General features: G+C 59.1%; 93 protein-coding genes, 3 tRNA genes and 1 other RNA gene (1 of these 97 running past the window's edge). 41 read left to right on the top strand and 56 right to left on the bottom strand.

Going from position 1 to position 115,343, the window contains the following annotated elements; translation table 11 throughout:
- The 8 genes from garD to HNO86_RS05015 all read right to left on the bottom strand — a co-directional run.
- Positions 1-507, bottom strand: the 5' portion of a protein-coding gene (garD, locus tag HNO86_RS05050) for a galactarate dehydratase (RefSeq protein WP_175375917.1). The gene continues 1,047 nt to the left of window position 1, outside the view; the window shows 507 of its 1,554 coding nt (coding positions 1-507); it begins with the start codon at positions 505-507; its stop codon lies beyond the left edge, outside the window.
- Between the two features lie 11 nt (positions 508-518).
- Positions 519-1,880 carry an MFS transporter gene (locus tag HNO86_RS05045; RefSeq protein WP_175375916.1) on the bottom strand — a complete coding sequence of 454 codons (1,362 nt, stop codon included), beginning with the start codon at positions 1,878-1,880 and terminating at the stop codon, positions 519-521.
- Positions 1,881-2,029: 149 nt separating this feature from the next.
- Positions 2,030-3,475, bottom strand: coding sequence for an aldehyde dehydrogenase family protein (locus HNO86_RS05040; RefSeq protein WP_175375915.1), 1,446 nt, complete (start codon positions 3,473-3,475; stop codon positions 2,030-2,032).
- A 75-nt stretch (positions 3,476-3,550) separates the two neighbouring features.
- Positions 3,551-4,462 (bottom strand): 5-dehydro-4-deoxyglucarate dehydratase, encoded by a 912-nt coding sequence (gene kdgD / locus HNO86_RS05035; protein ID WP_175375914.1) that lies wholly within the window; start codon positions 4,460-4,462, stop codon positions 3,551-3,553.
- 394 nt (positions 4,463-4,856) lie between these two features.
- Positions 4,857-5,606 carry a FadR/GntR family transcriptional regulator gene (locus tag HNO86_RS05030; RefSeq protein ID WP_175375913.1) on the bottom strand — a complete coding sequence of 250 codons (750 nt, stop codon included), beginning with the start codon at positions 5,604-5,606 and terminating at the stop codon, positions 4,857-4,859.
- A gap of 103 nt (positions 5,607-5,709) precedes the next feature.
- On the bottom strand, positions 5,710-7,437 hold the full coding sequence (locus HNO86_RS05025; RefSeq protein WP_175375912.1) for an ABC transporter ATP-binding protein/permease: 1,728 nt from the start codon (positions 7,435-7,437) through the stop codon (positions 5,710-5,712).
- A 97-nt stretch (positions 7,438-7,534) separates the two neighbouring features.
- Positions 7,535-8,095, bottom strand: coding sequence for a response regulator transcription factor (locus HNO86_RS05020; RefSeq protein WP_110966333.1), 561 nt, complete (start codon positions 8,093-8,095; stop codon positions 7,535-7,537).
- On the bottom strand, positions 8,088-9,350 hold the full coding sequence (locus HNO86_RS05015) for an ATP-binding protein (RefSeq protein WP_175375911.1): 1,263 nt from the start codon (positions 9,348-9,350) through the stop codon (positions 8,088-8,090). The genes HNO86_RS05020 and HNO86_RS05015 overlap by 8 nt, the downstream gene beginning before the upstream one ends.
- Before the next feature lie 230 nt (positions 9,351-9,580).
- Here HNO86_RS05015 and HNO86_RS05010 point away from each other — a divergent pair, with 230 nt between their 5' ends.
- The 11 genes from HNO86_RS05010 to HNO86_RS04960 all read left to right on the top strand — a co-directional run bounded on the left by HNO86_RS05010 (position 9,581) and on the right by HNO86_RS04960 (position 22,689).
- The gene (locus HNO86_RS05010; RefSeq protein WP_175375910.1) at positions 9,581-10,297 is read left to right on the top strand and encodes an SIMPL domain-containing protein; all 717 of its coding nucleotides are present in this window, start codon (positions 9,581-9,583) and stop codon (positions 10,295-10,297) included.
- 467 nt (positions 10,298-10,764) lie between these two features.
- The gene (locus HNO86_RS05005) at positions 10,765-12,390 is read left to right on the top strand and encodes an ABC transporter substrate-binding protein (RefSeq protein WP_175375909.1); all 1,626 of its coding nucleotides are present in this window, start codon (positions 10,765-10,767) and stop codon (positions 12,388-12,390) included.
- 307 nt (positions 12,391-12,697) lie between these two features.
- Positions 12,698-14,299 (top strand): ABC transporter substrate-binding protein, encoded by a 1,602-nt coding sequence (locus tag HNO86_RS05000; RefSeq protein ID WP_175375908.1) that lies wholly within the window; start codon positions 12,698-12,700, stop codon positions 14,297-14,299.
- Positions 14,300-14,473: 174 nt separating this feature from the next.
- A complete protein-coding gene (locus HNO86_RS04995; protein WP_175375907.1) occupies positions 14,474-15,907 on the top strand; it encodes an OprD family porin in 1,434 nt (477 codons plus the stop codon).
- A 78-nt stretch (positions 15,908-15,985) separates the two neighbouring features.
- A complete protein-coding gene (locus HNO86_RS04990; protein ID WP_175375906.1) occupies positions 15,986-17,581 on the top strand; it encodes an ABC transporter substrate-binding protein in 1,596 nt (531 codons plus the stop codon).
- A 73-nt stretch (positions 17,582-17,654) separates the two neighbouring features.
- Positions 17,655-18,665, top strand: coding sequence for an ABC transporter permease subunit (locus HNO86_RS04985; RefSeq protein ID WP_175375905.1), 1,011 nt, complete (start codon positions 17,655-17,657; stop codon positions 18,663-18,665).
- 11 nt (positions 18,666-18,676) lie between these two features.
- On the top strand, positions 18,677-19,606 hold the full coding sequence (locus HNO86_RS04980; RefSeq protein WP_175375904.1) for an ABC transporter permease subunit: 930 nt from the start codon (positions 18,677-18,679) through the stop codon (positions 19,604-19,606).
- 10 nt (positions 19,607-19,616) lie between these two features.
- Positions 19,617-20,585 carry an ABC transporter ATP-binding protein gene (locus tag HNO86_RS04975; protein WP_175375903.1) on the top strand — a complete coding sequence of 323 codons (969 nt, stop codon included), beginning with the start codon at positions 19,617-19,619 and terminating at the stop codon, positions 20,583-20,585.
- Positions 20,585-21,553: a peptide ABC transporter ATP-binding protein gene (locus tag HNO86_RS04970; RefSeq protein ID WP_175375902.1), complete on the top strand. Its 969-nt coding sequence runs from the start codon at positions 20,585-20,587 to the stop codon at positions 21,551-21,553. The genes HNO86_RS04975 and HNO86_RS04970 overlap by 1 nt, the downstream gene beginning before the upstream one ends.
- Before the next feature lie 290 nt (positions 21,554-21,843).
- Entirely contained in the window at positions 21,844-22,275 is a 432-nt protein-coding gene (locus HNO86_RS04965) for a DUF2087 domain-containing protein (RefSeq protein WP_175375901.1), read from the top strand.
- 69 nt (positions 22,276-22,344) lie between these two features.
- Positions 22,345-22,689: a transposase gene (locus tag HNO86_RS04960; protein ID WP_256672549.1), complete on the top strand. Its 345-nt coding sequence runs from the start codon at positions 22,345-22,347 to the stop codon at positions 22,687-22,689.
- Positions 22,690-22,712: 23 nt separating this feature from the next.
- On the opposite strand, the gene HNO86_RS04955 is transcribed toward HNO86_RS04960, so the two are convergent.
- The 5 genes from HNO86_RS04955 to HNO86_RS04935 form a co-directional block, all read right to left on the bottom strand.
- Positions 22,713-22,964 (bottom strand): hypothetical protein, encoded by a 252-nt coding sequence (locus tag HNO86_RS04955; RefSeq protein WP_175375900.1) that lies wholly within the window; start codon positions 22,962-22,964, stop codon positions 22,713-22,715.
- 162 nt (positions 22,965-23,126) lie between these two features.
- The gene (locus HNO86_RS04950) at positions 23,127-24,362 is read right to left on the bottom strand and encodes an MFS transporter (protein WP_175375899.1); all 1,236 of its coding nucleotides are present in this window, start codon (positions 24,360-24,362) and stop codon (positions 23,127-23,129) included.
- The gene (locus HNO86_RS04945) at positions 24,355-25,305 is read right to left on the bottom strand and encodes a hypothetical protein (protein ID WP_372242512.1); all 951 of its coding nucleotides are present in this window, start codon (positions 25,303-25,305) and stop codon (positions 24,355-24,357) included. The genes HNO86_RS04950 and HNO86_RS04945 overlap by 8 nt, the downstream gene beginning before the upstream one ends.
- A gap of 91 nt (positions 25,306-25,396) precedes the next feature.
- The gene (locus HNO86_RS04940) at positions 25,397-26,788 is read right to left on the bottom strand and encodes a DUF6002 family protein (protein ID WP_175375897.1); all 1,392 of its coding nucleotides are present in this window, start codon (positions 26,786-26,788) and stop codon (positions 25,397-25,399) included.
- 270 nt (positions 26,789-27,058) lie between these two features.
- The gene (locus HNO86_RS04935; protein WP_175375896.1) at positions 27,059-28,642 is read right to left on the bottom strand and encodes a peptide chain release factor 3; all 1,584 of its coding nucleotides are present in this window, start codon (positions 28,640-28,642) and stop codon (positions 27,059-27,061) included.
- 395 nt (positions 28,643-29,037) lie between these two features.
- On the opposite strand from HNO86_RS04935, the gene HNO86_RS04930 reads away from it, so the two are divergent.
- The 5 genes from HNO86_RS04930 to HNO86_RS04910 all read left to right on the top strand — a co-directional run bounded on the left by HNO86_RS04930 (position 29,038) and on the right by HNO86_RS04910 (position 34,298).
- The gene (locus HNO86_RS04930; protein ID WP_175375895.1) at positions 29,038-29,754 is read left to right on the top strand and encodes an ABC transporter permease subunit; all 717 of its coding nucleotides are present in this window, start codon (positions 29,038-29,040) and stop codon (positions 29,752-29,754) included.
- Between the two features lie 21 nt (positions 29,755-29,775).
- Positions 29,776-30,669, top strand: a complete 894-nt coding sequence (locus HNO86_RS04925) for a glycine betaine ABC transporter substrate-binding protein (protein WP_175375894.1) — start codon at positions 29,776-29,778, stop codon at positions 30,667-30,669.
- A 12-nt stretch (positions 30,670-30,681) separates the two neighbouring features.
- Positions 30,682-31,335 (top strand): ABC transporter permease, encoded by a 654-nt coding sequence (locus tag HNO86_RS04920; protein ID WP_175375893.1) that lies wholly within the window; start codon positions 30,682-30,684, stop codon positions 31,333-31,335.
- Positions 31,332-32,489, top strand: a complete 1,158-nt coding sequence (locus tag HNO86_RS04915) for a betaine/proline/choline family ABC transporter ATP-binding protein (RefSeq protein WP_175375892.1) — start codon at positions 31,332-31,334, stop codon at positions 32,487-32,489. Before HNO86_RS04920 ends, HNO86_RS04915 begins: the two co-directional genes overlap by 4 nt.
- A gap of 645 nt (positions 32,490-33,134) precedes the next feature.
- Positions 33,135-34,298 (top strand): type III PLP-dependent enzyme, encoded by a 1,164-nt coding sequence (locus HNO86_RS04910; protein WP_175375891.1) that lies wholly within the window; start codon positions 33,135-33,137, stop codon positions 34,296-34,298.
- An 89-nt stretch (positions 34,299-34,387) separates the two neighbouring features.
- On the opposite strand, the gene HNO86_RS04905 is transcribed toward HNO86_RS04910, so the two are convergent.
- Positions 34,388-35,143, bottom strand: a complete 756-nt coding sequence (locus HNO86_RS04905; protein WP_175375890.1) for a tetratricopeptide repeat protein — start codon at positions 35,141-35,143, stop codon at positions 34,388-34,390.
- A 10-nt stretch (positions 35,144-35,153) separates the two neighbouring features.
- Positions 35,154-35,834: a Fe2+-dependent dioxygenase gene (locus HNO86_RS04900; protein WP_175375889.1), complete on the bottom strand. Its 681-nt coding sequence runs from the start codon at positions 35,832-35,834 to the stop codon at positions 35,154-35,156.
- Positions 35,835-36,041: 207 nt separating this feature from the next.
- On the opposite strand from HNO86_RS04900, the gene HNO86_RS04895 reads away from it, so the two are divergent.
- The gene (locus tag HNO86_RS04895; RefSeq protein ID WP_175375888.1) at positions 36,042-38,366 is read left to right on the top strand and encodes a TonB-dependent siderophore receptor; all 2,325 of its coding nucleotides are present in this window, start codon (positions 36,042-36,044) and stop codon (positions 38,364-38,366) included.
- 249 nt (positions 38,367-38,615) lie between these two features.
- Positions 38,616-41,144: a PepSY domain-containing protein gene (locus HNO86_RS04890; protein ID WP_175376043.1), complete on the top strand. Its 2,529-nt coding sequence runs from the start codon at positions 38,616-38,618 to the stop codon at positions 41,142-41,144.
- 121 nt (positions 41,145-41,265) lie between these two features.
- On the opposite strand, the gene HNO86_RS04885 is transcribed toward HNO86_RS04890, so the two are convergent.
- The 4 genes from HNO86_RS04885 to ptsP all read right to left on the bottom strand — a co-directional run bounded on the left by HNO86_RS04885 (position 41,266) and on the right by ptsP (position 48,521).
- A complete protein-coding gene (locus HNO86_RS04885) occupies positions 41,266-42,807 on the bottom strand; it encodes an alkaline phosphatase (RefSeq protein ID WP_175375887.1) in 1,542 nt (513 codons plus the stop codon).
- 160 nt (positions 42,808-42,967) lie between these two features.
- Positions 42,968-44,707, bottom strand: a complete 1,740-nt coding sequence (locus HNO86_RS04880; protein WP_175375886.1) for a PTS fructose-like transporter subunit IIB — start codon at positions 44,705-44,707, stop codon at positions 42,968-42,970.
- An 11-nt stretch (positions 44,708-44,718) separates the two neighbouring features.
- Positions 44,719-45,660, bottom strand: a complete 942-nt coding sequence (gene pfkB / locus HNO86_RS04875) for a 1-phosphofructokinase (protein ID WP_175375885.1) — start codon at positions 45,658-45,660, stop codon at positions 44,719-44,721.
- The gene (gene ptsP / locus HNO86_RS04870; RefSeq protein ID WP_175375884.1) at positions 45,660-48,521 is read right to left on the bottom strand and encodes a phosphoenolpyruvate--protein phosphotransferase; all 2,862 of its coding nucleotides are present in this window, start codon (positions 48,519-48,521) and stop codon (positions 45,660-45,662) included. Before ptsP ends, pfkB begins: the two co-directional genes overlap by 1 nt.
- 305 nt (positions 48,522-48,826) lie before the next feature.
- On the opposite strand from ptsP, the gene cra reads away from it, so the two are divergent.
- Positions 48,827-49,822 (top strand): catabolite repressor/activator, encoded by a 996-nt coding sequence (gene cra, locus HNO86_RS04865; RefSeq protein WP_175375883.1) that lies wholly within the window; start codon positions 48,827-48,829, stop codon positions 49,820-49,822.
- A 3-nt stretch (positions 49,823-49,825) separates the two neighbouring features.
- A complete protein-coding gene (locus HNO86_RS04860; RefSeq protein WP_175375882.1) occupies positions 49,826-50,602 on the top strand; it encodes a TatD family hydrolase in 777 nt (258 codons plus the stop codon).
- On the opposite strand, the gene HNO86_RS04855 is transcribed toward HNO86_RS04860, so the two are convergent.
- From HNO86_RS04855 to ampD, 4 genes are all read right to left on the bottom strand, one after another.
- Positions 50,603-50,992, bottom strand: a complete 390-nt coding sequence (locus tag HNO86_RS04855; RefSeq protein ID WP_175375881.1) for a hypothetical protein — start codon at positions 50,990-50,992, stop codon at positions 50,603-50,605.
- A 253-nt stretch (positions 50,993-51,245) separates the two neighbouring features.
- Positions 51,246-53,276, bottom strand: coding sequence for a methyl-accepting chemotaxis protein (locus tag HNO86_RS04850; RefSeq protein WP_175375880.1), 2,031 nt, complete (start codon positions 53,274-53,276; stop codon positions 51,246-51,248).
- Positions 53,277-53,454: 178 nt separating this feature from the next.
- The gene (gene ampE, locus HNO86_RS04845; RefSeq protein WP_175375879.1) at positions 53,455-54,291 is read right to left on the bottom strand and encodes a regulatory signaling modulator protein AmpE; all 837 of its coding nucleotides are present in this window, start codon (positions 54,289-54,291) and stop codon (positions 53,455-53,457) included.
- On the bottom strand, positions 54,288-54,863 hold the full coding sequence (gene ampD / locus HNO86_RS04840; protein ID WP_175376042.1) for a 1,6-anhydro-N-acetylmuramyl-L-alanine amidase AmpD: 576 nt from the start codon (positions 54,861-54,863) through the stop codon (positions 54,288-54,290). Before ampD ends, ampE begins: the two co-directional genes overlap by 4 nt.
- Before the next feature lie 238 nt (positions 54,864-55,101).
- Between ampD and nadC the strand changes: the two genes are divergently transcribed.
- Positions 55,102-55,950 carry a carboxylating nicotinate-nucleotide diphosphorylase gene (gene nadC / locus HNO86_RS04835; RefSeq protein ID WP_175375878.1) on the top strand — a complete coding sequence of 283 codons (849 nt, stop codon included), beginning with the start codon at positions 55,102-55,104 and terminating at the stop codon, positions 55,948-55,950.
- A 76-nt stretch (positions 55,951-56,026) separates the two neighbouring features.
- On the opposite strand, the gene HNO86_RS04830 is transcribed toward nadC, so the two are convergent.
- Complete coding sequence (locus HNO86_RS04830; protein ID WP_175375877.1) at positions 56,027-56,332, bottom strand: DUF6388 family protein; 306 nt, start codon at positions 56,330-56,332, stop codon at positions 56,027-56,029.
- Between the two features lie 300 nt (positions 56,333-56,632).
- Here HNO86_RS04830 and HNO86_RS04825 point away from each other — a divergent pair, with 300 nt between their 5' ends.
- The gene (locus HNO86_RS04825) at positions 56,633-57,139 is read left to right on the top strand and encodes a hypothetical protein (RefSeq protein ID WP_175375876.1); all 507 of its coding nucleotides are present in this window, start codon (positions 56,633-56,635) and stop codon (positions 57,137-57,139) included.
- Positions 57,140-57,146: 7 nt separating this feature from the next.
- Here HNO86_RS04825 and HNO86_RS04820 read toward each other — a convergent pair.
- The 16 genes from HNO86_RS04820 to rlmE form a co-directional block, all read right to left on the bottom strand.
- A tRNA-Thr gene (locus tag HNO86_RS04820) sits at positions 57,147-57,222 on the bottom strand.
- A gap of 131 nt (positions 57,223-57,353) precedes the next feature.
- Positions 57,354-59,459 (bottom strand): polyribonucleotide nucleotidyltransferase, encoded by a 2,106-nt coding sequence (gene pnp, locus HNO86_RS04815; protein WP_175375875.1) that lies wholly within the window; start codon positions 59,457-59,459, stop codon positions 57,354-57,356.
- A gap of 216 nt (positions 59,460-59,675) precedes the next feature.
- A complete protein-coding gene (gene rpsO / locus HNO86_RS04810) occupies positions 59,676-59,945 on the bottom strand; it encodes a 30S ribosomal protein S15 (protein ID WP_002555121.1) in 270 nt (89 codons plus the stop codon).
- 117 nt (positions 59,946-60,062) lie between these two features.
- Entirely contained in the window at positions 60,063-60,980 is a 918-nt protein-coding gene (truB, locus tag HNO86_RS04805) for a tRNA pseudouridine(55) synthase TruB (protein ID WP_175375874.1), read from the bottom strand.
- Between the two features lie 3 nt (positions 60,981-60,983).
- Entirely contained in the window at positions 60,984-61,385 is a 402-nt protein-coding gene (rbfA, locus tag HNO86_RS04800) for a 30S ribosome-binding factor RbfA (protein ID WP_175375873.1), read from the bottom strand.
- A 159-nt stretch (positions 61,386-61,544) separates the two neighbouring features.
- Positions 61,545-64,079 carry a translation initiation factor IF-2 gene (gene infB / locus HNO86_RS04795; protein ID WP_175375872.1) on the bottom strand — a complete coding sequence of 845 codons (2,535 nt, stop codon included), beginning with the start codon at positions 64,077-64,079 and terminating at the stop codon, positions 61,545-61,547.
- Positions 64,080-64,106: 27 nt separating this feature from the next.
- Positions 64,107-65,588, bottom strand: a complete 1,482-nt coding sequence (nusA, locus tag HNO86_RS04790) for a transcription termination factor NusA (protein WP_175375871.1) — start codon at positions 65,586-65,588, stop codon at positions 64,107-64,109.
- Between the two features lie 47 nt (positions 65,589-65,635).
- Positions 65,636-66,094, bottom strand: a complete 459-nt coding sequence (gene rimP, locus HNO86_RS04785; RefSeq protein ID WP_085728105.1) for a ribosome maturation factor RimP — start codon at positions 66,092-66,094, stop codon at positions 65,636-65,638.
- Between the two features lie 137 nt (positions 66,095-66,231).
- Positions 66,232-66,308 (bottom strand) — tRNA-Met (locus HNO86_RS04780).
- 97 nt (positions 66,309-66,405) lie between these two features.
- Positions 66,406-66,491: transfer RNA gene (locus HNO86_RS04775), tRNA-Leu, on the bottom strand.
- Between the two features lie 22 nt (positions 66,492-66,513).
- Entirely contained in the window at positions 66,514-66,897 is a 384-nt protein-coding gene (gene secG, locus HNO86_RS04770) for a preprotein translocase subunit SecG (protein WP_017336473.1), read from the bottom strand.
- Positions 66,898-66,901: 4 nt separating this feature from the next.
- Positions 66,902-67,657: a triose-phosphate isomerase gene (tpiA, locus tag HNO86_RS04765; RefSeq protein WP_175375870.1), complete on the bottom strand. Its 756-nt coding sequence runs from the start codon at positions 67,655-67,657 to the stop codon at positions 66,902-66,904.
- A 66-nt stretch (positions 67,658-67,723) separates the two neighbouring features.
- Positions 67,724-69,061, bottom strand: coding sequence for a phosphoglucosamine mutase (gene glmM, locus HNO86_RS04760; RefSeq protein ID WP_175375869.1), 1,338 nt, complete (start codon positions 69,059-69,061; stop codon positions 67,724-67,726).
- A 16-nt stretch (positions 69,062-69,077) separates the two neighbouring features.
- Positions 69,078-69,929 carry a dihydropteroate synthase gene (gene folP / locus HNO86_RS04755; protein WP_175375868.1) on the bottom strand — a complete coding sequence of 284 codons (852 nt, stop codon included), beginning with the start codon at positions 69,927-69,929 and terminating at the stop codon, positions 69,078-69,080.
- A gap of 8 nt (positions 69,930-69,937) precedes the next feature.
- Positions 69,938-71,848 carry an ATP-dependent zinc metalloprotease FtsH gene (ftsH, locus tag HNO86_RS04750; protein WP_175375867.1) on the bottom strand — a complete coding sequence of 637 codons (1,911 nt, stop codon included), beginning with the start codon at positions 71,846-71,848 and terminating at the stop codon, positions 69,938-69,940.
- A 201-nt stretch (positions 71,849-72,049) separates the two neighbouring features.
- Positions 72,050-72,679 (bottom strand): 23S rRNA (uridine(2552)-2'-O)-methyltransferase RlmE, encoded by a 630-nt coding sequence (rlmE, locus tag HNO86_RS04745; RefSeq protein ID WP_175375866.1) that lies wholly within the window; start codon positions 72,677-72,679, stop codon positions 72,050-72,052.
- Positions 72,680-72,781: 102 nt separating this feature from the next.
- On the opposite strand from rlmE, the gene HNO86_RS04740 reads away from it, so the two are divergent.
- A complete protein-coding gene (locus tag HNO86_RS04740; protein WP_007942889.1) occupies positions 72,782-73,090 on the top strand; it encodes a YhbY family RNA-binding protein in 309 nt (102 codons plus the stop codon).
- A 9-nt stretch (positions 73,091-73,099) separates the two neighbouring features.
- Here HNO86_RS04740 and HNO86_RS04735 read toward each other — a convergent pair whose 3' ends face one another.
- The 8 genes from HNO86_RS04735 to grpE all read right to left on the bottom strand — a co-directional run bounded on the left by HNO86_RS04735 (position 73,100) and on the right by grpE (position 83,570).
- Complete coding sequence (locus tag HNO86_RS04735) at positions 73,100-73,483, bottom strand: MFS transporter (protein ID WP_175376041.1); 384 nt, start codon at positions 73,481-73,483, stop codon at positions 73,100-73,102.
- Between the two features lie 49 nt (positions 73,484-73,532).
- Positions 73,533-74,009 carry a transcription elongation factor GreA gene (greA, locus tag HNO86_RS04730; RefSeq protein WP_085728169.1) on the bottom strand — a complete coding sequence of 159 codons (477 nt, stop codon included), beginning with the start codon at positions 74,007-74,009 and terminating at the stop codon, positions 73,533-73,535.
- Between the two features lie 2 nt (positions 74,010-74,011).
- A complete protein-coding gene (gene carB / locus HNO86_RS04725) occupies positions 74,012-77,233 on the bottom strand; it encodes a carbamoyl-phosphate synthase large subunit (RefSeq protein WP_175375865.1) in 3,222 nt (1,073 codons plus the stop codon).
- 117 nt (positions 77,234-77,350) lie between these two features.
- Positions 77,351-78,487: a glutamine-hydrolyzing carbamoyl-phosphate synthase small subunit gene (carA, locus tag HNO86_RS04720; RefSeq protein WP_175375864.1), complete on the bottom strand. Its 1,137-nt coding sequence runs from the start codon at positions 78,485-78,487 to the stop codon at positions 77,351-77,353.
- Positions 78,488-78,746: 259 nt separating this feature from the next.
- Entirely contained in the window at positions 78,747-79,550 is an 804-nt protein-coding gene (dapB, locus tag HNO86_RS04715; protein WP_175375863.1) for a 4-hydroxy-tetrahydrodipicolinate reductase, read from the bottom strand.
- A 10-nt stretch (positions 79,551-79,560) separates the two neighbouring features.
- Entirely contained in the window at positions 79,561-80,685 is a 1,125-nt protein-coding gene (gene dnaJ, locus HNO86_RS04710; protein WP_077046412.1) for a molecular chaperone DnaJ, read from the bottom strand.
- Positions 80,686-80,984: 299 nt separating this feature from the next.
- Entirely contained in the window at positions 80,985-82,901 is a 1,917-nt protein-coding gene (gene dnaK, locus HNO86_RS04705) for a molecular chaperone DnaK (protein ID WP_175375862.1), read from the bottom strand.
- A 102-nt stretch (positions 82,902-83,003) separates the two neighbouring features.
- Positions 83,004-83,570 carry a nucleotide exchange factor GrpE gene (gene grpE / locus HNO86_RS04700; protein ID WP_095194007.1) on the bottom strand — a complete coding sequence of 189 codons (567 nt, stop codon included), beginning with the start codon at positions 83,568-83,570 and terminating at the stop codon, positions 83,004-83,006.
- Between the two features lie 240 nt (positions 83,571-83,810).
- On the opposite strand from grpE, the gene recN reads away from it, so the two are divergent.
- Positions 83,811-85,484: a DNA repair protein RecN gene (gene recN / locus HNO86_RS04695; protein ID WP_175375861.1), complete on the top strand. Its 1,674-nt coding sequence runs from the start codon at positions 83,811-83,813 to the stop codon at positions 85,482-85,484.
- A 75-nt stretch (positions 85,485-85,559) separates the two neighbouring features.
- Here the strand turns inward: recN and fur are convergent, their stop codons facing one another.
- Positions 85,560-85,964 carry a ferric iron uptake transcriptional regulator gene (gene fur, locus HNO86_RS04690; protein WP_110966279.1) on the bottom strand — a complete coding sequence of 135 codons (405 nt, stop codon included), beginning with the start codon at positions 85,962-85,964 and terminating at the stop codon, positions 85,560-85,562.
- 97 nt (positions 85,965-86,061) lie between these two features.
- Here fur and HNO86_RS04685 point away from each other — a divergent pair, with 97 nt between their 5' ends.
- Positions 86,062-86,589, top strand: a complete 528-nt coding sequence (locus HNO86_RS04685) for an outer membrane protein assembly factor BamE (RefSeq protein WP_175375860.1) — start codon at positions 86,062-86,064, stop codon at positions 86,587-86,589.
- 59 nt (positions 86,590-86,648) lie between these two features.
- Here the strand turns inward: HNO86_RS04685 and HNO86_RS04680 are convergent, their stop codons facing one another.
- Genes HNO86_RS04680 through HNO86_RS04670 form a run of 3 tightly spaced genes read right to left on the bottom strand, consistent with a single transcriptional unit; the run spans position 86,649 to position 88,789 of the window.
- On the bottom strand, positions 86,649-86,951 hold the full coding sequence (locus tag HNO86_RS04680; protein WP_175375859.1) for an RnfH family protein: 303 nt from the start codon (positions 86,949-86,951) through the stop codon (positions 86,649-86,651).
- The gene (locus HNO86_RS04675) at positions 86,944-87,378 is read right to left on the bottom strand and encodes a type II toxin-antitoxin system RatA family toxin (RefSeq protein WP_175375858.1); all 435 of its coding nucleotides are present in this window, start codon (positions 87,376-87,378) and stop codon (positions 86,944-86,946) included. Before HNO86_RS04675 ends, HNO86_RS04680 begins: the two co-directional genes overlap by 8 nt.
- Before the next feature lie 7 nt (positions 87,379-87,385).
- Complete coding sequence (locus HNO86_RS04670; protein ID WP_175375857.1) at positions 87,386-88,789, bottom strand: sodium-dependent transporter; 1,404 nt, start codon at positions 88,787-88,789, stop codon at positions 87,386-87,388.
- A gap of 118 nt (positions 88,790-88,907) precedes the next feature.
- Between HNO86_RS04670 and smpB the strand changes: the two genes are divergently transcribed.
- Positions 88,908-89,390: an SsrA-binding protein SmpB gene (gene smpB / locus HNO86_RS04665; protein WP_175375856.1), complete on the top strand. Its 483-nt coding sequence runs from the start codon at positions 88,908-88,910 to the stop codon at positions 89,388-89,390.
- 100 nt (positions 89,391-89,490) lie between these two features.
- Here the strand turns inward: smpB and HNO86_RS04660 are convergent, their stop codons facing one another.
- Positions 89,491-90,258, bottom strand: coding sequence for a GntR family transcriptional regulator (locus tag HNO86_RS04660; RefSeq protein ID WP_175375855.1), 768 nt, complete (start codon positions 90,256-90,258; stop codon positions 89,491-89,493).
- A gap of 262 nt (positions 90,259-90,520) precedes the next feature.
- Here HNO86_RS04660 and HNO86_RS04655 point away from each other — a divergent pair, with 262 nt between their 5' ends.
- The 11 genes from HNO86_RS04655 to HNO86_RS04605 all read left to right on the top strand — a co-directional run bounded on the left by HNO86_RS04655 (position 90,521) and on the right by HNO86_RS04605 (position 104,557).
- Positions 90,521-92,215, top strand: a complete 1,695-nt coding sequence (locus HNO86_RS04655; protein WP_175375854.1) for a lactate permease LctP family transporter — start codon at positions 90,521-90,523, stop codon at positions 92,213-92,215.
- A gap of 146 nt (positions 92,216-92,361) precedes the next feature.
- Entirely contained in the window at positions 92,362-93,186 is an 825-nt protein-coding gene (locus tag HNO86_RS04650) for a (Fe-S)-binding protein (protein WP_175375853.1), read from the top strand.
- Positions 93,183-94,637 (top strand): LutB/LldF family L-lactate oxidation iron-sulfur protein, encoded by a 1,455-nt coding sequence (locus HNO86_RS04645; RefSeq protein WP_175375852.1) that lies wholly within the window; start codon positions 93,183-93,185, stop codon positions 94,635-94,637. Before HNO86_RS04650 ends, HNO86_RS04645 begins: the two co-directional genes overlap by 4 nt.
- A complete protein-coding gene (locus HNO86_RS04640) occupies positions 94,637-95,308 on the top strand; it encodes a lactate utilization protein (RefSeq protein WP_175375851.1) in 672 nt (223 codons plus the stop codon). Before HNO86_RS04645 ends, HNO86_RS04640 begins: the two co-directional genes overlap by 1 nt.
- Positions 95,305-98,115 (top strand): FAD-binding and (Fe-S)-binding domain-containing protein, encoded by a 2,811-nt coding sequence (locus HNO86_RS04635; RefSeq protein WP_175375850.1) that lies wholly within the window; start codon positions 95,305-95,307, stop codon positions 98,113-98,115. Before HNO86_RS04640 ends, HNO86_RS04635 begins: the two co-directional genes overlap by 4 nt.
- A 185-nt stretch (positions 98,116-98,300) precedes the next feature.
- Entirely contained in the window at positions 98,301-98,576 is a 276-nt protein-coding gene (locus tag HNO86_RS04630) for a hypothetical protein (RefSeq protein WP_175375849.1), read from the top strand.
- Between the two features lie 96 nt (positions 98,577-98,672).
- Positions 98,673-99,062: a transfer-messenger RNA gene (ssrA, locus tag HNO86_RS04625) on the top strand.
- 187 nt (positions 99,063-99,249) lie between these two features.
- A complete protein-coding gene (locus HNO86_RS04620; RefSeq protein ID WP_175375848.1) occupies positions 99,250-100,506 on the top strand; it encodes an integrase domain-containing protein in 1,257 nt (418 codons plus the stop codon).
- Positions 100,507-101,449: 943 nt separating this feature from the next.
- Positions 101,450-102,433 (top strand): integrase domain-containing protein, encoded by a 984-nt coding sequence (locus HNO86_RS04615; RefSeq protein ID WP_175375847.1) that lies wholly within the window; start codon positions 101,450-101,452, stop codon positions 102,431-102,433.
- Positions 102,426-102,701, top strand: coding sequence for a hypothetical protein (locus HNO86_RS04610; protein WP_054082025.1), 276 nt, complete (start codon positions 102,426-102,428; stop codon positions 102,699-102,701). Before HNO86_RS04615 ends, HNO86_RS04610 begins: the two co-directional genes overlap by 8 nt.
- 95 nt (positions 102,702-102,796) lie before the next feature.
- Complete coding sequence (locus tag HNO86_RS04605; RefSeq protein WP_175375846.1) at positions 102,797-104,557, top strand: hypothetical protein; 1,761 nt, start codon at positions 102,797-102,799, stop codon at positions 104,555-104,557.
- Between the two features lie 179 nt (positions 104,558-104,736).
- Here the strand turns inward: HNO86_RS04605 and HNO86_RS04600 are convergent, their stop codons facing one another.
- From HNO86_RS04600 to HNO86_RS04590, 3 genes are all read right to left on the bottom strand, one after another.
- Positions 104,737-105,678: an Abi family protein gene (locus HNO86_RS04600; RefSeq protein ID WP_110746717.1), complete on the bottom strand. Its 942-nt coding sequence runs from the start codon at positions 105,676-105,678 to the stop codon at positions 104,737-104,739.
- Between the two features lie 124 nt (positions 105,679-105,802).
- The gene (locus HNO86_RS04595) at positions 105,803-107,275 is read right to left on the bottom strand and encodes a class I SAM-dependent DNA methyltransferase (RefSeq protein ID WP_175375845.1); all 1,473 of its coding nucleotides are present in this window, start codon (positions 107,273-107,275) and stop codon (positions 105,803-105,805) included.
- Entirely contained in the window at positions 107,268-107,861 is a 594-nt protein-coding gene (locus tag HNO86_RS04590; protein WP_218583513.1) for a hypothetical protein, read from the bottom strand. Before HNO86_RS04590 ends, HNO86_RS04595 begins: the two co-directional genes overlap by 8 nt.
- 352 nt (positions 107,862-108,213) lie before the next feature.
- On the opposite strand from HNO86_RS04590, the gene hsdR reads away from it, so the two are divergent.
- The 4 genes from hsdR to HNO86_RS04570 all read left to right on the top strand — a co-directional run bounded on the left by hsdR (position 108,214) and on the right by HNO86_RS04570 (position 114,971).
- Positions 108,214-110,577, top strand: coding sequence for an EcoAI/FtnUII family type I restriction enzme subunit R (gene hsdR / locus HNO86_RS04585; RefSeq protein ID WP_175375844.1), 2,364 nt, complete (start codon positions 108,214-108,216; stop codon positions 110,575-110,577).
- A gap of 100 nt (positions 110,578-110,677) precedes the next feature.
- Positions 110,678-112,147, top strand: a complete 1,470-nt coding sequence (locus HNO86_RS04580; protein WP_175375843.1) for a class I SAM-dependent DNA methyltransferase — start codon at positions 110,678-110,680, stop codon at positions 112,145-112,147.
- Positions 112,144-113,847 carry a restriction endonuclease subunit S gene (locus HNO86_RS04575; RefSeq protein ID WP_175375842.1) on the top strand — a complete coding sequence of 568 codons (1,704 nt, stop codon included), beginning with the start codon at positions 112,144-112,146 and terminating at the stop codon, positions 113,845-113,847. The genes HNO86_RS04580 and HNO86_RS04575 overlap by 4 nt, the downstream gene beginning before the upstream one ends.
- Before the next feature lie 35 nt (positions 113,848-113,882).
- Positions 113,883-114,971 (top strand): endonuclease NucS domain-containing protein, encoded by a 1,089-nt coding sequence (locus HNO86_RS04570; protein WP_175375841.1) that lies wholly within the window; start codon positions 113,883-113,885, stop codon positions 114,969-114,971.
- Positions 114,972-115,343 lie beyond the last annotated feature (372 nt).

The following is a 115,343-nucleotide window of genomic DNA, read 5'->3' as shown; positions in this document are numbered from 1 at the left end:
CGCCACCACGTCATCGACATGCGGATACTTGGGCAGCAACTCGTCCTTGATGCGCTTGACCGCGTGATCCAGCACACCGGTCACACACTGCACGGTCGTGGTGATACCGAGAATGTTGCGCGTGCCGACGGTGCCGTCGGCGTTGCGATAACCCTCGAAGGTGTAACCCTCCAGCGGTGCCTGCGCGTCCGGCACCTCGGTGGACAGCGGCAGGCTGTCCAGCGGTGGCGCGGTCGGCATACGCAGTTGATCTTCCTTGACCCAGCTGCCGCGTGGAATCGGCTGCAACGCGTAGCCAATGACCTGGCCGTAACGAATCACCTGGCCGCCCTCGGGAATGTCTTCCAGGGTGACCTTGTGGCTCTGTGGCACGAAGTCCACGGTGACCAATCCATCGGCAAACGCAGTACCGGCCGGTACGCCCTGATCGTTGACCACGATCACTACATTGTCCCGCTCGTGCAGGCGGATGTAGCGCGGCGAGTCGGAATGTTCAATCAACTGCATGACGCCGCTCCTCAGGAATGGGCTTGAGACAATTTGTTGTTGGTTTCAGGACCGTTCACCGGTGGCTCCTTGAGTACCACACGCTTGATCGGACCTACGATGACCAGATAGCTGAACACCGCAACCAGCGCGTTGCAACCAACGAATACCAGCGCCCACTTGAACGAGCCGGTAGAGCTGATGATGTAGCCGATGACGATCGGGGTGGTGATCGATGCCAGGTTGCCGAAGGTGTTGAACAGGCCACCGCTCAGACCGGCGATCTGTTTAGGCGAAGTGTCGGACACCACCGCCCAGCCCAGTGCGCCCACGCCTTTGCCGAAGAATGCCAGGGCCATGAAGCCGACCACCATCCATTCGATGTCCACGTAGTTGCACGCCACGATGCTGCTCGATACCAGCAGGCCGGCGATGATCGGTGCCTTGCGGGCGAAGGTCAGGGAATGGCCCTTGCGCAGCAGGTAATCGGAAATCACCCCGCCGAGCACACCACCGATGAAGCCGCAGATGGCCGGCAAGGACGCGATGAAACCCGCCTTGAGGATGGTCATGCCACGCTCCTGCACCAGGTACACCGGGAACCAGGTCAGGAAGAAGTAGGTGATGCCGTTGATGCAGTACTGGCCCAGGTACACGCCGAGCATCATGCGGTTGGTCAGCAGTTGGCGGATGTAGTCCCACTTCGGACCGTCGGCCTTCTTGCCCTTCTGGTCCATGTCGACCATGCCGCCGTTCTCGGAGATGTGCTTGAACTCGGCATCGTTGATCCGTGGGTGTTCACGCGGGCTGTAGATCACTTTCAGCCAGACCAGCGAGAAGATGATGCCCAGGATACCCATGACGATGAACACGTGTTCCCAGCCGAAGGAGTAGACGATCCAGCCCATCAGCGGCGCGAACAGCACGGTGGCGAAGTATTGCGCCGAGTTGAAGATCGCCGAGGCCGTACCGCGTTCAGCGGTCGGGAACCAGGCGGCTACGATGCGGGCGTTACCCGGGAAGGATGGCGCTTCGGCCAGGCCTACCAGGAAGCGCAGCATGAACAGCGCAACCACCGCCGTGGACATGCCGAATTCACCGACGAAGCCTTGCAGCACGGTGAACAGCGACCAGGTGAAGATGCTCAGGGCGTAGATTTTTTTCGAGCCGAAACGGTCCAGCAGCCAGCCACCGGGAATTTGCCCGGCCACGTAGGCCCAACCGAATGCGGAGAAGATATAGCCAAGGGTGACCGCGTCGATGCCGAGGTCTTTTTGCAGGCTGGAGCCGGCGATGGCGATAGTCGCCCGGTCGGCGTAGTTGATCGTGGTCACCAGAAACAGCATGAGCAGGATCAGGTAGCGGACGTGAGTCGGCTTTTGGGTCGATTGCATGTAGATGTACTCCCACTGATTATTTTTATGCGCGGGTGATTCTTTTTTTGTTCCTGCAGGAGCTGTCGAGTGAAACGAGGCTGCGATCTTTTGATTTTTTAAAGCAAAGATCGCAGCCTGCGGCAGCTCCTGCAGGGTGTCGCGGTGTATCAGGAGCCGATGTAGCTGGTCTTCACGACTGTGTAGAACTCTTGCGCATAGCGGCCTTGCTCACGTGATCCATAGGATGAACCCTTACGCCCACCGAACGGAACGTGGTAATCCACGCCGGCGGTCGGCAGGTTGACCATCACCATCCCGGCCTGGGAGTGGCGCTTGAAGTGGTTGGCGTACTTCAGGGACGTGGTGGCAATGCCCGCCGACAGACCGAATTCGGTGTCATTGGCCATGGCCAGCGCGGCTTCGTAATCGGCCACGCGAACGATGTTGGCCACCGGGCCAAAGATCTCTTCGCGGCTGATGCGCATCGACGCTTCGCTGTCGGCAAACAGCGTTGGCGCGAGGAAGTAGCCCTCGGTGTCGCAGGTCACCAGGCCACCGCCACTCACCAGGCGCGCGCCTTCGGACTGGCCGATGTCGATGTACTTCATGTCCTGTTCAAGCTGAGCCTGGGAAACCACCGGACCGATATCGGTGCCGGCCTTGAGTGCGTGACCGACCTTGATCGACTTCATGCGCTCGGCCATGGCTTCGACGAACTTGTCGTGAATCCCGGCGGTGACGATCAGGCGGCTCGAGGCGGTGCAACGCTGGCCAGTGGAGTAGAACGCGCTCTGCACCGACAACTCGACGGCCTGCTTGAGGTCGGCGTCATCGAGGATGATTTGCGGGTTCTTGCCGCCCATTTCCAGCTGGACCTTGGCCTGACGCGAAACGCAGCTGACCGCGATCTGACGACCCACACCCACGGAACCGGTGAAGCTGATGCCGTCGACCTTCGGGCTGTTGACCAGCGCATCGCCAACCACGCGACCGCTGCCCATCACCAGGTTGAACACGCCAGCCGGGAAGCCTGCGCGGGAGATGATTTCCGCCAGCGCCCAGGCGCAGCCCGGCACCAGATCCGCCGGCTTGAGCACCACGCAGTTGCCGTAGGCCAGGGCCGGGGCGATTTTCCACGACGGAATGGCAATCGGGAAGTTCCACGGCGTGATCAAGCCGACCACGCCCAGGGCTTCGCGAGTGACTTCAACGTTGACGCCAGGACGCACCGACGGCACGTAGTCGCCGGACAGACGCAAGCATTCGCCGGCGAAGAACTTGAAGATATTACCGGCGCGGGTCACTTCACCGATGGCTTCCGGCAGGGTCTTGCCCTCTTCCCGGGCCAACAGGGTGCCGAGCTCATCGCGACGGGCGAGGATTTCGGTGCCGACCTTGTCCAGTGCATCGTGGCGCGCCTGGATACCGGAGGTGGACCAGGCCGGGAATGCGGCGCGGGCGGCATCGATGGCGGCGTTGACCTGGGCCAGGTCAGCCTTGGCGTAGTCGCCGATATTGTCGCTCAGTTCGGACGGATTGATGTTGGCCGAGTAATCGGCACCGGCAACCCACTCGCCGTTGATGTAGTTGTCGTAACGTTTTGCATTTGTCACGGGACTGCCCTCGAAACAAAGAGATCTCACGCAAAAGGCCGCTGAATACTCAGCGGCCTCGTTAAAACGGGTGTGTTACTGGGCGCCCTGCTTGTCCATGAGCGCGGCGAGCATTTCGTACTCTTCGCCGGTCAGGTCGGTCAGCGGGGTGCGCACAGGACCTGCGTCGTAGCCGGCAATTTTTGCCCCGGCCTTGACGATGCTCACCGCGTAACCGGCTTTGCGGTTACGGATGTCCAGGTACGGCAGGAAGAAGTCGTCGATGATCTTGGCAACGGTGGCGTGATCGTCGCGAGCGATGGCGTGGTAGAAGTCCATCGCGGTTTTCGGGATGAAGTTGAACACCGCCGAGGAGTAGACCGGCACGCCCAGCGCCTTGTAGGCCGCGGCGTAGACTTCAGCGGTCGGCAAGCCGCCCAGGTAGCTGAAGCGATCGCCCAGGCGACGACGGATCGACACCATCAGTTCGATGTCACCCAGACCATCCTTGTAACCGATCAGGTTCGGGCAACGCTCGGCCAGACGCTCCAGCTGCACCGCGTTCAGGCGGCAGACGTTGCGGTTGTAGACCACCACACCGATGTTCACCGATTTGCACACGGCTTCAACGTGGGCGGCAACGCCGTCCTGGCTGGCTTCGGTCAGGTAGTGCGGCAGCAACAGCAGACCCTTGGCGCCCAGACGCTCGGCTTCCTGAGCGTATTCGATGGCCTGACGGGTCGAACCACCGACACCGGCCAGGATTGGCACGCTGGTAGCGCAGGTGTCGACGGCGGTCTTGATGATTTCCGAGTATTCGCTGGCGGCCAGGGAGAAGAACTCACCGGTGCCGCCGGCGGCGAACAGGGCCGAGGCGCCGTACGGGGCCAGCCACTCCAGACGCTTGATGTAGCCAGCGCGGTTGAAATCGCCCTGGGCATTGAAATCGGTGACCGGGAAAGACAGCAGACCGGCAGAGAGGATGGACTTAAGTTCTTGTGGATTCATTGTTCGAACACCCTGGATTGCGACGTTTGTGTGTGGAGACCGTTCAGCCCGACGCTGAAGTTGTAGGTCATCGTACAACTTAAAATACAACCGTCAACTGCATTTCATCGTCAGAGGTGAAAATTGTTCGACAAGATGGATTGATAGCCCATGGATACGGGGGTTTCAGGATGTGAGGAATAGGTCGGGTTACGCGATCAACGGTTTGATAGAGATACGTTGTCGGAAGATTTAGTAGGAGAAATCAGAGGATTGCGAAATGGCTAATGGCCTCTTCGCGGGCAAGCCTCGCTCCCACAGGTTTCGTGTTGATCTGATCGATCCAAAAACCTGTGGGAGCGAGGCTTGCCCGCGAAGACTGCCGCAATGTCGACAAATGACTTGGGATGGAAACTTACCCCCGCTGCGCCTCAGCCTCTTCATGGGCATGGCGCAACCGCTCGCGGCTGTTGGTCAAGTGCAGGCGCATCGCGGCTCGGGCAGCGTCAGAGTCCTGGCGGGCGATGGCTTCGTAGATTTCTTCGTGCTCGCGGCTCAGGCGATTCATGTAATGCTGCTGATCGTCATGGGCCAGGCGCGCGGAGTTCAGGCGGGTACGCGGGATGATGCTGGTACCCAGGTGGGTCATGATGTCGGTGAAATAGCGGTTGCCGGTCGCCAGGGCAATCTGCAGGTGGAACTGGAAGTCCGACGCCACCGCATCGCTGGCGTGGGCGACGCTTTCGTTCAGCGCATCGAGCGCTGCGCGCATCAGGCCAAGCTGCTCGGTGGTGCGGCGTTGCGCGGCAAGGCCGGCGGATTCGGTTTCGAGGCTGATGCGCAATTCCAGAACGGCCAATACGTCACGCAAGGTGACCACGGTGGCCGGGTCGATGCGAAAGCCGCTGGGGCTTGGGGTGTCGAGCACGAAGGTGCCGATGCCGTGGCGGGTTTCCACCTGGCCGGCTGCCTGCAAACGGGAAATCGCCTCGCGCACCACGGTGCGGCTGACGCCATGGGCATCCATGATCGCCGACTCGGTGGGCAACTTGTCGCCGCGCTTGAGGTGACCGTCGCGGATCTGCTCGGACAGCACCGTCACCAGTTCCTGAGCGAGGCTGCGGCGCTTGCGAGGTAGGCGTGGTGCGTCGTTCGGGTTTTCCATGGTGAACATCTGTCTCGAAGAATCGGCTGAAATCGCATCATAGCTCAACGGGGTTGTACGATCACCTCTACCCCTACACTGCCCGCTCCTACAGGGGGTCGGTTCAGGCAGTCACGGTCTGATCCACCAAATGCCCGTTGTCGATCCGCACATGCCGCGGATGGAAGCGCTTCAGGCTGCTGCGGTGGCCGACGCTGACGATGCTCAATCCCGGCAGCTCATCGATCAATGCCTGGTACAGCGTCGCTTCGTCTTCCTCGTCCATCGCCGAAGTCGCTTCGTCCATATATAGCCACTGCGGTGCGTACAGCAGCGCACGGGCGAAGGCCAGACGCTGCTGCTCACCCGGCGACAACATGCGCTGCCAGTGATTGGCCTCGTCCAGACGCCCGATCAGATGCGGCAAGCGGCAGGTTTCCAGAACCTGCTCGTAACGCTCGTTCGGGTAGGTGTCGCCGGCTTGTGGATAACTCAACGCCTCACGCAGCGTGCCAATTGGCAGGTAAGGTTTTTGCGGCAGGAACAGATATCGCGCCGCCGGCAGGCGAATGCTGCCGTGCCCCGCCGGCCACAGGTGACCCATGGCTCGCAACAGCGTCGACTTGCCGCTGCCGGAGCGACCGCTGAGCATCACGCGCTCGCCCTCCTCCACAGTCATGTCGGCATTGGTCAGCAGATGACGACCATCGACCAGATCCAGGCCCAGGTTGTGCACTTTCAACGCATCCCCCTGGTTCTGCACATCGATGGCCGGTGCCCGTTGCTCGTTGTCGGTCATGGCCTGACGGAAGCTCAGCAGACGATCGCAGGTCGCGCGCCACGAGGCGAGGCTCTGGTACGCGCTGATGAACCAGCTGAAGTTGTCCTGGACATTGCCGAATGCCGAGCTGATCTGCATCAGTTCGCCCAGCTCGATCTTGCCGGCCAGATAACGCGGCGCGGCCAGCATGAACGGGAAGATCACCGCCGCCTGCTCGTAGCCGGAGGTGAAGAAGGTCAGGCGCTTGGACACCCGCATGATGTCCCAGAAGTTGTGCCAGACCATCGAGAAGCGATTGTTCAGCCGGCGATGTTCATTGGGTTCGCCGTTGTACAGCGCGATGCTTTCGGCATTCTCGCGAATGCGCACCATGGAGAAACGCAGGTCGGCTTCGAAGCGTTGCTGGCGGTTGTTCAAGCCAATCAGGCGACGACCGATCAGGTGCGTCAGCCAGCTACCCACTACCGCGTACAACAGCACGCCCCAGAACATGTAGCCGGGAATGGTGATACCGAACAGTTCGATGCTGCCCGAGACGCCCCAGAGGATGATCGAGAACGACACCAGGCTGACGATGTTGCGCAGCAGGCCGATGCCCAGGCTCAGGGTGTCGCTGGTGAAGTTGTTAAGGTCTTCGGAAATCCGCTGGTCCGGGTTATCGGTGTAGCCGCCCTGCTCCAGCTGGTAGTAGTTCTTGTCCGCCAGCCAGCGACCGAAATGCTTTTCGGTGAGCCAGGCCCGCCAGCGGATCGTCAGCATCTGGGTCAGATAAAGCCGATACACCGCGCCGAGAATCGCCACGGTGGCAATGCCGCAGAAGTACAGGATCAGCTTCCAGAACGCCGCTTCGTCCTTCTGCTGCAGGGCGTTGTAGAAATCCTTGTACCAGCTGTTGATCCACACCGAGATCGCCACGCTGAACAGCGACAGCGCAATCACCGCGATCAGCAACGTCCAGGCCTTGCCCTTCTCTTCGCTGCGCCAGTAGGGCGTGATGATCGCCCAGACCTTGCGAAAAAACTGCCCGCGCACAGCATCGTTGACCGCGCAATACTCAGCGTTCTGATTCATGGATAAGGCTCGATAAGAAAAAGTACAGGCACGAACCGATCATAGATGATCGGTTCGGATTGTTGCGAGGAACGACCTGCATCTGTTCAGCGCAGGTTCAGCGGCGAACGGGACGTTTCTGCAGTTTGCGCTGCAGTGTGCGGCGGTGCATGCCCAAGGCGCGGGCGGTGGCGGAGATGTTGCCTTCGTGTTCGGTCAACACGCGCTGAATGTGTTCCCACTGCAGGCGGTCCACGGACATCGGGTTTTCCGGCACCAGGCTGTCGAGGTCGGCGTGTTCGGACAACAGCGCGGCCAGCACGTCGTCGGCATCGGCCGGCTTGCACAGGTAGTTGCAGGCGCCGCGCTTGATCGCCTCGACGGCGGTGGCAATGCTCGAATAGCCGGTGAGAATCACCACGCGCATTTCCGGATCCATTTCCAGCAGCTTGGGCAGCAGCACCAGGCCCGAATCGCCATCCATTTTCAGGTCCAGCGCGGCGTAGTCCGGCAGGTCGCCCTGGGCCAGGGTCAGGCCTTCTTCGGCGGAACTGGCGGTGCTGACGCGAAAACCGCGGCGAGCCATGGCGCGGGCCATGACCCGGGTAAAGGTCGCGTCGTCGTCGACCAGCAGCAAATGCGGCAGCTCTTCGCCTTCAACCTGGATGTCGTCACTCATGTTCGTCTCCTCGTGCGCCATGGGGCAGACGCAGCTCGGTGAGCGTGCCGCCTTCCTCATGACTATAGAGTTTCACTGAGCCGCCGGCGCGTGTCACGCTGGCCTTGCTCAAAAACAGGCCCAGGCCGAAACCTTTGCCCTTGGTGGTAAAAAACGGCTTGCCGATCTGCTCGGCGATGGCCAGCGGCACACCGGCACCGTGGTCGCGGATGCTGATGGTCAAGTCTTCGGGATTCCAGTCCAGGGTCACTTGCAGCCCTTCGGGACAGGCGTCGGCGGCGTTGTTCAAAAGATTCAGCAACGCCTGGGTCAGGTCCGGCGGCGGCGCCATGCGCGGCACCGTGCCCTGGCCCAGACGCTGGAAGCGGTAACTGGCCTCGGGGCGCATCAGGTGCCAGCGGTTGAGCGCTTCGTCGAGCCAGTCGGTGACGTCCTGCATTTCCACCGCCAGTCGGCGATTGGCCTCGGCGGCGCGCACCAGCTGCTGCAAGGTCTGTTTGCAGAGTTTGACCTGATCCTGCAGCACGCTCAGGTCGTCCTGCAGCATCGGGTCGTGATGGTCCTGACGCATCTCCTTGAGCAGTACGCTCATGGTCGCCAATGGCGTGCCCAGCTCGTGGGCGGCGCCGGCGGCCTGGGTCGCGACGGCCAGCAACTGCTGATCGCGCAGGCCTTCTTCGCGGCGAATGGCCCGCAGTTCTTCCTGGCGACGCAATTCCTCAGCCATGCGCGCGGCGAAGAAAGTGATCACCGCGGCGGCCAGGGCGAAGCTCAGCCACATTCCGTAGACCTGCAGGTTTTCCCGGGCGATCGGGAAGGTTTGCAGTGGATAGAAGCGCGCCAGCAGCAGGGTGTACATCGTCAGGGCGATGCCCGACAGAATCACCGAATAGCGCCAGGGCAGCGTCACGGCGGCGATAGTCAGCGGCACCAGATAGTAGGAGACGAAGGGGTTGGTCGAGCCACCGGAGAAATACAGCAAGGCGCTGTGGATAAACAGGTCGCAGGCCAGTTGTACGGCATATTCGAGCTCGGTCACCGGCCAGCTGGTGCGCAGGCGAACCGCCGTGAAGGCGCAGAGCAGCATCGAGCAACCCAGAGTCGCGGCCAGCTGGAACCACGGCAGCGGCAGCAGTTCGAGCCAGTAGGCCAGGCCCACGGAGCCGGCCTGGGCGGCCAGGACCAGGATGCGGATGAATGTCAGCCGCCAGAGGTTCTGGCGAGTGGCGGAAGTGATTTGAACGGGGGCGAGCATGAGCTCTCCTGATGAGCGCTCCAGGCGGATCGCAGGGAGTATAACCAAGCGCGGGGGCTGACAGGCAAAAGTGCGGCAAAGCGACACATGGGAGCAGCTGCAAGCCGCAAGCCGCAAGCTTTTAACTTGTAGCTTGTAGCTTGCAGCTTGAAACTTGCCGCTGCCCCATAGAGTCTGATGGTTGCACGCAGGCACGGACTATTGCCTGTGTATCATCTTTAGGAGCCTTCATGCACACATTCCGCCGCAGCGCCGCCCTTCTCGCCCTGAGCCTTGGCACCGTCGCCAGCCTCCCGGCCCTGGCCGCCGACGAACTTCATTACAACCAGATTTCCCTGCGCGCCGAAGTCAGCCAGGAAGTGGCTCGCGACCTGATGATCGTGACCCTCTACACCGAAGAACAGAACACCGACCCTGCCAAGCTCGCCGCCGACGTCAGCACCACCATGAACAAGGCGCTGGCCCAGGCCAAGCAGGTCAAGGACATCACCCTGCGCCAGGGCAGCCGCAACAGCTACCCGATCTACGACGCCAAGGGCCAGAAAATCACCGGCTGGCGTGAGCGCGCCGAACTGCGCCTGGAAAGCACCGACTTCGCCGCTCTGTCGAAGCTGACCGGCGAACTGCTCACCGACCTGAAGATGGGCGGCATGGACTTCGCCATCGCCACGCCAACCCGCAAGGCCAGCGAGGACACCCTGCTCAAGGAAGCCGTGACCGCATTCAAGGCCCGCGCCCAACTGGCCACCGATGCCCTGGGCGGCAAGGGCTACAAGATCGTCAACCTGAACCTAAACAGCAACGGCTTCCCGCAACCGTACATGCGCGCACCGATGATGATGAAGGCAGCCAGCATGGATGCGGCCCCGGTAACACCGGAAGTCGAAGCCGGCACCAGCCAGGTTTCCATGACCGCTGACGGCTCGATCGAAGTGCTGATGCCCTGATTCGGTAGCGGCACACAAAAAAGGCGATCACCCGGGGGTGATCGCCTTTTTTTCTGCAAACTGCGTCTATGCTCAATCTCGGGACGGGCAGTTCAACCCCAAAAAACGACATCAGTTGCACTTTGTACAACTCGCTGTCGAAGAACGATTGCGGTGCAACGATAACCACTCCCATTCAGCCCCACAGGACCGGGTTTAAATAGGTAACACCCCCGCCCCGTCCACGGGCAACCCAAGGCCGGAACGCACCAGAAAAGTGCACGAAATGCACTGCAAAAACGCCTCGCAAACGGTTAAATGCGTCAAAAATTATACAAATGCGACATTAAGGTACGTTCGTGCCACCGTTTAAGGCTTATAAACGCTCTGCATCTTGCATTGGGTATGGCCCCTGCATAAGTATCCGCAGGCACGACTCACGAGGTCGTCCTCAAAATCAAAAAATGACAACAAATCATGAGGCCACCATGCTCAAACAAGCGGTCATTCCGTTTTTAGTCGGCGCCAGCCTGTTGGCTAGTGCACCGTTCGCTCAAGCTGCGACTAACCTGGTGTTCTGCTCCGAAGGGAGCCCGGCCGGTTTCGATCCAGGTCAATACACCACCGGAACCGACTTCGACGCCTCTGCAGAAACCATGTTCAACCGCCTGACTCAGTTCGAGCGTGGCGGCACCGCCGTTATTCCTGGCCTGGCAACCAGCTGGGACGTCTCCTCCGACGGCCTGACCTACACCTTCCACCTGCGTGAAGGCGTCAAGTTCCACACCACTTCGTACTTCAAGCCGACCCGCAACTTCAACGCCGACGACGTGCTGTTCACCTTTAATCGCATGATTAACAAGGATGACCCGTTCCGTAAGGCGTACCCGACCGAATTCCCGTACTTCACCGACATGGGGATGGACACCAACATCACCAAGGTCGAAAAAGTCGACGACAACACCGTCAAGTTCACTCTGAAAGAAGTTGATGCCGCGTTCATCCAGAACATGGCCATGAGCTTCGCCTCTGTCCAGTCCGCCGAGTACGCTGCCCAGCTGCTCAAGGAAGGCAAGGCCGCCGACATCAACCAGAAGCCGGTCGGCACTGGTCCGTTCGTGTTCAAGAGCTACCAGAAAGACTCCAACATCCGCTACACCGGGAACAAGGACTACTGGAAGCCTGACGACGTCAAGATCGACAACCTGATCTTCGCCATCACCACCGACCCTTCGGTGCGCATCCAGAAGCTCAAGAAAGGCGAGTGCCAGATCACTCTGTTCCCGCGCCCGGCCGACCTGAAGGCGCTGAAGGAAGACAAGACCCTGAAAGTGCCTGACCAGGCTGGTTTCAACCTGGGTTACATCGCCTACAACGTGATGCCGCAGCTCAAGGGTCAAACCACTCCAAACCCGCTGGCCGACCTGAAAGTGCGTCAAGCGCTGGATATGGCGGTCAACAAGCCACAGATCATCGAATCGGTCTATCAGGGCGCCGGCCAACTGGCCGTAAACGCCATGCCGCCGACCCAGTGGTCCTACGACACCACCATCAAGGATGCCAAGTACGACCCTGAGAAAGCCAAAGAGCTGCTCAAGGAAGCTGGCGTGAAAGAAGGCACCGAAATCGTTCTGTGGGCCATGCCTGTACAGCGCCCATACAACCCGAACGCCAAGTTGATGGCTGAGATGCTGCAGTCCGACTGGAAGAAGATCGGCCTGAACGTCAAGATCCAGAGCTACGAATGGGGCGAATACATCAAGCGCGCCAAGGGTGGCGAACAGCAAGGCATGCTGATTGGCTGGAGCGGTGACAATGGTGACCCCGATAACTGGCTGAACGTGCTGTTCGGTTGCGACTCGCTCGAAGGCAACAACTTCTCCAAGTGGTGCGACAAGAAGTTTGACGACCTCGTCAAGCAAGCCAAGCGCACTTCGGACCAGGCCAAGCGCACCGAACTGTACAAACAGGCGCAACACGTCCTCAAAGATGCTGTTCCATACACACCTATCGCTCACTCGACGGTGTTCCAACCCATGCGCGCCGAAGTACAGGACTTCAAGATCAGCCCATTCGGCTTGAACTCCTTCTACGGCGTCAGCGTCAGCAAGTAAGTTATTGCAGCGGCGACGTTTCTGACGTCGCCGTTGCATTTGTCTGCCGAGAAAGCAGGAAATCGCCTACATCCAAATCGTCTGCTGCCTACAGTAGAGCGCTAGGACACGTCGTCTTTTCCCACACGTCTTTCGGACTATTCGTATTTACTGCCGGGCTCGCGGTACTTACCGTCGGGACCCGACCAGCTCATGCGTGGGTCATCGGTCACTACTGCTGTACGTCAATGGCTTGAAACCAGTGAGGCCTGCACGTTCCCGGACGGGACGAAGGCCCATTGTCAAAAACTGAACAAGAGGGAGCGTCATGCGCCATACCTTGGTTTTATCCGCATTGCTGGGCACCGGCCTGTTGGCCGCCACCTCCATGAGCCAGGCCGCCAATAACAGCCTGGTGTTCTGCTCCGAAGGCAGCCCCGCCGGTTTCGATACGGCGCAGTACACGACCGCGACCGACAACGACGCCGCCGAGCCGCTGTACAACCGCCTGGCAGAGTTCGAAAAGGGCGCGACCAATGTCGTACCTGGCCTGGCGACCAGTTGGGATATTTCCGAGGACGGCCTCAAGTACACCTTTCACCTGCGTCCCGGGGTGAAATTTCATACCACCAAGTACTTCACCCCGACCCGCGACTTCAACGCCGATGACGTGCTCTTCACGTTCAATCGCATGCTCGACCCGCAACAACCTTTCCGTAAGGCTTACCCGACTGAATTCCCGTATTTCAACGGTATGAGCCTGAACAAGAACATCGCCAAGGTCGAAAAGACCGGGCCGCTGACCGTGGTCATGACGCTCAACAGCGTGGACGCCGCGTTCATCCAGAACATCGCCATGAGTTTCGCCGCCATCCTCTCCGCCGAGTACGCCGACAAGCTGCTGGCCGAGGGCAAGCCGAGCGATATCAACCAGAAGCCGATCGGCACCGGGCCGTTCGTGTTCAAGAGTTACCAGAAAGACTCGAACATCCGTTACACCGCTAACAAGCATTATTGGGACCCGAGCCGCGTGAAGCTCGACAACCTGATTTTCGCGATCAATACCGACGCCTCGGTACGTGTGCAGAAACTCAAGGCCGATGAGTGCCAGATCACCCTGCACCCGCGCCCCGCCGACGTGCCCGCGCTGAAGAACGACCCGGCCCTGCAACTGATCGAGAAGCCCGGATTCAACCTCGGTTACATCGCCTACAACGTGCGCCACAAGCCATTCGATCAGCTCGAAGTGCGCCAGGCGCTGGACATGGCGGTGAACAAGCAAGGCATCCTCAACGCCGTTTACCAGGGCGCCGGCCAACTGGCGGTCAACGCCATGCCGCCAACCCAGTGGTCCTACGATGAAACCATCAAGGACGCCGCCTACAACCCGGAAAAGGCCAAGGAACTGCTCAAGGCTGCCGGCGTGAAGGAAGGCACCGAAATCACCCTGTGGGCCATGCCCGTGCAGCGCCCGTACAACCCCAACGCCAAGCTGATGGCCGAAATGCTCCAGGCGGACTGGGCCAAGATCGGCCTGAAGGTGAAGATCGTCAGCTACGAATGGGGCGAGTACATCAAGCGCACCAAGAACGGCGAGCACGACATCAGCCTGATCGGCTGGACCGGTGACAACGGTGACCCGGACAACTGGCTCGGCACGCTCTACAGCTGCGATGCCATCGGTGGCAACAACTACTCCATGTGGTGCGATCCGGCTTACGACAAGCTGATCAAGCAGGCCAAGGTCGTGACCGACCGCGAGCAGCGCACCCAGCTCTACAAACAGGCGCAGCAGTACCTCAAGCAGCAGGTACCGATCACGCCAGTCGCCCACTCGACGGTCAACCAGCCGTTGAGCGCCAAAATCGAAGGGTTCAAGGTCAGCCCGTTCGGTCGCAACGTGTTCTCGGGTGTCAGCATCGAAAAATAACAAAACCGTGTAGCCAAACGCTGGGGGCGCAATGCGCCCTCACGCAAGCGTATTGCCGTAATTCGCCCATTCGGCACCGAGCAAACGTTTGCAATGCGTAAATGAGTTCCAAAGCAAATAGCCGGATCACCCAATAAGACCGGCATAAAAAAAAGAAAGTAAGGAGCTTCACCCATGAAACTGAGCAGCACCGCGATACTGGCCCTGGCCATCAGCAGCGTGACCGCAACGGCTTACGCTGAGACCCAAAGCCAGGCGTTCACCCCGGTTACCGTCAATGAGAAGAGCGCTCAGGCGGAAGCGACCGGCTTCGTTGAAGGCCAGTCGATCACCGGTACCACCCGTAACTGGTACGCCAACGAGCAGCTGAAACGTGGCGGCAAGTTCGCCTACAAGAAAGACGGTGTATCGACCCCGACTGATCGTCGTATCAACTGGGTTCAGGGCACCATCGTCAAGTACAACTCGGGCTTCACCGAAGGCACCGTCGGTTTCAGCACCGAAGTGGCGGCCTACAACGCCATCGCCCTGGATCAGGACCGCAAGGACCTGGCGTCCAACAACGGTGGCGCACCGGGCACTCGTCCTGGCGCGGGCAACAACCGTACCCTGACCCGTGAAGGCGGTGACGCTGTCGGCCAGTGGAGCAAGCTGGGCCTGGCCAACGTCAAGGCCCGCGTCTCGAACACCACGCTGACTGCCGGTCGCATGAACTTCAGCAGCCCGATGGTCGACGTCATCGGTAACCGTGCGCTGCCATCGAGCTTCGAGGGTGTGGCGATCCACAGCGAAGAGCTGAACAACCTGCAATTCGACCTGGCCACGTTCGATCGCAACTCGCCGCGTACCGAAGAAAGCCAGCGTAAATTCCGTACCGAATATGCCAACGGCATCGTCGAGACCGATCACGTCTACACCGGCGGTATCACCTACACCCCGTTTGCCAGCCTGACCACCAGCCTCTGGGCCACCCAGGCCGAGGACATCTGGAACCAGTACTACTTCGGCGCCACTCACGTACTGGGCGACAGCCAGGTACTGAGCCTGACCACCGGCCTGAATTACTACAAAACCCAGGACGAAGGTAAGAAGCTGATCGGCGACATCGACAACGACACCTACTCCCTGTCGTTCGGTCTGACTCACCAGGCCCACACCCTGACCCTGTCGTATCAGGAAATCAACGGTAACGAGTACTTCGACTACCTGCACGAAACCAACGGTATCTACCTGGCCAACTCCCTGCTCTCGGACTTCAACGGTCCGAACGAGAAGTCCTTCCAGATCGCCTACGGCCTGAACATGGCCGAGTACGGCGTACCGGGCCTGAAGTTCAACATCTACCAGGCACGCGGCTGGGGCATCGACGGCACTCACTACACCGGCAACGGTGGCGTGGCAGGCAAAGGCTACGACGGCGTTCAGTCGATGGACGGCGAACACCACTACGAATACGGCATCGGTGCTTCCTACGCCGTACAGAGCGGCCCGCTCAAGGCCACCACTGTTCGCGCGACCTACACCGCTCACCGTGCCAGCGAAAACCAGGCCGATGGCAGCATCAACGAGTTCCGTCTCGTGACCACCATCCCGTTCAACATTCTGTAATGCACCGGCCGAACGGCTGATTCGACGAAGAATCGGCCGTTCGGCTTTTGTCCTTTAACCGATTGCAGAGGGTTCTTGATGAAAATGCTTCCCCTACGTGCGGCCATCGCAGCCGCCTTGCTGAGTGTCGCGGTTGGCGTGTCGGCCAAGCCGCTGGTGGTTTGCACCGAGGCCAGCCCCGAAGGCTTCGACATGGTCCAGTACACCACTGCAGTCACAGCCGACGCGGTGGCCGAGACCATCTTCAATCGCCTGGCGGACTTCAAGCCCGGCACCACCGATGTGATTCCGGCCCTGGCCGAATCCTGGGACATCAGTGAAGACGGCCTGAGCTACACCTTCCACCTGCGCAAAGGCGTCAAATTTCACACCACCGAATACTTCAAGCCGACCCGCGACATGAATGCCGACGACGTGGTCTGGAGCTTCCAGCGCCAGCTGGACCCGAACCACCCATGGCACAAACTGTCGAGCGTGGGCTTCCCGTACTTTGAAAGCATGGGCTTCAAGGAACTGCTCAAAAGCGTCGAGAAAGTCGACGACAACACGGTCAAATTCACCCTGACCCGTCAGGAAGCGCCGTTCCTGGCCGACATCGCCATGGCGTTCTCCTCGATCTACTCCGCCGAGTACGCCGACCAGTTGCTCAAAGCCAACAAGACCGGCGATCTGAACAGCAAGCCGATCGGCACCGGTCCGTTCGTCTTCCAGCGCTACAACAAGGACGCCCAGGTTCGCTTCAAGGCCAACCCGGACTACTTCCGCGGCCAGCCACCGGCTGACTCGCTGATCCTGGCCATCGCCACCGACAACAACGTGCGCCTGCAGAAGCTCAAGGCCAACGAATGCCAGGTCGCGCTGTATCCCAAGCCCGATGACATTCCAAGCATCAAGAAAGATGCGAAGCTGAAGGTCGACGAACTGAACGCGATGACCGTTTCGTACATCGCCATGAACACCACGCACAAGTACATGAGCGACGTGCGGGTGCGCAAAGCCATCGACATCGCCTTCGACAAGGAGGCTTACGTCAACGCGCTGTTCGGCAAGGGCAACGCTACCGTCGGCGTCAACCCGTACCCGGACACCCTGCTGGGCTACAACCACAGCCTGAAAAACCCGGCCCATGACCTGGACAAGGCCCGCGCCCTGCTCAAGGAAGCCGGCGTTCCGGAAGGCACCACTTTCACCCTGTTCACCCGCAATGGTGGCGGCCCGACCAACCCCAACCCGATGCTCGGCGCGCAGATGATGCAGGCTGACCTTGCCAAGGTCGGGATCAAGATCGACATCCGCGTGATGGAATGGGGCGAAATGCTCAAGCGCGCGAAAAACGGCGAGCACGATATGGTTTCCGCCGGATGGGCGGGCGATAACGGCGACCCGGATAACTTCCTAACGCCTATGCTCAGTTGCGAAGCGGCCAAGAACGGCGAAAACTACGCACGCTGGTGCAACGACAAATTCCAGGCCCTGATCGATCAGGCCCGGGAAAAAACCGACCCGGCCGAACGTGCTGCGCTGTACGAACAGGCTCAGGTCATTTTCAACCAGGACCAGCCATGGATCAGCATGGCGCACACTAGAATGTTCACCGCAATGCGCAACAACGTAGAGGGCTATCACATTAGCCCCCTCACCACGAATAACTTCGCCACCACCCAGGTGAAGTAAATAAGAAAACTCCCGGCAGGCCTGACCCAGGGCTGCCGGGCACGCCTAACCGGCTGATGAGGTACAACCCACGATGTTTAGTTTTATTGCCCGCCGACTGGGGTTACTGATCCCCACGTTCTTCGGCATTACGCTGCTGACCTTCGCGTTGATTCGCATGATTCCCGGCGACCCCGTGGAAGTCATGATGGGAGAACGTCGGGTCGATCCCGAAATGCACGCACAGGCAATGGAACGCCTTGGTCTGAACAAGCCTTTGTATGTCCAGTACCTGGATTACGTCGGCAAACTGGCCCACGGCGATCTGGGTGAATCCCTGCGTACCCGTGAAAGCGTCTGGACCGAGTTCACTTCCCTCTTCCCCGCGACCCTGGAACTGTCCATGGCCGCACTGCTGTTCGCCGGTATCCTGGGCCTTCTGGCCGGGGTGATCGCGGCACTCAAGCGAGGATCGCTGTTCGACCACGGGGTGATGGGCATCTCCCTGGCGGGCTATTCGATGCCGATCTTCTGGTGGGGCCTGATCCTGATCATGTTCTTCTCGGTGTCTCTGGGCTGGACCCCGGTATCCGGGCGGATCGACCTGCTGTACGACATCGAGCCGCGCACCGGCTTCATGCTGATCGACACGCTGCTGGCTGACGAGCCAGGCGCGTTCGCCGACGCCCTGCACCACCTGATCCTGCCGGCCATCGTGCTGGGTACCATCCCGCTGGCGGTGATCGCGCGGATGACCCGTTCGTCGATGCTCGAAGTGCTGCGCGAGGACTACATCCGTACCGCCAAGGCCAAGGGCCTGTCGCCGGCGCGCGTGGTATTCGTCCACGGCCTGCGTAACGCACTGATTCCGGTACTGACCGTGGTCGGCCTGCAAGTCGGCACCCTGCTGGCCGGTGCGGTCCTGACCGAAACCATCTTTTCCTGGCCGGGCATCGGCAAATGGCTGATCGAAGCCATCGGCGCCCGTGATTATCCAGTCGTACAAAACGGCATCCTGTTAATCGCTTGCCTGGTGATCCTGGTCAACTTCGTAGTGGACATCCTCTACGGCTTTGCCAACCCACGCATCCGTCATCAGCGCTGAGGTCAATATTCATGAGCACTCCAACTACTTCCTCAGTAGCCACCGCCGCACCTGCCGCGGATCAAAGCCTGCTGTATCCATCGCCGTACAAGGAATTCTGGCAAGCCTTCGCCAAGAACAAGGGTGCCGTCGCCGGCCTGCTGTTCATGCTGTTGGTGATTTTCTGCGCCATCTTCGCCCCGTGGGTGGCCCCCCATGACCCGAGCGAGCAGTACCGCGACTTCCTGCTGACTCCGCCAGCCTGGCTGGAAGGCGGGCAGATTCAGTTCCTGCTGGGCACCGATGAATTGGGTCGTGACCTGCTGTCGCGCCTGATCCAGGGTTCGCGCCTGTCGCTGCTGATCGGTCTGTCGTCGGTGATCATGTCGCTGATTCCGGGGATCCTGCTGGGTCTGTTCGCCGGTTTCTTCCCGAAAATGATCGGCCCGACCATCATGCGTCTGATGGACATCATGCTGGCCCTGCCGTCACTGCTGCTGGCCGTGGCGATCGTCGCCATCCTCGGCCCAGGCCTGATCAACACCGTGATCGCCATCGCCGTCGTTTCGTTGCCGTCCTACGTTCGTCTGACCCGCGCCGCGGTGATGGGCGAGCTGAACCGCGACTACGTGACCGCCGCGCGCCTGGCCGGTGCCGGCCTGCCGCGCCTGATGTTCGTGACCGTGCTGCCAAACTGCATGGCACCGCTGATCGTTCAGGCCACCTTGAGCTTCTCCTCGGCGATTCTCGATGCCGCCGCCCTGGGCTTCCTCGGCCTTGGCGTACAACCGCCAACCCCTGAGTGGGGCACCATGCTGGCCTCGGCCCGCGACTACATCGAACGCGCCTGGTGGGTAGTGAGCCTGCCTGGTCTGACCATTTTGCTCAGCGTGCTGGCAATCAACTTGATGGGTGACGGCCTGCGCGACGCGCTGGACCCGAAACTCAAGAACGCCGCCTGAGGAGATTCCCATGTCATTGCTAGAAATCAAGAATCTCAACGTTCGCTTCGGCGACAAGAACGCCACGCCAGTGGTCGACGGTCTCGACCTGAAAGTGGACAAGGGCGAAGTCCTGGCCATCGTTGGCGAGTCCGGTTCCGGCAAGTCCGTGACCATGATGGCGCTGATGGGCCTGATCGAGCACCCGGGGATCGTCACCGCCGACGCCCTGAGCTTCGACGGCCAGAACATGCTCAAGCTGAGCAATCGTCAGCGTCGGCAGATCGTCGGCAAGGACCTGGCCATGGTGTTCCAGGACCCGATGACCGCGCTGAATCCGAGCTACACCGTCGGTTTCCAGATCGAAGAAGTGCTGCGCCTGCACCTGAAATTGTCCGGCAAGGCCGCGCGCCAGCGTGCGATCGAGCTGCTGCAAAAGGTTGAGATCCCGGGCGCGGCCAGCCGCATGGACGCCTACCCGCATCAACTGTCCGGCGGTATGAGCCAGCGTGTCGCAATCGCCATGGCGATTGCCGGCGAACCGAAACTGCTGATCGCCGACGAACCGACCACCGCTCTGGACGTGACCATCCAGGCGCAGATCATGGATCTGCTGCTGGCGTTGCAGAAAGAGCAGAACATGGGCCTGGTGCTGATCACCCACGACCTCGCGGTCGTGGCCGAGACCGCCCAGCGTGTGTGCGTGATGTACGCCGGTCAAGCGGTGGAAGTCGGCCAGGTGCCGCAACTGTTCGACATCCCGGCGCACCCGTACAGCGAAGCGTTGCTCAAGGCGATTCCGGAACACAGTCTGGGCGCCTCGCGCCTGTCGACCCTGCCGGGTATCGTGCCGGGCCGCTACGACCGTCCACAGGGCTGCCTGCTGTCGCCGCGCTGCCCATACGTGCAGGACAACTGCCGCGCGCAGCGTCCAGCCCTTGACCCGAAAAGCAACAGCCTCGCCCGCTGCTTCTACCCGCTGAACCAGGAGGTGGCGTAATGGCCGTCGTACTTACCGCCCGCGACCTGACCCGTCACTACGAAGTGTCCCGTGGCCTGTTCAAGGGTCACGCCACCGTGCGCGCCCTCAACGGCGTGTCGTTCGAGCTCGAAGCCGGCAAGACCCTGGCGGTCGTGGGTGAATCGGGCTGCGGCAAATCCACCCTGGCCCGCGCCCTGACCCTGATCGAAGAGCCGTCCTCGGGTTCGCTGAAAATCGCCGGCCAGGAAGTGGCCGGCGCCGACAAGGCCCAGCGCAAGCAACTGCGCAAAGACGTACAGATGGTGTTCCAGAGCCCGTATGCCTCGCTGAACCCGCGTCAGAAAATCGGCGATCAGCTGGCTGAGCCGCTGTTGATTAATACCAATCTTTCCGCCACGGAACGTCGCGAGAAAGTCCAGGCGATGATGAAGCAGGTGGGTCTGCGTCCCGAGCACTACCAGCGTTATCCGCACATGTTCTCCGGCGGCCAGCGCCAGCGGATCGCCCTGGCCCGCGCGATGATGCTGCAACCGAAAGTGCTGGTGGCGGACGAACCGACCTCGGCACTGGACGTATCGATCCAGGCGCAGGTGCTAAACCTGTTCATGGACATGCAGCAGGAGTTCAACACCGGTTACGTGTTCATCTCCCACAACCTGGCGGTGGTGCAGCACGTTGCCGATGACGTGATGGTGATGTACCTCGGTCGCCCGGTGGAAATCGGTCCGAAGGAGGACATTTACGCCCGCCCTCTGCACCCCTACACCCAGGCACTGCTTTCGGCGACACCGACCATCCACCCGGATCCGTCCAAGCCGAAAATCAAGATCGTCGGCGAGCTGCCCAACCCGCTGAACCCGCCACCGGGCTGCGCGTTCCACAAACGCTGCCCGTACGCGACCGAGCGTTGCATGGCCGAAGTGCCGGAACTGCGACCGCTCGACAACCGCCAGGTGGCGTGCCACCACGCGGAGCAGTTCTTGTAGAAGCGCCGAAAAACACTGTGGGAGCGGGCTTGCTCGCGAAGGTGTCAGTCGACTTGTTTAGCGCCTGACACACCGCTTTCGCGAACAAGTCGAATGGTCGTACCGCCGCTCCCACAGTTGATTTGCGTACACCCCACCCCTTCTACTTCGATTGAGCCTCAGTCGAGGCAGAAGGGGTTTTCTTTTACGGGCAGTGCCCAAGCGAAACGTCACGGAAGCCGCCATACTGGCTCATTCGTGTTAAACAACGCCGCTAAAATGCAGCCCCAAAAAACAAAAGGAGCGAGACATTGGACAAGGAGCTTTCAACGGATTTTGAGCAGTTCGTCGAGACGCTGACGCGCTTGAGCAACAAGAACGGTTTGACCCTTGGCCGTTTGAATCGTCAGGAGCTGGCGGTCATGCTCTTGTACATCAGTTCTGCGCTCAAGCCCGGCGAACGCTATAGCGAACGCGAGGCGACCACGCGGCTGGATCAATGGAAAAACCGGTTCGCCCCCATGCTGCGAAGCGATGTCGTGGAGTTGCGGCGGACGCTGATCGATAGCCACTACTGGATTCGGGAACCCGACGGGCGCGGTTATGAACTCGACGTGACCGTTGTCGGCAATCCGGTATTCATCCGGCTGGTTGAGGAGCAACTGCCAACGCGCATCGCCGAACAGCTGCTGGCGTCCGCCCGCGTGCGCGAAGAGCGCAAGACAGCAGCGCTGCGAGGCTGAAACGGGTCAGGGAGGAGAACTCCTGACGTTCTCCTCCCTGATCTGGCCTATTGCACTCTGCAGGTTCACTTGCAGGATTTGTTGCAAGCCAACCAATCGTTGATGACGGTGTATTTGATGAAGGCTGAGCTAAAGACATTCTGGACAACCAGTACAGCCTGGGTTTGGAGGTCGGCCTGGAAGCAATGGCTGCGCCATGCTCATGAAAGCGAAATCCCAGCCCTGATCCAGTTTGCCAAGCGGCTGAAGGGGTACTGGCGAGGCATCGTGAGCCGGGTTCGCTGGCCGATGCATACCGGCCAGTTGGAAGGAATAAACAATCGAATAAAGGTCATCAAGCGGATGGCGTACGGTTACAGGGATAGCGAATTCTTTTTCATGAAGATCAAGAGCGTGTTTCCCGGTAATCCGTGAAGAACCTTTATTTTGCCTGCGATTTACGTCTGGCTATCACCTTCCTCATCGGAGTCCGGCTCATCGGTGGTCGAGTCGTCATCGCCTTCGCTGCCACCCTGCCCCTTGTCACCCGGTTCCGACTCGGACTTGGCAATCATCATCCCACCGTGACTCACCTGCCCGCTTGACGCCTGGGTCTCATGATCCTCGCATTCGGCCCATGCCATTGACGCCCCGAAGGACAACATCACCAACACCTTCAGCAGCAATAAAACGCGTAACAATCTGTTCATGACCGACTCCATCCGTTCGCGGGTGAGACATGTGTGTAACCGGTTGACCTCAATGAAATCTAGTTCCGATCGGCCGGGTTCTCCAGATAGGGCGCTAACGAACAGGCGGAAAATGCCGTGGATACAGAGACTGGTTTTGAATAAGGTGTATTCCCAAACTTACTAAATAACTGTCTCGTTCCTTAGAGAGGAATCAGCAACTGGAGGGGCAGTGCCAAGACGTGTCGCCAGGTAAATCAACGGCATGGAAAAAATAGCCAAAGCAGCGTTTACCGCCCAGACACTATGCCCGCCAAAATGCCCATACAAATGACCGCCGAGTGTCGGCGAGACTAAAACACTGGTACTCCAGCACATGGAAAAAATCCCAAAGTAAAGGCCGCTTTTCCCTGCTTGCGCACGCTGCATAACCAACATGTTCAGCGTGGGCATGAAAAAAATTTCCCCAAGCGTCCAAACAACCGTCGATACACTGACATAAAAGAGCCCCGTTCCCCATGGCAACATCCCAAAACCACAAGCCAGCAACAACGCGCCTGCCAGCAATTGCCGACGCGCGCCCCATGATTCACTTAGATGCGAAATCGGGATTTGCAGCAAAACCACGAGCAACGCATTGAGAGCAAATTGCCAGCCAATGACTTCGGGCCCCAACCGATAATAGTCAAGCAAATAGTTTCCCAACACGCTGTAGACCGGCTCGAATGCAAGACCGAGTAAAACAGAGGCTGCCAGCAACCAGAGAAATGGCTTGTCTCGAAAAGCGGTGCCCTGTCCTGAAGCTGTGTCTTGAGTTGCTTCCGAGTTCACTGTTTGTCGATGAATTGTCGCCTGGATAAACCAGACCAAGGCCAACAATGTCATCATCGCACTGACAAAAAAAACCCAGCGAAAATCACTTTGCGCCAAAACCCCACCTATCACTCCAGCAACCGCCATACCGAGGTTACTCGCAACACGATTTAAAGACTGTGCACGAACACGCTGGGCTACTTGGCAATACTCCATGATCAAACGCTGATGGAGCGTACGAATTGCTCCATCGATAGCGCCACCGAACAGCAGCAACCCAGCCAGTATTGGTACGTCAGTAACCAGCCCCAATAAAACCAAAATCCACGCCGAAGCAAAAAACAACCATGCAGTAAGCCGCGACGGAGAGAAATGATCACTCAGGAGCCCACCACTCATTGACCCCACCAGCAATCCTGCTCCGTAACCGGACAACAACCATCCAACCGTTTCAAAAGGCAGCCCCAGTGCCTGACGCAAGTACAGCGCAATGAACAACTTCGCCATGGCGCTCAAGCGACTGATGAAGATCAGCGTAGCGAGAACCCAGGCCATATAACAGAAATAGCCATCCGGCTTGATGAGATGAATAAACCGACTATCCATGCCACTGATCCAAGTTACGAAACACTTGGCTGTGAATACCCTTTGAGGCGTAAGGAATATCTGAACGAACCTCGTGATTCGCGTCGAAAAAATATTGAGCCTGGAGCCGACCATCAGCGTCCAGGCCTATCAAAGGGTTGTTGATCAGAAATTTTCGGACTGAAGCACAAAGAGCAGGTACTCGAATCAGTATTCGCCACTGCCCAAAGGCGTTCTCTGGGATGACTGCTTGAGCCCCAAAGCGCTTTTTGTATTGGAAAGTTCCTTTACTTAAAAATGGCTCACAGCCTTGAAAGTCGACCCAGTCAATGGATGATTGATTGGAGGCCCACTCAAGGATCGAGTGATAAACAAAATTTTGCGCTCCGTTTGCACGGTAAACTGCACTCCCGTCTCTCATCCCGATCAAACGCGCATTTAAAGTACGCGCTGGCCAGTCAATCTGAGAGACACTGCCCGCGACCCAATCAGTATGCTTTTTTATACGAAACAACACACCCCGTTTAAATAAACTCGAAAAAGCGTCCTGTTCTTCCACACTTCGAGCGAAAGCACCGTAGCGAGCACTCATCGTCGGAACATGCATGGTGCGATAAAACGAGAAAAAATCCGCATCCGCAATTGACACGTCAAACTGAAAACCTTGATTTATCGATTGAGTTCTACGTTTGACTTCACGATGAGAGAGTTGCCCAAGTACCTGCTCCCAACCAGCAGAAACGTCGACCTTCTGGTGAATTCTGCTGAGTCCGACAATATCGCCCTCCCGTTGATATTGCTGGACGACGTCCAAAGAAGCCATCAGCAAACTGATCTCAGCTTTATTTTGTTTTACAAAGCCACCAATTTGCTCCCACTCCATCAATCCTTCTTGAACTACAGACGGTTCCTCAAAAAAGCCTTGGGCTACAAAAGGAGCAATGTACTGCAATCCTTCTTTCACCCCAAGGTACGTAAACCGAGCCGGTTCTCCAGCTCGGGAGCACCCACTGTAGATGCGAAAGTGGCAGACTGTTTTCTGGCTCATTCGCAGATCAGCGCTCATCGTTATTTCGGTTACGAAGAGCCTCTATCATCTCGTCGGCATCTTGTATGAATATCAGCCCGTCATGCGGAACGACCTCATAATCCCCAAGACAGTAGGTACCTGACGCATGAATGGTGTAACCGTCCACGCCCTCCAATAGCTGCCGATCTATCGCATTCAAACAACCGGTCATTGCCATCACCAACGACCACTCCTTCAGGTCGCGCGGATCCTTGGGCAATCTGATAGGGGTATTGGCGAGCAACTGCACGCATTCGCTGTAGCGTTGCATGCACTCATGCAGCGAAACGACAACTCCAGAGCCACCGCTGGCCTTGATATGCCGGGTCATTTCCACAGCGGTAGGTGGCAAGTGCGTGTAAAAAGTGGGTTCGAGGGTCTCGTCAGGGCTCCAAGTCGTAGAGGGAAAATGCGCAGATTCCGATTGCTCCCACAAACCGTTTTCAGCCTGCTTATAGGGTGGAGTGGAACCCCCTTCAAAATTTCCATCGAGTAAATGTAGAACCATGTCACTGGTAGCCAAGTGTTGAACCAATAGAAACGAAGGAGTGGATACCTTTTTTCTCAGACGTTTCAGTACGTCTACACCAGAGCAATACCCCAGAAGCCCATAGGCGCTCGATACCGCATGCACGTGCACTGTCTTGCGATCAGTGTCCCAGGCATCACCATACTCGAAATCAAAAAAGGCCCGGACCTGATCAGAAAACCGGTAATTTTCCAGTCGTAGGGAATGCCATAACTTCGACCCAACCGCTGGTTCGTTTTTGAAGAGTTCCTTGAATTGACGCCCAACAACCTTCACCGCTTCCGGCGAGTCGGTATCAAGGACAAATATAGGATTCAAGGCACGCAACCGAAGGTCATCGTAGAGTTCTGTTCTACGTAACTTCTCGATCGTCTGTGCAGGTGTCAGCGTAACGATTCTTAATTGTTCGGGGTGAACCAGCCTGGCTTTCAGCGCCCGCAGAACTGCATCTCTTAACGCAATAGCCTTGTTGCCGGACGAAGGGGAAAATAACAGGATGCTTTCGCCAGTCTCCTGAATATGTCGAACGGCCCGAGCGACAATCAAAGTCGACGCAAAAGTCTTGGTCGTTTGCGTGTTTTGGTTTTGCCTCAAATCAAACAAGCGCAGCGGTATATGTCGATAGTGACCCAACTCAAAAAATTGCGCAGTCGCAACCGAGAGAAAAGACTGCATGCGGGTATCAAGGGCAGGCAACCTCATGGATGGCTCGAAGCCGTCGTCGTTGCTGACTAACTCGAAATCGGATGAGCTGCCGACTATCAGATCGTAGTAACGCTCAATAACAGATACAGGTACCTCAGGTCGGCTGCCTGATATTGCATTTGAATCGGTATTCATCACATCCATTTCCTTGTGCTCCCGAGCTTTGAAAGTCACTACTCGCAAATTCCTGTTCAACGCTAGGTACAAAGAAATTACTTGTCACGGGTAATAAACCCCAAAAAAATGAAAACCAGAATCAAACTACAAAACTCGAAATAAGGAACTACAGAAATATCTGACACGAGGATCAACGCGAACGGGTTCCAAATTCGTCAGCAGGGCACAGTAACGGTCAGACGCAAAAAAGCCCCGAGGTTTTCACGTCGGGGCTTTTTGTATATTGCAGCTCAGCGCTTAGTGATGCTCACGCGTTGCGCGGAATTTCACGTCCGGCCAGCGTTCTTCCATCAGGGCCAGGTTGACGCGGGTCGGGGCCAGGTAGGTCAGGTGACCGCCGCCGTCCAGTGCCAGGTTTTCCACGGCCTTGTTGGAGAATTCCTCGAGCTTCTTCTTGTCGCTGCAATCGACCCAGCGCGCGGAGTAAACGGTGATCGGCTCGTAGGAGCACTCGACCTTGTATTCCTCTTTCAGGCGGCTGGCCACCACATCGAACTGCAGCACACCGACGGCGCCGAGGATGATGTCGTTGCTGCGCTCAGGGAAGAACACCTGGGTCGCGCCTTCTTCGGCCAGCTGTTGCAGGCCCTGGCGCAGTTGCTTGGATTTCAGCGGATCGCGCAGACGCACACGGCGGAACAGTTCCGGGGCGAAGTGCGGGATGCCGGTGAAGCCCAGGCTTTCGCCTTCGCTGAAGGTGTCGCCGATCTGGATGGTGCCGTGGTTGTGCAGGCCGATGATGTCGCCGGCATACGCCTCTTCCAGCTGCTCACGCTCGGAGGAGAAGAACGTCAGGGCGTCGCCGATGCGCACGTCCTTGCCGGTCCGCACGTGGCGCATCTTCATGCCTTTTTCGTACTTGCCCGAGCAGATACGCATGAAGGCGATGCGGTCGCGGTGCTTGGGGTCCATGTTCGCCTGGATCTTGAAGATGAAGCCCGAGAACTTCTCTTCCACCGGCTCCACGGTGCGCTCGTTGGCCACACGCGGCAGCGGACGCGGCGCCCAGTCGACCACGGCGTCGAGTACGTGATCGACACCGAAGTTGCCCAGTGCGGTACCGAAGAACACCGGGGTCATCTGACCGTCGATGAACTCCTGCTGGTTGAATTCATGGCAGGCGCCCTGTACCAGTTCCAACTGCTCGAGGAAACGCTCGTACTCGTCGCCCAGGTGCGCGCGCGCCTCGTCGGAGTCGAGTTTCTCGATGATCTTGGTTTCAGTGCGTTCGTGACCGTGACCGGCGGTGTAGACAATGATGTAGTCGCCCGCCAGGTGATACACGCCCTTGAAGTCGCGGTAGCAACCGATCGGCCAGGTGATCGGCGCCGCCTTGATCTTCAGGACTGCTTCGATTTCGTCGAGCAGTTCGATCGGGTCGCGGATGTCACGGTCGAGTTTGTTGATGAAGCTGACGATCGGCGTGTCACGCAGACGGCAGACGTCCATCAGGGCGATGGTCCGTGGCTCTACACCTTTACCGCCGTCGAGCACCATCAGCGCCGAATCCACCGCGGTCAGGGTGCGGTAGGTGTCTTCGGAGAAGTCTTCGTGACCCGGGGTGTCGAGCAGGTTGATCATGTGCTCGCGATACGGGAACTGCATGACCGACGTGGTAATCGAGATGCCCCGCTGCTTTTCCATTTCCATCCAGTCGGAGGTGGCATGGCGGTCGGACTTGCGGGATTTCACCGTACCGGCCACCGCAATCGCCTTGCCCATCAGCAAGAGCTTTTCGGTGATGGTGGTTTTACCGGCGTCGGGGTGGGAAATAATGGCGAAAGTGCGGCGTTTCGCGACTTCGGCGGCCTGTCTGGTCATGGGAAATCGCCTGGCGGTGATCAAAAAAGGGCGGCGAGTATAGCTTAAAAAGTAACCGACGGACCACCGCTCATAGACGACCCATCACCTGTAGGAGCTGCCAAAGGCTGCGATCTTTTGATCTTGCTCTTAAAAACAAATCAAAAGATCGCAGCCTTCGGCAGCTCCTACAGGGGGTAGTCAAATGTTTCGAAATATGGAACCTTTTAAAAGGTGAAGACGTCCACTCCCCTGTTACGACCACTCGTCAGGGAAGCTGCAACATCCGCAAGTCAGCCTGACGAGGCTGTGCTCATGGCTCATTGAGCCGCTTCTCGCGAACGCCCTGCCCGGCAGCCAATGACGGCCTGCCACACGGGACTGCGTTCGCCGACAAAGAAAAAAGGAGTCCGCCTGTGGCTATCCACCATGGCAAAGGGCTGATAGGAGGCGCGCTGGTAATCGCCCTTCTGGCCCTGCTGATCCATTGGATCGGCGTCGAAACGATCGAACATTACCGCGACGATTTGTTGTTTTACCTGCAAGCCCATCTGCTGCTCGTCCTCGCGTCCATGCTGGCCGCCCTTGTCGTGGGCCTGCCTGCCGGCATCCTCCTCAGCCGTCCGGGCATGATCGGCCGCGCCGAACGCTTCATGCAGTTCTTCAATATCGGTAACACCGTGCCTCCTCTCGCCGTTCTGGCCATCGCCCTGGGCATCCTCGGCATCGGCAGCGGCCCGGCGATCTTCGCCCTGTTCCTCGCCTCTTTATTACCCATCGTGCGCAACACCTTCGAAGGCCTGAAAAACGTTCCGGCCTCGCTCAAGGAAGCCGCCACCGGCATCGGCATGACTCCGCGCCAGGTGCTGTGGAAAGTCGAATTGCCCAACGCCGTGCCGATCATCGTCGGTGGAGTGCGGGTGGCGTTGGCGATCAACGTCGGCACCGCACCGCTGGCGTTCCTGATCGGCGCCAACAGCCTGGGCAGCCTGATATTCCCCGGCATCGCCCTGAACAATCAGCCGCAATTGCTGCTCGGCGCGGCCTGCACCGCGTTGCTGGCATTGCTGCTCGACGGCCTGGTGACAGTCGCCAGTCGCCTCTGGCTCGAACGCGGTTTGCGCCCGTCTTAAGCCCAGGCAAAGGAATAAATCATGAAAAAAGTATGCTTGATTCTAGGCGGCCTCCTGCTGCTCGCAGGATTTGCCCAAGCGGCTGAACAGCCCCCGATCCGCATCGGCGCCCGGGTGTTCACCGAACAGACCCTGCTGGCGGAAATCACTTCGCAATACCTGCGCGCCAAGGGTTACGAGGTGCAGGTGACCGGCGGTCTGGGCAGCAACCTGGCCCGCAGCGCCCACGAAAGCGGCCAGCTGGACATGCTCTGGGAGTACACCGGGGTGTCGCTGGTAGCCTACAACCACGTCACCGAAAAACTCGACAGCGAACAGTCCTACGCCCGGGTGAAAGAACTCGACGGCAAAAAGGGACTGGTCTGGCTGACCCCGTCGAAATTCAGCAACACCTATGCCCTCGCCCTGCCAAAAACCGTCGCGGACAAGTACCCGCAGGTCAACAACATCAGCGACTTGAACAAGGAGCTGCGCGAGCAAGACAACAGCAGCAACCTGGTGGCGCTGGACACCGAATTCGCCAACCGCTCCGACGGCCTCGACGGCATGGTGCAGCTGTACGACATGAACCTGTCGCGCAAGAACATCCGCCAGATGGACGCAGGCCTGGTCTACACCGCACTGCGCAATGGTCAGGTGTTCGCGGGACTGGTCTACACCACCGACGGCCGGCTCAACGCCTTCAAGCTCAAATTGCTGGAAGACGACAAGCACTACTTCCCGGACTACACCGCAGCGCCGGTTGTCCGCCAGGCCACCCTCGACGCACACCCGCAACTGGCCGCACAGCTCAAGCCGCTGGCTGAACTGTTCGACGACAACACCATGCGCGAGCTGAACGCGCGGGTGGATGTCGACCACCAGAGCCCCTCCACCGTGGCCGCGGATTTCCTGCGCCAGCACCCGATTAATTAAGAAGGAAAAGTCATGGAATTCTTCAACGCCTTTTCCCACCTCGACTGGTCGCAAGTCCTGCACCTGACGTGGCAACACATCACCCTGGTGGGTATCGCCGTGACCCTGGCGATTGCCGTCGGTGTGCCGCTGGGCATTCTGATGACCCGCTTCCCGAACCTCGCCGGTCCCTTGCAAGCCAGTGCCACGGTGCTGCTGACCGTACCGTCGATTGCCCTGTTCGGCCTGCTGCTGCCGTTCTACTCCAAGTTCGGCCAAGGCCTGGGACCGATGCCGGCCATCACTGCGGTCTTCCTTTACTCACTGCTGCCGATCATGCGCAACACCTACCTGGCCCTGACCAACGTAGAGCCGGGCATCCGTGAAGCCGCGCGCGGCATCGGCATGACCTTCGGCCAGCGCCTGCGCATGGTCGAACTGCCGATTGCGGTGCCGGTGATCCTCGCCGGCGTGCGCACCGCCGTGGTGATGAACATCGGCGTGATGACCATCGCCGCCACCATCGGCGCCGGCGGTCTGGGTGTGCTCATCCTCGCCTCCATCAGCCGCAGCGACATGTCGATGCTGATCGTCGGCGCCGTGTTGGTCAGTGCCCTGGCGATCTTCGCCGACCTGATTCTGCAACTGCTGCAACGCTCGTTGACCCCAAAAGGACTCCTGAAATGATCGAACTTCAAAACCTCAGCAAGACCTTCCAGAGCAACGGCAAAGACGTGAAAGCCGTGGACTCGGTGAGCCTGACCGTCAACGAAGGCGAGATCTGCGTGTTCCTCGGGCCATCGGGTTGCGGCAAGAGCACCACGCTGAAGATGATCAACCGCCTGATCAAACCGACCTCGGGCAAGATCCTGATCAACGGAGAAGACACCACCGACCTGGACGAGGTGACGCTGCGGCGCAACATCGGTTACGTGATCCAGCAGATCGGCCTGTTTCCCAACATGACCATCGAGGAAAACATCGTGGTCGTGCCCAAGCTGCTCGGCTGGGACAAACAGAAATGCCACGATCGCGCCCGCGAACTGATGAGCATGATCAAGCTCGAGCCCAAGCAATATCTGCATCGTTACCCGCGCGAACTCTCCGGCGGCCAGCAACAGCGCATCGGCGTGATCCGCGCGCTGGCGGCGGAGGCGCCGCTGCTGCTGATGGACGAACCCTTCGGCGCGGTCGACCCGATCAACCGCGAGATGATCCAGAACGAGTTCTTCGAAATGCAGCGGGCGCTGAACAAGACGGTGATCATGGTCAGCCACGACATCGACGAGGCGATCAAACTGGGGGACAAGATCGCGATCTTCCGTGCCGGCAAGTTGCTGCAGATCGATCATCCGGACACCCTGCTGGCCCATCCCGTGGACGACTTCGTCAGCAACTTCGTCGGCCAGGACAGCACCCTCAAGCGCCTGCTGCTGGTGAAGGCCGAAGACGCCGCGGACAACGCGCCGTCCGTCAGCCCGGAAACGCCGGTGGCCGAAGCGCTGGAGCTGATGGACGAGCATGACCGTCGCTACGTGGTCGTCACCTGCGCCGAGAACAAGGCGCTGGGCTATGTAAGACGCCGCGACCTGCACCGCCAGACCGGCACCTGCAGCCAGTACCTGCGCGAATTCAACGCCACGGCGGCGTATGACGAGCATTTGCGCATCCTTCTGTCGCGGATGTACGAGTTCAACCGGGCGTGGTTGCCGGTGATGAATGCGCAGCGAGTGTTTCTTGGGGAGGTGACGCAGGAGTCGATTGCCGAGTATTTGAGTTCGGGCAGGTCGCGTGGGGGCAAGACAAGTATCGTTTCGCCTGCGCAGATTGCGGTCGCCTGACTTAAGGGCTTCCCGGGCAAGCCTTGCTCCTGCAGGTTTCGAGTCGTACACAAATTTTGTGCACAACACACAACCACTGTGGGAGCGGCGCACCGCCGCTCCCACAGGTTTTTGTGCAATTTTCAGGTATTTCACACACCGGAAAGAAATATCAACACCCGCGACCTCAAACACCCTCTCAAACCATCCTCCGTACGACCCAAATCCCCGCCCACAGACCCTTCTCGCCGCCAACGTCGTCGATATGCACGCCATCGTACTTACCAACGATCCAGCGCACATAATCGTCGAACGTGCAGGTATTTTTAACACTTAAAAAATACCGGGGAACATCTGTCCGTCATCTCTGTCCGCTACAAAGAGTGATGTCCGCCACGCACGTCAGAAGAGTGCAAAAACGCGACATTTTTTGTTGATCTCAGGCCCCTCACGCCCTAAAGTTCGCGCCGAACGTCCATGCTGGAAACGATCCATCCGGCTCAAGTACTGACGACGAGACAGCAAGGCCAAGGGAAAGCTGCACTTCCCATGGCCTTTTTGCTTTCGGCGACATGCCTTGGGAAGTAGGCGAACCAAAGTGGGGATACGGAGGACGTTCATTTGCACCCATTGATTTTTCGAGTTTGCCAATAGGAGCTCCCAAGTATGTCGATCCAGGTCGAAGACTATTTCGCGCGCGAAACCTTTCAGAAAATGAAGGCGTTCGCCGACAAGCAAGAAACCCCGTTCGTGCTCATCGACACCCAGATGATCAGCCAGGCCTATGACGACCTGCGCGCCGGTTTCGAATTCGCCAAGGTCTACTACGCGGTCAAGGCCAACCCGGCCGTGGAAATCATCGACCTGCTCAAGGAAAAAGGCTCGAGCTTCGACATCGCCTCTATCTATGAGCTGGACAAGGTGCTCGGCCGTGGCGTCGGCCCGGACCGCATCAGCTACGGCAACACCATCAAGAAGTCCAAGGACATCCGCTACTTCTACGACAAGGGCGTGCGCCTGTTCGCCACCGACTCCGAAGCCGACCTGCGCAACATCGCCAAGGCCGCACCGGGCTCGAAAGTCTACGTGCGCATCCTGACCGAAGGCTCGACCACCGCCGACTGGCCACTGTCGCGCAAATTCGGCTGCCAGACCGACATGGCCATGGACCTGCTGATCCTGGCCCGCGACCTGGGCCTGGTGCCTTACGGCATCTCCTTCCACGTGGGTTCCCAGCAGCGCGACATCAGCGTCTGGGACGCCGCGATCGCCAAGGTCAAAGTGATCTTCGAACGCCTGAAAGAAGAAGACGGCATCGAACTGAAACTGATCAACATGGGTGGCGGCTTCCCGGCCAACTACATCACCCGCACCAACAGCCTGGAAACCTACGCCGAGGAAATCATCCGCTTCCTGAAGGAAGACTTCGGTGACGACCTGCCGGAAATCATCCTGGAACCCGGCCGTTCGCTGATCGCCAACGCCGGCATCCTGGTGAGCGAAGTGGTCCTGGTCGCCCGTAAATCCCGCACCGCCGTCGAGCGCTGGATCTACACCGACGTGGGCAAGTTCTCCGGCCTGATCGAAACCATGGACGAAGCCATCAAGTTCCCGATCTGGACCGAGAAGAAAGGCGAGACCGAGGAAGTCGTGATCGCCGGCCCGACCTGCGACAGCGCCGACATCATGTACGAAAACTACAAGTACGGCCTGCCCCTGAACCTGGCCATCGGCGACCGCCTGTACTGGCTGTCCACCGGCGCCTACACCACCAGCTACAGCGCAGTAGAATTCAACGGCTTCCCGCCGCTGAAATCGTTTTATATTTAAGAGCAGCCGTTAGCTTCAAGCGGCAAGCTGCAAGTAAAAAGCCCATGACATGTCATGGGCTTTTTTGTGCCTTCAAGAACACCACGCTCCTACAGGGGTTCAAGCTCAGCTTGGCGGCGGGCGTAGTCTTGCGCCAATGTGCGAATGCGGGGGTCGGTGGCGCTGGCCAACGCTGGTGCCGCGACGCGCAGGAAATTCAGGTTTCCTCCCGCCAGCGCCTTGTGCAGCCAGACTAGCGCCTCATCGACATTGCCCTCACCCGCGAGCACTGCGGCGTAGCTGAACTGCCCACGGAAATCACCGCCAACCGCGGACCGTCGATACCAGTTGCGGGCCGCCAATGGATCCGCCGGACACACCCGCCCTTCTTCCAGATAACGCCCCAACAGGTTCATCGATTTCGCATGACCCAACTCGGCTGCCTGTTGATAAAAACCCAAAGCCTGCAGCTGATCCTCGACCACACCACGCCCGGTCGCCAGCAGGTTGGCGAGGTTGTACATCGCCCAGTCCAGGCCGCCTTGTGCAGCGATCCGGTAATGCCGCGCGGCAACTGAAGCGTTTGCCTCACAGCCCCAGCCATGTTCATGACAACGGCCGAGCATGTTGCGCGCCATCAGGTGCCCCTGGCGGGCGGCGATGTCGAACCAGCGCAGCGCCAGCGGTTGATCCTGCGCGATGCCCTGCCCGTCCAGCAGGATTTGCCCCAGCAACGCCTGAGCTTCGAGCACCTCTTCGCGAGCGGCGACAAGGATCGCCTGGGCCGCGCGGGCCGGGCTTTCGTCGAGCATGGCCTTGAGGCGTTCGCCGTCGAGCGCCTCTTCGCGGCGCAATTGGTAACTCATATCTCACCCCTCATACATCAACCCAACGGCGCAGCAGGTTGTGATAGGTGCCGGTCAGGCGGACCAGCGAGGGGTGGTCGGGCACGTCCCGGGTCAGTTGGCGGATCGCCCCGTCCATCTCGAACAGCAGCGCGCGCTGGCTGTCTTCGCGCACCAGACTCTGGGTCCAGAAGAAGGAGGCGTAGCGGGCGCCGCGAGTCACCGCATTGACCTTGTGCAGGCTGGTGCCGGGGTACAGCACCATGTCGCCGGCGGGCAGTTTCACTCGCTGGGTGCCGTAGGTGTCCTGGATCTCCAGTTCGCCGCCGTCGTAATCCTCGGGCTCACTGAAGAACAGGGTGGCCGACAGATCGGTGCGCACCCGCTCGACGCTGCCCTTGGGCTGGCGCACGGCGTTGTCGATGTGAAAGTCGAAGCTGCCACCGGCGGTGTAACAGTTCACCAATGGAGGAAAGACTTTGTGCGGCAGCGCGGCTGACATGAACTGCGGATTTTTCCACAGGCGGTCCAGCATCGCCGCGCCGATCTCCTTGGCCAGCGGATGCCCTTCCGGCAGCTGCAGATTGTGCTTGGCCTTGGCCGACTGGTAGCCGGCGGTGATCTTGCCATCGGCCCAATCGGCCTGCTCCAGAGCCTCGCGAATGCGCTGCACTTCTTCTTTGTCGAACACGCCGGGAATATGCAGCAGCATGGAAAGGACGCCTGAAATCCAAAGGGCGCCAATGGTATTGATTCTTATTGCCTGTGTAAAACCCGGCAGACGAATGAAACTGTAAAAACCGTAAGGATAAATTGTAAAGAATGTAAATTATCTGCGAATAGTAACGTTTCGCAATTGATACAAATACGCGTCTCCCCTATATTCCGCGGCCTCAAATCCTTGGGGAAGGGGAATCAAATGTCACGGCAATACCCACAACTACCGGTCAGTGCACCACGTCTGCTCGCCTCCGCCATTGGCGTGGCCATCACTGCCGGTTCTGCGGGCCACATGGTCTTCGCTGCTGAACAAACCGACGAGAAAGCACCGCGCAGCACCCTGTCGCTGGGCGCTACCGCGATCACCGGCGAGGCCCAGGACGAGACCTCCTACAACGTCGAGAAAGCCTCTTCGCCCAAGTACACCGCGCCGCTGGTCGACACTCCGCGTTCGATCACGGTCATCCCGCAACAGGTTCTGAAAGACACCGGCGCCCTGAACATGCAGGACGCACTGCGCACCGTTCCAGGCATCACCTTCGGTGCCGGTGAAGGCGGCAACCCGCAGGGCGACCGTCCGTTCATCCGCGGCTTCGACGCCCAGGGCGATACCTACCTGGACGGCGTGCGCGACACCGGTTCCCAGAGCCGCGAAATCTTCGCCGTCGAATCGATCGAAGTCAGCAAGGGCCCGAACTCCGCCATCGGCGGTCGTGGTGCAGCGGGCGGCAGCATCAACCTGGTGAGCAAAAAAGCGCACCTGGGCAACTCCTTCGACGGTGGCTTCACCTGGGGTTCGGACCAGACCCAGCGTTACACCCTGGACGGCAACTACCAGTTCTCCGACACCGCCGCCGGCCGTCTGAACCTGATGAGCCACGAAAGCAACGTCGCCGGCCGCCAGAGCGTCGATTACGACCGTTGGGGCGTCGCGCCTTCCCTGGCTTTCGGCCTGGGCACCGACACCCGCGTCAACCTCGACTACTACCACCTGGAAAGCAACGACACGCCGGATTCGGGCATTCCGTACTCGATCCCGACCGGTGGCTCGGCTGCGCGTACCAAGTCCAACCCGGACAAGCCGCAGGACGGCGGCGACAGCAGCAACTTCTATGGCTTGACCGATCGCGACTTCCGCAAGGGTCGTACCGACACCGCGACCATCGCCATCGAGCACGACCTGACCGACGCGCTGACCGTCAAGAACACCCTGCGTCACGGCTCCAGCATGCAGGACTACATCCTGACCCAGCCGGACGACAGCAAGGGCAACGTCAACAACGGCAGCGTCTGGCGCCGGGCCAACACCCGCGTGAGCAACACCGAGACCACCACCAACCAGACCGATCTGTTTGGTGATGTGTACATCGCAGGCTTCAAGAACAGCTTCGCCACCGGTATCGAGTTGAGCCGCGAGGAAAGCGAGAAGTCCTCGTACAACGTCAACACCGACACCACGCCGGGCACCGCAGCCGCCACCACCAACTGCTCGCCTGCGCTGATCGGCGCGCCGAGCGGCTACAACTGCACCTCGCTGTCCAACCCGATCCCGAGCGATCCTTGGAACGGCGCGATCTCGCGCAACTACGCCGGCACCGACACCAAGGCCAACACTTACGCTTTGTATGTGTTCGACACCCTGGAGCTGTCCGAGCAGTGGCTGGTCAACATGGGTCTGCGTTACGACCACTTCGACACCGAATACAAGACCTACACCGCCGCCGGCGCCACCACCGCCAAGGGCGATGACGTCAGCGAATTCGTGACCGGTCAGTTCGGCGTGGTCTACAAGCCGGCGGAAAACGGCAGCATCTATGCCTCCTACGCCACCTCCGCCACGCCACCGGGCGCGACCCTCGGCGAAGGCCAGGAAGGCAACCCGCTGGGCGGCACTCCGGATCGCAACGGCAACCTGCTGAGCAGCGACATGGAGCCGGAAACCACCAAGAACTACGAGATCGGTACCAAGTGGGACCTGTTGAATGATCGTCTGTCGCTGACCGCCGACATCTTCCGCACCGAGAAAGAAAACGCTCGTGTGCAGACCAACACCACCACCTACGAAAACGTCGGCAAGACCCGCGTTCAAGGTTTCGAACTGTCGGCCACCGGCAAGCTCACCGACAAGTGGCAAGTGTTCGCCGGCTACGCCTACATGGACAGCGAGCAGGTTGACGGCGGTGATCTGCCGGCCAACCGGGCGAACAATGGCAACGAGTTGCCGAACACGCCGAAGAACAGCGCCAGCCTGTGGACGACCTATCAGGTCACGCCGAAGCTGACCATCGGTGGCGGTGCGTTCTACGTCGACGACGTCTTCGGCAGCGTGGCCAACACCACCATGGTCGACTCCTACGTTCGTTACGACGCGATGGCAGCTTACAAGCTGACCAAGAACATCGACCTGCAACTGAACGTGCAGAACCTGACCGACGAGACCTACTACGACAAAGCCTTCTCGACCCACTTCGCCAACCAGGCGGCGGGCCGTACGGCGCTGTTGAGCACCAACTTCCACTTCTGATGCAGGAGCGGCGCAGTACCTGTGGGAGCGAGCCTGCTCGCGATGGTCGTCAACGATAACGCTGGCAGCCTGACACCCAGCGGTGTCACGACCTCCATCGCGAGCAAGCTCGCTCCTTCAGGGATCTGGTTGAGCCCCGTTCATTCAGGTGAACGGGGCTTTCGTGTGTAAAAAAGAATGTTTCTCGACAACCCGCGGCAGCATAATGCGCGCCGTGATGACTATCTTCGAATGAACAAGGCGAGCGACGTGTTGAAGAAAACCCTGTTCCAGTTGCACTGGTTTTTTGGCATCAGCGCCGGACTGGTCCTGGCCCTGATGGGCATCACCGGGGCGACGGTGTCGTTTCAGGATGAAATTCTGTACGCCATGAACCCTTCGGTGTTGCAAGTGCAGAAGCAGGTCGCCGGTGTGCTGCCACCCGCCGAACTGGTACAGAAGGTCGAAGCGGCCACGGGCCTGAAAGTCGCCATGCTCTCGGTGGACATCGACAGCGACGTTGCCGCCCGCGCCTTCTTCACCCCGGCACCGGGCGAGCGTCGCGGCCCGATGCGCTTCTTCGATCCGTACACCGGCGAGCTCTTGGGCGACGCCACCGGCCAGCAGTTCTTCGGCCTGATGCTGCAACTGCACCGCTTCCTCGCCATGGGTGACACCGGCCGCCAGATCACCGGCGCCTGCACCCTGATCCTGGTGTTCTTCTGCCTGTCCGGCCTGTACCTGCGCTGGCCCCGCCAGTGGAACAGTTGGCGCGTCTGGCTGACCCTCGACTGGAAGAAAAAAGGCCGCAGCTTCAACTGGGACCTGCACTCGGTGGCGGGCACCTGGTGCCTGGTGTTCTACCTCCTGGCGGCGTTGACCGGCCTGACCTGGTCCTACGAGTGGTACAACAAGGGCGTCAACCGCCTGCTCTCCGATTCGCCGCAGAACGAACGCGTTCGCGGCGGTCGTGGTCCTGCGCCAAGCGGCCCGGCGCCGACCGCCGACTACTCGGCAATGTGGAGCAGCATATACAGCGCGGCCGGTCCCGACCTCAGTTTCTACAACACCCGCATGCCACCCGTGGCCGGCCAGCCGGCGACTGTTTATTACCTTTTGAAAGACTCGCCCCACGACCGCGCCCTCAACCAGATCACCCTGGACCCGGTCACCGGCGAGATCAAACGCCATGACCGCTACAGCGACAAGAGCTTCAAGGCGCAGTTGCTGACCAGTGTCTACGCGCTGCACACCGGCAGTTATTTCGGCATCGGCGGTCGGATCATCCTGACCATCACCGCCCTGACCATGCCGCTGTTTTTCGTCACCGGCTGGATGCTCTACCTCGACCGTCGACGCAAGAAGCGCCAGATCAAGGACGCGCGCAAAGGCCTGGCGCAACCGGGCAGCGATGCTCCGGCCTGGCTGATCAGCTTCGCCAGCCAGAGCGGCTTTGCCGAACAACTGGCCTGGCAAACCGCCGGCCAATTGCAGGCCGCCGGTTTACCGGTGAAGGTGCAGCCGCTGGCGAGCACCAGCGAGCAGGACCTAAAGGATTCGAGCAACGCACTGTTCGTGGTCAGCACCTTCGGCGACGGCGAGGCACCGGACAGCGCCCGTGGTTTCGAGCGCAAGGTGCTGGGTCGGGCGCTGAGCCTGGACAGCCTGAACTATGCAGTGCTGGGCCTCGGCGACCGTCAGTACCAACACTTCTGCGGCTTCGCCCGTCGCCTGCACAACTGGCTCGCAGAGCACGGTGGCAAGACGTTGTTCGCACCGGTGGAAGTCGACAGCGGCGATCCGTACGCCCTGCGCCACTGGCAGCAGCAACTCGGCCTGCTGACCGGCCAGGCGCCGGTGGATACCTGGCAAGCCCCGAGCTACGACAACTGGACCCTGACCCGTCGCGAGCTGCTCAACCCGCAAAGCGCAGGTTCACCCGTGTACCTGCTGGGCCTCACCGCACCGACCACCAGCAGTTGGCTGGCTGGTGATCTGGTGGAAGTGCTGCCGCGCAACTGCCCGTGGGCCATCGAGCATTTCCTCGAAGGCCTGGGCATCGACGGTCGCGCAAACATCACGGTCGATGGCTTGTCGCAACCGCTGGAGCAAGCCCTCGCCAGCCGCCAGCTGCCCGAAAACCGCAGCCATCTGGTCGGCCTGCACGCCCAGGCGCTGGTCGATGCTTTGGTGCCGCTGGCGATGCGCGAATACTCCATCGCATCGATCGCCGCCGACGGCATTCTCGAACTGATCGTGCGCCAGGAAATGCACCCGGATGGCAGCCTCGGCGTCGGCTCCGGCTGGCTCACCGAACATGCGCCAGTGGGCGGCAGCATCAGCCTGCGGGTGCGTCGCAACAGTGGTTTCCATCTGCCGAACGAAGCGGTGCCGATGATCCTGCTGGGCAACGGCACCGGCCTTGCCGGACTGCGCAGCCTGCTCAAGGCGCGGATTGCCGATGGTCAGCAACGCCAATGGCTGCTGTTCGGCGAACGCAATCGCGAGCACGATTTCCTGTGCCGCAGGGAGCTGGAAGACTGGCTGATTGAAGGCGACCTGCAGCGCCTGGACCTGGCGTTTTCCCGGGACCAGGCGGAAAAGATCTACGTCCAGGATCGCCTGCGCGAATCGGCCGGTGAACTGAAGAAATGGCTGGCGGATGGTGCCGTGATCTACATCTGCGGCAGCCTGCAGGGCATGGCTTCAGGGGTGGATCAGGTGCTGAACGAGATTCTCGGCGCTGCCGAGGTCGAGCGCCTGATCGAACAGGGCCGCTACCGCCGGGACGTTTACTGACACGACGCCGTCAATGTGGGAGCGGGCTTGCTCGCGAATGCGGCGTGTCATTCAGCATCATTGTTGACTGACACACCGCATTCGCGGACAAGCCCGCTCCCACAGGGTTCAGCGTGATCCTTCAGACCGGTTGCAGCTTCTGCTCAAACACCAGAACCCCATCCAGATCCCGCAACACCACGCTCATCTCCCCGCTCTGCCCCTCGATGTTCACCTCACCGAAAAACTGAAACCCGGCAAACGGCGAAACGTTCTGCGCCGTCGGTGCTTTCTGGAACACCACCTCCGGACCAAAGGTTCTGTCCAGCGGATTGGGCCCGAATGTCCCGGCGTTCAAAGGCCCCGCGACAAACTCCCAGAACGGCTCGAAATCCTGAAACGCCGCGCGATCCGGGTGGTAGTGATGGGCCGCGCAGTAGTGCACATCCGCCGTCAGGAACACGAAGTTGCGCACCTGCTGCGCCCGCAGAAACCCCAGCAACTCCGCCACTTCCAGCTCTCGCCCCTGGGCAGGTCCCGGGTCACCGTTGGCCACCGCTTCCCAACGAGCCACACCGGGACTGTCCTCGCCATCGGGCACGCCGAGGCCGATGGGCATGTCGGCGGCGATCACCTTCCATTGGGCGTTCGAGGCCTTGAGCGACGCCTTCAACCAGTCCAGTTGCTCGCGCCCCAGGAAGGGTTTGGCAACGCCCAAATTGTCGTCGTTGGCGCCGCGATAACTGCGCATGTCGAGCACGAACACATCCAGCAGCGGCCCATAGCTGAGCTGACGATAAATGCGCCCGCCAGCGTCGGCGCTCCGCAAACGCATCGGCGCATATTCGAGCCAGGCCTGCCGCGCGCGATCCACCAGGCTGTGGATATCCTTGCTCTTGTAGCGTTCATCCAGCTGCTTGCCCGGCGACCAGTTGTTCACCACCTCGTGGTCGTCCCACTGCCAGATCTGCGGCACTTCGGCGTTGAAGCGGCGGATGTTTTCGTCCATCAGGTTGTAGCGGTAATTGCCACGGTAATCATCGAGGGTTTCGGCGACTTTGCTCTTGGCTTCGGTGGTGATGTTGCGCCACACCCGCCCGCTCTCGGTGACCAGCTGCGCTGGCACAGGGCCGTCGGCGTAGATGGTGTCGCCGCTGTGGATAAAGAAGTCCGGCAGGCGCAGGCGCATGGCTTCGTAGATGCGCATGCCGCCGATGTCCGGGTTGATGCCGAAGCCCTGGCCGACGGTGTCGCCGCTCCAGACGAAACGGATGTCGCGCCGGGTCTGCGGCACGCTGCGCAGATGGCCGAACCAGGGTTCGCTGGCGACTCCGCTCTGGGCGTCTTCGAATTGCACGCGATAGAAAATCGCCTGGTCGGCGGGCAGCCCGGTCAGCTCGACCCGCGCGGTGAAGTCGGTGCGGGCATCGGCCAGCGGCGAGACGAATCGACGGGGATTGGGAAACAGGCTGCGGGTGTCCCACTCCACCACCATCCGCGCCGGACGATCGCAGCGGCTCCAGATGATCGCGCGGTCACCGAGCAGGTCGCCGGCCTGCACGCCATCAGTGAGTGTTGGACGATCCTTGACCGAAGCGATCACCGCCGGCGCCAGTCCCGGCAACAACAGCCCGGCGCCGACGGCCTGCACGACACGGCGACGTCCGAGGTTGAATTCGCTCATGGTGTTCTCCCTGAAAAAGGAAAAACTTAAGCATGGCTGGATGTCTCACAGATGACACACCCCTGACCCTGCAGGAGCGAGGCCCGCGAAGACGGTGTGTCAGGCGACATGGATGTCGGATGTGCCGACCCATTCGCGGGCAAGCCTCGCTCCTACAGGGTCATGCGCTGACGGGCTCGACCGCCAGCTCCACCACCTCCGGCCGCTTGACCAGCGCATACACCACCGCCGTCAACAAACTCCCCGCCACGATCGCCAGCAGATACAGCAACGCATGATTGATCGCGTTCGGTATCGCCAGCACAAACAGGCCACCGTGGGGCGCCATCAGCTTGCAGCCGAAATACATCGACAAGGCACCGGTCAGCGCGCCACCGGCAATGCTCGCCGGGATCACCCGCAGCGGGTCCTTGGCGGCAAACGGAATCGCGCCTTCGGAGATGAAGCACAACCCCAGCACCAGCGCCGCTTTCCCGGCTTCACGCTCAGTCTGGGCGAACTTGCGCCGGGCGATGAAGGTCGCGATCCCCAGGCCAATCGGCGGCACCATACCCGCCGCCATGGTCGCGGCCATCGGTGCATAACTCTGCGACGCCAGCAGCCCCACGGAGAACGCATAGGCGGCCTTGTTGATCGGCCCGCCAAGGTCGACGCACATCATCCCACCCAGCAACACGCCGAGCAGAATCGCGTTGGTGGTGCCCATGCTGTCGAGGAAATGCGTCAGCCCTTCGAGCATCCCGGCCACCGGTTTGCCGACCACGTAAATCATCACCAGACCGGTGAACAGACTGGCCAGCAACGGGATGATCAGAATCGGCTTCAGCGCTTCGAGACTCTGCGGCAAGCGCGCATAACGGTTGATCGCCTGGGCCGTGTAGCCGGCGATGAAGCCAGCGATGATCCCGCCGATGAAGCCGGCGCCTAGGGTGCTGGCGAGCAGACCGCCGATCATCCCCGGCGCCAGGCCCGGACGGTCGGCAATCGAGTAGGCGATGTAACCGGCCAGCAACGGCACCATCAGCTTGAACGCGGTGTCGCCGCCGATCTGCATCAGGGCCGCGGCAAGGGTGCCCTGCTCCTTGAACGCGGTGATGCCGAACACGAACGACAGCGCGATCATCAGACCGCCCGCCACCACCATCGGCAACATGAACGACACACCGGTCAGCAGGTGTTTGTAGATCCCGGTCTTCTCTGACTTGGCCGGGGCTTTCGCGCCGGTCGATGCGTTTTCCTGCACGCCTTCGGCCAGCGCCTTGTTCAGGGTGGCCTCGGCCTGCTTGAGGGCGATGCCGGTGCCGCAACGGTAGATTTTCTTGCCGGCGAAACGCTCGGTGGCGACTTCGATGTCCGCCGCCAGCAGCACCACGTCGGCCTCGGCAATCGCTTGGGCGCTCAGCGGATTGCGCGCGCCGACCGAGCCCTGGGTTTCCACCTGCAGGTCATAACCCAGGCGCTTGGCCGCCTGCTGCAAGGCTTCGGCAGCCATGAAGGTGTGGGCAACACCGGTCGGGCACGCGGTGACTGCCACCAGCCTCGCAGCGTTGGCGGTGACCGGCACAGGTGCGGCGACAGCTTCAGGTGCGTGATAAACCGTCGCCTCTTCGGCGCCCCGGCGCAGCACCGCTTCCACGTCCTGCAGGGCCTGGGCCGGGGTGCTCTGGTAGACGCGCTTGCCGACGAATCGCGACATGTCCACCGGGGCGCTGGTCACCAGCAACACCCATTCGGCCGCCTCCAGCGTGACCGCCGACAACTGACGCTCGGGATGTGTTGCATCGCTGACTTCGACGCAGGTCATCCAGCCCTGGCGCTGGGCCGCCGCGTCCAGCAGACGGGCGCACAGCACACTGGTGACCATGCCGTTGGGGCAGGCAGTAACAATGGCTAACTTCATGACCAACCCTCTTATTGTTCTGTCAGGGGGCGCACGCGCACACCCTGTTCAAGCAGCGCCAGTTGCGCCGTATCGCCAATGCCGAAACCGATCTGGGTCACCGCCATCGCGGCAATCGCCGTGGCCGTGCGCAGGGTTTGCGCAGGGGGGGCGGCACTGAGCAATCCGTGGAGCATGCCCGCCAGCAGCGAGTCGCCCGCGCCCACCGTACTGGCGACGCTGACCTTGGGCGGCGTGGCATGCAGCGCCGAGCCGACGCCGAACCAGTTCACGCCATCGGCACCGTGGGAAACCACGACATGTTCGATGCCTTGCGCATGCAGACGATTCGCGGCCTCGGCCTGTGCCAGCACCGACACCACGTCCTCGCCGAGCACTTCGGCCAGCTCTTCGGTGTTGGGTTTGATCAGCCAGGGACCGGCCTTGAGCGCGGCGGCCAAGGCCTCGCCACTGGTGTCGAGTGCGACCTTCAAACCGAGGTTTTTCAAACGCAGGATCAAGCCCTGCAACCACTGCGGGCTGACGCCTTGGGGCAGGCTGCCGGCGACCACCACCGCGTCATGCTGCGGGGCGATCTGCTCCAGACGTTCGAGCAAGGCCTGCTGCGCCGCTGCACTGACCTTGGGTCCGGGACCGTTGAGATCGGTGATGCGCCCGTCGCTTTCCGCCAGCTTGATATTGCTGCGGGTCTCGCCGGGCACGCGGATGAACGCGTCGGTGAAACCGCGCCTGGCGAACAGGGTTTCGAACGCCTGCAGGTTGTCTTCACCGAGAAAACCGCTGACCGTCAGCTGATGCCCGAGGTCCGCCAGCACCTGCGCCACGTTCACCCCTTTGCCGGCGGCGTGGGTGTGCATGACGTCGCTGCGGTTGACCTGACCGGGCTCCAGGCGCGGCAGCTGCACCGTCAGATCCAGCGCCGGGTTGAGGGTCAGGGTCAGAATCCTGGCCATTACAGGGCCTCCACTAAAGCACGTACTTCATTGGCGCTGGCCACGGCAAGCGCCGCTTGGGCGAGATTTCTGGCCTGGCCCAGGCTGAGTTCGCGAACCCGCGCCTTGACCTCGGGGATGCTGCGCGCGCCCACGCTCAGCTCATCCACTCCCAGCCCGACCAGCACCGGCACCGCCAAGGGATCGGCCGCCAGCTCGCCGCACACGCCCACCCATTTGCCATGGGCATGGGCCGCGCGCACGGTGATGTCGATCAGTTGCAGTACAGCCGGATGCAGGCCATCGGCCTGGGCCGACAGGGTCGGATGACCGCGGTCGATGGCCAGGGTGTATTGCGTCAGGTCGTTGGTGCCGACGCTGAAGAAGTCGACCTCCTTGGCCAGCACCGGCGCCAGCAGCGCAGCCGACGGCACTTCGATCATGATCCCCAGTTGCAGGTCCGCCACCGGGATTTCCTTGCGCAGGCGCTCGGTCATGTCCCGGGCCTGGCGCCACTCGTCGACGCTGCCGATCATGGGGAACATGATGCGCAGCGGACGGTTGTCGGCGGCCCGCAGCAGAGCGCGCAATTGCGCTTCCATGATCGGCGGCCGTTGCAGGGTCAGGCGAATGCCGCGCACGCCGAGGAACGGGTTTTCTTCCTTGGCGATCGGCCAATAGGGCAAGGGTTTGTCGCCACCGACGTCGAGGGTGCGCACCACCAGCGGCCGCCCGGCGAGGCCATCGAGCACGCGACGGTATTCGGCTTCCTGGGTGGCTTCGTCCGGCGCTTGTGGATGGGCCATGAAAATCAGTTCGGTACGCAGCAGGCCGATGCCTTCGGCGCCCTGCTCCACCGCCGCCGCCACCGCTGAGCTTTCGCCAATATTGGCCACCACTTCGACGGCATGTCCGTCAGTGGTCAGCGCCGGTTGATGACGTTGTTCGGCGGCCGCCTTGAGCCGTTGTTCGCGGGTGTCGCGCTCTTCGGTGGCACGCTGCAAGGTGTTCGCGTCGGCGTCCACGTGCAGTCGACCGCGCTGGCCATCGAGCAGCAACGGCGTGCCCGGCGCCAGCAACAGCACCGCCGCGCCAGCGCCGACCAACGCCGGAATGCCCAGGGCACGGGCGACGATGGCGCTGTGGGCAGTGGCACCACCGCGCGCGGTGAGAATGCCGGCGACCCGGGCCGGATCCAGGCGCGCCACGTCGGACGGGCCCACTTCATCCATCACCAGAATGTACGGCTGCTCTGGTTCGCTCGGGGTTTGCACGCCACACAATTGCGCCAGCACCCGACGCCCCACATCACGCAAATCAGCGGCGCGTTCGGCGAGCAGCGCATCGTGCAGGGCTTCCTGCTGCCGGGCGGCCGCTTCGATCACCGACATCCACGCCGCTTCCGCGCTTTCGCCCTGCTTGAGGCGAGTGTCGACTTCATCGGTCAGTTCCGGGTCGTCGAGCATTTCCTGGTGGGTGATGAAAATCTCGCGAATCGCCTTGGCCTTGCTGCGTTCGATCAGGCCCTGAATGTCGGCACGCACCTGCACCAGCGCCTGCTTGAGACGCTCACGCTCGACAGCGGCGGACTCACCGCGCAACGGGTAATCGATGGCCTGCTGCACCTGAATGTGCGCCGGACCAATGGCGATGCCCGGCGCGGCGGCAATGGCCTGAATCAGGCTGCCGGAGGCCGGGGCGAGCAGCACTTCGGCCACATCGGCTATCTCTTCAACCGGCTGGCTCACCGCCGGCAATGGCTCGACTTCTTCGCCCAGGCCTTCTTCGATGGCGGCCAGCAACGCGGGCAACGCATCGGCGGCGATGCTCGGCTCGGCGATGATTTCCAGCACCTGCCCGCGACGGGCGCCGAGGCTGAGCAGCTTGCTCAAGCTCTTCACTGATACGGCGCTGTCCTGGCTATCGACGATGCGGATGCGGATTTCGCCTTCGAAACTCTTCGCCAGTTGCGCGAGGATCTTCGCCGGCCGCGCATGCAGGCCATGGGCGTTGGCCAGGGCGATACGGGCACTCGGCCAGTCCGCCGGCAGTTCACCGCCGAGCACTTCGAGCACCGCGCGGCAACTGGTGGCGCGGCCCAACTCATGGCCGCGACCTTCAATCAGCAGCGCGCACAGGCGCTCGAGCAAGGCCTGATGCGCCTCGCCCAGGCTGGCCAGACAGAACAGGCCGTTCAACGGCTGGCCGAGGTAGCGCAAGGGTTTGTCCGGGGTGACGAAGGCCAGGCCCGGGCGCTTGACCGTCTGCTCACTGTGCAGCCACCACAGGCCATCGCCCAGCGGCAACGCTTCGACTTGCTGCAACACGGCGGAGAAACCGTTGCTGACGCAATCGGCCTGGCGCAACAGACGCGCGCCGCGCCACACCAACTCTTCGAAATCTTCGGCAGCAACGGACAGGCCGATCATCTGCGCATCCAGCGCCAGTTCCTGGGGCGCGCCTTGCAGCAGTTTCAGCAGCGCTTCGGGGGAGCTGGCGCGGCGCAGGGCCTGGCCCAGGTCGGTCTCGCCGAGGGCGCGGGTCAGCAGTTGCAGCAGGCGCAGGTGTTCGTCGGACTTGGCCGCGATACCGATCGCCAGGTAGACGATCTGCCCGTCGCCCCAATCCACGCCCTCGGGGAACTGCATCAGGCGCACGCCGGTGGTGAACACCTGATCGCGGGTTTGCGGCGTGCCGTGGGGGATGGCAATACCTTGACCGAGAAAGGTCGAGCCCTGGGCTTCGCGTGCCTGCAAGCCGGCGAGGTAACCCTCGGCGACCAGGCCGTCGGCCACCAGGTGCCGGGCCAGCAACTGCAACGCTTCGGACTTATCCACAGCCGACTGGCCCATGGATATCTGCTCCACAGTGAGCTCGAGCATGCTTTCTCCTTTTTGGCGCCCTGTGGACACCAGGTATTGTTTTGAATGATTCAGCTTAGGCGCCTGTCTCAGGACAAGATTTGGCAGTTTCACGGCAGAACAGGGCTCAAATCACAAAAGGACACCAATAACCTTGAAAATACGCTTGCTGAAACGTTTAATCTAGCATGATTGGCACGTTAATCGATAACCGTGAAATCGGGAAGCCCAATTGTCGGATGTGCTGCGACGAGGGTCGACTACCTGAATCGGTTAGGATTGGCGAAACTGTCGGGCAAGCTTTAAAAAAACAAGGAAACAACGGGTTGAAACTCAGTGATATCGCCCAGTTGGCCGGTGTGTCCGTTACCACCGCCAGCTATGTCATCAACGGCAAGGCCGAACAGCAACGCATCAGCAGCGCGACCGTCGAGCGCGTGCGCGCGGTGGTCGATCAGCACGGCTTTACGCCCAACCCCCAGGCCGCCGGGCTGCGCAGCCGGCATACCCGCACGTTGGGCTTCATTCTGCCGGACCTGGAAAACCCCAGTTACGCGCGCATCGCAAAGTTGCTGGAGCAAGGCGCAAGGGCACGCGGCTATCAGCTGCTGATCGCCAGTTCCGACGATGCGCCGGATAGCGAACGGCAACTGCTCAAGCTGTTCCGCGCCCGGCGCTGTGACGCGCTGATCGTCGCCAGCTGCCTGCCAGTCGGTGATGACAGCTATCGCCAGTTGCAAGCCAAGGGCATCCCGATCATTGCCGTCGACCGGGTGATGGAGCCGGAGCACTTCTGCTCGGTGATCAGCGACGACCGCGAGGCCAGCCTGCACCTGACCCGCAGCCTGCTGGACCCGCTGCCCAAACAGATCGCCCTGATCGGCGCCCGCCCGGAACTGAGCATCAGCCAGGAACGTGCCGCCGGTTTTAAACAGGCGTTGAGCGGTTACACGGGTGAAATACTGATCGAACACGGCGAATCCTTCAGCCGCGAATGCGGCAAGCAATTGATGGAGGAAATGCTCCAGCGCGTCGGCCATTTGCCGGAAGCACTGGTGACCACCTCCTACGTGCTGCTGCAGGGCGTGTTCGATGCCTTGCATGACTTCCCGCTGAAAACCCGCCCGCTGCGCCTGGGCACCTTTGGTGACACACAACTGCTGGACTTCCTGCCGTTGCCGGTCAACGCCATGGCCCAGCAGCATCAACTGATCGCCGACAAAGCCCTGGCCCTGGCCCTGGCGGCCATCGAGCAGTCCGATTACCAGCCCGGTGTGCAGGCCATCGCCCGTACCTTCAAGCAGCGTATTCGCCAGGATTGAATCGTGGAGCTGATCGACACCCACACCCATCTGGACTTCCCGGACTTCGACGCCGACCGTCAGGCGCTGATGAGCGAAAGCCGCGCCCTGGGCGTGCGCCAGATGGTGGTGCTGGGGGTTTTTCAGGGCAATTGGCAGCGGGTCTGGGAGTTGGCGCAAGACGATCCGGACCTGTACGCCGCATTCGGCCTGCACCCGGTGTATCTGGACGATCATCGCCCCGAGCACCTGACTGAACTGGGTGACTGGCTGACGCGCCTGGCCGGTCATCGGCAGCTGTGCGCCGTGGGCGAAATCGGCCTGGACTACTTCATCGAAACCCTGGACCGCGCTCGTCAGCAGGCGTTGTTCGACGCACAACTGCAACTGGCGGCGGACTTCAATCTGCCAGCACTGATCCACGTACGCCGCAGCCATGCGGCGGTGATCGCCACGCTCAAACGCTTCAAGCTCAAACGCGCCGGCATCATCCACGCCTTCGCCGGCAGCCGCGAGGAAGCCCGGGAATACATCAAGCTGGGTTTCAAACTGGGATTGGGCGGCGCCGCCACCTGGCCGCAGGCCTTGCGCATGCATCGGGTACTGGCCGAGTTGCCGCTGGAGTCGGTGGTGCTGGAAACCGATTCACCGGACATGGCGCCCGCCATGTTCCCCGGTCAACGCAACAGCCCGGCGCACTTGCCGGCGATCTGCGCGGCACTGGCCGAAATCATGGCGATCAGCCCCGAGCAATTGGCCGGCGCCAGCACGGCCAATGCGCGAGAGCTGTTCAACTGGTAGTCAGTCCGCGTGGGCCTTGGCGGCCTCGAGAATCAGCGTCATGTGCTGACGATGGCGGGCAAATCCTACGGCGACGAAATAAACGAAAATCGCCAGCAATGAGTAATTCAACTGCTCGACGACGCTGATCAAACCCACCCACTCCAGCACCAATGCGACCAGCAGCGCGGTACAGATCATCACCAGCAGGCTCGCCTTGAACATGGCCAGGGAATCGAGGGATTTGAAGCGCTTGATCTGCTTCGGATCGCGCAGTTCCAGGGCTTTCTGGCAGTTGGAACAGGTAAACGACTCGTTGATGGAGATGGCATTGAGCTGCCAGGGTTCGAGCGTCATCGTACGCTGGCAATGAGCACAGCGACCCTGAATTCCAAGCGATGCAACAGCCATGACCCTGCCTCCTTTTTGTGTCAGTGAACTGAATCATCTTTCATTGAAGACGAAAAACCAGCGCGCGGATGAAATCAGGAGCTTGCCTACTGACAGAGGGCAAAAGTACTACAGGAAATTCGGAGATCTGACCTGTGGGACCTGACCTGTGCGAGCCTGCTCGCGATAGCGGCTTTGCAGCCAACACAATGTTGAAGCTGAAAACGCCCATCGCGAGCAGGCTCGCTCCCACAGTTTGAGGTGTAGTGTCCGTTTAAACGCGGAACGCACCGATCAGTTGCTTGAGCTCCACCACCTGCATCGACAGCGCACGGCTGGCATCCTCGGTCTGGTGCGCGCCTTCTGCGGTGCGCTCGCCGGCGCGGTTGATCTCGACGATGTTCTGGTCGATGTCGTGGGCCACAGCGGTCTGCTGCTCCACGGCCGCGGCGATCTGCTGGTTCTGATCGACAATCATGCCCACCGCGCCGAGGATGTTTTCCAGGGCCTGCTGGACCTTTTCCGACTGCCCCACGGTGCCATTGGCCATTTCATGACTGATGCCCATGGCCTTCACGGCGGCGCCGACACCGCCGTGAAGCCTGGCGATCATCTGTTCGATTTCTTCGGTCGATTGCTGGGTGCGCTTGGCCAGGGTCCGCACCTCGTCCGCCACCACGGCGAAACCACGCCCCTGCTCCCCGGCCCGCGCCGCTTCGATCGCCGCGTTTAGCGCCAGCAGGTTGGTCTGTTCGGCGATGCTCTTGATTACTTCCAGCACACGGCTGATGGACTGGCTGTCGCTGGCCAGTTGATTGATCACCAGCACCGATTGATCGATCTCGCTGGCCAGCGCGGCGATGCTGCCCTGCTGGGACTGCACCAGGCCACGGCCGCTGATGGTTTCGTCATTGACGCTATGGGCGCTGCTGACCGCCGCGGCGGCACTGCGCGCCACCTCAAGCGAGGTGGCGGACATCTGGTTCATCGCTGTGGCAACCTGCTCGATCTGCGTGCGCTGCCCGGCCACGGCCTGGTTGCTCTGCGCCGAAACATTCTCCACCTGCCCAGCCTGGCGCTCGACCTCGCCGACGGTGTGCCCCACGCGCTCGATCAGGTCATGGATTTTTTTCACGGTGCCATTGAACACCTCACCCAATTCGCCCAGCTCATCCTTGCTGTGAGCACTGAAAGTGACTGTCATGTCGCCAGCCGCCACCTTGTCCATCACCCCGCCAAGGCGCTTGAGGGTGGTGCGGGTCGAGGCGTAGAAGCCACCGTACAGGTAGAAAATCAGCACAAACACCACCGACAGCGCCACCGCCTGCAGGATCATGTGGGTGCGATTCTGCTCCAGGCGCTGCTGCAGCTGGATGTCGAGAAATTTCAGGGTGGCATCGTTCAGCTGGTAGGTCTGATCCATCAACCCGGTGACCTGATCGTAAAAGCCCTGCCACGGCGTATCCAGGGTGTCGGCCATCACCACTTTCTCTTCGAACAGCTCACTGGCCTTTTTCAACGAAGCCTTGCTGCTGTCGGCCAGGACGCTCAGGGTGTCCCGCGCGGCCTTGCTGGAAGCCAGGGTGTCCTGCAGCTTCAGGCTGTACTCGCCCTGGAGCTTTTCGATCTGCGCCAACAGTTCATCGAATCGAGTGCTCGACGCGGAATTGAGAAACCCTTGGCCCAGGGAAGAAGAACCGATGGCCCGACCTTCACCCAGCATCTGGGTAATGCGTGGCGTCACGGTGGTGGCGAGTTCGCTGAGCTGACGCATGTCGCTTTGATTGTCGCGGCTGAGGCCCGCCTGACTGGCGATGATCTGACTGAAGATCTGCGCGCTGCCGAGCAATTTTCCGGTCAGGGCGCTTTTGCTTTGCAGGGATTTTTCCGCTTGCTGCGCCTTGAACGCCGCGATCATTTCATCGCGCTTGCCGTCGAATACCGCGATCTGCTCCGGATCGGTGGTCATCGCCGTCAACGCTTGCATGCGCGTCAAAATACCCTGTTCCAGCGTACTGACCTGCGATTCGAGATTGCCCGCCTTGGCCGACTGACCGAGGGCGACGTTGATCTGCACCAGGTTGTTCAAGGTCTCCAGATCGCGCCGTAGCTCCACGCTGCGACCCAACAGATCGAGGCTCTGCAGTTCGATGCGGGTGCCCTGGAATTCGCGATAGGAATCACGGACCAGATAGAAGTTGGTCACCAGCATCGGCACCAGGAACAGAATACTGATCAGGCTGAACTTCATGCCGAAGCTCAAGCGGTTCATCAGCGCGACGGCGGGATAGAGCACGCTCTTCACTAGAAGTCTCCCTTGGTTTTCTTATTGTTATTCGCGGGCGCAGCCGGGCAGCAGATAGCCACTATTGGGCGCTATCCGTATATAACTCAAATTTGGGGAGGGTTTTGTAACTTAAGGTTAACGACAGGACAACGCGGTCTTGTAGCAGCTGCCGAAGGCTGCTGCTACACAAGAGCAATCAGGGCAGGACAGTCCACAACGCAAACCCCGCATACCAGAGCACCGCCGCCCGCAGCAGCAACTCCCAGATCCGGTCGAGGTTGTTGATGCCTTCAGGCCCCACCACCGGAGCCGGGATTTCGGCGGCCACAAGGCCTGCCTTTTCGATCAATTGCGCGGCGCTGATGTTCCAGTTCAGCAACTCGTGCAACATCATCCGGCTGACCGCGACAAAGTTGCCGACCAGGGCAAAACTGGCCGCCAGCAGGCGCACCGGTATCCAGTCGAAAGCGTGGCGCAATTGCCCGGCACGCTCGACCAGCGCCGGGTTCTGCCCGTTTTCCTCAGCCAGTGCCAGCAGGCGGTAGCTCAGCGCGGCAACCGGACCCAGCAGGAAATACCAGAAAATCACGGCGAAGAAGCTTTGGTAGGCCTCCCACAGAAGATGGCCTTCGACCCGCTCCAGCAATTGCTCGCCACTGTCGGCGCAGATATCCAGGTCACGCTTGGCGACGTGGGCCGCGGCTTGCAGATCCTCCCGACGCCAGGCATCGCGAAAAGGCCCCAGGCCGCCCAGCAGATCGCCCCGGCCCAGACTGTAAATCACCACCAGCAGGTGCACCGGCAACGCAAAGAGGCCGTAGGCCACCGGGTCCAGCACCCACAACAGCAACGCCAGCAGCGCGACCGGCAGCAGCACCAGCACGATCAGCACCAGCCAGGGATTTTTCGCCATGCGCGGACTCGATTCGAGTTTGTGCAACTCGCGAATCCATCCGCCGTCTCGTTGAACCTGATGGCGCAGGGCCGAGAATTTCTCGATCCATACCGCCAGCAGCAACACCAGAAAACTCATTGTTGATCCTCTTTTTGCGCAGCGTCCTGGACCAGGGCTCCACGGTAGCGCGTCCAGTCAAACGCCGGTCCCGGATCGGTCTTGCGCCCGGGGGCGATGTCGCTGTGACCGCAGATGCGCTGCGGGGTGATGGCCGTGAAAGCGCTTTGCAGTTGCCGGGTCAGGCTAATCAACGCGTCGTATTGCGCATCGGTGAACGGCAGATCATCCGTCCCCTCAAGCTCGATGCCCACGGAAAAATCGTTACAGGTTTCTCGGCCCTCGAAGCTCGACACCCCGGCGTGCCAGGCACGCTCCAGGCAAGAGACAAACTGGGTGACGGCACCGTCACGCTCGATCAGAAAATGCGCAGACACGCGCAGGTCGGCAATCCCTTCAAAGTAAGGGTGCTCCGTGACATCCAGGCGATTCTGGAAAAATTCCTGCACCTTGCCGGTGGCGAATTGCGCGGGCGGCAGGCTGATGTTGTGGATCACCAGCAGGGAAATTTCGCCGGTGGGGCGCGCATTGAAGTTCGGTGAGGGACACAAACGCACGTCCTGACACCAACCGCTCGCGGGGTCCAACTGCATACCGATTCCTTCAACGACGACTGTGTTGGTGCCCAGTATGCCGCGATAGACCCTCGGGACGCGATCACTTGGCGTGATTGAGGTCCCGCAAGACTCTGCACTGGCTTCAAGGATGGCACCCGATTGCCGCCGGGAATCGACAAAATGCAGGATTTTGCGCACCGCGAACCCATCGCACGCCTTGGGTTGCCCGGCGCCCTGCCCCTATAATCGGGCCACTTTGTTTGTGGAGCTCGTTATGCCGAATCTACGTCTCGCCGATTTGACCGCCGAAATCGAAGCCAACGTGCGCCGTGCGTTGCTCGAAGACGTCGGCAGCGGCGACATCACCGCGCAACTGATCCCGGCCGAACGCCTGGCCAAAGCCACCATCATCACCCGCGACGCCGCCGTCATCTGCGGTACCGCCTGGGTCGACAACGTGTTTCGGCAGCTGGACCCGCGGGTTGCGGTGCACTGGCAGGTCGCCGATGGCGATCGGGTCAAGCCCAACCAGGCGCTGTTCCATCTCGAGGGCCCTGCCCGCTCGCTGCTGACCGGTGAACGCAGCGCGCTGAATTTCCTGCAACTGCTGTCTGGGGTCGCCACCCGCGCGCAGTATCTGGCGGACTTCGTCGCTCGGACCCAGGTCAAGCTGCTGGACACCCGCAAGACCCTGCCGGGCCTGCGTCTGGCGCAGAAGTACGCCGTGACCTGCGGCGGCTGCTACAACCACCGCATCGGCCTGTATGACGCCTTTCTGATCAAGGAAAACCATATCGCCGCCTGCGGAGGCATCCCGCAAGCTATCGCCGCCGCGCACAAGATCGCCCCGGGCAAACCGGTGGAGATCGAGGTGGAAAGCCTGGATGAGTTGAAAGAAGCCCTGGCGGCCGGCGCCGACATCATCATGCTCGACGAACTGAGCCTGGAAGACATGCGCGAAGCCGTGCGCCTGAACGGCGGCAAGGCCAAGCTGGAGGCCAGCGGCGGGATCAACGAAAGCACATTGCTGCCGATCGCCGAGACCGGCGTGGACTACATCTCGATTGGTGCGATGACCAAGGATGTGAAGGCGGTCGACTTGTCGATGCGACTCAGTCTCTGAAAAGCCGCTTCTAGCGACAAGCTGCAAGCTGCAAGCTGCAAGCGAATCCGCTGTGGCTTGCAGCTTGAAGCTGTTTTCAAACGATCAGACCGTTCATCTCGCAGTACTCTTCCCACTCCACACCCAACACCTCGGCTGCTTCTTTATGCAGCTTCAGGCGTTCAGCCTCGAATTCTTCCGGGGTGGTGGTGTACTTGAGCGTCAATTCCCAGACTTGCAGGCCCTGGGCCTCCGCTTCGTCCTCGAATGCCCACTGGATCTGGTCCTGCTGTTCATCAGGACTCAGGTCCTTGATCTCGTCCAGCAGCTCGGGCGTGTCCTGCGCATACATTTTCAGCGCTTGTTCGTGGCGGGCTTCCTGGCTCAATTCTTTTACGGTCATGGTTTTCTCGCTGATCGGGGAGAATGGAAGATGGATGTGGATCATCAAGGATCTCTCTGACGCAAATAAACCCTGTACTGCGCGGTTTATCTGGCCTTCAGGACCATTCGGGGATCATCTGAAAACTGCTGGGTAATACTCAGGCAGGCACCGAATATAGGATGTTTGTCGGACGAATTACACGACTCTTTACATCTGCCCCACAAAAAACCACACAACGCGCTTGTGCAACGGGAACATAAACCAAAAGCCTGAGTCATAGCGATGTGCCATACCGGCATGCCATTTGGAACGTCACCGATGCGTAGCGCCTCGAAGCTTTCGTTTGTTCTGTCCGCCACCGCAATGACAACCCTGCTGGGCGCCCTGGCCCTGCCAGCAACAGCGCTTGCCAGCATTGGGCTGAGCAGCAACTACTCGAGCACCTACGGCAAGGTGGCCGCCGTTCAAAATGAGAACGGGGAGAACGTGATCGTCAAAACCAATGTCGAAGTCGGTGAACTGGAAAAGATGCGGGACACCCTCAAGGATCAGGCGAATCAGATCGAGGAGCTCAAGCGCAGCAGCGGCTCGAGCAGCAGCTCCAGCAGCAAGGAAATCGACGAGCTCAAGCGCACCGTCAAAGAACAGGATCGCGAGTTGGATAACCTGCGCAAACAGATGGAGGAACTCAAGCGTAATAGCGGTTCCAGTTCGAGCTCCAGCAACAACGAGATTTCGAACCTGAAGCGGGAAGTCAGTGATCAGGACCGCACCATCGATCAGCTCAAACGAACCGTCGAGGACCTGGCCAGAAAGGTGAAGTAGGAAAGGATGGTGCCCGAGACAGGAATCGAACCTGCGACCTTCGCGTTACGAGTGCGCTGCTCTACCGGCTGAGCTACACGGGCAGTGCGCTAAACCTAGCATCGCCAAGCCATACCGGCAACTTCGGCCAATGCCTGTGTTTCATCCGGGCAAAAAAAAGACCCCGCCGTTTTCACGGCGGGGTCTTTTTTACGACGTCAGCTTTGCAAGCGGATTAAACGCCCGAAGCCTTGGCTGCAGCTACGTCCTTGATGGACAGCTTGATACGGCCGCGGTTGTCCACGTCCAGTACCAGCACTTCCACTTCCTGACCTTCTTTCAGGATGTCGGTCACTTTCTCGACGCGAGCATCGCTCAGCATGGAGATGTGAACCAGACCGTCCTTGCCAGGCAGGATGTTGACGAATGCGCCGAAGTCGACGATGCGCTCAACCTTACCAACGTAGATCTTGCCGATTTCCGCTTCAGCGGTGATCGCCAGAACGCGCTGACGAGCAGCTTCTGCAGCGTCCTTGGTTTCGCCGAAGATCTTGATCGAACCGTCGTCTTCGATGTCGATCGAAGCCTTGGTTTCTTCGCAGATCGCACGGATGGTCGCGCCGCCTTTACCGATGACATCACGGATTTTGTCGGTGTCGATCTTCATCGCGATCATGGTCGGAGCGTTGGCCGACAGTTCGGTACGCGACTGGCCAATGATCTGGTTCATCTGACCGAGGATGTTCAGGCGCGCTTCCAGGGCCTGGCCCAGAGCGATTTCCATGATCTCTTCGGTGATGCCCTTGATCTTGATGTCCATCTGCAGCGCGGTCACACCTTTGGCGGTACCGGCTACCTTGAAGTCCATGTCGCCCAGGTGGTCTTCGTCGCCCAGGATGTCGGTCAGAACTGCGAATTTCTCGCCTTCCTTGACCAGACCCATGGCGATACCGGCAACGGGTGCCTTCATCGGTACACCAGCATCCATCAGTGCCAGGGAAGCACCGCAGACCGAAGCCATGGAGCTGGAACCGTTGGACTCGGTGATTTCCGATACGACACGGATGGTGTACGGGAACACGTCAGCGGCAGGCAGCATGGCCTGAACCGAACGACGGGCCAGACGGCCGTGACCGATTTCGCGACGACCAGCGCCACCCATGCGACCACACTCACCCACCGAGAACGGAGGGAAGTTGTAGTGCAGCATGAACGGGTCTTTTTTCTCCCCTTCCAGGGTGTCCAGCAGCTGCGCATCACGGGCGGTGCCCAGCGTTGCAACGACCAGCGCCTGGGTTTCACCACGGGTGAACAGCGCAGAACCGTGAGTCTTCGGCAGAACGCCGACTTCGATGTTCAGCGGACGTACGGTGCGGGTGTCGCGACCGTCGATACGTGGCTTGCCGTTAACGATGTTTTCGCGAACGGTGCGGTATTCGATTTCACCGAAAGCGGCTTTGACGTCGGAAGCCGAAGGCTGGCCTTCTTCACGAGCCAGCTTGGCAACGACCTGATCCTTCAGCTCGCCCAGGCGAGCGTAACGGTCGGCCTTGACGGTGATGGTGTAGGCCTGGGAGATCGCTTCGCCGAACTCGGCACGGATAGCGCCCAGCAGCTCGGTGGCTTCAGCTTGTGGAGCCCAGGTCCAGGTTGGCTTGGCAGCTTCGGCAGCCAGCTCTTTGACAGCCTTGATCACCGACTGGAACTCGTCGTGGGCGAACAGCACGGCGCCCAGCATCTGGTCTTCGGTCAGCTCTTTGGCTTCCGATTCAACCATCAGTACGGCTTCTTCGGTACCGGCTACGACCATGTCCAGGCTGGAAGCGGCCAGTTGCTCGTAGGTCGGGTTCAGCAGGTAGCCGGTGCTTTCGTGGAAAGCAACGCGGGCCGCGCCGATCGGGCCGTCGAACGGAATGCCGGAGATCGCCAGGGCAGCCGAGGTACCGATCATCGCAGCGATGTCCGGATCGGTCTTCTTGCTGGTGGAAACGACGGTGCAGACAACCTGCACTTCGTTCATGAAACCTTCAGGGAACAGCGGACGGATCGGACGGTCGATCAGTCGGGAAGTCAGGGTTTCTTTCTCGGAAGGACGGCCTTCGCGCTTGAAGAAACCGCCAGGGATCTTACCGGCAGCGTAAGTCTTTTCCTGGTAGTGAACAGACAGAGGGAAGAAGCCCTTGCCTGGATCAGCTTGTTTTGCACCGACTACGGTCACCAATACGCTGACGTCGTCGTCAACGGTGACCAATACTGCGCCGGAGGCCTGACGGGCGATACGGCCAGTCTCGAGGGTAACGGTCGACTGACCGAACTGGAATTTCTTGATTACCGGGTTCACGGTGTCCTACCTTCTTTTGTGGCTCTTGGGGAAACTGGTTTCTTGCGAAATTCTTGGGCAACGTCGGGAATCGGCCCGAGCGGGTTGTCCTGGTCTTGCCTGTGTGGAGCTGGGTAAAGCAGGTATCCAGATAAAACTTGAGGCTGGGAGCCTGCCATGCGCCGGCGGAAACCCGCTGATGCACGACAGACAACCAACCTCTAGCGCAATCGCTTATTAGCGACGCAGACCCAGGCGACCGATCAGAGCGCTGTAACGGCTCACGTCTTTGCCTTTCAGGTAGTCCAGCAGCTTGCGACGCTGGTTAACCATGCGGATCAGACCACGACGGGAGTGGTGATCTTTACCGTTGGCCTTGAAGTGACCTTGCAGTTTGTTGATGTTGGCGGTCAGCAGTGCAACTTGCACTTCTGGCGAACCAGTATCACCAACAGCTTGCTGGTAGTCGGTAACGATTTGAGCTTTTTCTTCAACGCTGAGAGCCATGAGGCAATCCTTTTATCAGGAAACTGTTTCAGGGAAACAGCTTCAACAGGCCAGGGACAAAACCCTGTATCTAAAAATGAGTAGTGACCGTGCCTGCTGACAGCCACACTCGTCCGGTCATTCTGACCGAATCAGTCGACGTGGCGCGATGCGCCCGTCTTCGCTCACTTCACCGATCCCGATGAAGCGACCATTGTGATCCTGTACCCGTACCATGCCGAACTTCGGTGCATCGGGGGCACGTACCGGCTGGCCGTTGAGCCAGTAGAACGCGCTCGCTTCCGAGAACTGCAACAGCGGCCAATCCAGCAAGCCGCTGTCCGATGGCATCAGGAAGCGATCGACCGCTTCGTTGCCGCCTTCGGCATGTGCCGCTTCCAGCTCTTCCAGGGTGACGGTTTGCGCCAGGGTGAAAGGCCCGGCCTGGGTCCGTCGCAGTTCTGCAACGTAAGCACCACAACCGAGTTGCTCACCGATATCCTCAACCAGGGTGCGGATATAGGTGCCTTTGGTGCAATCCACCGCAAGTCGCGCAGTATCACCTTCGAAGGCCAGTAATTCCAAGCGCGTAATAGTAACAGAACGCGGTTCACGCTCCACTACTTCGCCAGCACGGGCCAACTTGTACAGTGGCTGCCCGTCACGCTTGAGGGCCGAGTACATCGGCGGTATCTGTTTGATTTCCCCTCGGAAATTCGGCAGAACCGCTTCCATCTCGGTGCGACCAACGGTCACCGGACGCTCCAGCAAAACTTCACCTTCGGCATCCGCCGTCGTGGTGGTCTTGCCCAGTTGCGCCAGGGTTTCGTAACCCTTGTCGGAATCGAGCAGGTATTGCGAGAACTTGGTGGCCTCGCCGAAGCACAGCGGCAGCACGCCGGTGGCCAGCGGGTCGAGGCTGCCGGTGTGACCGGCCTTCTCGGCATTCAGCAACCAGCGGACCTTCTGCAGCGCGGAGTTGGAAGTAAACCCCAACGGCTTGTCGAGCAGGATGATACCGCTGACGTTACGACGGATACGTTTGACCTGAGCCACCGGTTACTCCTTGGTGCCTTCGGCGTCTGCCGCAACCGTGTGCTGGCTGTCTTCAGCCACTGCGCGTTCGATCAAAGCCGACAGATGCGCACCGCGCACGACACTTTCATCGTAGTGGAAGTGCAGCTGTGGAACGCTGCGCAGCTTCATCTCGCGAGCCAGCTGCATACGCAGGAAGCCGGCGGCGGAGTTCAGCACCTTGATGCTTTGTGCGATTTCTTCGTGGCCATCCTGGCCCATCACGGTGATGAAGATCTTGGCGTGACCGACGTCACGGCTGACTTCCACAGCGGTAATGGTGACCAGGCCGACACGCGGGTCTTTGACTTCACGACGGATCAGTTGTGCCAGCTCGCGCTGCATTTGATCGCCGATCCGTTGGGTACGGCTGTATTCTTTTGCCATGTCTTGTTACCTGTTACTGCCCCATGGCGAAACCCATGAGGTCTGAAAGCGGCAAACGCCCGGCCTGACGGAAGCCAGACCGGGCGTTGCGTTTAGAGTCCTGACACCATGCCGCGCATCTGCATGCGGCGACCTGGCGTGGCCCTTGAAGTGCGCGAGTTAGAGGCTGCGAGCAACCTGAACCTTCTCGAAGACTTCGATCTTGTCACCGACCTTGACGTCGTTGTAGCTCTTGACGCCGATACCGCATTCCATGCCGGAACGCACTTCGGAAGCGTCATCCTTGAAGCGGCGCAGGGATTCCAGCTCGCCTTCGAAGATAACGATGTCTTCACGCAGTACGCGGATTGGACGGTTACGGTGAACGACACCTTCGATAACCATGCAACCGGCGATCGCGCCAAACTTCGGCGAACGGAACACGTCACGCACTTCGGCCACACCCAGGATGTTCTCGCGAACATCGCTGCCGAGCATGCCGGTCAGGGCTTTCTTGACGTCTTCGATGATGTCGTAGATCACGTTGTAGTAACGCATATCCAGACCTTCCTGCTCGACGATCTTGCGAGCACCGGCATCGGCACGCACGTTGAAGCCGAACAGTACAGCGTTGGAGGCCAGTGCCAGGTTGGCGTCGGACTCGGTGATACCACCGACACCGCCACCGACTACGCGCACTTGCACTTCGTCGTTGCCCAGGCCATTCAGAGCGCCCTGCAGAGCTTCCAACGAACCACGGACGTCGGATTTGAGGACGATGTTGAGCGTCTTCTTCTCTTCCTGACCCATGCTTTCGAAGATGTTTTCCAGCTTGCCTGCGTGAGCACGAGCCAGTTTGACTTCGCGGAACTTGCCTTGACGGAACAGAGCCACTTCACGGGCTTTCTTCTCGTCGGCAACCACGCTCATCTCGTCGCCAGCGTCCGGGGTACCGTCCAGGCCGAGAATCTCGACAGGGATGGCCGGACCGGCTTCCTTGATTGGCTTGCCGTTCTCGTCGAGCATGGCGCGAACGCGGCCATAGTTCGAACCGACCAGGACCATGTCGCCTTGACGCAGGGTACCGTCCTGAACCAGAACGGTCGCCACCGGGCCACGGCCCTTGTCCAGACGGGACTCAACCACGACGCCTCGGCCAGGAGCCGAAGGAGTAGCGGTCAGTTCCAGAACTTCGGCCTGCAGCAGAACGGCTTCGAGCAGTTCGTCGACGCCGGTACCCATCTTCGCGGAAACCGGTACGAATGGAGTATCACCACCCCAATCTTCCGAAGTCACGCCGTGAACCGACAGTTCGCTACGGATGCGATCGAGATCGGCGCCCGGCTTGTCGATCTTGTTCACCGCGACGACCAGCGGAACGCCGGCAGCCTGAGCGTGTTGAACGGCTTCAACGGTCTGTGGCATCACGCCGTCGTCCGCTGCAACCACCAGGATCACGATGTCGGTCGCCTTGGCACCACGGGCACGCATTGCGGTAAACGCGGCGTGACCCGGGGTATCGAGGAACGTCACCATGCCACGGTCGGTTTCAACGTGGTATGCGCCGATGTGCTGGGTAATACCACCGGCTTCGCCAGCAGCTACCTTGGCACGACGGATGTAGTCGAGCAGGGAAGTCTTACCGTGGTCAACGTGGCCCATTACGGTCACGACTGGTGCACGGGCAACTGCCTCGCCTTCAAACTTCAGGGACTCGGCCAGGGAATCTTCCAGGGCGGTGTCGCTGATCAGGGTCACTTTGTGGCCCAGTTCCTCGGCAACCAGCTGGGCAGTTTCCTGATCCAGTACCTGGTTGATGGTCGCTGGAGTACCCAGTTTGAACATGAACTTGATGATTTCAGCAGCCTTGACCGACATCTGTTGGGCCAGATCGCCCACAGTGATGGTCTCGCCGATCTTCACTTCGCGCACGACAGGACCGGTAGGGTTCTGGAAACCGTGGGCGTTGCGTTTCTTCAGCTTGGCCTTGCCGCCACGACCGCCGCGACGGAAGCCATCGCTTTCTTCGTCGGTAGTACGTGGGGCAACGCGTACCGCTGGCGCCTTTTCCTTGACCGAAGCACGGTGCGGAGCGTTTTTGCGCTCGCCATCACCGTTGCCGCGACGATTGTTCTCGTCTGCACGCGGCTTGTCCGGACGACGCTGTTCGTCGCGCTTGCGGGTATCGGCAGCAGGCGCAGGAGCCGCCGCCACGACCGGAGCGCTTTCACGCACAGGCTCGACGACCGGAGCAGGCGCTGCAACTGGCTCGACCGGCGCAACAGGCGCTGCAACTGGAGCAGGCTGGCGGCGCGCTTCTTCTTCGGCGCGACGCTTGGCTTCTTCTTCAGCCTTCTGACGGGCAGCATTTTCTACTGCGCGACGTTCATCCAGTTCACGCTTGCGCTCGGCTTCGATTTCTTCCGGGCTGCGCTGTACGAAGACTTTCTTCTTGCGTACTTCAACGCTGATGCTTTTGCTGCCGGCAACACGCAGGGTGCTGGTGGTTTTACGCTGCAGCGTAATCTTGCGTGGTTCTTCCACTTTCGCCTTGTGGCTGCTTTTCAAGTGAGTCAGCAGGGATTGCTTCTCACTGTCAGTCACATGTTCTTCGGCGGCGGTGTGCGGCAGACCTGCCTCACGCATCTGCTGCAACAGGCGCTCTACCGGTGTTTTGACCTCATCGGCCAGTTGTTTCACCGTGACTTGCGTCATGCACTTCTCTCCTCAGGCCGCGCCTAATTACTCGAACCAGTGGGCTCGGGCGGCCATGATCAACTTGCCGGCACGATCTTCGTCGATGCCGTCGATGTCGAGCAGATCGTCAATAGACTGCTCGGCCAGGTCTTCGCGGGTAATCACGCCGCGCACCGCCAGTTCCATCGCCAAATCCTTGTCCATACCCTCAAGCGAGAGCAGGTCTTCGGCCGGATGGGCGTCTGCCAGCTTTTCCTCGGTAGCGATGGCTTTGGTCAACAAACGATCCTTGGCACGAGCGCGAAGCTCGTTGACGATCTCTTCGTCAAAGCCGTCGATGTTGAGCATTTCTTCCAACGGTACGTAGGCAATCTCTTCCAGGCTGGTGAAGCCTTCATCTACCAGCACCTGTGCCAGCTCTTCGTCGACTTCCAGCTCGTCGATGAAGTTGCGCAGGATGTCGCCGGTTTCTGCTTGCTGCTTGGCCTGGATGTCCGATTCGGTCATCACGTTCAGGGTCCAGCCAGTCAACTGGCTCGCCAGACGCACGTTCTGACCACCGCGACCGATGGCCTGAGCCAGATTGTCTGCGCCAACGGCGATGTCCATGGCGTGGGCATCTTCGTCAACGATAATGGCCGCAACTTCAGCCGGGGACATGGCATTGATGACGAACTGAGCCGGGTTGTCATCCCACAGAACGATGTCAACACGCTCGCCACCCAACTCGCCCGACACTGCCTGCACACGCGAGCCGCGCATACCGATGCAAGCGCCCTGCGGGTCGATGCGTTTGTCCTTGGAGCGGACGGCGATCTTGGCACGGGATCCCGGATCACGGGATGCAGCCATGACTTCGATCAGACCTTCAGCAATTTCCGGCACTTCGATGCGGAACAGCTCGATCAGCATTTCCGGCGCGGTGCGCGACAGGATCAGCTGCGGGCCGCGGTTCTCGGTGCGGATTTCCTTGAGCAGCGCACGCAGACGCACGCCAACCCGGAAGGTTTCGCGAGAAATGATGTCTTCACGGGCCAGCAACGCTTCGGCGTTGTTGCCCAGATCGACGATCACATTGTCGCGGGTCACTTTCTTTACGGTGCCGGAGATGATTTCGCCCAGGCGCTCGCGGTAAGCGTCAACCACCTGGGCGCGCTCGGCTTCGCGAACTTTCTGCACGATGACTTGCTTGGCAGTCTGTGCAGCGATACGACCGAATTCGATCGACTCGATCTTCTCTTCGACGACATCACCGACCTTGGCGCCAGGGTGCGTTTGAGCAACCTTGCTTGGCCAGGTTTCGATGGCTGGATCGTCCAGATCATCTTCTTCCACGACAGTCCAGCGACGGAAAGTCTCGTAGGAACCGGTGTGGCGATTGATTTCCACACGCAGATCAACTTCGTCTTCAAAACGCTTTTTGGTAGCAGTGGCCAGAGCCAGCTCCAGCGCTTCGAAAATCACACCTGGCGGTACGCCTTTTTCATTGGATACCGACTCAACAACCAGCAGTACTTCTTTGCTCATCGTACGCCTCGCCTTTCGCAAGCCATTGGATCCGCGGGATCCGCGTCTCAGTCAAAACTGGGAATAATATTGGCCTTGTCGATCATATCGATCGGCAACAGGAACTCATGGTCATCTACCTGCACCACGACGTCCTGCTCTTCTACACCGCGCAGAAGGCCCTGAAAGTTGCGTCGACCTTCAAAAGGCGAGCGCAGTTTGATCTTCACTTGTTCACCGGCAAATTTTGCAAACTGCTCAAGAGTGAACAGAGGGCGTTCCATGCCAGGCGAGGAAACTTCAAGGGTGTACTCAACGGAGATTGGATCTTCAACATCCAGAACACCGCTGATCTGACGGCTGACGATGGCGCAATCGTCCACCAGCACGCCGCCTTCTTTATCGATATAAACGCGCAACATTGAGTGGCGACCTTGCGCCGTGAACTCAATACCCCAGCATTCATAGCCCAGGGCCACGACCACCGGGGCCAGCAAGGCCTGCAACTCTTCTAGCTTGCTCGACACCTGAACCCCCTAGTGCATGTATGTGCATGCCATGAAAATAAAAAAATGGGCGAAACGCCCATCCTTGAAACGCCGTCGAACAGCGGCGTTGAAAGTGTCCAGCTAACAAAAAGCCCCTTAAAAGGGGCTCCTTAAACTGGTTGCGGGGGCCGGATTTGAACCGACGACCTTCGGGTTATGAGCCCGACGAGCTACCAGACTGCTCCACCCCGCGACAAAGCTGGGGCGGAAGTATACGACCGATCCCCTGGAGGGTCAATGTAACCTTCCACCTGCAAGAAAGCCCGCAACAGCGGGCTCTCCTGACTAATTGGTACCGAGAAGGGGACTCGAACCCCTACACCCTATGGGCACAACCACCTCAAGGTTGCGTGTCTACCAATTCCACCACCTCGGCAAAACTACGTTTGAAACCCTTCTTACTTTTGCTCTTGAGCTGGAGGTACGTCAGTCGCTGGAGTAGCCGACTTTTGCTCTTGAAGCACCGGGACATCATCAGAAGCCGGTTGTTGCTTTGGAACTTCCAACACCGCCGGGTTTGGGAGACCTACTTGAGTCAGCTGGTGAGCCTTCTCTTTAGCAAAGTAACCTAACCCCAAGCTGGTTATGAAAAAACCTGCGGCGAGTATAGCAGTAAACTTACTAAGAAAGGTAGAGGAACCTTGGCTTCCGAACACAGTATTTGAAGCACCTGCTCCGAAAGACGCGCCAGCATCCGCACCTTTACCCTGCTGCAGCAATACCAGAGCTACTACGCCCAATGCACCCAGCAGATGAAAAACGACTACGACTGTTTCCAGCATTTTTTCAGTTTCCCGCGGCGCGACAAATCGCACCGAACTCATCTGCATTCAGGGACGCCCCACCAATGAGGCCCCCATCGATATCCGGCATGCCGAACAGCTCGACCGCATTGGCCGCCTTCACGCTGCCGCCGTATAGAAGCCGCACACCTTGCGCGACTTCAGAATTCTCTGCCGCCAACTGAGCGCGAATGGCTGCGTGCACATCCTGAGCCTGTTGCGGCGAAGCAGTCAGTCCGGTACCAATGGCCCAGACCGGCTCGTAAGCAATGACCGCGTTTGCAAAAGCACCTACACCCAGCTCGTCGATGATGCTGTTCAGCTGATGCGAGACAACTTCAAGAGTTTTTCCCGCCTCACGCTCTTCGAGGGTTTCCCCTACACACAACACCGGAATCAAGCCACATGCCTGCGCCGCTGCAAACTTGCGGATCAGCATTCCGTCCTGCTCGCCCATGATCTGGCGGCGCTCGGAATGCCCGACAAGCACCAGTGAACAACCTGCGTCCACCAACTGACTCGGCGCAACTTCACCGGTCAACGCACCTTGCATGGATTCCACCGCAGAGTTCTGCGCGCCGACCGAAATCGACTTACCTTCCAAGCCTTCAATCACTTGATTGATATGCAGAAAAGGCGGGAATACCGCTACATCAACACCGCTCGGCAAGGCCATCTCACGAAGGCCATTGATCAGCTCAGCGACGCTGGCGCGGGTACCGTGCATCTTCCAGTTACCAGCTACCATAGGGCGACGCATGCTGTACCTCGTCGGTCAAAGTGGGCGCAGATGTTACCCAACACAATCATGGCTGGCAAGCCGAAATCAGGCAGAAACTTCAGTAACCAGTTTTGCCAGCTCTTCAGCGTACGCACGAACCTGCTTTTCATCCTCGCCTTCGACCATCACGCGCACCAGCGGCTCGGTCCCGGACTTGCGCAACAGCACACGCCCGCGCCCGGCCATGGCCTTGGTCACGCGCTCGCTGGCTTCCTTGACTGACGGGTGATCCAAAGGACTGGCACCGCCACCGAAACGCACATTGATCAGCACTTGAGGGCACTTGCGCAGCGCCTGGCGAGCCTGCCCCAAACTTTCGGAGCGGGTTTTCAGCGCCATCAGCACTTGCAGCGCAGCGATAATCGCATCACCGGTGGTGGTGTGATTGAAGCAAACGATGTGACCGGAGTTCTCACCGCCCACCAGCCAGTTGCGCTCGAGCAGATCAGCAATCACGTAACGATCGCCAACATTGGCGCGTACGAACGGAATCGACAGATCCGCCAGGGCCAACTCCAACCCCAGATTGCTCATCAGCGTCCCGACAACACCGCCTTGCAACTTGTCACGCTCGTGCAGATCGCGAGCGATGATGTACAGCAGCTCGTCACCATCGACGATAGCGCCAGTGTGATCGACCATCAGAACCCGGTCGCCATCACCGTCGAATGCAATACCCAGGTCGGCGTGCTCGGCCAGAACGGCAGCCTGCAACTGACCCATGTGGGTCGAACCGCAATTGTCGTTGATGTTCAAGCCGTTGGGCTGTGCCGACAGCACCACTACATCGGCACCCAACTCACGGAAAACACTAGGCGCCACCTTGTAGGTCGCGCCATGAGCACAGTCGATAACGATTTTCAGACCGGAGAAGCTTGAACCGGTCGGCACGCTGCTCTTGCAGAATTCGATGTAACGCCCCGAGGCGTCGTTGATACGTGAAACCTTGCCGATCTTGCTCGACTCGACCACGGTCATCGGCGTGTCCAGCAGCTCTTCGATCATCTGCTCGACTTCATCCGGGAGCTTGGTGCCCTTGCCCGAGAAGAACTTGATGCCATTGTCATCATGGGGGTTGTGCGAAGCACTGATCACGATGCCGGCTTCGGCATGGAAAGTACGCGTCAGATAGGCGATGGCAGGTGTCGGCATCGGACCGAGAAGCATGACGTCAGCACCAGCAGAGGTGAGACCGGCCTCAAGCGCAGATTCGAACATGTAACCGGAAATCCGGGTGTCCTTGCCTACCAGCACCTTGCAGGCACCCATCTTGCGAAACGCCATGCCCGCGGCCCAACCGAGCTTGAGCATGAAATCAGGAGTGATCGGGTATTCGCCTACTCGACCACGAATGCCGTCGGTACCAAAATATTTCCTAGTCATAAACGCTCCATCATTCTTATTCGGCTGATTCCACTGCGGCGATCATCTTCACCACATCGACTGTTTCGGCTACATCATGGACGCGCAATATACGCGCACCTTTTTGCGAAGCCAGCGCCGCCAGGGCAAGGCCGCCATAGAGGCGCTCACCCACCGGCCGATTCAACGCCTGCCCTATCATGCTCTTGCGCGAAACCCCGACCAACAGGGGCCTGCCGAAGGCATGCAAAGCTTCCATATGTTTGAACAAGCTTAGATTGTGCTGCAACGTTTTTGCGAAGCCGAAGCCTGGATCGAGAATGATTCGTTCGGCAGGAATACCCGCCGACTCACACCGAGCCATGCGCTCGGCAAGAAACTCGCCCACTTCCTTCGTGACGTCCTGATATTGAGGATTGTCCTGCATGTCACCCGGCTCACCGAGCATGTGCATCAGACAAACCGGCAATCCTGTCGCCGCCGCCGCATCAAGCGCACCATCACGGCGCAATGAGCGCACGTCATTGATCAGTCCGGCACCCAATCGCGCCGTTTCACGCATGACGGCTGGCGTAGAAGTATCAACGGAAATAATGACATCCAGCTCGCGGTGGATACGCTCGACTATCGGCGCAACGCGCTCGAGCTCCTCCAGCGGCGACACGGCCTTGGCACCCGGGCGCGTCGACTCACCACCCACATCGATCAGAGTCGCCCCGGCCGCCACCATGCCTTCGGCGTGGCGCAAAGCCGCATCGAGCTGGCTGTACTTGCCGCCATCGGAAAAGGAATCGGGAGTGACATTGAGAATGCCCATGACATGTGTCTGGGCCAAATCAAGAACCCGGTTGCCGCAAGGCAACCGGGTCGAGGACTGAACAGAAGTCATTTCAAACCTTAAACGTCAGCAGCTGGACCGCCGATAGGTGTTTGCGGACGCTCATCCTGTACCACCGGAGGGGTTCCGGAAGTACCTGTGCCACCCGACCAATCACGAGGCTCGCGAGGGGTGCGGCCTGCCATGATGTCGTCGATCTGCTCGGCATCGATGGTTTCGTACTTCATCAGGGCATCAGCCATGGCGTCGAGCTTGTCACGGTTGTCCGTGAGGATCTGCTTCGCAGTGCCGTAGCAGTGATCGATGATGCTGCGGACTTCGGAGTCGATCAGTTTCGCGGTCTCACCCGAGAAGCTTGCATTCTGACCACCGCCGCCGCGACCGAGGAATACTTCACCTTCTTCTTCGGCGTACATCAGCGGACCGAGTTTTTCGGACAGCCCCCACTTGGTCACCATGTTCCGCGCAATCTGGCTGGCACGCATGATGTCGTTGGAAGCACCGGTGGTCACGCCATCGAAGCCCAAGGTCATTTCTTCAGCGATACGACCACCGTAGAGCGAGCAGATCTGACTGATCAACGCACGCTTGGACAGGCTGTAGCGGTCCTCTTCCGGCAGGAACATGGTCACACCCAGCGCACGACCGCGCGGAATGATCGAAACCTTGTACACCGGATCATGCTCAGGCACGACGCGACCAACAATGGCGTGGCCCGCTTCGTGGTAAGCGGTGTTCTGCTTTTCCTTTTCGGACATGACCATGGATTTGCGCTCAGCACCCATCATGATCTTGTCTTTTGCCAATTCGAACTCTTTCATCTCGACAAGGCGCTTGCCCGCACGAGCGGCGAACAGCGATGCCTCATTCACCAGGTTTGCCAGGTCGGCACCCGAAAAGCCTGGAGTACCACGAGCGATGACGGCCGCAGCCACATCGTCACCCATTGGCACTTTGCGCATGTGAACCTTGAGGATCTGTTCACGACCACGGATATCCGGCAGACCCACCACAACCTGACGGTCGAAACGGCCTGGTCGCAGCAGAGCCGGGTCAAGTACATCTGGACGGTTGGTCGCCGCAATCACGATGATGCCGTCGTTCATTTCGAAGCCGTCCATCTCTACCAGCAACTGGTTGAGAGTCTGCTCGCGCTCATCGTGACCACCGCCCATACCGGCGCCACGGTGGCGACCGACGGCGTCGATTTCATCGATGAAAATGATGCATGGCGCATGCTTCTTGGCCTGTTCGAACATGTCGCGAACGCGACTGGCACCCACACCAACGAACATTTCGACGAAGTCGGAACCGGAAATGGTAAAGAAAGGAACTTTTGCTTCGCCGGCGATGGCTTTGGCCAGGAGGGTCTTACCAGTACCTGGAGGACCGACCATCAGCACGCCGCGAGGGATGCGACCACCCAGACGCTGGAACTTGCCCGGGTCACGGAGGAATTCTACGAGTTCGCCAACTTCTTCCTTGGCTTCGTCGCAACCGGCAACGTCAGCCAGCGTGGTTTTTACCTGATCTTCGGAGAGCAGGCGCGCCTTGCTTTTACCGAAGCTCATCGGCCCGCCCTTCCCGCCGGCACCACCCTGCATCTGCCGCATGAAGAACATGAACACGGCAATGATCACCAGGATCGGGAAGCTTGCGACCAGGAGTTGGGTCCAGATGCTTTGCTGTTCAGGCTGCTTGCCTTCGACCACGACGTGATTATCGACCAGGTCACCAATCAGGCCGTTGTCCTGAATGGCAGGACGAATGGTCTTGAAGCTATCGCCATCGTTGCGCTTACCGGTAATCACGTAGCCATCGACGGCCACGCGCTCGACCTTGCCATCCTTGACCTGCTGGATGAAGTCGGAATAGTTAAGGGTCTGCGGCTCGTTAGGGCTGGAGAAGTTGTTCATCACCGTCACCAGGACAGCCGCGATGATCAACCACAGGATCAGATTCTTTGCCATATCGTTCAATTAACTACCCTCTGAAGCAAGCTCCGCTACTGGCGCGCGCTTCGCATGATATTCACCGGCCTAACTTACTACATTACGTACGGCTTGGCAGGCGCCGTCTGTAACCCTTTGTGAAACACTTTCTACACAATATTCGTTAATGCCTGCAGGGCGAAATACGAAAAACCTATCGACCCTACGAAAAACCGCAGTTTATTCGTCTCCGCCGCGATAGCCCCAGGCCAGCATGTATTGCTCGCGGGAACTGCCACGGGAAGAGTCCGGCTTGATCATCTGGATCTTGTCGAACTTCTTGCGAGCGTCCTTCAGGTAAACATCGAACCCTTCGCCCTGGAAAATCTTGATCACAAAATTGCCACCCGGCTTGAGTATCCGATCCGCCAAATCAAGCGCCAGCTCGCAAAGAAACATGGCTTTGGGCATGTCCACTTCAGGCGTACCACTCATATTGGGGGCCATATCGGAAATCACAAGGTCCACCTGCGAATTACCCACGGCTTCAAGAATCCGCGCGAGTACCGAGTCCTCGGTGAAATCCCCCTGGATGAACGTCACATCCGGAATACCGTCCATTTCCAGGATGTCCGAGGCGATCAGACGCCCCTGACCACCGATCAGCCGGCTCGTGACCTGCGACCAGCCACCAGGCGCCGCGCCCAGGTCGACCACGCTCATTCCCGGGCGGATCAGTTTGTATTTCTCCTGGATTTCCAGAAGCTTGTAACTCGCACGCGAGCGGTAGCCATCCTTCTGCGCCTGCTTCACATAGGGATCGTTGACATGTCTTTTCAGCCAACCAAGGCTTGTCTTGGAACGCGCCACTGGGCACCTCGATGATTAGGGTCGTGATTAATTGGGCGGATCAACGAGCCCTCGGGTAAAATGGCCGCCATTTTACAGAATCCAGACGAAAGGGTCAGATTTATGCCGCTCACTCAAGAGCAGAAGAAACAGTACAAATCCATTGGCCACCATCTGAAACCAGTTCTGATTGTGGCAGACAACGGTTTGACTGAAGGTGTGTTAGCCGAACTTGAACGCGCGTTGGCGGATCACGAACTGATCAAGATCAAGCTCAATATCCTGGATCGCGAATCGCGCCTGGCCTCCATTGCAGAACTGTGCAAGGTCGGCAAGGCAGATCTGGTTCAGGTCATCGGCAAGATGGCGTTGATTTACCGCAAGAACTTCAGCGTCAACAAGCAGCTGTCGAACGTCCATCGCTTCAAGTGATGACAAGGGTCAAGGGTGTGCTTCGCGCACCCTGCCACTCCATCCCGGCACCGCCTGCAACACCAGCAGCAGCCCGGAAAAACCCAGTACAAGATAGCTGAACACCTGCCAGCGCACCGCCTCCGGCCAGCCAACACGCACCGCGAAATACATCGCACACGCATACAGCGCCATCAACAGCAGTTGCCCGCGAATATCCCGCCACAGACTGGCAAGGCCCTCGGCCTGAACCAGCACCAGAACCTGAAAAACCACGCATACCGCGGCAAATCCCACCGTCACGGCATACAAAACAGAGGCAATCTCGTCGACCAGCAGCGGCGCCAGGTCAATTCGACCCAGCACCGGCAGCAAGCCGATCTGCAGCAACCACAAACCGCCGACCCACAACATCTGAGCCAGCTGCCAAAGGACGGCGCCCGCACGAAGCGGGCGCTCACCTTCAGATGTGACGAACTTCAACAATCTCGTACTCGATCACGCCACTCGGCGTTTTTACCGCGACCACATCACCCTCTTCCTTGGCAATCAAGGCGCGGGCGATTGGCGAACCGACGGAGATCTTGCCGAGTTTGATGTCTGCCTCGTCCTCACCAACGATCTGGTAAGTCACGCTTTCGTCCGTTTCGACGTTGGCAATTTCGACGGTCGTGCCGAAGATCACCTTGCCGGAGTGAGGAATGGTCGTGACATCGATCACCACAGCATTCTGCATGCGGCCTTCGATATCACGGATCCGCGCCTCGACCATGCCCTGCTCTTCGCGAGCGGCATGGTATTCAGCGTTTTCCTTGAGGTCACCCAGCTCTCGCGCCTCACCGATAGCCTGGCTCAAGCGCGGGCGCTCGACCTTGCTGAGGTACGTCAACTCTTCTTCCAGGGCGCGAGCGCCCTGAACGGTCATCGGGTACTTGGTTATGCTCATGCCTTCAATCCTGCGTGTAGATCCTGCAAGCGGCGTACAGTCTTCTCGGGACCGAACTTCAGCGCTTCGCAGATCGCTTCGCCAGCAGCAATGGTGGTGGTGCAGTAGATCTTGTGCTGCAAGGCATTGCGACGGATGGAGTAGGAGTCAGCGATCGACTGACGACCTTCGGTGGTGTTGATGATCAGGGTGACTTCGTCATTCTTGATCATATCGACCACGTGCGGACGACCCTCGGTCACCTTGTTCACGCGTCGCACCTTCAGGCCTGCCGCTTCGATCAGCTTGGCAGTACCGGCGGTGGCAACCACTTCAAAGCCCAGGTTGATCAGATCACGAGCAACACCGGCAACCAGTGGCTTGTCGTCATCACGCACGCTGATGAAAGCGGTACCACCGGTCGGCAGCACTTCGCTGGCACCCATCTGGGCCTTGGCGAAAGCTTCGCCGAAGGTGTCGCCCACACCCATGACTTCACCGGTGGACTTCATCTCTGGGCCGAGGATCGGGTCGACGCCCGGGAATTTGGCGAATGGGAACACCGCCTCTTTCACGCTGTAGAAGTTCGGAATGATTTCCTTGGTGAAGCCCAGTTCTTTCAGGGTCTTACCGGCCATCACGCGCGCGGCGATCATCGCCAGAGAGACACCGATGCACTTGGACACGAACGGTACGGTACGCGAAGCACGCGGGTTGACTTCGATGACGTAGATGTCTTCGCCTTGCAGCGCGAGCTGTACGTTCATCAGACCGACCACGCCCAGTTCCAGGGCCATTTTCTTGACCTGCTCGCGCATCTCGTCCTGGATGTGCGCCGGCAGCGAGTACGGCGGCAGCGAGCACGCGGAGTCACCGGAGTGAACACCCGCCTGTTCGATGTGCTGCATGATCGCGCCGATCACCACGTCCTTGCCGTCGCTGACCGCATCCACGTCCATCTCGATGGCGCAGTTGAGGAAGTGGTCCAGCAGCACAGGGCTGTCGTTGGACACCTGCACGGCTTCGCGCAGGTAACGCTTGAGTTCTTCTTCCTTGTAGACGATTTCCATCGCACGGCCGCCCAGTACGTAGGACGGACGAACTACCAGCGGGTAACCGATCTTGGCAGCGGCGCGCACGGCTTCGTCTTCGCTGCGCACGGTGGCGTTTGGCGGCTGACGCAGGTTCAGGCGCTCAACCATTTGCTGGAAGCGCTCACGGTCTTCGGCACGGTCGATGGCGTCAGGGCTGGTGCCGATGATTGGCACGCCAGCAGCTTCAAGAGCGCGAGCCAGTTTCAGCGGAGTCTGGCCGCCGTACTGGACGATCACGCCTTTTGGCTTCTCGACACGAACGATTTCCAGCACGTCTTCCAGGGTCACTGGTTCGAAGTACAGACGGTCGGAGGTGTCGTAGTCGGTGGAAACGGTTTCCGGGTTGCAGTTGACCATGATGGTCTCGTAACCGTCGTCACGCAGAGCCAGCGCCGCGTGTACGCAGCAGTAGTCGAACTCGATACCTTGGCCGATACGGTTTGGACCGCCACCGAGGATGATGATCTTGTCACGGCCGGACGGCGCCGCTTCACACTCCTCCTCATAGGTCGAGTACAGGTAAGCGGTGTCGGTAGCGAACTCGGCGGCGCAGGTGTCGACACGCTTGTAGACCGGGAACACTTCCAGCTTCTGGCGGTGAGTACGCAGGTTCTTCTCGGTGACGCCCAGCAGCTTGGCCAGACGCTGATCGGAGAAACCTTTGCGCTTGAGGCGGAACATCAGATTGCGATCAATGGCGGACAGACCGAGGGTCTTGACCTTCTCTTCTTCCTTGATCAGATCTTCGATCTGTACCAGGAACCATGGATCGATCATGTTCATGCCGAAGATGTCTTCGACGCTCAGGCCGGCACGGAAGGCGTCAGCCACGTACCAGATACGCTCGGCGCCTGGCACGGTCAGTTCGCGCTTGAGGATGCTCATGCTGTCCGGGTTGCTCAGGTCGAGCTTCTCGTCCAGACCGCAGACGCCCACTTCCAGACCGCGCAGGGCTTTCTGCAGGGACTCCTGGAAGGTACGGCCGATGGCCATGACTTCACCAACCGACTTCATCTGAGTGGTCAGGCGCGCGTCGGCCTTGGCGAATTTCTCGAAGGCGAAACGTGGCAGCTTGGTGACGACGTAGTCGATGGACGGCTCGAAGGACGCCGGAGTCTTGCCGCCAGTGATGTCGTTCGACAGCTCGTCGAGGGTGTAGCCCACAGCCAGCTTGGCCGCGACCTTGGCGATCGGGAAACCGGTGGCTTTCGAAGCCAGCGCCGAGGAACGGGATACCCGCGGGTTCATCTCGATCACGACCATGCGGCCGGTTTCCGGGCTGATACCGAATTGAACGTTGGAACCGCCAGTTTCCACGCCGATCTCGCGCAATACCGCCAGAGAGGCGTTGCGCATGATCTGGTATTCCTTGTCGGTCAGCGTCTGCGCCGGAGCCACGGTGATCGAGTCACCGGTGTGCACGCCCATCGGGTCGAAGTTTTCGATGGAGCAGACGATGATGCAGTTGTCCTTCTTGTCGCGGACAACTTCCATTTCATATTCTTTCCAGCCAATCAGGGATTCGTCGATCAGCAGCTCTTTGGTCGGCGACAGGTCCAGGCCGCGGGCACAGATTTCTTCGAACTCTTCACGGTTGTAAGCGATACCGCCACCGGTGCCGCCCATGGTGAAGGACGGACGGATGATGCACGGGAAGCCCAGCTTCTCGAGAACCGCGTTGGCCTCTTCCATGCTGTGGGCGATGCCGGAACGCGGGCATTCCAGACCGATGGCCTTCATGGCCTTGTCGAAACGCGAACGGTCTTCGGCTTTGTCGATGGTATCGGCGTTGGCACCGATCATTTCCACGCCGAACTTCTCCAGAACGCCTTCGCGCTCCAGGTCCAGGGCGCAGTTCAGGGCAGTCTGGCCACCCATGGTCGGCAGCAGTGCGTCCGGACGCTCCTTCTCGATGATCTTGGCAACGGTCTGCCACTTGATCGGCTCGATGTAGGTGGCGTCGGCCATGGCCGGGTCGGTCATGATGGTGGCCGGGTTGGAGTTCACCAGGATGACGCGGTAGCCCTCTTCGCGCAGGGCTTTACAGGCCTGGGCGCCGGAGTAGTCGAATTCGCAGGCCTGGCCGATCACGATCGGGCCAGCGCCGAGAATCAGGATGCTTTTAATGTCTGTACGTTTTGGCATGGGTTTGTCACTCAAATCCGCAGGTCAGTCGGCAAGCCGTCTTGCTCAATCTTTGTAGACCTGAGGGGGCCACCGGTATCGGGACCGCCCTCAAGCCCGCTACATCAGGGCGAGCGATCAGCGTCGCTTGGCCATCTCGTTGATGAAGCGATCGAACAGTGGCGCTACGTCGTTCGGGCCAGGGCTGGCTTCAGGGTGACCCTGGAAGCTGAAGGCGCTCTTGTCGGTACGCTCGATCCCTTGCAGGGTGCCGTCGAACAGCGATTTGTGGATCGCGCGGACGTTGGCAGGCAGGGTCGCTTCGTCTACCGCAAAACCGTGGTTCTGGCTGGTAATCATCACGACGCCGGTGTCCAGATCCTGGACCGGGTGGTTGGCACCGTGGTGGCCGTGACCCATTTTCAGGGTCTTGGCGCCGGAAGCCAGGGCCAGCAGCTGGTGACCGAGGCAGATACCGAAGACCGGAATTTCGGTTTCCAGCACGTCCTTGATCGCCTGGATCGCGTAGTCGCAAGGCTCCGGATCGCCAGGACCGTTGGACAGGAACACGCCATCCGGATTCATTGCCAGCACATCGGCGGCAGGCGTTTGCGCAGGAACCACGGTGACGCGGCAACCGCGCTCGACCAGCATGCGCAGGATGTTCACCTTGACGCCGTAGTCGTAGGCCACGACGTGGTACGGCAGGTCAGCAGCTTCGATGGTCGCGTGACTGTCGGTCTTCAGGTCCCAGACCGTCGAACGCCACTCGTAGGTGTCCTTGGTGCTGACGACTTTCGCCAGGTCCATGCCCTTCAGGCCAGGGAAACCCCGGGCTGCGGCGATGGCGGCTTCTTCGGAAATGTTGTCACCGGCCATGATGCAGCCGTCCTGCGCACCTTTTTCACGCAGGATGCGCGTCAGGCGACGGGTGTCGATACCGGCGATGGCCACCACATTGTTGGCCTTCAGGTAATCGGACAGGGACATCGTGTTACGCCAGTTGCTCGCAACCAGTGGCAGGTCACGGATGACCAGGCCGGCGGACCATACGCGGTTCGACTCGGCGTCTTCCGGCGTGGTGCCGGTGTTGCCGATGTGCGGGTAAGTCAGGGTAACGATCTGTTGGGCGTAGGAAGGATCGGTAAGGATTTCCTGATAGCCGGTCATTGCGGTGTTGAACACGACCTCACCAACGGTCTGACCGTCGGCTCCAATGGCTTCGCCGCGAAAAATGCTGCCATCAGCAAGGGCGAGTATGGCTGGCTTAGTCAAGAAGACCTCCCGTAAATAAAGCCTGAAAGGGCGATCGCAGGTTGTAAAAAAGCGGAGTGACGTATGGACACGTCACCCCGCTTCTTCACTGAATTATTCTGCGCGCTTTTAGTGGACACACTAAAGCTGTAGCTTACAGAAAAAGGCTTTTTTGGTCTACCGCCAATGAGCCCGAAAGGCCAGAGAATGCGACAGGTCGTCGCTTGGCGGTGTAAAACCGGGCTCAAACATTGCGTATGAACCCGGTTTCAAGTGCGACTCAGCGCAGGTCGAGTACGTCTTGCATGTCGTACAGGCCAGGCTCGCGACCATCCAGCCACAGCGCGGCACGTACCGCACCCTTGGCGAATGTCATGCGGCTGGAGGCCTTGTGAGTGATCTCGACACGCTCACCTTCAGCGGCGAACAGCACCGTGTGATCACCGACGATGTCACCAGCACGCACAGTGGCAAAACCGATGGTTTCGCGATCACGCGCACCGGTCTGACCTTCGCGACCGTAGACCGCCACCTTCTTCAGGTCGCGACCCAGAGCATCGGCAACCACTTCACCCATACGCACCGCGGTACCCGACGGCGCATCGACTTTATGCCGATGGTGAGCTTCGGTGATTTCGATATCGACATCGTCACCCAGCACACGGGCTGCGGTATCGAGCAGCTTCAGGCACAGGTTCACACCGACACTGAAGTTGGCCGCGAAGACGATCGGGATATCCTTGCCCGCCTCCGCCAGCAATTGCTTCTCTTCAACAGTGAAACCCGTGGTACCGATGATCATCGCCTTGCCATGCTTGCGGCAGAAGGCCAGATTCTTCAGGGTCACGGTCGGGTGAGTGAAGTCGATCAGCACGTCGAACTCGTCAACGACGCGATCCAGATCACCGGACAGCGGCACACCGATACGACCCAGCGCAGCCAGCTCACCGGCATCCGCACCGACCAGCGTGCTGTCGGGACGATCAACCGCCGCCGTCAAACCCGCGCCCGGCGCCTGATGCACCGCTTCAATCAAAGTCTTGCCCATGCGCCCAGCGGCGCCCATCACAGCAATACGTCGCATGCCTGTCTCCTTACAAGTCGCCGAAGAAGCGCTTCACGCCTTCGAACCAGCCAGTGGTTTTCGGTGAGTGGCTATTGTCGTCTGCCAGCGAATTGCGGAACTCTTCCAGCATTTCGCGCTGACGACGACTCAGGTTGACCGGAGTCTCGACCGCGACACGGCACATCAAGTCACCGGCACCGCCGCCACGCACAGGCGCAACGCCCTTGCCACGTACACGGAACTGCTTGCCGGTCTGAGTCCCCTCAGGGATCTTCAGCTTGACCCGACCATCGAGGGTCGGAATCTCCAATTCGCCGCCCAGCGCCGCATCCACGAAGCTGATCGGCACTTCGCAGAACAGATGCTTGCCGTCACGCTGGAAGATGGAGTGTTCACGCACGTTGATGACAACGTACAGGTCGCCAGTCGGACCACCCTGAGCACCCGCCTCACCCTCGCCGGACAGGCGAATGCGGTCACCGGTGTCGACACCCGCCGGCACTTTCACCGACAGCGTCTTGTACTCTTCGACACGACCTTCGCCGTGGCACGAGTCGCATGGATCGGAAATGATCTTGCCCTGGCCATGGCAGCGCGGGCAGGTCTGCTGCACCGAGAAAAAGCCCTGCTGCATGCGAACCTGACCGATGCCGCCGCAAGTCGGGCATGTAACAGGAGAAGAACCTTTCTTGGCGCCCGAACCGTCACACGGCTTGCAGTTGACCAGTGTCGGAACACGGATATTCACGGTCGTGCCGCGCACCGCTTCTTCCAGATCCAGTTCCAGGGTGTAGCGCAGATCACTGCCGCGCTGAGCGCCGCCACGGGAACCACCGCGACCGCCACCGAAGAAATCACTGAAGACATCGCCAAAGATGTCGGAGAAGTTCTGGCCACCGAAACCGGCACCGCCGCCCCCCATGCTCGGGTCGACGCCAGCGTGACCATACTGGTCGTAGGCCGCACGCTTGCTGGAATCGGACAGCACTTCGTAGGCCTCGTTGGCCTCCTTGAATTTCTCTTCCGACGCCTTGTCATCGGGATTACGGTCCGGGTGATGCTTCATCGCCAGGCGACGGTAGGCCTTTTTCAGGTCCGCTTCGCTGGTGCCTCGCTCAACACCCAATACTTCGTAATAGTCACGCTTTGCCATATGTCTTCTGCACTCTTGAGGACGTTCGGCAAACCTCTCCTGAGCTTCGCCAAACTCGTTGAGCCCCAATACAGGCCCGGACCCAACTCACGTCGATTCAACGATCCTGGTCTTTTGGTTCATTGCGGTACTTTCGGCTCGAAAAGCAGGAGCATTTCCGGCCATACCACCAGCATCCGAACGTCGTCGCATGCTGTAAAAATTCGTGTACTCCAGACACGCCAACGCGGGAGCAGGCTCCCGCGCGGCGACATCCTACCAGTCACTGCCCAAAGACAGTCAACCGGCCGACCAACAACTTACTTGTGGTCTTTGACTTCTTCGAACTCGGCATCGACAACGTCGTCAGCCTTTTCAGCCGACTCGCCCTGCTGCGCAGCGCCTTCAGCCGGTTGAGCCTGTTCGGCGTACATCTTCTGAGCCACTGGCGCGGAGACCTTGGACAGCTCTTCGACCTTGGCCTCGATAGCAGCTTTGTCGTCGCCTTTTACGGCAGCTTCCAGGGCAACCACGGCAGCTTCGATGGCAGTCTTCTCTTCAGCGCTCACCTTGTCGCCAGCATCAGCGACCATTTTGCGAGTCGAGTGAACCAGTGCGTCACCCTGGTTACGGGCAGCGGCCAGTTCTTCGAACTTGCGGTCTTCCTCGGCATTGGCCTCGGCGTCACGCACCATGCGCTCGATCTCTTCGTCGGACAGACCGGAGTTGGCCTTGATCACGATCGACTGAGTCTTGCCAGTGGCCTTGTCCTTGGCGCCTACGTGCAGGATGCCGTTGGCGTCGATGTCGAAGGTCACTTCGATTTGTGGCACGCCACGTGGTGCTGGTGGAATCTCGGCCAGGTCGAACTTGCCCAGGGACTTGTTCTGAGCCGCTTGCTTACGCTCACCTTGCAGCACGTGAATGGTCACGGCGCCCTGGTTGTCGTCGGCAGTCGAGAACACTTGCGATTTCTTGGTAGGAATCGTGGTGTTTTTCTCGATCAGCGCAGTCATCACGCCACCCATGGTTTCGATACCCAGGGTCAGCGGGCTGACGTCCAGCAGCAGAACGTCTTTAACGTCGCCAGCCAGAACGGCGCCCTGGATCGCAGCACCCATGGCAACAGCTTCGTCCGGGTTCACGTCCTTGCGAGCTTCTTTGCCGAAGAATTCGGTCACCAGCTTCTGAACCAGTGGCATACGGGTCTGACCGCCCACCAGGATCACGTCGTTGATCGAACCAACGTCGATACCGGAGTCTTTCAGAGCGATGCGGCAAGGCTCGATGGTGCGTTGAACCAGATCTTCCACCAGCGCTTCCAGCTTGGCACGGGAGATCTTCACGTTCAGGTGCTTAGGACCGGTGGCGTCTGCAGTGATGTACGGCAGGTTCACGTCGGTCGACTGAGCGGAAGACAGCTCGATCTTGGCTTTTTCAGCAGCTTCTTTCAGACGCTGCATCGCCAGCGGATCACCTTTGAGGTTCATGCCGCTTTCTTTCTTGAATTCGTCGACGAGGTAGTCGATCAGACGAATGTCAAAGTCCTCACCACCCAGGAAGGTGTCGCCGTTGGTGGCCAACACTTCGAACTGGTGCTCACCGTCGACTTCAGCGATTTCGATCACGGAAACGTCGAAGGTACCGCCACCCAGGTCATAAACGATGACGGTGTGGTCGCCCTTGGCCTTGTCCATACCGTAAGCCAGAGCGGCCGCGGTTGGTTCGTTGATGATACGTTTTACGTCCAGACCAGCGATGCGGCCGGCGTCTTTGGTGGCCTGGCGCTGACTGTCGTTGAAGTAGGCCGGAACGGTGATCACAGCTTCGGTCACTGGCTCGCCGAGGTAGTCTTCGGCGGTCTTCTTCATTTTCTTCAGAATTTCAGCCGAGATCTGTGGCGGAGCCATTTTCTGGCCGTTCACTTCAACCCAGGCGTCATTGTTGTCAGCCTTGACGATCTTGTAAGGGACCATCTGGATGTCTTTCTGAACGACGTCTTCTTCAAAACGACGACCGATCAGACGCTTTACCGCGTACAGGGTGTTGTGCGGGTTGGTCACCGCCTGACGCTTGGCCGACTGGCCAACCAGGATTTCGCCGTCGTTGGCGTAAGCGATGATCGATGGCGTAGTACGCGCGCCTTCGGCGTTTTCAATGACTTTGGCGGTGCCGTTTTCCAGCACGGAGACGCAGGAGTTGGTAGTCCCCAGGTCGATACCGATGATTTTGCCCATGTTCACTCTCCCGAAACTTTGGATTTGGTTGCCGCAGCGGTGGTTGCCAACTGCGGTAGCACTTAAACGCTTGACTTCTAAATGGGGGCCTTTCGGCTAGTTTCAAGCCTGCTCGTCAATAGAAGGCGAAACTGGCGCCGGAGCCTTGCTGACCACGACCATTGCCGGGCGCAGCAGGCGACCGTTGAGCTGGTAGCCCTTCTGGAACACCTTGAGCACGCTGTTTGGCTCCAGGTCTGCGCTTTCCTGCATGGCCATTGCCTGATGCAGAACGGCATTGAACGGTTCGCCATGCGGATCGATCGCTTCCAGCTGATAACGCTTCAGGGTGTCCTGGAACATTTTCAGGGTCAGTTCGATACCTTCGCGCATCGGACGGATGCTTTCGTCATCCGGGCTGGACAATTCCAGGCCGCGCTCCAGGCTGTCGATGATCGGCAGCAGATCGCCGGCGAATTTTTCCAGGGCGAATTTGTGAGCCTTTTCTACATCCTGCTCGGCGCGACGGCGGACGTTCTGCAGATCGGCGGCTACACGCAAAGCCTGATCCTGCGCGCCTGCCAGTTGCTCTTCGAGCACTTGTACACGAGCCGCCAGATCTTCACCCGAAGCCTCGGGCGCCTGATTGGCGTCTGGGTTTTGCGTATCCACTGTCTGTTCGTCAGCCATAAAATTCTCCTTTCAATATCGTCTGCGAGCCTGACTCGCACTTCTGCCCAGCTATATGGGGCTGCAAAATTCAGCTTCAAGGGGCGCCAAGCATTAACCCTACAAAAAACAGCTGCATTGTCATTCCAGGGCGCGCTAAGAATTTCGTCGGCTCAAGCGAATCGAGCTAACGAGGGGCATTGTCAGCCCAAAACAAAACACTGTATAAATAACCAGACCTAAAGCCTGGGAGCGGCCTTCATGCTGGTGCACCTGTCCGTACACAACTACGCCATCGTTGAACATCTCGATCTCGAACTCGATCGCGGGATGAGCGTGATCACCGGGGAAACCGGCGCCGGCAAGTCGATCATGCTCGACGCCCTGGGCCTGACCCTCGGTGATCGAGCCGACAGCGGCGTGGTCCGCCCCGGCGCGGACAAGGCCGATATCCTGGCAACCTTCGACCTGGCCGACATCCCGGAAGCCGGCGCCTGGCTGGCCGAGCGCGATCTCGAGAACGATGGCCCGTGCATCCTGCGCCGGGTCATCACCGCCGAGGGACGCTCGCGCGGCTATATCAATGGCACGCCCTGCCCTCTGGGCGACCTGAAGGCGCTGGGCGAACTGCTGATCGACATTCATAGCCAGCACGAACACCAATCCCTGCTCAAGACCGACACCCACCGACGCCTGCTCGACGAGTACGCCGGCGCGACGGATCTTGCCCGCCAGGTACAGCTGGCCGCGCAGCGCTGGCGCCAGACTCGCCAGGAACTGGAGCGCCTTTCCAACTCGGGCGACGAGCAGCGTGCCCGCCATCAGTTACTCAGTTATCAGCTGGAAGAACTGGAAAACCTCGGCCTTGGCGACAACGAGCTTGAGCAACTGGAGCAGGAACACAAGAACCTGACCAACGCCGAAACCCTGCTGGGCATCTGCCGGCAAGTGGTCGAGCAATGCAGCGAAAGTGATTCCGGCAATGTGCTTAACGCCCTCACCGCCAGCCTGAACCGCCTGTCGAGCGTCAACAGTTCGATCGGCGCGCTGGGTGAGGCGAGCAGTCTGCTGACCAGCGCACAGATCCAGGTCGAAGAAGCCGTGGGCGAACTGAACCGCTTCCTCGACAACTTCGATGCCGACCCCTCGCGCCTTCAGTATCTGGAAGAACGCCTGGACGCTATCTATACCCTGGCGCGCAAACACCGCATCCAGCCAACTGAAGTCGGCGAAATGCAGCAAAAGCTGCTGGAAGAAATCGAAACCCTGAATGCCAATGACGAATCCATCGAGCGACTGAGCGACGAACTGTCGTCCTACGCTCGTCATTATCAGGAGAAGGCACGGGAGCTGAGCGACCTGCGCCACCAGGCATCCGGCAGCCTGGCCAGCGCCGTGGAACAGGAAATCCAGCGTCTGGGCATGCCGGGGGGGCGCTTCACCATCGAGTTGCGCCCCAACAGCGGCGATGAACTGCTGCCGAACGGACTGGAACAAGTGGAATTGCTGGTCAGCGCCAACCCCGGCCAGCCTTTGAAGGCGCTGGCGAAAGTTGCATCGGGCGGTGAGTTGTCACGGATCAGCCTGGCCATTCAGGTGATCACCGCACAAACCTCTCGTGTACCGACACTGGTGTTCGACGAAGTGGACGTGGGTATCGGCGGCCCGACAGCCGAAATTGTCGGCCAATTACTGCGTCGACTTGGGGAGAGAGGGCAGGTTCTGACCGTGACTCACTTGCCGCAAGTGGCAGCTCAGGGTCATCAACACCTGTTTGTGCACAAGGTAAGAGGCGAAGATGCGACCCGCACCGCCGTCTCGAAGCTGAACAAGAACGACCGGGTCGAAGAGGTGGCTCGCATGCTGGGCGGCATCGACCTCACCAAGGAGTCCTTGGCTCATGCCAAGAAAATGGTGGTCGCGGCGAAAGCCTGAGACCGGCAGAAAGCACGAAGGCGACCCTGGGGTCGCCTTCGTTCGTTTCGCGAACCTTGAATTCGCGCGACATGCTTACTTTTTCTTGCGTACGTACAGCACCAGATTGTGATCAACCATCTCGAAGCCATACTTCTCGACGATCGCTTTCTGCAGATTCTCGATTTCCTGGTCGAAAAACTCGATCACTTCACTGGTCTCGACGTTGACCATATGGTCGTGATGCTTGCCGTCGTCCAGCTCGAAGACCGCATGGCCTCCGTCAAAGTTGTGCCGCACCACAAGGCCAGCTGCCTCGAACTGGGTCAGAACACGGTAAACCGTGGCCAGACCGACGTCCTCGCCAGCCTCCATGAGTGCCTTGTAAACATCTTCAGCACTCATGTGGCGCTGCTCGGCGGAATCGAGCATTTGCAGAATTTTGACCCGTGGCAGGGTCACTTTGAGGCCGGCTTTGCGTAGTTCGCTATTTTCAACCATGGTCAGCTTTCTCGCGATGCTGCTTCGCAGCTTCTCTTAATGCGGGTATGATCGGCGTTTACGTTGTCCCAGCCAAGATAGTGGAAGTCGCCCACCGATGCAAAACACCAAGCTCTTGCTAACCAGTTTCACCTTTGTGGGACTGCTCGCACTCGCCGGTTGTTCATTCCCCGGGGTTTACAAAATCGACATCCAGCAGGGCAATGTCGTCACGCAGGACATGATAGACCAGTTACGCCCGGGAATGACCCGTAAGCAAGTAAGGTTTATCATGGGCAACCCTCTGCTGACCGACACGTTCCATGCCGATCGCTGGGATTACCTGTACAGCCTGCAACCGGGTGGCGGTGAACGCCAACAGGAACGCATTAGCGTTATCTTCAACCCAAATGATCAACTTGTCAGCCTGTCTGGCGACTTCATGCCTGGCGTGAGTCGTGACGAGGCAATTCTCGGCAAGGACAGCGGCACGACCGTCAACGCACCAGCGGAAAACGTCGAGAAGCCAAAGCCGGAAAAACCGACCAAGCCAGGTTCGTTGCTGGATCAGATCCAGAAGGAAGTGGACGGCGTGGAAACAGTTCCCGTCCCGACTCCAGAACCACTGGAAACATCGCCGCAATAATTTGCGACGCAATAAAAAACCCGGCATGTCCGGGTTTTTTATTGCCTATTGGTAACGATCTACTGATTCCGGGCCTTGGCCTCCGCCGCCTTGGCCGCACGTAGCCGGCGAACTTCCTTGGGATCAGCCAGCAATGGCCGATAGATCTCGATGCGATCCCCATCCTGAACCGGACGACCGGCTGGATCAGTGACAACCTTGCCGAAAATCCCCACCGGACACTCAGCCAGGTCCAGCTCCGGGAAAGTCTGCCCGATACCGGATTTCAGCAACACCTCCCGAACACTCGTCCCGGCCGGAACCGCCACCGACAGCAGCACCTGTCGATCAATGGCGGCATACACCACCTCGACCTCAACCATACGTTTGCTTGGCCCGCTGGCAGAACGCATCCACCAGCGTATTGGCCGCCTGGTTGAACAAAGGCCCGAGTGTCGCTCGAACAATCGGCCCTGCGTAATCGAACGACAGATCCAGGCTGATCTTGCAGGCCTTTTCGCCCAAAGGCTTGAACACCCAGACACCGTGCAACTGAGTGAACGGCCCTTCCTCCAGGTTCATCTCGATCGATTGACCGGGCACCAGGGTATTACGCGTCACGAAATGCTGGCTGAGCCCGCCTTTGGCCACGCCAACGCTCGCGCGCATGAATTCGGGCGTGCTTTCAAGTACCTGCGACGAGGAGCACCAGGGCAGGAACTCCGGATACCTCGCCACGTCGTTGACCAGGTCATACAGGGCTTGCGCCGGGTACGGCAGCAAGGCCGAACGAGAAATGTGTGTCGTCATGTCAGCGTCAATTCCACAGCTGGGCGGCAAACACTACGAGAATGCCGATGGGCGCCACATAGCGCATCAAAAACATGGACAGGGCGTACAACGCCGGGTTGCGGATCGACAATTCGTCGCTCACCGCTTCCCGACCCATTACCCAGCCCGCAAACACCACGAAACATAAACCACCGAGTGGCAACATGATCCGTGAGGTGAAAAAGTCGATCACGCCGAAGAAATCCAGTCCGCCCGCCGCACCCCATTGGTAGAGGTGGAACAAACCGTCTTCGTTCACGAAAAACCTGGCCTGCTTCCAGATATTGAAGGAAAACACCGTACCCAACCCCACGAACCAGCAGATGAATGCCAGCCAGAAGGTCACCCAGGCGCGGCGGACGCGGGTTCGCTCAACCAGGTAAGCCACCATCGGCTCCAGCAGCGAAATCGCCGAGCTCCAGGCCGCAATCGCCACCAGTACAAAGAACACTACGCCCATCAGCTGGCCGAACGCCACATTACCGAAGGCGAATGGCAAGCTGACAAACATGAGCCCCGGGCCTTCACTGGGATCCAGGCCGGCGGCGAACACTATCGGAAACAATGCCAGGCCAGCTACCAGAGAAACGAAGGTATCGAGCAAGGCCACGCCGACGACGGTTCCGGAAAGCGATGAGTGTTTCGGCATGTAAGCGCCGTAGATCATGATCGAACCCACGCCCACGCTCAGGGAAAAGAACGCATGCCCCATGGCGGGCAACAAGCCACCCAGCACTTTCTCCGGATGGAAGTCGAACATGAAATGCACGCCCTCCATGAAATGCCCCGTGGTCATGCTGTAACCCAGAAGCACCAGGATCATCACGAACAGCAACGGCATCATGATGCGCAAGCTGCGCTCGAGCCCCGCGACGACGCCCTTGGCGATCACGATTGCAGACAACAGCATGAATATCGTGTGCCACAGTATCAGGCGCCACGGATCGGCGATGACATTGCCAAAGTAGACGCCCACCTGACTGGGTGTCGCCCCCTGAAAATCGCCGCGCCCCATGTCGATGATGTAATCCAGCGACCAGCCGCCGACCACACTATAGAAAGACAGAATCAGCAGCGCCGTGATCATCCCGCCAAAAGCGCCCCATGACCACTTGCCCGAATGCCCCGCCTCCCGGGCCAGGGTTTTCAAGGCATTGGCCGGGCTTTGCCGGGCGCGTCGGCCGATCAGGGTTTCGGCCAGCATGACCGGAATGCCGATCAGCGCGACGCAGATGAGGAACATCAACACGAAGGCGCCGCCGCCGTAGACCCCGACCATGTACGGGAATTTCCAGATACTTCCCAGCCCAACGGCCGAACCGGTCGCGGCGAGTATGAAAACCCAGCGGCTGGCCCAACTGCCGTGGACAGAAACCTTGTCTGTCGACATTGCTACTACGACCAAGCATTCAAAAAAGTGCGCGCATTGTCCGGGATTCAATCAACCTGCTCAAGCACACCGCATCACCGTAGCCGACTCGCTTGCAACTCCCTATAATGCCGCCCCTATGGCTAAACAGAAGAAACACCCCACAGGGACAATCGCGCAAAACAAAAAGGCGCGACACGATTACTTCATCGAACACAAGTTCGAGGCTGGTCTGGTCCTGGCCGGTTGGGAAGTAAAGAGTTTGCGGGCGAACAAGCTGCAACTGGTCGACAGCTACGTGCTGCTCAAGGATGGCGAAGCCTGGCTGCTCGGCAGTCACATCACGCCATTGACCACCGCCAGCACCCACGTCATCGCCGACCCGACGCGCACGCGCAAGCTGCTGCTGAACCGGCGCGAGCTGGACAAGCTGTCCGCTGCCGTGGCGCAAAAGGGCTACGCCTGCGTCTGCCTGTCCTGGTACTGGAGCAAGCACATGGTCAAGTGCGAGATCGCTCTGGGCAAGGGCAAGAAGGAATACGACAAGCGTGATACCGAGCGCGAACGCGACGCCGGACGTGAGTTGCAGCGCGCTGTGCGGAACAAGGGCAAGGAAGATTAATCTTTCAGCCTGAGTTCACGGCGCCAGCAAAAAGATCGCAGCCTTCGGCAGCTCCTACAGAGAGCGACCGAACGCTGCGATCTTTTGCATTCAAAACCGATTACATCCCCTTGCGCCGCTCCGCCCGAGCCACGCGCTGCACTTCCTGACGCACCTCTTCCAGCACTTCCTGCACATACAAAATATGCCGACTGGAAACCTCTCGCGCCTGTTCCGCCCGGCCTTCAACAATCGCCAGATACAACTCCCGATGCTGCGTGATCAGCATGTCGCGAGTTTCCGTGCGCTGCTTGTACATGCCGCCAATGTTGGTCACCACATTGCGCTTGAGCAGATCGAACAAGCCGCGAATGGTGTGCAGCAGCACCGCGTTGTGGCTGGCTTCGGCAATCGCCAGATGGAATTTCGCATCCGCCGCGCCCTCCTCCGCCCGACTGACTTCGTCATGGCGTGAATAGCAGTCCTGCAACTCGTTGAACGCCGCGGTCAGCCGATCGCGATCGACATCCGTGGCGCGCATCGCCGCGTAATAGGCGCAGGACGCCTCCAGCGTATGGCGAAACTCCAGCAGATCGCGCTGAGCCTCGGGATTGCTTTCCAGCAATAACAGCAGCGGATCACTGAACGTCGTGCCCAGGGATTCCACCACATAGTTCCCGCCGCCTTGGCGACTGACCAGAAGCCCCTTGGCAACAAGTTTCTGAATGGCTTCGCGCAACGAAGGCCGCGACACCCCGAACTGCTCGGCCAGGGCACGCTCGGCCGGCAAGCGCTCGCCTGCCTTCAGCGTGCCCTCGAGGATCATGCCTTCCAGTTGCTCGACAATATCGTCAGACAAACGGCGCTGACGAATCTGATCAAAGCCCATAACTCGGTTTCTCCACCATCCGACGACACGCCGGGGCTCTATTCTGGCCTATCCCCAAGGCATCGGCACCTGTCAGTTGGCATTTAGCCACCCGGATCAGACGATCCGAACGACCAGGCATTCGACAAAAGTTTTAGGGCGGCAAATTGACACACCGCCTACAAGGCTTTTACCCTAGCCAACAGCGATTGTAAATTGGTATTACCAATTATCCAAACACGCTGATCAGTGCCTGACCAACAACAATTAGGGGCCACCCCATATGCAAACCTGGCAACAGCTCTACAGCCCGCTCGGCAGCCTCGGTTTATCCGCGCTCGCAGCCGTCATCCCCATCGTGTTTTTCTTCCTGGCCCTGGCCGTGTTCCGACTCAAAGGACACGTCGCGGGCAGCATCACCCTGGCGTTGTCGATCCTGGTCGCGATCTTCGCGTTCCAGATGCCGGTGGACATGGCCTTCGCCGCCGCCGGATACGGTTTCGCCTACGGCCTGTGGCCGATTGCCTGGATCATCGTGGCAGCGGTATTCCTCTACAAACTGACGGTCAAGAGCGGCCAGTTCGAAGTGATCCGCAGCTCGGTGCTGTCGATTACCGATGACCAGCGCCTGCAAGTGCTGCTGATCGGCTTCTGCTTCGGTGCATTCCTGGAAGGTGCCGCCGGCTTCGGTGCGCCGGTGGCGATTACCGCAGCATTGCTGGTAGGCCTGGGCTTCAACCCGCTGTACGCCGCCGGCCTGTGCCTGATTGCGAACACCGCCCCGGTGGCGTTCGGCGCCCTGGGGATCCCGATCATCGTCGCAGGCCAGGTCACCGGCATCGACGCGTTCAAGATCGGCGCCATGACCGGCCGCCAGCTGCCACTGCTGTCGATGTTCGTGCCGTTCTGGCTGGTGTTCATGATGGACGGCCTGCGCGGCGTTCGCGAAACCTGGCCGGCAGCACTGGTCGCCGGCTTCAGCTTTGCCGTCACCCAATACTTCACCTCGAACTTCATCGGCCCGGAACTGCCGGACATCACCTCGGCCCTGGCCAGCCTGATTTCCCTGACCCTGTTCCTGAAAGTCTGGCAGCCGAAGCGCGCCGCCGGCCAGCACATCGTCGGTGCCGTCTCGGCTTCGGTGGTCAGCGAAAGCGCCGGTGGTTTCGGCCAGAAACGCACGACCATCGCTTCGCCTTACAGCCTGGGCGAAATCTTCAAGGCCTGGTCGCCGTTCCTGATCCTCACCGTGCTCGTCACCATCTGGACCCTGAAACCGTTCAAGGCGATGTTTGCCGCCGGCGGCTCGATGTACAGCTGGGTGTTCAACTTCGCCATCCCGCACCTTGATCAATTGGTGATCAAGACTGCACCGATCGTCGCCGCGCCGACCGCCATTGCGGCGGTATTCAAGCTCGACCCGATCTCGGCCACCGGTACTGCGATTTTCTTCTCCGCATTGATTTCGATGCTGGTTCTGAAAATCAACGTCAAAACTGGTCTGACCACTTTGAAAGAAACGTTCTACGAACTGCGCTGGCCGATTCTGTCCATCGGCATGGTGCTGGCCTTCGCCTTCGTCACCAACTACTCGGGCATGTCTTCGACCATGGCCCTGGTATTGGCCGGCACCGGCGCAGCCTTCCCGTTCTTCTCGCCGTTCCTGGGCTGGCTGGGCGTGTTCCTGACCGGTTCCGATACCTCGTCGAACGCGCTGTTCAGCTCGCTGCAATCGACCACTGCACACCAGATCGGCGTCAACGACACTTTGCTGGTGGCAGCGAACACCAGCGGCGGCGTGACCGGCAAGATGATCTCCCCGCAATCGATCGCCGTGGCCTGCGCCGCGACCGGGCTGGTGGGCAAGGAATCGGATCTGTTCCGCTTCACCCTCAAGCACAGCCTGTTCTTCGCCACCATCGTCGGCCTGATCACCCTGGCCCAGGCCTACTGGTTCACCGGCATGCTGGTGCACTGAGTCCTACAGCCAATCTGAAAAAAACCGACGCCGGACCACGACTCCGGCGTCAGCTATTCACAACCCGGTCTGTAAGGCTGCTGAAAGTGTGCATGTCTATAGTCAGCAGCCTCAACGGACGGACAACCGGCCGAGAGACACGCCTGATGAGCGAGCTTTTTTACAACGCTGTGCCGAATGCGACCCGCGTCGCCCCGCCACTGCCCGAGCCTCGGCAATACCCCAGCGAGAAACCGCAACGGGTGTACCTGTTCGGGACCTGCGTAGTGGATCTGTTCTACCCCGAAGCCGGTATGGACGCGATCCACCTGCTGGAGCGCGAAGGCATCCGTGTCGAATATCCGCAAGGGCAAAGCTGCTGCGGACAACCGGCCTACACCTCGGGTTACACCGATCAGGCGCGGACCGTGGCGCGCTCGCAGCTGGCGCTGTTCGCCGGTGATTATCCGGTGGTGGTTCCGTCGGGTTCTTGCGCCGGCATGTTGCGCGAGCACTATGCCGACCTGTTCAAGGATGAGCCGGACACCTTGAAACAGGTTCAGGCCCTGGCGGCCAGAACCTATGAACTCGCCGAATTCCTGTTGTTTGTCTGCAAGGTGCAGCTCAAGGACAGCGGCGAACCGGTCAAAGTGGCGCTGCACACCTCGTGTTCGGCACGCCGCGAAATGAACACCCACCTGCACGGTCGCGAGTTGTTGTCGCAACTGAGCAACGTGGAACGGGTCAACCATGACCACGAAAGCGAATGCTGTGGCTTCGGTGGGACTTTCAGCGTCCGTATGCCGGACATTTCCGGCGCGATGGTGGCCGACAAGACCCGATCGTTGAAGGAATCCGGCGCGCACAAGGTCCTGAGTGCCGACTGCGGTTGCCTGATGAACATCAACGGCTCGCTGGAGAAACAAAAGGAAGCGTTGCGCGGCCAACACCTGGCCAGCTTCCTCTGGCAACGAACCGGAGGCGCGCAATGAACGCTTCCGCGATTATTCCTACGGTCGCCGTAGAAGAAGACTTCCGCACCCGCGCACATGGCGCGTTGGGTGATGCGCAATTGCGAAACAACTTTCGCAAGGCGATGGATTCACTGATGACCAAACGGGCAACCGCTTTCGGCGATGCCCATGAACGGGAACATCTGCGCGTACTGGGCAATGCGGTCCGCGCCCGAGCTTTATCCAAGCTGCCCGACCTGCTCGAGCAACTGGAACAGAACCTGACCCGCAACGGTGTGAAAGTGCACTGGGCGGAAACGGTGGACGAGGCCAATGGCATCGTTCTTTCGATCATCCGCGCTCACGAGGGGCGGCAAGTGATCAAGGGCAAATCGATGGTCAGCGAAGAGATGGAGATGAACCATGTCCTCGCTGAACAGGGCATTGAATGCCTGGAATCGGACATGGGCGAGTACATCGTCCAGCTCGACCACGAGAAGCCTTCACACATCATCATGCCGGCGATCCACAAGAATGCCGGTCAGGTCGCGTCCTTGTTCCACGACAAACTTGGCGTGGAATACACCAAGGACGTTGACCAGCTTATTCAGATCGGTCGCAGGGTCCTGCGGCAGAAATTCTTCGAAGCGGACATCGGCGTCTCCGGCGTCAACTTCGCCGTGGCCGAAACCGGCACCCTGCTGCTGGTGGAAAACGAAGGCAACGGCCGCATGACCACCACCGTGCCGCCCGTGCACATCGCCGTCACCGGCATCGAAAAAGTTGTGGAAAACCTGCGCGACGTGGTGCCGCTGCTGTCGCTGCTGACCCGTTCGGCTTTGGGCATACCGATCACCACCTACGTCAACATGATTTCCGGCCCACGTAAGGAACATGAACTCGACGGCCCGCAGGAAGTGCATCTGGTCCTGCTGGACAACGGTCGCAGCCAGGCCTTTGCCGACAGCGAATTGCGCCAGAGCCTGAACTGCATCCGCTGCGGCGCCTGTATGAATCATTGCCCGGTCTATACCCGAATCGGCGGCCATGCCTATGGGGAGGTTTACCCCGGCCCTATCGGAAAAATCATCACCCCGCACATGGTCGGCCTGGCGAAGGTTCCGGATCATCCGAGCGCCTCCTCGCTGTGCGGAGCCTGCGGTGAAGTGTGCCCGGTGAAAATTCCGATCCCGGCGCTGCTGCGGCGCCTGCGTGAAGAGAACGTCAAGGCTCCCGAAAGCCCGCGCCAGGTCATGCGCGGCCAGGGCAGCAAGTATTCGCGCAAGGAGCGCTTCATCTGGAACACCTGGGCTCGCCTCAACAGTTCGCCGACCCTGTATCGCCTGTTCGCGCTCGCCGCCACGCGCCTGCGCGCGCTCACACCGAACAATGTCGGGCCGTGGACACAAAACCACAGCGCACCAAAACCCGCCCCTCGTTCACTGCACGACATGGCTCGCGAACATCTGGCCAAACAGGGAGATCGTTGATGAGCGCCAAGCAAAACATCCTCGGCAAATTGCGCAAAAGTCTGACAGGCACCACGCCGGTGCCTGACAACTTCGATGTCGATCTGGTGACCGCCCCTTACACCTACACCCAGGAACAGCGCATCCCGCAGCTGCGCAAATTGATGGAAGCGGTGCACACCGAAATCCATCTGACGTCGCTTGAAGCGTGGCCTGCCTTGCTGGGCAGACTGCTGCAGGAACGTCAGTTGCCAAGCCTGCTGATCGCACCGACGACAGCGCACGGTCAACAGATCACACAGCATTGGGCGAACCATCCGACCCTGCCTACACTCAAGGCCTACAACCGCCCGGTGGAAGAGTGGAAAGCCGAGCTGTTCGATGACACCCCGGCGAGCCTGACCGGCACCCTGGGCGCCATCGCTGCCACCGGTAGCCTGATTCTCTGGCCGACGCGGGAAGAACCGCGTCTGATGAGCCTGGCGCCGACGGTGCATTTCGCCCTGCTCAAGGCCAGCGAAATCCGCGACAACTTCTATCAGGTGCAGCAGGAATTCGAATGGGCCCAGGGCATGCCGACCAACGCGTTGCTGGTGTCCGGCCCGTCGAAGACCGCCGACATCGAACAAGTGCTGGCCTACGGCGCCCACGGCCCGAAAGACCTGGTGGTGTTGATTCTGGAGGACCAATGAGTCTACCGGCCGCTTTCCTGCGCGATGCGCAGCAACTGATTCCCCGAGAGCGTCGCTTCGACGACCCGTTGTCGACCCTGGCCTTCGGCACCGACGCCAGCTTTTATCGGCTGATTCCGCAACTGGTCGTTCGCGTCGAGTCCGAAGATGAAGTGGTAGCGCTGCTGAAACTGGCGCAGCGCGATCAGGTTCCGGTGACCTTTCGCGCCGCCGGCACCAGCCTGTCCGGCCAGGCCATCAGCGATTCGGTGCTGATCGTCCTTGGGGATAACTGGAACGGCCGCGAGATCCGCGGCCAGGGCACGCAAATCCGCCTGCAACCGGGCGTGATCGGCGCTCAGGCCAACGCCTGGCTGGCGCCGTTCGGGCGCAAGATCGGCCCGGACCCGGCGTCGATCAACGCCTGCAAGATCGGCGGCATCGTCGCCAACAATGCCAGCGGCATGTGCTGCGGCACCGCGCAGAACACCTATCACACCCTGGCCGGCATCCGTCTGGTGCTGGCCGACGGCAGTCGCCTGGATACCGAAGACGCCGCCAGTGTCGCCGCGTTCCGACAAACCCACGGCGAGCTCCTGGAACGCCTGGCAACCCTGGGCCGCGAGACCCGCGCCAACACCGAGCTGGCTGCAAGAATTCGCCACAAGTACCGTCTGAAAAATACCACTGGCCTGTCACTCAACGCGCTGGTGGACTACGACGAGCCTGTGGATATCTTGAGCCACCTGCTGGTGGGCTCCGAAGGCACCCTGGGCTTCATCAGCGCAGTGACCTACGACACGGTGATCGATCACCCGAACAAGGCCTCTGCGCTGATCGTCTTCCCGAACGTGGAGACCTGCTGCAACGCGGTCACCGTGTTGAAAAGCCAACCGGTCTCGGCCGTGGAACTGCTGGACCGCCGCAGCCTGCGCTCGGTGCAGAACAAACCCGGCATGCCCGCTTTCGTACAGCACCTGTCGAACAATGCCTGCGCCCTGCTCATCGAATCCCGCGCCGCATCGTCCACTTTGCTGCAGGAACAACTGGCGCAGATCATGGCGTCCCTGGCGTCATTCCCGGTGGAGAAACAGGTCGATTTCACCGAAGACCCGCTGGAAAACGCCCGTCTCTGGGCGATCCGCAAGGACACCTTCCCCGCCGTCGGCGCGGTGCGCAAGACCGGCACCACGGTGATCATCGAGGACGTGACCTTCCCGGTGGAACAACTGGCCATCGGCGTGAATCGCCTGATCGAGTTGTTCGACAAACATCACTACGACGAAGCGATCCTTTTCGGACACGCCCTGGAAGGCAATCTGCACTTCGTCTTCACCCAAGGCTTCAACAGCCCGGAAGAAGTCGCACGCTACCAGGCGTTCATGGACGACGTGGCGCAGTTGGTCGCGGTGGAATTTGGCGGCTCGCTCAAGGCCGAACACGGCACCGGCCGCAACATGGCGCCCTTCGTCGAACTGGAATGGGGCAGCGACGCCTACCAGTTGATGTGGCAGCTCAAGCGCCTGCTCGACCCCAACGGCATACTCAATCCGGATGTGGTGCTCAGCGAAGACCCGCAGATTCACCTCAAACATCTCAAGCCTTTGCCTGCGGCCGACGAGATTGTGGATAAATGCATCGAGTGCGGTTTCTGCGAACCGGTCTGCCCGTCGAAGGGCCTGACCCTGAGCCCGCGCCAGCGCATCGTGATCTGGCGCGATATTCAGGCCAGGAAACGCGCCGGAATCGACACCCGCGAACTCGAAGCCGCCTACGAATACCAGGGCATCGACACCTGCGCCGCGACCGGGCTCTGTGCGCAGCGTTGTCCGGTAGGCATCAATACCGGCGACCTGGTGAAAAAGCTGCGCGGCCAGCACGCAACTCATAGGAAAACGGCTAACTGGCTTGAAGGAAATTTCGCCACCGCCCTGCAAGGTGCGCGCTTCACCCTTCATGTCGCCAACGGCGCGCGCATGCTGCTGGGAGCGCCGCGACTGAGCCGTCTTTCGGCGACGGTCACGCGCCTGTCCAAAGGACAAATCCCGCAATGGACCAACGCCATGCCGCAGCCGGAACGGGCGATCCGCTTCAGCCCGCCAGTGACCGACCAACGTCCGCGTGTCGTGTATCTGGCCGCGTGCGTTTCACGGGCCATGGGGCCGGCGGCTGGCGACAAGGAGCAAATGTCGCTGCACGACAAGACCCGTAGCCTGCTGGAAAAAGCCGGGTATCAGGTGGTGTTCCCGGAGAACCTGGACAGCCTGTGCTGCGGTCAGCCATTCGCCTCCAAAGGCTACGCCGAGCAGGCCGAACACAAGCGTCAGGAGTTGATCGGCGCCCTGCTCCATGCAAGCCGCGGCGGGCTCGATCCGATCTATTGCGACACCAGCCCGTGCACCTTGCGCCTGACCCAGGACCTGGGCGATGTGCGCCTCGATCTCTACGACCCGGTGCGTTTCATCCGCACCCATCTGATGGATCGGCTGGACTTCACGCCGCAGGACACGCCCATCGCGGTGCACGTCACCTGCAGCACCCAGCACCTGGGCGAGAGCCAGGCGCTGATCGATCTGGCGCGCAAGTGCAGCAACAACGTGGTCATCCCCGAAGGTATTCACTGCTGCGGGTTTGCCGGCGACAAGGGCTTCACCACACCGGAGCTCAACGCGCATTCGCTGCGAACCCTGAAAGACGCCGTGCAGTACTGCGACGAGGGCATCTCCACCAGCCGCACCTGCGAAATCGGCCTCAGCCAGCACGGCGGAATCGATTACCACGGCCTGGTCTACCTCGTGGACCGCGTCACCCAACCGCGCACACCCTGAAAACGCAAACCCTGTAGGAGCGAGCATGCTCGCTCCTACAGGCCCCGCAATATTGCAAAAAAAAACCGAATTCCCACCGGCAGCTATAGTCATTTAGCTGAGCCCTGCGAAAGGGCTTATAACCGCCTCGGCCAGCGGCCCCGCATTACCGGCAGCACCGAGCCCTCATGCGCAAGGAGATACCCATGAAGCACTCTGCAATTGCTGGATTGTTTATCACTGCGGCACTGCTGGCATCACCCGCGTTTGCGGCAGACAAAGACCTTTGTGTAGCGAACATTCAACAGATAAGCGACTTCGTGGACAGCGCACCGTCCATCCCTGAATCCTCCCTGAATAACGTCAAGGACGCACTGTCCAAGGCCAAGGCGTCTCAGGCCGCCGGCAACGACAAGGATTGCGTGGAAATCACCTCCGGCATGATCACCAAGATGCAGATTCGCAACCCTGCCCGTAACTGACATGGTGCAAGGCCAACCTTCGGGTTGGCCTTCCGGGCCACATTGCCGTAGACTACGCAGGCTTGTTGCTCATTCTGATTCACGAGCAATGAGTTCGGGGCCGTTTAGGATTCGACGCCGGTCGCGAAACTTTAGGTGCATGCCGAGTTGGTAACAGAACTCGTAAATCCACTGTTGCAACTTCTTATAGTTGCCAATGACGACCAATACGGTGCTGCTCTCGCTGCTTAATTGCAGCTGACATGCACTCCTGGTACCTTCGGGTCCAGCAATCATCAGGGGATGTCTGTAAACCCGAAATGATTGTCATATAGAACAGAATCGCCGTGCAGTACGTTGTGGACGAAGCGGCTAAAACTTACACAACTCGCCCAAAGCACCCTGCCCGTCGGGTCGCTGAGGGTTAACTTAATAGACACGGCTACGCATGTAGTACCGACAGCGGAGTACTGGCGGACGGGGGTTCAAATCCCCCCGGCTCCACCAAATGATCAATCAAAGACGTCCACGGACGTCTTTTTTTGTGCCTGAAATCCAGTAAATACGCGGCCTCCAGCGCTTTTGCGGTCTTTCAAGAGTTTTTGAGTTCCAGCCATTCGGGTATTCCAGGCGGTATTCCAGCTCACCCGGTGCTAATCTTTGGAATACCGAATCAGTGCTTGAGGACAATCTCATGCCTGCTCAAAACCTCCGTCTCTCCGATCGACAACTCAAGGGAGTCAAACCCGCGTCCAAGGATTACGTCCTCACGGACGGTGACGGTTTGCAACTCCGCGTACGCAGCAACGGCTCGTTGCTGTGGAATTTCAACTATCGCGAACCGGTGACCAAGAAGCGCATCAACATAGGCTTCGGGACCTACCCCGAACTGTCACTAGCGAACGCACGAAAGAAGGCAGTCGAAGCCCGCGAGCTGCTAGCCCAAGGCATCGATCCGAAGGTGCAGCGCAATACGTTGAATGAAGCCAAACGCGCGGAAACGGAACACACCTTCGAGAACGTGGCCACCGCCTGGTTCGAGCTCAAGAAAGACTCGGTTACTCCGGCTTACGCCGAGGACATTTGGCGGTCTCTCACGCTGCATGTGTTCCCCGACTTGAGGACGACACCACTGGTGAAAATCACCGCGCCGATGGTGATCGCATTGCTTCGTCCAATTGAAGCGAAAGGCAGCCTGGAGACGGTGAAGCGCCTTAGCCAGCGGCTGAACGAGATCATGACCTACGGCGTAAACTCCGGCCTGATCTTCGCCAACCCGCTCAGCGGCATCAGGGCAGTCTTCAAGAAGCCCAAGAAAGAGAACATGGCTGCGCTGCCGCCCGAAGAGCTCCCCGAGCTCATGCTGGAGATCGCGAACGCCAGCATCAAACGCACCACCCGTTGCCTGATCGAATGGCAGTTGCACACGATGACTCGCCCCGCCGAGGCGGCGACTACTCGCTGGGCAGACATCGACTTTGAAAGGCGCGTTTGGACTATCCCTGCGGAGCGGATGAAGAAGCGCCGCCCACACAGCATTCCTTTGAGTGATCACGCTATCGCCCTGTTGGAATCACTGAAGACTCACAGCGGCCATCGCGAATACGTCTTCCCGGCAGACAGAAATCCGCGCACCCACGCCAATAGCCAGACCGCCAACATGGCGTTGAAACGTATGGGCTTCCAGGATCGGTTGGTCAGCCACGGCATGCGCTCGATGGCCAGCACCATCTTGAATGAGCATGGCTGGGACCCGGAGCTTATTGAGGTCGCACTGGCGCATGTCGACAAGGATGAGGTGCGCAGCGCCTACAACCGAGCAGACTACATCGAACGCAGGCGACCGATGATGGCCTGGTGGAGTGAGTACATCCAGAAGGCCGCCACCGGCAGCCTGCTTGCCTCAGCATACGGTCAAGTCAGAGACAAGAACGTGGTACCGATCCGCTAACTCTGTACGGCGCAAGAATTGCGGAAACAACTGAACGTCCAAGATTCGGGGCAAGCAGCCTCGCTTATCTGCTTCTCAGCGCGGGTCCATCCAAACAGGGCTGCAAAGCCGCCCTGTTTGGATGGACCTCACTTTGAAAAGCTAAAAGCCACGACGTTGTCCGGGAGTTACCAAGTAATTCCACCAATGGATAACCGCTTTTCACGTCCTCAAGGGCGCTTAATTTCGGCCCTTGACCGGGTTTATCCACAGGCGTAGAACTGGCCGTGCAAAGGCTGTCGATGACAGCACCCCAGGTGACCCGAGCCTTAAAGGTCACGCCGCTCCCGCGGTGGTTCAGCCTAAGTACGATTCGCATCCGGCAGCTCGTACGGTCACTACCCATGTGATGGATGCTCTTACACATATGGCCCTCGTGCGCCAGACACATCGTACCTCTCTGCCCTGCAGCAACCTATTCGCTTGGCCGAATCTTGCGCCAACCTGTGCCCGTCTCTTTCTTCTGGAAAGAGACGGGCGCTCAAACCACTGCTGCAGCCCTGATCGCACAAGGCTTTGCGGCATTCCCCCTCGTGACAATCGGCGTGACAAACGCCGATGTCACCAGCAACAGCGCTGTAGATGATGGTGCCGCAGACCAGGGAATGGACTGCACCTGACTGACAGTCAGGCACGCCCCGGTCATCGCACCGCTGCGTTCACCCGGCTCAGGATCTTCAGGCGCTGGCCTCGTCAGCCAGTGCTGCCTCCACCCGCCCACCGGTAACGGTGTTCAGGAGGCCAGATCATGAGATGCCCTTGCTCCCGGACGTAAGGAGCCGCCAGTCCCGCGAAGAGGACATTCCCCACAGGTCGCAGGGGCCTTGATCCCTGATAACACTCAACATTCTTGGCGGGATGACGTGGGGCGAGGATCGGAGAGCGAACGATGAGGTGATTCGACATGGCATTGGTGGGCAAACGCAATGGCCGCAATTTCGGCTACGGCAGGCAATTGAGCTACGCAGGACCGCAGGCGCTGAAAGACATGTTTGGCGGTGGCCACTACGGCACGGTCAAAGCGCACTGTGATCGATGGCAGGCATTCGTGAAGTGGTGCCGCTCCGAACAAGGGCCAGGTATCAATGATGCGCGGCAAATTGATCGCAAGGTATTGGCGGACTATGCGGCGTATCTGCGCAATGCGGTTGAGTGCGGTAGCCTCGCCATCAGCACCGCACAAAACCGCCTATCCAGCGTTAACAGGACAATGGCGGCGCTGCGCGGTGATCAGTGTGTGAAATTGCCCAGTCCGAGCAAGGCATTGGGTATTCAGCGCACCGGAGTTCGACAGTCAGTGCCGCAGTGCCAAGACCGGGAAGCGGTTAAGCAGATCGTCGATGCGCTTTGCAGCAGTCATCAGCAGCGGGCCGCCGCAATCGTTCTGTTGGCACGAGCCACCGGCATGCGTTTGCGTGAGGCCATCTTGGCTGACCTACCACGGCTACGCCGAGAGGCTAAAGACCTCGGCAAGATCAATATCCAAGACGGCACCAAAGGCGGCCGCGTCGGAGCATCGGCCCCACGTTGGATTACGGTGGATCAGCGTGTTCGCGATGCTCTTGGATTTGCGGAGCAGGTTTCGCCAGCGGGTAGCCCAAACCTGATTGCCCCCGAAGAAAGCTACGTGGATGTTATGCAGCACGTAGTACGCCCCGCACGAGATGCCCTGCACAGGTGTGACCTCAAAGGATTCCATGAACTACGGTCGGCGTATGCATGTGAACGCTTTGAGCAGATCACCCAACATCGAGCGCCTATCAATGGCGGTCATTGCTACGTGATAGACATGTGTCTTGATCGTGATGCCCGGAAGCAAATCAGCTATGAACTGGGGCACGGCCGAATCGATGTGGTCGCTGCCTATATAGGTGGGCGGCATGAGTAAGGCATTCGATATGAAACTTTTCCTGGCTGGCGTGTTAACCGGCTCACACGCAACGCGGCAACGCCATTTGCGTCAGGCGAAACTCATTCAGGCTGAAATCGCATCGCGCTGGCAGCGAGAAACACCCTGGGCTTGGCAGAGAAAACATGTGGTTTGGTTTCTTGAGCACCGCCTGAGTCAGCGGAGTGAGGCGACGCGCTACTACTACCTACTGACTGTGCACTTGCTCGTTGAGCGTTTAGGCAGATCCTGGCAGTTCGACCGTTAGGCCAAGGCCATCAACCGTCAACGGGTTGTCGCTAGACCCAGGTCATAACTGGCACTATGCTACCTACGGCTGAAATTTCCACGGACGGGTGCTTGATGTCGCAAGATCTCCTACTTACACAGAATGCTCAATTTTACCGCCCTAGGGCCCCTTTCACTAAGGTTACGCTCACGGCAATCCTAGAAGCTGCCAGCTCCAATATGACTATTGGCAGCACGCTTATCGCGGATATTCTTGAACAGAATGATACGCTTTCTGATGGCAGCAAGTTCTCTTATAGTCTCCGCGTCTTCAAGACCGACCGTGATGTACATTTTTGGCAGCAACCGCTCAAAGATACAATCTATGCATTCATTTTGATCATTGCCATAGATGACTGTATTGCCATTTTCAAAAAGTCCTGTGCCAGCATAACGGAGAGCATGGATAAGCATGCGAAGCTGATCCGGAGTAGTGAACTTACCTCTGCTTTTAGCGACATCGATGCACAATATCAAAAGATGGCGACACGCAACATGACCGTTTCCGATCGAGCCATGCGCGGTCGAGCCTTTGAAGCTTCAGATCTGAAAGGGCTTATGTCTGTACATGCTGCTGGGAGGTCAATCCCCTACTTTTTCAAGCTCAAATTGAAGGGGCGCACCAAGACCATTTCCGCGCAAAGCGGTCGCGTGGTTGAGGCATCGGACCGAAAATCGATTCACCACGCAGTGGAATGGGTCAGGGTACAGCTGCACGACATCAATAACCCTTCCACTGAAAAAGATTTCCTCAACAACTTTGCCAAATTCATAGATCTTGACTTGGTCTGGAAATCGAGCACGCCAAACGCGGTTTTGCTGGAGCATTCGTTTTTTGTAGAAAACGTAATCAATCAAGGAATCCCTATTTTCTATACAACCAGACGTGGCCGTGAAATCGAAATGACATCTAAGCACGTCAAATCCTTGATTGCGGAAATGGAACAAGTTTATGAGGTCGGCCCGGCACCTGACCACGAACTTTTAGGTAGCATCAGACAGGCCAAGCTAAAGAAAAATCTTCACTCGATCGCTGTCAATAGCCGAGCGCTTCAAAACATTCATCTTGAGCAGAATGGCAAGAAGACGACGCTCCAGGCGTACATCAAGAAGCAGAGTTTAGCGACCATCACATTCTCCGACCCCAGATACATGTACTTCATGGATCAGTGCTTTGAGGACGGTGCGGGGATCAACGAAATCCCTGCAATGCTTAGAACGTTAAAAGTCTTGCCAGAACTTGCCTCGGCGACTTCGGAGAAAGGTAAAATAACGAAAAAGATAACCAAGTTCGACTCCACGTCAGTCTTTGATATAGTCGAGACAGCACACAACGCCGATGACTACGTTTTCTGCGACGACCTTGGCAACGAATGGGCTGACCACATCACATTTAACCGAGCTGATTACTCCGTGTCTTTCATACACTCCAAACATGGGAAGCCCAGCAAGTCCGCCAGCAATCTACATGACGTCGTCGGCCAAGCCATCAAAAACATCGGAAATATGGAAGTTGACCCGAAGCTCTTCCTAAAAAAACATAAAGAAAAATTTCGTAAAAACTATAACTACGGCCTTTTAAAACGCACCAGAAAAAGCATTCCTGGGAAGTTTGAAGATTACCTTTACGGACTCAGGCAGGACTATCGATTCAACCGCAGATGCATAATCTGCTGTTCGTTTATCTCGAAGAAAACAATCGAAAAAGAATTCAAAAAAATTCAGAAAGGGATAAGTGTGGCAGGAAATATAACCCAGCTCTACTGGATCCTATCGTCATTCATGCATGCTGCCAAAGAAGCGGGAATCCATCCCATCGTTTACTGCCAAGAATAACGCAATAAACAATGAATCTCATAGCAGCTTACCATCTCCACGGGTGGCGCCTCAGAAACGCCACAAATAGAAGCAAAGGTGACACTAAAAACTTTTACATGACAGAAGCGACGTTGAGAGAAGCGCTAGGTCATTCGACAATAGGAGCCGGCTCGCCGGCGATGGGATGCAAGCCTTGCTCAGTAAAACATGCCCCGCAACAGTCGACGCCTTCTGATACCAAACACTTTGTCGTGGCGATCCTGCTTGCGTTTTGTAGCTTTCTTGGCCTTGTACACTGGCGCTGGAAGCATAGTCTTCTCATAGTTGACGGCTTTGCCGCCGTTTTCCCGGTACATGAACAGTGCATCTCTGGTCAACAACCATTGCAGATGACGCCAATGGGGTGTCGCCTTGATATACAAGCTAATCTGCGGATCGATCCATCCTGCAAACCAAGCGATCTGATCTGCTAGCAAGCGCATGCTGGTAATGGTTTGCCGAGGCCGGCGAGGAACGAAACCTCGACGCCCATAGGCATCGAATTCGGCCGTTTTCCACAGTGAATCGTGATGGCCAATACGATTTCGGACGTCACGCATCTGGTAAAGCAGGCTAGCTATTCGGTCGACAAGGGCTGGATCACCGAAGACGCCATTGCTCAGATCAGGAATGCTCGGGAACGCAACTGCCAAAACGCGCGCCTGCATGCCTTTTGGGTGAGAATTGTGTTTCAACCCGTTTACGATTGCCTCCCAGAAGCCAAAGGCGACTTTCGCGACGATATCGTCCACGGTTACCCTGCAGCCCTTACCTTTGCTCTTCTTGATTTTTTCGACTGCGCCGAGCACATCGTCGTGAGTACGGGGACTCAGCTTGTGCCAAGACGTTAACCCACCGGGACTAGAGCGGTTGGGGCGCGTCTTGAGCATCCACTCAAAGCTTTCTGTATTTCCGTAGTACTGCGACAGACCACGATGCAAAGCGTTACGCAAGCTCACCTCGAGGTCGCCCAAAATCGGTAACAGCGCTGCCCCTACCGCCTGGGTCCACGCATAGCAACCATAGAGGTCGCTCTCGCTAGTGGTTTTGAAGAATTCTTCGAGGGTTTTGAGCCGGGCAGCGGTCAGATGAACGAGCATGAGGCACCTTGTCAGCAGATCGATTTTCTACTATCTTGTTATTCGACACGCGGGTTTTCCGGATTTCCGGTCGTGCCCGTGTACCCTGAGTGAGAACCCCGCCTAGCTGCGGGGTTTTTGCTTTTTATGGCTTGGGTACACCTCGGTAGTCATAACCGATCCGTGCGAGCAGCTCCTCCAGCTTTTCTTCAAGGGTCGCCAGCTCACATTCGAGCTGCAGTCGCTCGGCCCGTAGCACGTCTACATTGACCGGCTCCTCCATTTCGACGTGCTCGACATAGCGCGCAACCGAGAGGTTGTAATCGTGCTGCGCAATCTCAGCCTGTGACACCACCCGCGCAACCTGAGCCACGTCGTTCCTCGCCTGGTAGGTGGCCTCAATGAAACTCAAGTCACTCTCATTCAAGCGATTACGAATCTTTCCAGACTCAAAAGTACGGCTAGCATCAACGAACAGCACGTCATCTGCTTTTCTGTCTTTACGCAGCAGCAAAATCGCCGTCGGAATACCCGTGTGAGTGAAAAGCTTGGGAGGAAGAGCTATCACCGCATCAATCAGCTTGTCGTTAATCAAGTGCATGCGAATCTGGCCTTCCACCCCGCTGCGGAACAGAACGCCATGTGACACCACCACCGCCATGCGGCCATGAGGCTTCAAGCTTCTGAGCATGTGGCTAATGAATGCGAAGTCTGCCGACGCGCGGGGCGGGATCCCGCGGAGATAACGCCCGAACGAATCACGAGTTGCATCCTCATGCCCCCACTCTCGTCTCGAAAAGGGAGGCTGGGACACTGCGATATCGAAGGTCATCAGCTCGCCAGCCTGGCTCAGCAGCGTAGGGTTTCGCAAGCTGTCACCCCATTCAAGGCGATAGCTATCCTCGCCATGCAGAACCATGTTCATCAGCGAAAATGCCAGCGTGTCTGCATTCACTTCCTGGCCATACAGACTCGCGCCCTGCCCCACATTGGAAAGACGAGCCTGTTTTCCGCATTCGATTAGGGAACGGCCTACACCGAGGCACGGGTCATAGACCGACTCACCCGCTGCGGGATGTACCAGTCGTGCCAATAATCGCGAAACTTCCGGGGGCGTCACGGCCTCCCCATCGCGCTTGCCACAAGCGTCATCTATAAAAGCCCACAACGCATCACATACCTGTGCAGCAGTACATGGCGCCTTACGATGCTCACTATTGAAGTTCAGGACGGGAGCGTCGAATGCTTCCAGCAATTGGCTGAGCAAAATGTCTGCCCGCGCCGTCGCACCAAGCTTGGCCGAACAGAAATCGATACCGTCGAACATACCGGAGAGCTCATCGTTGGCTTGCTCTAACAAGCGCAGCGCATTATTGATGCGCTCGCCGTTATAAGGTTCAGAGCGGGCACCCTTGAGCTGCTGAAAGTGCGCCTGCTTTGGTACCCGATAGCTCAAGCGATTGCTGCATGCAGAGTCAGAAGCATCAGAAAGGTATTTCAGCACCAGCAAGGGCAGGACAAAGTGCTTGCTTTCTTCGCAAATACTACTCCCTCTGAAGACCTCAAAAATTTTGGCGATAGCCAAAGAAATCGCAGCGTCCTTATTTTGATCAGCCATGACTGGCGCCCTCTGCGTGCAGGAAAGACGACGTCACGTACGCAACTTCTTCCTTATCCAACTCATTCAGCCGATGCCGGATGGCCCCGATCCGCTGGACCGTGCGATCTAAATCGGCGATCAATAGCTGCTTGTCAAAGTCTGGCAGCTCGATTGCCAAGCTAAGCAGCGCAATTTTAGTGAGCGCTTTGATGCTCGTCCCAGTCAGCATTGAGCCCAGCTTCGCCTGAGTGGATTTCTTGTTCAGGTACCATGCTAGATAGCGCGCATCCAGCGTGGAATGAGGTGTGATGATATTCAACTGACCCAACGGGAACACCGGCGCACTTGCACCTTCGTAGACCCACGATCTGTAGTAATCCCCCCTGGAGGGAATCACGACATCACCAGGCTGTAAGCATTGCCCGAGCAGGCTTTCATCAACCGAGATGCGCGGAAGTTCGTCCCAGCGCAGTGGCTTGGCGGATACCAAATCCCTGATGGCCAAAGCCCGCACGTTCCCGTCCGGCGCCTCTTGAGGAGCCTGGGTCCTGAAGACCATGGCCGTGCGGATTTGGGCGTGATTGCTGAGCTCAACGGCTTCCACTGCAAATAACTCTACTTCACCAAGATGAAGAGATAGTAATCATGCCTAGCCCACCTCGCAAGTAGAATCATTTGCTGCATAGGAAATTTCCTGCAAGGCCTAGCAATTGACCTCACAAGACGGGCTCAAAGTCGGACAGAGACGCGTCGAGTTAGACGACTCGAGGGGATCCGGTATCAATCCCGCTGACCGTACGACTGCTACCTCGTCGGTAAGAAAATCCACGGTTTCGACCGTCATCAGGGCATATGCAGATCGGAGGTTCGAACTGAGAGCCCCGCTTCTGATACTGGCAGCATGCCTCTATCTCTTCTGATAAAGTCCGCAGCATGTCATAGGGATACGGTCAGCCATGGACAAGAAATCACTTTCCGAGCGGGACATCTGTAGTAAATACATCGCCCCAGCTATCCAGCAATCTGGGTGGGACATGCACAAACAGGTGCGTGAGGAGGTCAGCTTCACCAAAGGCCGGATTATGGTCCGTGGCAAGCTTCACAGCCGGGGCGAAGCACGCCGTGCAGATTTCATTCTCTACCACCAAGCCAACCTCCCCATCGCGGTGATCGAGGCGAAGGATAACAAGCACTCCATCGGCTCCGGTATGCAGCAAGCTCTCGGCTATGCAGAGGCGTTGGATGTTCCGTTCGTATTCTCCAGCAATGGCGATGGCTTCCTCTTCCATGATCGCAGTGGGACTGGCAGCAAGGTCGAAACTGAACTCTCCTTGGATCAGTTCCCTAGTCCTGCCGAGCTTTGGCACCGCTACTGCCAATGGAAGGGGTTGGACAATGCTGCTCAACATAAGATAGAAGCGCCCTACTACGACGACGGCTCTGGACGCATGCCGCGCTATTACCAAATGAACGCCATCAACCGCACTGTTGAGGCGGTAGCGCGCGGCCAGAACCGCGTTCTGCTGGTAATGGCAACTGGCACCGGAAAAACCTACACCGCCTTTCAAATCATCTGGCGACTGTGGAAATCCAAACAGAAAAAAAGAATTTTGTTCCTTGCCGACCGCAACATCCTGGTCGACCAGACAAAGAACAACGACTTTAAGCCCTTCGGCCAGGCGATGACCAAAATCGCCAGACGCCAGATAGACACATCCTACGAGATCTACCTGTCGCTCTATCAGGCGGTGACTGGTGCTGAAGAAGAGATGAACGTCTACAAGCAGTTCTCCCGCGACTTCTTCGACTTGATCGTGATCGACGAATGCCACCGTGGCAGCGCCGCCGAGGACTCCGCCTGGCGCGAAATTCTTGACTACTTCTCCAACGCCACCCATGTCGGCCTCACTGCAACACCGAAGGAAACCAAGGAGGTGTCCAGCATCACCTACTTCGGTGAGCCGGTTTACAGCTACACCCTCAAACAGGGGATCGAGGACGGTTTTCTCGCGCCCTATAAAGTGGTGCGGATCGACTTCGACAAAGACCTGCAAGGCTGGCGCCCTCCCAAGGGCATGCTCGATAAGAATGGCGAGCTGATCGAAGACCGCATCTACAACCTCAAGGACATGGATCGCACCCTGGTCATCAAGGCGCGTACCCAACTGGTGGCGCAGAAGGTAACCGAGTTCCTCAAGGCCTCCGACCCGTTCCAGAAGACCATCGTCTTTTGCGACGACATCAACCACGCCGAACGTATGCGCCAGGCCTTGGTCAACCTCAACCCCGAGCGCGTAGCTGAGAATCGCAAGTACGTCATGCGCATCACCGGCGATGACCAGGAAGGCAAAGCCGAGCTGGATAACTTCATCAACCCGGAAGAGCGGTACCCGGTCATCGCCACCACCAGCAAGCTGATGACCACCGGTGTCGATGCGCAGACTTGCAAGCTGATCGTGCTCGACCAGCACATCAAGTCGATGACTGAGTTCAAGCAGATCATCGGCCGTGGCACCCGCATCAATGAAGATTTCGGCAAATACTGGTTCACCATTATGGACTTCAAGAAGGCCACCGAGCTTTTTGCCGACCCAACCTTCGACGGTGACCCGGTGGTGGTCTACGCCCCCGAAGGCAACGAGCCGCCAGTCCCGCCCGACGATTTACTTGAAGACGATGGCATCAGCGCAGGGAGCGCTGGAGCAAGCGATAATTTGGATTTTACCGGCGAGGAAGATGGCAAGAAGCGCATCAAATACGTCATCGACAGCATCCCGATTTATGTCATCGCCGAGCGTGTCCAGTACTACGGGCCGGATGGCCGACTGATCACCGAATCGCTGCACGACTACACCCGTACCTGTGTGCAGAAACAGTTCGCCTCGCTGGACGACTTTCTGCGCCATTGGAGTGATGCCGAGCAGAAAAAGGCCATCATCGACGAAATGGCAGCCCAAGGCGTTATGTGGGAGGCCCTGGCCGAGGAAGTGGAAAAGAAACAGGGCAAGCCACTCGATCCGTTTGACTTGATCTGCCACGTCGCCTTTGACCAACCGCCGCTGTCGCGTAAAGAACGCGCCGAACAGGTGAAAAAGCGTAACTACTTCGCCAAGTACTCCGGTGCAGCCCGCCAGGTGCTGGAAGCGCTGCTGGATAAATACGCCGACACCGGCATTGAGCACATCGAGGACATCAAAATCCTCCAGCTCGATCCCTTTAACCAGCTCGGTGCGCCCATCGAACTGGTTAAAGCCTTTGGCGGCAAAGCTGGCTACAACAAAGCTATCCATGAACTGGAAGACGCCCTGTACGCAAGTTAATCCGCTCTACCCGTAGGGTGGGCAACGGCGGAGCGTTGTCCACCTAAGCAGTCAACTCCATTACAATCCCCCGCTTTGCCACACCGATTGAGAATTCGTTATGTCCATCAGCTCCACCATCAAGTCCATCCAGGACATCATGCGCAAAGACGTCGGCGTCGATGGCGACGCCCAGCGCATTGGCCAACTGGTCTGGCTGCTGTTCCTCAAGATCTTCGATGACCGCGAGCTGGAATGGGAACTGATGGACGACAACTACAAGTCACCCATCCCCGACAGCTGCCGCTGGCGCACCTGGGCGGCCGACCCGGAAGGCATGACCGGCGATGCGCTGAAGGACTTTATCGACAACAACCTGTTCCCCCAGTTGCAGAACCTGCACGAATACAGCAACACGTCCTCGGCCTTTGTGGTGCGCAGCGTGTTTGAAGACGCCTACAACTACATGAAATCCGGCCAACTGCTGCGCCAGGTGATCAACAAGGTTCAGGAAGGCGTGGACTTCAACAAGGCTCAGGAACGCCACGAGTTCGGCAACCTCTATGAGCAACTGCTGCGCGACCTGCAAAATGCCGGTAACGCCGGTGAGTTCTACACACCGCGTCCGGTCACGGAATTTATGGTGCGCATGGTTGATCCGAAGCTGGACGAAAAGGTCATGGACCCCGCCTGCGGCACTGGCGGCTTTCTCACCTGCGCCATCGAGCACAAACGCACTCGCTATGTAAAAACCGCCGAAGACGAACGCATCCTGCAATCCAGCATCTTCGGCGTGGAGAAAAAGCCGCTGCCGCACCTGCTGGCCACCACCAATATGATCCTGCACGGCATCGAGGTGCCCAGCCAGATCCGCCACGACAACACCCTGAGCAAACCGCTGATCAGCTGGGGCCCAAGTGAGCGCGTGAACTGCATCGTCGCCAACCCGCCATTCGGCGGTATGGAAGAAGACGGCATCGAAACCAACTTTCCCGCCGCCTTCCGCACCCGGGAAACCGCCGATCTATTTCTGGTGCTGATCATGCAGCTGTTGAAAGACGGTGGCCGCGCCGCCGTGGTGCTGCCCGATGGCTTCCTCTTCGGTGAAGGTATAAAAAGCCGCATCAAAGAAAAGCTGCTGACCGAGTGCAACCTGCACACCATCGTTCGTCTGCCCAACGGCGTGTTTGCACCCTACACCCCCATTAAGACCAACCTGCTGTTCTTCACCAAGGGCACACCGACAAAGCAGGTGTGGTTCTATGAACACCAGTACCCGGCCGGAGTGAAGAACTACTCCAAAACCCGCCCCATGCGCATAGAAGAATTCGCCGTGGAGCAAGACTGGTGGGGCTGTGAGGCCGATGGCTTTGCCGCACGGGTGGAGAACAAATTTGCCTGGCAGGTCAGCATAGAGGAACTGCAAGCGCGCAACTGGAACCTCGACTGCAAAAACCCGCATATTGGCGAACAGATCAGCCACGACCCGGACGAGTTGCTGCGAAACTACGCCGCCCTGCAAGGCGAGATCGGCGGACTGCGCGACCAACTCAAGGCCGTGCTGGCCGAGGCCCTGGAGCGCCAAGTATGACGGCATTGCTGACCAATAATCTGTCGCTGCTGGCAGGCGCTCAGAACGGCGTCAAGAAGCTGCGTGAGTTGATTCTGGAGCTGGCGGTGCGTGGCAAGTTGGTGCCACAAGATCCCGATGATGAGCCGGCCAGTGAATTGCTGATGCGAATTGCTGAGGCAAAGGCGCGATTAGTGGCTGATGGCCTGATCAAGAAGCAGAAGCCGCTGGCGGAGGTTGGCGAGGAAGCAGAACCGTTTGAATTGCCAGCAGGTTGGAAGTGGAGTTCATTATCGAAAGTGGCATTTGTTAACCCCCGCAATGCTGCCGCAGACTCACTTGAAGTCTCGTTTGTGCCGATGACTTTTATTGGCACACGCTTCGATGATCGGCATGCGCAAGAGCCTCGTCTGTGGGGTGAGGTGAAACAAGGCTTCACGCATTTTGCAGAGGGTGATATTGGTGTGGCGAAAATCACACCTTGCTTTGAAAACAGCAAAGCATGCGTCTTTTTTAATCTCAAGAATGGTTTGGGCGCGGGTACGACTGAACTGCACATTGTTCGCCCTATTACCGGAACCCTTGATCCTAGGTACGTACTGGCCTATCTGAAGTCGCCGCAGTTCTTGCTTGTTGGCGGAACCAAGATGACAGGGACAGCAGGCCAGAAACGATTGCCCAAAGACTTTGTTGAGGCGAATCCGTTTCCAGTGCCTCCCCTCGCCGAACAACACCGCATCGTCGCCAAAGTCGATGAGCTGATGGCCCTGTGCGACCGCCTGGAGGCCCAACAGGCCGGCGCCGAAAGCGCCCACGCCCAATTGGTGCATGTGCTGCTCGACAGCCTCACCCAAACCAGCGACGCCACCGACTTCGCCGCCAACTGGCAACGACTGGCCGAACATTTCCACACCCTGTTCACCACCGAAACCAGCATAGACGCTCTCAAACAAACTCTGTTGCAACTGGCCGTGATGGGCAAATTGGTGCCACAAGATCCCAGCGATGCGTCGACGGAGCTCTTAATTAAAAAATTGATCTCTAAAAGACGCTCTACGTCAAAGCGCTCTGAAAAAAAAGAAACTGCGCTGCAAGCAGTGGAATTGATCCATCCTTTCCAGGCTCCAACTACTTGGAATTGGGTGAAGCTTGGGGATATCTATGAAATACAACGTGGATCATCTCCTAGGCCGAAGGGGGACCCACGATACTTTTCGTCGTCGCCAACAAAAAACCATTGGATAAAAATCTCAGATATGTCTTCGCGGTGTTTGGATGGCGTACTGCTGAGCACCGATGAATACTTGACAGATGAGGGAGCCAGCCACAGCAGATTTGTAACACCTAGCGACATTATTATCGCGGTCAGCGGGAGTGTTGGCAAAACCAGGAAGCTCGGAATTTCTGGATACATATATGATGGCCTCATTGCGATAAAGAGCATTGAAGATGAGACAATGAAGGACTATCTATATATATATTTCCAAGTAATGGAGGCAGACCTTTTAGGAGCTTCGACAGGTTCCGCATGGAAGAACATCAACACAGCGATAGCTAACGCCATGCCTGTTCCGATACCTCCAATCCCCGAACAACACCGCATCGTCGCCAAAGTCGATCAACTAATGACTCTCTGCGACCAGCTCAAAACCCGGCTAACCCAAGCCCGCCAACTCAACGAACAACTGGCCAGCACCCTGGCCGAGCAGGCGGTGGCTTAGCGGCTTGCAGGCTTCAACACGTTAAGGACAACACCATGCCCATCAAAACGCAAATCTGGACGGTCGGCGGCCAACCTAGCCAGTTGCAAGAGTGCATTTTGCCCAGCGAGCAGTTGTTGGAAGACATGATCGTCAGCGCCCCACGTCTGTTGTCGGAAGAGTGGATGCTGATCGGCCGCCAGGAAAGCACCGGGCTGGGCGGACGGATCGATCTGCTTGCCATCGCCCCGGATGCCTCCCTGGTGCTGATCGAACTCAAGCGCGACCGCACCCCGCGTGATGTGGTGGCACAATCGCTGGACTATGCCTCGTGGGTGGAAAAACTGGCCGCCGAAGATATTGCCGCCATCTACAAACGTTATCGCCAGAACGCCGATTTGGCGGCGGACTTTGAGGCCTACTTCGGCCTGCCGCTGGATGAAGAGGCGCTCAACCAAAGTCACCAGATCATCATCGTCGCGTCCGGGCTGGACGCCAGCACCGAGCGTATCGTGGCGTACCTCAGCGAGAGGGATATCGCAATCAACGTGCTGTGCTTTCAGGTGTTCCAACAGGGCGTGCAAAAGCTGATCAGCCGCTCCTGGCTGCTTGACCCTGTAGAAACCCAGGTCAATGCCAGCAACACCCGCAGCGATGGTCCTAGCGAGCCGTGGAATGGTGAGTTCTATTGCTCGTTCGGCCACAGCTCCACGCGTTCCTGGCTGGATGCGCAAGCCTTTGGTTTTATCTGTGGCGGTGGCGGCACTTGGTACAGCAACAGCCTGAAGATGCTTGCCCCCGGCGACCGGGTGTGGGTCAACATTCCGCAGCAAGGGTACGTTGGTGTCGGCCGTGTAACCGGGCGGGCGACAGCCGCGGCAGACTTCACCGTGCTCTACAACGGCGTCGACACGCCAGTGCTGCAAGCCGCCAAACGTGGGACCTACCACACCGAATACAGCAACGACCCAGCGCTGTGCGAGTACTTCGTGCCTGTGGAATGGCTGCAGACCGTGCCGATTGAACAGGCCATCAAGGAAGTCGGTCTGTTCGGCAACCAAAACACCGTCTGCCGCCCAACCACACCCAAGTGGCGTTGGACGATAGAGCGGTTGAAGGCGCGTTTGTTCAACAAGGCGCAATGATCATTCGACTCATTTGCGGACAAGCTATCGGCTCTGGCACCTAGCGATCTCAATCACCACCTGTAATCTGCTCAGCCAAACGGATAGCAAGTCAGGCGGACGGTCGCGGAAATCATCCTAGCTAAAAAATTGGTGGATACAGCAGGCTCTATTCTTGGGCATGGCGTGCTTCCAACTCGTTGACAGGAAACAGACTAGGCACTCTGCTCAATTCGGGCCCACCCTAGATGATTTGAATAATCAGATATAAAGATTCCCGAAACTTTACCTTGTGTTCAGAACCACAAAAACCAGGAAGAAACACACGCTCATGGCACCCGTATCTCCCCCCACAACCATCCCTCAAAGCCCATCCCCCGCTTCACCGCCAGC

Source organism: Pseudomonas sp. C1C7 (assembly GCF_013359595.1).
Classification (GTDB): domain Bacteria; phylum Pseudomonadota; class Gammaproteobacteria; order Pseudomonadales; family Pseudomonadaceae; genus Aquipseudomonas.
The sequence above is the reverse complement of the archived record's forward strand: the minus strand, read 5'-3'. Positions and strand labels throughout refer to the sequence as shown.

Bases quoted from the DNA above. Each gene is read 5' to 3' on its own strand.
- HNO86_RS05045 (WP_175375916.1), bottom strand. From the start codon at position 1,880: ATGCAATCGACCCAAAAGCCGACTCACGTCCGCTACCTGATCCTGCTC.
- kdgD (WP_175375914.1), bottom strand. From the start codon at position 4,462: ATGAATCCACAAGAACTTAAGTCCATCCTCTCTGCCGGTCTGCTGTCT.
- HNO86_RS05030 (WP_175375913.1), bottom strand. From the start codon at position 5,606: ATGGAAAACCCGAACGACGCACCACGCCTACCTCGCAAGCGCCGCAGC.
- HNO86_RS05025 (WP_175375912.1), bottom strand. From the start codon at position 7,437: ATGAATCAGAACGCTGAGTATTGCGCGGTCAACGATGCTGTGCGCGGG.
- HNO86_RS05020 (WP_110966333.1), bottom strand. From the start codon at position 8,095: ATGAGTGACGACATCCAGGTTGAAGGCGAAGAGCTGCCGCATTTGCTG.
- HNO86_RS05015 (WP_175375911.1), bottom strand. From the start codon at position 9,350: ATGCTCGCCCCCGTTCAAATCACTTCCGCCACTCGCCAGAACCTCTGG.
- HNO86_RS05010 (WP_175375910.1), top strand. From the start codon at position 9,581: ATGCACACATTCCGCCGCAGCGCCGCCCTTCTCGCCCTGAGCCTTGGC.
- HNO86_RS05005 (WP_175375909.1), top strand. From the start codon at position 10,765: ATGCTCAAACAAGCGGTCATTCCGTTTTTAGTCGGCGCCAGCCTGTTG.
- HNO86_RS05000 (WP_175375908.1), top strand. From the start codon at position 12,698: ATGCGCCATACCTTGGTTTTATCCGCATTGCTGGGCACCGGCCTGTTG.
- HNO86_RS04995 (WP_175375907.1), top strand. From the start codon at position 14,474: ATGAAACTGAGCAGCACCGCGATACTGGCCCTGGCCATCAGCAGCGTG.
- HNO86_RS04990 (WP_175375906.1), top strand. From the start codon at position 15,986: ATGAAAATGCTTCCCCTACGTGCGGCCATCGCAGCCGCCTTGCTGAGT.
- HNO86_RS04985 (WP_175375905.1), top strand. From the start codon at position 17,655: ATGTTTAGTTTTATTGCCCGCCGACTGGGGTTACTGATCCCCACGTTC.
- HNO86_RS04980 (WP_175375904.1), top strand. From the start codon at position 18,677: ATGAGCACTCCAACTACTTCCTCAGTAGCCACCGCCGCACCTGCCGCG.
- HNO86_RS04975 (WP_175375903.1), top strand. From the start codon at position 19,617: ATGTCATTGCTAGAAATCAAGAATCTCAACGTTCGCTTCGGCGACAAG.
- HNO86_RS04970 (WP_175375902.1), top strand. From the start codon at position 20,585: ATGGCCGTCGTACTTACCGCCCGCGACCTGACCCGTCACTACGAAGTG.
- HNO86_RS04955 (WP_175375900.1), bottom strand. From the start codon at position 22,964: ATGAACAGATTGTTACGCGTTTTATTGCTGCTGAAGGTGTTGGTGATG.
- HNO86_RS04950 (WP_175375899.1), bottom strand. From the start codon at position 24,362: ATGGATAGTCGGTTTATTCATCTCATCAAGCCGGATGGCTATTTCTGT.
- HNO86_RS04940 (WP_175375897.1), bottom strand. From the start codon at position 26,788: ATGGATGTGATGAATACCGATTCAAATGCAATATCAGGCAGCCGACCT.
- HNO86_RS04935 (WP_175375896.1), bottom strand. From the start codon at position 28,642: ATGACCAGACAGGCCGCCGAAGTCGCGAAACGCCGCACTTTCGCCATT.
- HNO86_RS04925 (WP_175375894.1), top strand. From the start codon at position 29,776: ATGAAAAAAGTATGCTTGATTCTAGGCGGCCTCCTGCTGCTCGCAGGA.
- HNO86_RS04920 (WP_175375893.1), top strand. From the start codon at position 30,682: ATGGAATTCTTCAACGCCTTTTCCCACCTCGACTGGTCGCAAGTCCTG.
- HNO86_RS04915 (WP_175375892.1), top strand. From the start codon at position 31,332: ATGATCGAACTTCAAAACCTCAGCAAGACCTTCCAGAGCAACGGCAAA.
- HNO86_RS04910 (WP_175375891.1), top strand. From the start codon at position 33,135: ATGTCGATCCAGGTCGAAGACTATTTCGCGCGCGAAACCTTTCAGAAA.
- HNO86_RS04905 (WP_175375890.1), bottom strand. From the start codon at position 35,143: ATGAGTTACCAATTGCGCCGCGAAGAGGCGCTCGACGGCGAACGCCTC.
- HNO86_RS04900 (WP_175375889.1), bottom strand. From the start codon at position 35,834: ATGCTGCTGCATATTCCCGGCGTGTTCGACAAAGAAGAAGTGCAGCGC.
- HNO86_RS04895 (WP_175375888.1), top strand. From the start codon at position 36,042: ATGTCACGGCAATACCCACAACTACCGGTCAGTGCACCACGTCTGCTC.
- HNO86_RS04885 (WP_175375887.1), bottom strand. From the start codon at position 42,807: ATGAGCGAATTCAACCTCGGACGTCGCCGTGTCGTGCAGGCCGTCGGC.
- HNO86_RS04880 (WP_175375886.1), bottom strand. From the start codon at position 44,707: ATGAAGTTAGCCATTGTTACTGCCTGCCCCAACGGCATGGTCACCAGT.
- pfkB (WP_175375885.1), bottom strand. From the start codon at position 45,660: ATGGCCAGGATTCTGACCCTGACCCTCAACCCGGCGCTGGATCTGACG.
- ptsP (WP_175375884.1), bottom strand. From the start codon at position 48,521: ATGCTCGAGCTCACTGTGGAGCAGATATCCATGGGCCAGTCGGCTGTG.
- HNO86_RS04855 (WP_175375881.1), bottom strand. From the start codon at position 50,992: ATGGCTGTTGCATCGCTTGGAATTCAGGGTCGCTGTGCTCATTGCCAG.
- ampE (WP_175375879.1), bottom strand. From the start codon at position 54,291: ATGAGTTTTCTGGTGTTGCTGCTGGCGGTATGGATCGAGAAATTCTCG.
- ampD (WP_175376042.1), bottom strand. From the start codon at position 54,863: ATGCAGTTGGACCCCGCGAGCGGTTGGTGTCAGGACGTGCGTTTGTGT.
- nadC (WP_175375878.1), top strand. From the start codon at position 55,102: ATGCCGAATCTACGTCTCGCCGATTTGACCGCCGAAATCGAAGCCAAC.
- HNO86_RS04830 (WP_175375877.1), bottom strand. From the start codon at position 56,332: ATGACCGTAAAAGAATTGAGCCAGGAAGCCCGCCACGAACAAGCGCTG.
- HNO86_RS04825 (WP_175375876.1), top strand. From the start codon at position 56,633: ATGCGTAGCGCCTCGAAGCTTTCGTTTGTTCTGTCCGCCACCGCAATG.
- rpsO (WP_002555121.1), bottom strand. From the start codon at position 59,945: ATGGCTCTCAGCGTTGAAGAAAAAGCTCAAATCGTTACCGACTACCAG.
- rbfA (WP_175375873.1), bottom strand. From the start codon at position 61,385: ATGGCAAAAGAATACAGCCGTACCCAACGGATCGGCGATCAAATGCAG.
- infB (WP_175375872.1), bottom strand. From the start codon at position 64,079: ATGACGCAAGTCACGGTGAAACAACTGGCCGATGAGGTCAAAACACCG.
- nusA (WP_175375871.1), bottom strand. From the start codon at position 65,588: ATGAGCAAAGAAGTACTGCTGGTTGTTGAGTCGGTATCCAATGAAAAA.
- secG (WP_017336473.1), bottom strand. From the start codon at position 66,897: ATGCTGGAAACAGTCGTAGTCGTTTTTCATCTGCTGGGTGCATTGGGC.
- tpiA (WP_175375870.1), bottom strand. From the start codon at position 67,657: ATGCGTCGCCCTATGGTAGCTGGTAACTGGAAGATGCACGGTACCCGC.
- glmM (WP_175375869.1), bottom strand. From the start codon at position 69,061: ATGACTAGGAAATATTTTGGTACCGACGGCATTCGTGGTCGAGTAGGC.
- folP (WP_175375868.1), bottom strand. From the start codon at position 69,929: ATGACTTCTGTTCAGTCCTCGACCCGGTTGCCTTGCGGCAACCGGGTT.
- ftsH (WP_175375867.1), bottom strand. From the start codon at position 71,848: ATGGCAAAGAATCTGATCCTGTGGTTGATCATCGCGGCTGTCCTGGTG.
- HNO86_RS04740 (WP_007942889.1), top strand. From the start codon at position 72,782: ATGCCGCTCACTCAAGAGCAGAAGAAACAGTACAAATCCATTGGCCAC.
- HNO86_RS04735 (WP_175376041.1), bottom strand. From the start codon at position 73,483: ATGTTGTGGGTCGGCGGTTTGTGGTTGCTGCAGATCGGCTTGCTGCCG.
- carB (WP_175375865.1), bottom strand. From the start codon at position 77,233: ATGCCAAAACGTACAGACATTAAAAGCATCCTGATTCTCGGCGCTGGC.
- dapB (WP_175375863.1), bottom strand. From the start codon at position 79,550: ATGCGACGTATTGCTGTGATGGGCGCCGCTGGGCGCATGGGCAAGACT.
- dnaJ (WP_077046412.1), bottom strand. From the start codon at position 80,685: ATGGCAAAGCGTGACTATTACGAAGTATTGGGTGTTGAGCGAGGCACC.
- dnaK (WP_175375862.1), bottom strand. From the start codon at position 82,901: ATGGGCAAAATCATCGGTATCGACCTGGGGACTACCAACTCCTGCGTC.
- grpE (WP_095194007.1), bottom strand. From the start codon at position 83,570: ATGGCTGACGAACAGACAGTGGATACGCAAAACCCAGACGCCAATCAG.
- recN (WP_175375861.1), top strand. From the start codon at position 83,811: ATGCTGGTGCACCTGTCCGTACACAACTACGCCATCGTTGAACATCTC.
- fur (WP_110966279.1), bottom strand. From the start codon at position 85,964: ATGGTTGAAAATAGCGAACTACGCAAAGCCGGCCTCAAAGTGACCCTG.
- HNO86_RS04685 (WP_175375860.1), top strand. From the start codon at position 86,062: ATGCAAAACACCAAGCTCTTGCTAACCAGTTTCACCTTTGTGGGACTG.
- HNO86_RS04680 (WP_175375859.1), bottom strand. From the start codon at position 86,951: ATGGTTGAGGTCGAGGTGGTGTATGCCGCCATTGATCGACAGGTGCTG.
- HNO86_RS04675 (WP_175375858.1), bottom strand. From the start codon at position 87,378: ATGACGACACACATTTCTCGTTCGGCCTTGCTGCCGTACCCGGCGCAA.
- HNO86_RS04670 (WP_175375857.1), bottom strand. From the start codon at position 88,789: ATGTCGACAGACAAGGTTTCTGTCCACGGCAGTTGGGCCAGCCGCTGG.
- smpB (WP_175375856.1), top strand. From the start codon at position 88,908: ATGGCTAAACAGAAGAAACACCCCACAGGGACAATCGCGCAAAACAAA.
- HNO86_RS04660 (WP_175375855.1), bottom strand. From the start codon at position 90,258: ATGGGCTTTGATCAGATTCGTCAGCGCCGTTTGTCTGACGATATTGTC.
- HNO86_RS04655 (WP_175375854.1), top strand. From the start codon at position 90,521: ATGCAAACCTGGCAACAGCTCTACAGCCCGCTCGGCAGCCTCGGTTTA.
- HNO86_RS04650 (WP_175375853.1), top strand. From the start codon at position 92,362: ATGAGCGAGCTTTTTTACAACGCTGTGCCGAATGCGACCCGCGTCGCC.
- HNO86_RS04645 (WP_175375852.1), top strand. From the start codon at position 93,183: ATGAACGCTTCCGCGATTATTCCTACGGTCGCCGTAGAAGAAGACTTC.
- HNO86_RS04640 (WP_175375851.1), top strand. From the start codon at position 94,637: ATGAGCGCCAAGCAAAACATCCTCGGCAAATTGCGCAAAAGTCTGACA.
- HNO86_RS04635 (WP_175375850.1), top strand. From the start codon at position 95,305: ATGAGTCTACCGGCCGCTTTCCTGCGCGATGCGCAGCAACTGATTCCC.
- HNO86_RS04630 (WP_175375849.1), top strand. From the start codon at position 98,301: ATGAAGCACTCTGCAATTGCTGGATTGTTTATCACTGCGGCACTGCTG.
- HNO86_RS04620 (WP_175375848.1), top strand. From the start codon at position 99,250: ATGCCTGCTCAAAACCTCCGTCTCTCCGATCGACAACTCAAGGGAGTC.
- HNO86_RS04615 (WP_175375847.1), top strand. From the start codon at position 101,450: ATGGCATTGGTGGGCAAACGCAATGGCCGCAATTTCGGCTACGGCAGG.
- HNO86_RS04610 (WP_054082025.1), top strand. From the start codon at position 102,426: ATGAGTAAGGCATTCGATATGAAACTTTTCCTGGCTGGCGTGTTAACC.
- HNO86_RS04605 (WP_175375846.1), top strand. From the start codon at position 102,797: ATGTCGCAAGATCTCCTACTTACACAGAATGCTCAATTTTACCGCCCT.
- HNO86_RS04600 (WP_110746717.1), bottom strand. From the start codon at position 105,678: ATGCTCGTTCATCTGACCGCTGCCCGGCTCAAAACCCTCGAAGAATTC.
- HNO86_RS04595 (WP_175375845.1), bottom strand. From the start codon at position 107,275: ATGGCTGATCAAAATAAGGACGCTGCGATTTCTTTGGCTATCGCCAAA.
- hsdR (WP_175375844.1), top strand. From the start codon at position 108,214: ATGGACAAGAAATCACTTTCCGAGCGGGACATCTGTAGTAAATACATC.
- HNO86_RS04580 (WP_175375843.1), top strand. From the start codon at position 110,678: ATGTCCATCAGCTCCACCATCAAGTCCATCCAGGACATCATGCGCAAA.
- HNO86_RS04575 (WP_175375842.1), top strand. From the start codon at position 112,144: ATGACGGCATTGCTGACCAATAATCTGTCGCTGCTGGCAGGCGCTCAG.
- HNO86_RS04570 (WP_175375841.1), top strand. From the start codon at position 113,883: ATGCCCATCAAAACGCAAATCTGGACGGTCGGCGGCCAACCTAGCCAG.